The sequence below is a fragment of the Acidobacteriota bacterium genome (assembly GCA_022340665.1).
In the GTDB taxonomy this organism is placed as follows: Bacteria; Acidobacteriota; Thermoanaerobaculia; order Thermoanaerobaculales; family Sulfomarinibacteraceae; genus Sulfomarinibacter.
This window is the reverse complement of sequence record JAJDNM010000043.1, coordinates 1-99181: the sequence shown is the minus strand read 5'-3', so window position 1 is coordinate 99181 and position 99181 is coordinate 1. Positions and strand designations below refer to the sequence as shown.

The 99181-nt window shown below is 62.7% G+C and carries 83 protein-coding genes and 1 pseudogene; 34 read left to right on the top strand and 50 right to left on the bottom strand.

All coding sequences use genetic code 11. The annotated features are described in order from the left end of the window. Positions 1–41: 41 nt before the first annotated feature. The 4 genes from LJE93_06215 to LJE93_06200 all read right to left on the bottom strand — a co-directional run bounded on the left by LJE93_06215 (position 42) and on the right by LJE93_06200 (position 3466). A complete protein-coding gene (locus LJE93_06215; protein MCG6948494.1) occupies positions 42–254 on the bottom strand; it encodes a hypothetical protein in 213 nt (70 codons plus the stop codon). A gap of 9 nt (positions 255–263) precedes the next feature. Next, a complete protein-coding gene (locus LJE93_06210; protein ID MCG6948493.1) occupies positions 264–2171 on the bottom strand; it encodes a DUF3604 domain-containing protein in 1908 nt (635 codons plus the stop codon). Between the two features lie 66 nt (positions 2172–2237). Continuing rightward, a complete protein-coding gene (locus LJE93_06205; GenBank protein ID MCG6948492.1) occupies positions 2238–3182 on the bottom strand; it encodes a transporter in 945 nt (314 codons plus the stop codon). Further along, entirely contained in the window at positions 3179–3466 is a 288-nt protein-coding gene (locus LJE93_06200; GenBank protein ID MCG6948491.1) for a hypothetical protein, read from the bottom strand. Before LJE93_06200 ends, LJE93_06205 begins: the two co-directional genes overlap by 4 nt. Positions 3467–3676: 210 nt before the next feature. Here LJE93_06200 and LJE93_06195 point away from each other — a divergent pair, with 210 nt between their 5' ends. After that, on the top strand, positions 3677–5311 hold the full coding sequence (locus LJE93_06195; GenBank protein ID MCG6948490.1) for a hypothetical protein: 1635 nt from the start codon (positions 3677–3679) through the stop codon (positions 5309–5311). Between the two features lie 337 nt (positions 5312–5648). Here the strand turns inward: LJE93_06195 and LJE93_06190 are convergent, their stop codons facing one another. The 7 genes from LJE93_06190 to LJE93_06160 all read right to left on the bottom strand — a co-directional run bounded on the left by LJE93_06190 (position 5649) and on the right by LJE93_06160 (position 11002). Beyond that, the gene (locus LJE93_06190) at positions 5649–5858 is read right to left on the bottom strand and encodes a hypothetical protein (GenBank protein MCG6948489.1); all 210 of its coding nucleotides are present in this window, start codon (positions 5856–5858) and stop codon (positions 5649–5651) included. Further along, positions 5837–6025, bottom strand: coding sequence for a TIGR02450 family Trp-rich protein (locus LJE93_06185; GenBank protein MCG6948488.1), 189 nt, complete (start codon positions 6023–6025; stop codon positions 5837–5839). Before LJE93_06185 ends, LJE93_06190 begins: the two co-directional genes overlap by 22 nt. Positions 6026–6066: 41 nt before the next feature. Beyond that, complete coding sequence (locus LJE93_06180; protein ID MCG6948487.1) at positions 6067–6576, bottom strand: CIA30 family protein; 510 nt, start codon at positions 6574–6576, stop codon at positions 6067–6069. A gap of 77 nt (positions 6577–6653) precedes the next feature. Next, positions 6654–7700 carry a cyclopropane-fatty-acyl-phospholipid synthase family protein gene (locus tag LJE93_06175; protein ID MCG6948486.1) on the bottom strand — a complete coding sequence of 349 codons (1047 nt, stop codon included), beginning with the start codon at positions 7698–7700 and terminating at the stop codon, positions 6654–6656. After that, entirely contained in the window at positions 7697–9001 is a 1305-nt protein-coding gene (locus LJE93_06170; GenBank protein ID MCG6948485.1) for a cyclopropane-fatty-acyl-phospholipid synthase family protein, read from the bottom strand. The genes LJE93_06175 and LJE93_06170 overlap by 4 nt, the downstream gene beginning before the upstream one ends. Continuing rightward, on the bottom strand, positions 8994–9755 hold the full coding sequence (locus tag LJE93_06165) for a DUF1365 domain-containing protein (protein MCG6948484.1): 762 nt from the start codon (positions 9753–9755) through the stop codon (positions 8994–8996). Before LJE93_06165 ends, LJE93_06170 begins: the two co-directional genes overlap by 8 nt. After that, positions 9755–11002 (bottom strand): FAD-dependent oxidoreductase, encoded by a 1248-nt coding sequence (locus LJE93_06160; GenBank protein MCG6948483.1) that lies wholly within the window; start codon positions 11000–11002, stop codon positions 9755–9757. Before LJE93_06160 ends, LJE93_06165 begins: the two co-directional genes overlap by 1 nt. Before the next feature lie 249 nt (positions 11003–11251). Between LJE93_06160 and LJE93_06155 the strand changes: the two genes are divergently transcribed. From LJE93_06155 to LJE93_06140, 4 genes are all read left to right on the top strand, one after another. After that, positions 11252–12121, top strand: coding sequence for a DUF1295 domain-containing protein (locus LJE93_06155; GenBank protein MCG6948482.1), 870 nt, complete (start codon positions 11252–11254; stop codon positions 12119–12121). Between the two features lie 179 nt (positions 12122–12300). Beyond that, entirely contained in the window at positions 12301–12504 is a 204-nt protein-coding gene (locus LJE93_06150) for a tryptophan-rich sensory protein (GenBank protein MCG6948481.1), read from the top strand. Next, complete coding sequence (locus tag LJE93_06145; GenBank protein MCG6948480.1) at positions 12438–12788, top strand: DUF2177 family protein; 351 nt, start codon at positions 12438–12440, stop codon at positions 12786–12788. Before LJE93_06150 ends, LJE93_06145 begins: the two co-directional genes overlap by 67 nt. Before the next feature lie 256 nt (positions 12789–13044). Further along, positions 13045–14001 carry a polyprenyl synthetase family protein gene (locus LJE93_06140; protein ID MCG6948479.1) on the top strand — a complete coding sequence of 319 codons (957 nt, stop codon included), beginning with the start codon at positions 13045–13047 and terminating at the stop codon, positions 13999–14001. Here LJE93_06140 and LJE93_06135 read toward each other — a convergent pair. The 11 genes from LJE93_06135 to LJE93_06085 all read right to left on the bottom strand — a co-directional run bounded on the left by LJE93_06135 (position 13972) and on the right by LJE93_06085 (position 26563). After that, a complete protein-coding gene (locus tag LJE93_06135) occupies positions 13972–14946 on the bottom strand; it encodes a DUF5914 domain-containing protein (protein ID MCG6948478.1) in 975 nt (324 codons plus the stop codon). The two genes, LJE93_06140 and LJE93_06135, sit on opposite strands and share 30 nt — an antisense overlap. Next, on the bottom strand, positions 14943–16454 hold the full coding sequence (locus tag LJE93_06130; GenBank protein MCG6948477.1) for an FAD-dependent oxidoreductase: 1512 nt from the start codon (positions 16452–16454) through the stop codon (positions 14943–14945). The genes LJE93_06135 and LJE93_06130 overlap by 4 nt, the downstream gene beginning before the upstream one ends. An 8-nt stretch (positions 16455–16462) precedes the next feature. After that, positions 16463–16933: a DUF2141 domain-containing protein gene (locus tag LJE93_06125; GenBank protein MCG6948476.1), complete on the bottom strand. Its 471-nt coding sequence runs from the start codon at positions 16931–16933 to the stop codon at positions 16463–16465. Positions 16934–16992: 59 nt separating this feature from the next. Then, positions 16993–18198: an ABC transporter permease gene (locus tag LJE93_06120; GenBank protein ID MCG6948475.1), complete on the bottom strand. Its 1206-nt coding sequence runs from the start codon at positions 18196–18198 to the stop codon at positions 16993–16995. Further along, positions 18195–19142, bottom strand: a complete 948-nt coding sequence (locus LJE93_06115) for an ABC transporter ATP-binding protein (protein ID MCG6948474.1) — start codon at positions 19140–19142, stop codon at positions 18195–18197. The genes LJE93_06120 and LJE93_06115 overlap by 4 nt, the downstream gene beginning before the upstream one ends. Next, positions 19135–20079 (bottom strand): phytoene/squalene synthase family protein, encoded by a 945-nt coding sequence (locus tag LJE93_06110; protein ID MCG6948473.1) that lies wholly within the window; start codon positions 20077–20079, stop codon positions 19135–19137. The genes LJE93_06115 and LJE93_06110 overlap by 8 nt, the downstream gene beginning before the upstream one ends. Positions 20080–20089: 10 nt before the next feature. After that, a complete protein-coding gene (locus LJE93_06105) occupies positions 20090–21646 on the bottom strand; it encodes a phytoene desaturase (GenBank protein MCG6948472.1) in 1557 nt (518 codons plus the stop codon). Continuing rightward, positions 21583–22770 (bottom strand): lycopene beta-cyclase CrtY, encoded by a 1188-nt coding sequence (crtY, locus tag LJE93_06100; GenBank protein MCG6948471.1) that lies wholly within the window; start codon positions 22768–22770, stop codon positions 21583–21585. Before crtY ends, LJE93_06105 begins: the two co-directional genes overlap by 64 nt. A 443-nt stretch (positions 22771–23213) precedes the next feature. Further along, positions 23214–23984 carry a succinate dehydrogenase/fumarate reductase iron-sulfur subunit gene (locus LJE93_06095; protein MCG6948470.1) on the bottom strand — a complete coding sequence of 257 codons (771 nt, stop codon included), beginning with the start codon at positions 23982–23984 and terminating at the stop codon, positions 23214–23216. After that, complete coding sequence (locus tag LJE93_06090) at positions 23981–25894, bottom strand: fumarate reductase/succinate dehydrogenase flavoprotein subunit (GenBank protein ID MCG6948469.1); 1914 nt, start codon at positions 25892–25894, stop codon at positions 23981–23983. The genes LJE93_06095 and LJE93_06090 overlap by 4 nt, the downstream gene beginning before the upstream one ends. Positions 25895–25906: 12 nt before the next feature. After that, positions 25907–26563 carry a succinate dehydrogenase cytochrome b subunit gene (locus LJE93_06085; GenBank protein MCG6948468.1) on the bottom strand — a complete coding sequence of 219 codons (657 nt, stop codon included), beginning with the start codon at positions 26561–26563 and terminating at the stop codon, positions 25907–25909. A gap of 291 nt (positions 26564–26854) precedes the next feature. Here LJE93_06085 and hemA point away from each other — a divergent pair, with 291 nt between their 5' ends. From hemA to hemL, 5 genes are read left to right on the top strand one after another with little or no spacing between them, the layout of a single operon-like run. Continuing rightward, positions 26855–28165 carry a glutamyl-tRNA reductase gene (gene hemA, locus LJE93_06080; protein ID MCG6948467.1) on the top strand — a complete coding sequence of 437 codons (1311 nt, stop codon included), beginning with the start codon at positions 26855–26857 and terminating at the stop codon, positions 28163–28165. After that, complete coding sequence (gene hemC / locus LJE93_06075) at positions 28162–29103, top strand: hydroxymethylbilane synthase (protein MCG6948466.1); 942 nt, start codon at positions 28162–28164, stop codon at positions 29101–29103. Before hemA ends, hemC begins: the two co-directional genes overlap by 4 nt. Then, positions 29100–29825: a uroporphyrinogen-III synthase gene (locus tag LJE93_06070; protein MCG6948465.1), complete on the top strand. Its 726-nt coding sequence runs from the start codon at positions 29100–29102 to the stop codon at positions 29823–29825. Before hemC ends, LJE93_06070 begins: the two co-directional genes overlap by 4 nt. Then, on the top strand, positions 29813–30796 hold the full coding sequence (hemB, locus tag LJE93_06065; protein ID MCG6948464.1) for a porphobilinogen synthase: 984 nt from the start codon (positions 29813–29815) through the stop codon (positions 30794–30796). The genes LJE93_06070 and hemB overlap by 13 nt, the downstream gene beginning before the upstream one ends. Further along, positions 30793–32091 (top strand): glutamate-1-semialdehyde 2,1-aminomutase, encoded by a 1299-nt coding sequence (hemL, locus tag LJE93_06060; protein ID MCG6948463.1) that lies wholly within the window; start codon positions 30793–30795, stop codon positions 32089–32091. Before hemB ends, hemL begins: the two co-directional genes overlap by 4 nt. A 186-nt stretch (positions 32092–32277) precedes the next feature. On the opposite strand, the gene LJE93_06055 is transcribed toward hemL, so the two are convergent. The 5 genes from LJE93_06055 to LJE93_06035 form a co-directional block, all read right to left on the bottom strand. Then, a complete protein-coding gene (locus LJE93_06055) occupies positions 32278–34326 on the bottom strand; it encodes a hypothetical protein (GenBank protein MCG6948462.1) in 2049 nt (682 codons plus the stop codon). After that, a complete protein-coding gene (locus LJE93_06050; GenBank protein MCG6948461.1) occupies positions 34323–35075 on the bottom strand; it encodes a glycosyltransferase family 2 protein in 753 nt (250 codons plus the stop codon). Before LJE93_06050 ends, LJE93_06055 begins: the two co-directional genes overlap by 4 nt. A 40-nt stretch (positions 35076–35115) precedes the next feature. Next, positions 35116–36207, bottom strand: coding sequence for a DUF4388 domain-containing protein (locus LJE93_06045; protein MCG6948460.1), 1092 nt, complete (start codon positions 36205–36207; stop codon positions 35116–35118). Between the two features lie 225 nt (positions 36208–36432). Further along, a complete protein-coding gene (locus tag LJE93_06040; protein MCG6948459.1) occupies positions 36433–37764 on the bottom strand; it encodes a M56 family metallopeptidase in 1332 nt (443 codons plus the stop codon). Continuing rightward, positions 37761–38135: a BlaI/MecI/CopY family transcriptional regulator gene (locus tag LJE93_06035; protein ID MCG6948458.1), complete on the bottom strand. Its 375-nt coding sequence runs from the start codon at positions 38133–38135 to the stop codon at positions 37761–37763. Before LJE93_06035 ends, LJE93_06040 begins: the two co-directional genes overlap by 4 nt. A gap of 193 nt (positions 38136–38328) precedes the next feature. On the opposite strand from LJE93_06035, the gene LJE93_06030 reads away from it, so the two are divergent. The 7 genes from LJE93_06030 to LJE93_06000 all read left to right on the top strand — a co-directional run bounded on the left by LJE93_06030 (position 38329) and on the right by LJE93_06000 (position 49379). Then, on the top strand, positions 38329–39177 hold the full coding sequence (locus tag LJE93_06030) for a hypothetical protein (protein MCG6948457.1): 849 nt from the start codon (positions 38329–38331) through the stop codon (positions 39175–39177). Between the two features lie 536 nt (positions 39178–39713). After that, positions 39714–41348: a DNA polymerase Y family protein gene (locus LJE93_06025; GenBank protein ID MCG6948456.1), complete on the top strand. Its 1635-nt coding sequence runs from the start codon at positions 39714–39716 to the stop codon at positions 41346–41348. A gap of 298 nt (positions 41349–41646) precedes the next feature. Continuing rightward, on the top strand, positions 41647–44925 hold the full coding sequence (locus LJE93_06020) for an error-prone DNA polymerase (GenBank protein MCG6948455.1): 3279 nt from the start codon (positions 41647–41649) through the stop codon (positions 44923–44925). A gap of 185 nt (positions 44926–45110) precedes the next feature. After that, positions 45111–46337, top strand: coding sequence for an efflux RND transporter periplasmic adaptor subunit (locus LJE93_06015; protein ID MCG6948454.1), 1227 nt, complete (start codon positions 45111–45113; stop codon positions 46335–46337). A gap of 11 nt (positions 46338–46348) precedes the next feature. Next, positions 46349–47071, top strand: coding sequence for an ABC transporter ATP-binding protein (locus LJE93_06010; GenBank protein ID MCG6948453.1), 723 nt, complete (start codon positions 46349–46351; stop codon positions 47069–47071). Beyond that, positions 47068–48207: an FtsX-like permease family protein gene (locus tag LJE93_06005; GenBank protein ID MCG6948452.1), complete on the top strand. Its 1140-nt coding sequence runs from the start codon at positions 47068–47070 to the stop codon at positions 48205–48207. Before LJE93_06010 ends, LJE93_06005 begins: the two co-directional genes overlap by 4 nt. After that, complete coding sequence (locus LJE93_06000; GenBank protein ID MCG6948451.1) at positions 48207–49379, top strand: ABC transporter permease; 1173 nt, start codon at positions 48207–48209, stop codon at positions 49377–49379. Before LJE93_06005 ends, LJE93_06000 begins: the two co-directional genes overlap by 1 nt. A 206-nt stretch (positions 49380–49585) precedes the next feature. On the opposite strand, the gene LJE93_05995 is transcribed toward LJE93_06000, so the two are convergent. From LJE93_05995 to LJE93_05985, 3 genes are read right to left on the bottom strand one after another with little or no spacing between them, the layout of a single operon-like run. After that, positions 49586–50806, bottom strand: coding sequence for a M20/M25/M40 family metallo-hydrolase (locus LJE93_05995; GenBank protein MCG6948450.1), 1221 nt, complete (start codon positions 50804–50806; stop codon positions 49586–49588). Further along, entirely contained in the window at positions 50803–51675 is an 873-nt protein-coding gene (locus LJE93_05990) for a cyanophycinase (protein ID MCG6948449.1), read from the bottom strand. Before LJE93_05990 ends, LJE93_05995 begins: the two co-directional genes overlap by 4 nt. A gap of 55 nt (positions 51676–51730) precedes the next feature. After that, on the bottom strand, positions 51731–54481 hold the full coding sequence (locus LJE93_05985; protein ID MCG6948448.1) for a TonB-dependent receptor: 2751 nt from the start codon (positions 54479–54481) through the stop codon (positions 51731–51733). A 196-nt stretch (positions 54482–54677) separates the two neighbouring features. On the opposite strand from LJE93_05985, the gene LJE93_05980 reads away from it, so the two are divergent. The 7 genes from LJE93_05980 to xdh all read left to right on the top strand — a co-directional run bounded on the left by LJE93_05980 (position 54678) and on the right by xdh (position 66970). Then, positions 54678–55535: a MurR/RpiR family transcriptional regulator gene (locus LJE93_05980; protein MCG6948447.1), complete on the top strand. Its 858-nt coding sequence runs from the start codon at positions 54678–54680 to the stop codon at positions 55533–55535. 58 nt (positions 55536–55593) lie between these two features. After that, on the top strand, positions 55594–57024 hold the full coding sequence (locus LJE93_05975) for a TIGR00366 family protein (GenBank protein ID MCG6948446.1): 1431 nt from the start codon (positions 55594–55596) through the stop codon (positions 57022–57024). Positions 57025–57196: 172 nt separating this feature from the next. Continuing rightward, positions 57197–59332, top strand: coding sequence for an EAL domain-containing protein (locus LJE93_05970; GenBank protein ID MCG6948445.1), 2136 nt, complete (start codon positions 57197–57199; stop codon positions 59330–59332). 36 nt (positions 59333–59368) lie between these two features. After that, positions 59369–60784, top strand: coding sequence for an FAD binding domain-containing protein (locus LJE93_05965; GenBank protein MCG6948444.1), 1416 nt, complete (start codon positions 59369–59371; stop codon positions 60782–60784). Next, positions 60781–63066, top strand: coding sequence for a molybdopterin-dependent oxidoreductase (locus LJE93_05960; protein ID MCG6948443.1), 2286 nt, complete (start codon positions 60781–60783; stop codon positions 63064–63066). Before LJE93_05965 ends, LJE93_05960 begins: the two co-directional genes overlap by 4 nt. A gap of 302 nt (positions 63067–63368) precedes the next feature. After that, positions 63369–64316: an XdhC family protein gene (locus tag LJE93_05955; protein MCG6948442.1), complete on the top strand. Its 948-nt coding sequence runs from the start codon at positions 63369–63371 to the stop codon at positions 64314–64316. Further along, complete coding sequence (gene xdh / locus LJE93_05950; GenBank protein ID MCG6948441.1) at positions 64313–66970, top strand: selenium-dependent xanthine dehydrogenase; 2658 nt, start codon at positions 64313–64315, stop codon at positions 66968–66970. Before LJE93_05955 ends, xdh begins: the two co-directional genes overlap by 4 nt. A gap of 170 nt (positions 66971–67140) precedes the next feature. On the opposite strand, the gene LJE93_05945 is transcribed toward xdh, so the two are convergent. Beyond that, a complete protein-coding gene (locus LJE93_05945) occupies positions 67141–67890 on the bottom strand; it encodes a Sir2 family NAD-dependent protein deacetylase (GenBank protein ID MCG6948440.1) in 750 nt (249 codons plus the stop codon). Between the two features lie 177 nt (positions 67891–68067). On the opposite strand from LJE93_05945, the gene LJE93_05940 reads away from it, so the two are divergent. The 4 genes from LJE93_05940 (at position 68068) to LJE93_05925 (ending at position 75574) form a co-directional block, all read left to right on the top strand. Next, the gene (locus LJE93_05940) at positions 68068–69219 is read left to right on the top strand and encodes a GGDEF domain-containing protein (protein ID MCG6948439.1); all 1152 of its coding nucleotides are present in this window, start codon (positions 68068–68070) and stop codon (positions 69217–69219) included. A gap of 220 nt (positions 69220–69439) precedes the next feature. Then, complete coding sequence (ygfK, locus tag LJE93_05935) at positions 69440–72811, top strand: putative selenate reductase subunit YgfK (protein MCG6948438.1); 3372 nt, start codon at positions 69440–69442, stop codon at positions 72809–72811. A gap of 22 nt (positions 72812–72833) precedes the next feature. Further along, positions 72834–74228, top strand: a complete 1395-nt coding sequence (allB, locus tag LJE93_05930; protein ID MCG6948437.1) for an allantoinase AllB — start codon at positions 72834–72836, stop codon at positions 74226–74228. Next, a complete protein-coding gene (locus tag LJE93_05925) occupies positions 74225–75574 on the top strand; it encodes an amidohydrolase family protein (protein MCG6948436.1) in 1350 nt (449 codons plus the stop codon). Before allB ends, LJE93_05925 begins: the two co-directional genes overlap by 4 nt. Here the strand turns inward: LJE93_05925 and LJE93_05920 are convergent. The 5 genes and pseudogenes from LJE93_05920 to LJE93_05900 all read right to left on the bottom strand — a co-directional run bounded on the left by LJE93_05920 (position 75571) and on the right by LJE93_05900 (position 80420). Then, positions 75571–76689 (bottom strand): aminotransferase class I/II-fold pyridoxal phosphate-dependent enzyme, encoded by a 1119-nt coding sequence (locus LJE93_05920; protein ID MCG6948435.1) that lies wholly within the window; start codon positions 76687–76689, stop codon positions 75571–75573. The genes LJE93_05925 and LJE93_05920 overlap by 4 nt on opposite strands. After that, complete coding sequence (locus LJE93_05915; protein ID MCG6948434.1) at positions 76686–77666, bottom strand: threonine/serine dehydratase; 981 nt, start codon at positions 77664–77666, stop codon at positions 76686–76688. Before LJE93_05915 ends, LJE93_05920 begins: the two co-directional genes overlap by 4 nt. A 110-nt stretch (positions 77667–77776) precedes the next feature. Further along, positions 77777–78094 carry a hypothetical protein gene (locus tag LJE93_05910; protein ID MCG6948433.1) on the bottom strand — a complete coding sequence of 106 codons (318 nt, stop codon included), beginning with the start codon at positions 78092–78094 and terminating at the stop codon, positions 77777–77779. Positions 78095–78506: 412 nt separating this feature from the next. Further along, a pseudogene (locus tag LJE93_05905) lies at positions 78507–79118 on the bottom strand (superoxide dismutase). Positions 79119–79217: 99 nt separating this feature from the next. After that, positions 79218–80420, bottom strand: a complete 1203-nt coding sequence (locus tag LJE93_05900) for an aminotransferase class V-fold PLP-dependent enzyme (GenBank protein MCG6948432.1) — start codon at positions 80418–80420, stop codon at positions 79218–79220. A gap of 155 nt (positions 80421–80575) precedes the next feature. Between LJE93_05900 and LJE93_05895 the strand changes: the two genes are divergently transcribed. Continuing rightward, complete coding sequence (locus LJE93_05895) at positions 80576–80854, top strand: Lrp/AsnC ligand binding domain-containing protein (protein ID MCG6948431.1); 279 nt, start codon at positions 80576–80578, stop codon at positions 80852–80854. 14 nt (positions 80855–80868) lie between these two features. Here LJE93_05895 and LJE93_05890 read toward each other — a convergent pair whose 3' ends face one another. After that, on the bottom strand, positions 80869–81681 hold the full coding sequence (locus tag LJE93_05890) for an alpha/beta hydrolase (protein MCG6948430.1): 813 nt from the start codon (positions 81679–81681) through the stop codon (positions 80869–80871). A 76-nt stretch (positions 81682–81757) separates the two neighbouring features. Next, positions 81758–83011 (bottom strand): kynureninase, encoded by a 1254-nt coding sequence (kynU, locus tag LJE93_05885; protein ID MCG6948429.1) that lies wholly within the window; start codon positions 83009–83011, stop codon positions 81758–81760. A gap of 304 nt (positions 83012–83315) precedes the next feature. Here kynU and LJE93_05880 point away from each other — a divergent pair, with 304 nt between their 5' ends. Next, complete coding sequence (locus LJE93_05880) at positions 83316–85139, top strand: DNA mismatch repair protein (protein ID MCG6948428.1); 1824 nt, start codon at positions 83316–83318, stop codon at positions 85137–85139. On the opposite strand, the gene LJE93_05875 is transcribed toward LJE93_05880, so the two are convergent. Beyond that, a complete protein-coding gene (locus LJE93_05875) occupies positions 85095–86357 on the bottom strand; it encodes an Nramp family divalent metal transporter (protein MCG6948427.1) in 1263 nt (420 codons plus the stop codon). The genes LJE93_05880 and LJE93_05875 overlap by 45 nt on opposite strands. Before the next feature lie 137 nt (positions 86358–86494). On the opposite strand from LJE93_05875, the gene LJE93_05870 reads away from it, so the two are divergent. Continuing rightward, a complete protein-coding gene (locus LJE93_05870; protein MCG6948426.1) occupies positions 86495–86968 on the top strand; it encodes a thermonuclease family protein in 474 nt (157 codons plus the stop codon). On the opposite strand, the gene LJE93_05865 is transcribed toward LJE93_05870, so the two are convergent. The 3 genes from LJE93_05865 to LJE93_05855 all read right to left on the bottom strand — a co-directional run bounded on the left by LJE93_05865 (position 86965) and on the right by LJE93_05855 (position 88956). Further along, positions 86965–87399, bottom strand: a complete 435-nt coding sequence (locus LJE93_05865) for a hypothetical protein (GenBank protein ID MCG6948425.1) — start codon at positions 87397–87399, stop codon at positions 86965–86967. The two genes, LJE93_05870 and LJE93_05865, sit on opposite strands and share 4 nt — an antisense overlap. A 209-nt stretch (positions 87400–87608) precedes the next feature. After that, positions 87609–88022, bottom strand: coding sequence for a nitrous oxide-stimulated promoter family protein (locus LJE93_05860; GenBank protein ID MCG6948424.1), 414 nt, complete (start codon positions 88020–88022; stop codon positions 87609–87611). Beyond that, on the bottom strand, positions 88012–88956 hold the full coding sequence (locus tag LJE93_05855) for a mechanosensitive ion channel family protein (protein MCG6948423.1): 945 nt from the start codon (positions 88954–88956) through the stop codon (positions 88012–88014). The genes LJE93_05860 and LJE93_05855 overlap by 11 nt, the downstream gene beginning before the upstream one ends. Positions 88957–89045: 89 nt before the next feature. Here LJE93_05855 and speB point away from each other — a divergent pair, with 89 nt between their 5' ends. Together speB and LJE93_05845 are read left to right on the top strand one after the other, a co-directional pair. Next, positions 89046–89930 (top strand): agmatinase, encoded by an 885-nt coding sequence (gene speB, locus LJE93_05850; protein MCG6948422.1) that lies wholly within the window; start codon positions 89046–89048, stop codon positions 89928–89930. A 42-nt stretch (positions 89931–89972) separates the two neighbouring features. Beyond that, positions 89973–91799, top strand: a complete 1827-nt coding sequence (locus LJE93_05845) for a hypothetical protein (GenBank protein MCG6948421.1) — start codon at positions 89973–89975, stop codon at positions 91797–91799. Between the two features lie 92 nt (positions 91800–91891). On the opposite strand, the gene LJE93_05840 is transcribed toward LJE93_05845, so the two are convergent. Genes LJE93_05840 through LJE93_05805 form a run of 8 tightly spaced genes read right to left on the bottom strand, consistent with a single transcriptional unit; the run spans position 91892 to position 98012 of the window. After that, positions 91892–92377 carry a M23 family metallopeptidase gene (locus tag LJE93_05840; protein MCG6948420.1) on the bottom strand — a complete coding sequence of 162 codons (486 nt, stop codon included), beginning with the start codon at positions 92375–92377 and terminating at the stop codon, positions 91892–91894. 30 nt (positions 92378–92407) lie between these two features. Further along, complete coding sequence (locus LJE93_05835) at positions 92408–92956, bottom strand: ABC-type transport auxiliary lipoprotein family protein (GenBank protein MCG6948419.1); 549 nt, start codon at positions 92954–92956, stop codon at positions 92408–92410. Next, a complete protein-coding gene (locus tag LJE93_05830) occupies positions 92953–93975 on the bottom strand; it encodes an MlaD family protein (GenBank protein MCG6948418.1) in 1023 nt (340 codons plus the stop codon). The genes LJE93_05835 and LJE93_05830 overlap by 4 nt, the downstream gene beginning before the upstream one ends. Positions 93976–93986: 11 nt before the next feature. Continuing rightward, entirely contained in the window at positions 93987–94787 is an 801-nt protein-coding gene (locus LJE93_05825; GenBank protein MCG6948417.1) for an ABC transporter ATP-binding protein, read from the bottom strand. A gap of 2 nt (positions 94788–94789) precedes the next feature. Continuing rightward, entirely contained in the window at positions 94790–95581 is a 792-nt protein-coding gene (locus tag LJE93_05820) for an ABC transporter permease (GenBank protein ID MCG6948416.1), read from the bottom strand. Continuing rightward, on the bottom strand, positions 95578–95886 hold the full coding sequence (locus LJE93_05815; GenBank protein MCG6948415.1) for an STAS domain-containing protein: 309 nt from the start codon (positions 95884–95886) through the stop codon (positions 95578–95580). Before LJE93_05815 ends, LJE93_05820 begins: the two co-directional genes overlap by 4 nt. Further along, entirely contained in the window at positions 95870–96331 is a 462-nt protein-coding gene (locus LJE93_05810; GenBank protein ID MCG6948414.1) for an ATP-binding protein, read from the bottom strand. The genes LJE93_05815 and LJE93_05810 overlap by 17 nt, the downstream gene beginning before the upstream one ends. Continuing rightward, positions 96324–98012 (bottom strand): SpoIIE family protein phosphatase, encoded by a 1689-nt coding sequence (locus LJE93_05805; protein ID MCG6948413.1) that lies wholly within the window; start codon positions 98010–98012, stop codon positions 96324–96326. Before LJE93_05805 ends, LJE93_05810 begins: the two co-directional genes overlap by 8 nt. Positions 98013–98193: 181 nt before the next feature. On the opposite strand from LJE93_05805, the gene LJE93_05800 reads away from it, so the two are divergent. Continuing rightward, the coding region (locus LJE93_05800) for an ankyrin repeat domain-containing protein (protein ID MCG6948412.1) at positions 98194–99181 on the top strand (988 nt) is incomplete at its 3' end.

Here is a 99181-nt window from a genome sequence, read left to right as displayed (position 1 = left end):
GTCCGAATCGCGGATTCTCTTCGTTTCATGTTGTCTCCTCCTCAGTCGAACAGCGCCTGGCATCTCACCAGGGCCTGGTTGGAGTCACCTCCGAGCTCTGTTGATCGACACACAGTCATCATCCGGCCGGGGGGTGTGAGTCGCAGTTGCTCCACCGGCAAGCTCTCGAGGTGGACCCGATTCAGCGTCGCTTCGAACTCGAAGGGCGCCCTGTCGAAGTAGCTGTTGGCGACCGGCGAGTCGGGAAGATCCATGCTTCCGTCTCAGTCCTTGCCCGGCGTGTACCAGATCGGCGAGGTGTAGGCGCGGTCCTGCTGCACCATCACGGCGTCCGACGGAAGGTCCAGGGGGCCGTAGAACGCCTCGTCGTAGGCGAGCCAGGACGGGGTCGGGATCTCGAGCACGCGGACGTAGTAGTAGGCGCGCTGGCTCGCGTCGAACTCCGGGTCGACCCAGTGTGCGGCCAGCCCCGCGGCACCGATCGTGTTGGTGTAGTCCGCTCCGTCGACCGTGCTCCCGACCGGCGGCAGCATGCCGTCCGCGCGGAGCTCACGATCTCCCGCCCAAGCGGCGTCGAAGACCTTCGTCTGCGGCTCGCCGGCGTCGTCGAGCCAGCCCTTCACGATCTGGATGCGGTCCAGGTTGGCGCCATCAGGATCGCGCAGCGCCCGGACCATGAAGGTCGGCGCGGCACCCTCGGGACCGGCGAACAGGTCGCCGCCCATCGGCACCCCGCGGTCGTACCCCTCGGCGGCGAAGTCGGGACGGTGCACCTCGTCCGGCTCGAAATCCCAGCCGGCGAACACCCGGACGGTCATCCGCGAGCCGGTGGTGGCGTACACCTCCTTGCGCTTGAACGCGTCCCAGATCGCCTCGCGGGTGTTCTCCCGCGCCCACACCCCGGCGAGGCCGGAGGCGAGCGTCTCGTAGTGGCGGATGGCGATCTTCTCGCCCAGAATCACGGGCTGGACGATGAAGTCCTCGTAGCGGTTGTCGCCGGTGCCGGGCTCGACGATGCTCGCCTTGCCGAAGTAGTTGTCCTCGCGCGTGGTGGCGAGCGACGTGTGGCTGTCCGTGGCCCCGATCATGCCGAACTTGAACGGGTTGGCGCCGAGCTCCGCGTCGTACTTGAGCCCCCGCGCCAGCGCCTGCCGGGCGTACTCCCGCGGCAGCATGTCCGGCGTCTTGAACTCCGTTCCGAAGTTGCCGCGGTCCCAGCGGTAGTAGTCGGCGAACTCGTCATTCGGCGACAGCGTGGGATGCGTCTCCCCGTCGCCCTTGATCTGGGTGACCTCGTATACCGGTTCCCAGCGCGTGCGGCGCTCGGCATACTCGCGGTCCAGTGGGTCGCCGTTCATCCGCCGGTCGTCGAACATCAACCCGTTCGACAGGTTGCCGTTGTGGGCGAACGCCATGACCTTGCCGCCGGTCCGCTGCTCGTAGGCCTCCAGCCAGTCCCAGAGGTCCTCCGGGTCGCCGCTGTCGTACGCCGAGATCGGCACCAGATCTTCGACGTTCGGTGCATCGTCGCGGAACATCACGACCCGGTGCAGGTTGTTGGCGTCCGGTCCCGACGACCACTCGAATCCGTGCAACGCCGTGAAGACCCCCGGCTGGTTGTGACGTTCGGCGCTTTCGACGATCCGGTTCCAGATGGTACGTGTCAGGTCATCGTCGTCGATGGGATCGGTGAGCGCGTTGAGCGCGGCGCCCCACTCGACATACGCCGCCATGGGATCGCCATCCTTCACCATGTCGTGGAGCTTCCGCCCCCACTCGTTGGCGAGCAGGCCCGGGTTCGACTCCGCGATCATCGGCGCGAGCCCGAGGTTCTCGGAGTGGTCGGCGACGACCAGGAAGTCCAGCGGCCGCACGAGCTGGGCGAACTCGCCCCTCGACGCGCGCACCTTCTCGCCCCGCGCGAACCGGAACGCCTCGTCGGGACCCAGCACGTTGCCGATCATCCCGGCGTCCGTCGAGTACGAGGTGTGGAGGTGAGTGTCGCCCCAAAGCACCCGATTCGGGTACGACTGGTCGATGAACGGCGAATAGTGCCGACCACCCAGTGTGACCTCGCCCGCCTCGCCCGAGACGTCGAGGGTCTGTCCGGCGGCCACGCCCGCTGTGAGCACGAGCGCAACGACAGCAAGAATATTCCGGAAAATCTTCATCACTTCTGCTCCTTTGGTTCCAATCCATGAAACCTGTTCTTCGATTGATAGCGGCACTGCATTCCCTTACCTTAACAGCACCTGGTAGCTCATCAGGAGCTGGTCGAAGTCGCTGCCGGACTCGGTCCTGACACCGGCGAAGTAGCCGATTTTGACGGCGTGACGCCCGCGGAACGGTACGACGACCATCCCGCCGAGGCGGGCGTTGTGCAGGACATCGCCGAGCTCGTCGCCGCCGATGGTCTGACGGCCGCCGACGAAGTAGTTGGCGTCCAGGGACACCCAGAACCCCGGGCTGAAGCGGTGGATGAGGTGGACCTGGAAGTTGTAGATGGGCTCCTGTTCGCGCCTCCCGGTGAGGAAGTCGTCGTTGTCGCCGAACCACCACACGCCGGCATCGAGCTCGAGCAGCCACTTGCGGTGCAGTGGAACGATCGAGCCGAGGTCGAGCTTGGCCGCCCACCGGTTGCTGCCGACGTTGATGAGCCGGTTGTCGTCGTAGCGGCCCGTCGGGGCGATCACCTTGAGGCTGGCGCCGACGATGGGGTGCGGCTCGGCCCGCAGCGCCTGGAAGTCGGCAGGGGTCATGGCCGGCGCCCCGAGCAGGTTGACCGAAAGGCTGGCGCCGAGATCCCCGAGGCCGGAGAAGTCCCGCCGGGCCGGTTCATCCTCGATCAGCCCCTGTGTGGTCCCCCGGGAGTACGGCAGGTCGATCACGATGGTGGCCGTCCGGCCCCACAGGCTGAAGGTCTGAAGGTAGGCGGCAAGGCCGGTATGGATCTTCGAGTCGACACCGGACAGCGGAATCGAGGGGTCGAAGAACACGTCGCCGCGAACGTGGGAGTACCCGACGATCGCGACCTTCGTGCCGTCGGGCGCCGGCCAGTAGGCGCGGGGGGTGAGGTCCTGCGCGGCGACGTTCACTGAGAATCCCGACAGCACCAACGCAGCGACTGCGGGCAACGGGACGTGGTACCGCGGGCGCCGTGACAGGCCGGATTCTGCCATCATCTCGGTTCTCTCCCATCCGGGCGTGGAGAATCCTGCACCGCGTTGTCGAGCCAGCGTTCCAAATCCTCCGCCAGCTCCGCCAGCAGTTCGGCGTACTCCCGGCAGCGGAACGAGTGCGCATCGTCGTCCAGATGTCGCCAGTGCTCGTGCGCCCGCGAGCAGCGATCGTAATCCGCGCACAGCTCGCGAAAGGTCGGGTGGTCGCTGAAGCAACGCTCGATCTGCGCATCGCGACCCGGGAACGCGTTTCTGACGAGTGAACTGACGCCCTTTCTGGAACCCATTGTCTTCTCCGGCGCATGCCGCCTTGAACCGATGCGCGCCTTCAAATCGTTGATTGTTGAAAAGAGTGCACCCTAACCGGAATTCTGTGAAGGGAGTTACCAGATCGTAATGTAGCCTACATTCTGGTATGCTCCTGTCTCAGAGCTATTTGGACGTGAGAAGGGCGTCGATTCATGGACACAGAGGCCGGATCTGAAGGAGCGGCGAAGGTGGAACCTCGCAGCGGTCTCCACCACGGCGAGATCAGAAACCAGCTCGACCGCATCCTGGCAAGCCCCGAGTTTCATGCCACCGACAAGATGCGGGACTTCCTCCGTTTTGTCGTCGACGAGAAGCTTGCCGGCCGGTCCCACCGGCTCAAGGGATTCACCATCGCGGTCGAGGTGTTCGGTCGGGGTCAGGACTTCGACCCAAACCGAGATCCAATCGTCCGGATCCAGGCCGGCCGGCTGCGCCGAGCGATCGAGCGCTACTATCTCGTCGGAGGTGTCCACGACCCGATCCTCATCGACATACCGAAAGGCCGCTACGTCCCTCGGTTCGCGGCCCGGACCGTGATCTCCGACCACCGCGCTGACCCGTCCGCACGGTTCGCGAAACACGACACCCCCCGGGTTGATGGTCCGACCCTCGCCGTGCTGCCGTTCGAGAACCTGACAGGAGATCCCGAGCAACTCGTTTTGACCGAAGGGCTGACCGAAGAGTTGGCCACCGAGCTGACCCGATTTCAGGACATCGCCGTCATCTCGTGCCGTCTCGGCCGGCAACCGGCGGCTGTCGCGGTGGATCCCGCAGGGCTGGCGCGGGAGGTTGGCGCGCGGTTCGTGCTCAAGGGGGCGGTTCGCCGGGACAACGAAACGGTGAAGGTGTCAGCCCAGCTGATCGACACAATCGACGGCAGGCAGATCTGGGCGGACGCGTCGAGCCACCCACTCGAGGCTGGCCTGCTCATCGCGACGCAGGAGAAGATCGCCAACAACGTGGTCAGCAAGGTCGCGAGCGAGTTCGGAATCATCGCTCGACGACTGTCCACCGAGTCACGAAAGAAACCCCCGTCCGACCTGCGGACGTACGAGGCGATGCTGCGCTACTACAGCCATCAGATCGAGCCATCGCCCGAGTCGGCCGCAACCTGCTTTGCCGCCCTCCAAGCCGCCTCCGAAACGGAGCCGGATTACGGCCCCGTGTGGTCGGCGTTGGCGACACTGCACTGTCAGATGTACACCTTCGACGTTCCCGGGTCCGAGGACGCCCTCGAGATCGCCATCGAGTACGCGCGCAAGGGCGTCTTCCTCGAGCCGGGGTCGCAGCTCGGCCGGATGATTCTGGCCTACGTCAGCTACCTCGCGGAGGACACGGAGACCTTCCGGCAAGAGTCCGAGACCGCACTGAGCCTGAACCCCAACTCTCCGTACACGGTCGGAGCCATCGGTTACTTTCACATCATGCAGGGGCATCCGGATGTCGGCCTGCCCCTGCTCGACCGAGCCATCGCGGCCAACCCGTGCCACCCGACCTGGTTTCGCACCGGGCACGTCGTCACGTTCCTCGTCCGGCGCGAGTTCGATCGCGCGTTGGCCGAAACGCTGAAGCACCGTCCTTTCACGACCATCTGGAACGACGCGGTACTCGCCGCAATGCTCGGCAAGCTCGGACGGGTCGACGAGGCGCGGCCCCATGTCGACTCGATAATGGCCCAGAAACCGGATTTTCCGTACCGCGCTCGCGAGTTGATGCGGCGCACCGTGAAGTTCGAGCAGCCCATCGAGGATATCGTCGACGGGCTCCGGATGGCCGGTTTGGCGGTTCAGCCCGACCGGCGGCGCGCCGCGGTCGGCGACTGACCTTACCATCGGCGAAAGTTGCTGCAACATCGGAGCGCCCGAGCCAGATATTCAGGCCCTTCACGGCATCCGAGGCGATGGACATCAATTCTCAACCTTGCCGTGAAATATCACGAATCATGGGTGCCACATGCGATGCCGAAACGGTGAAGGTGGCACCCTGGAGGCGATACTGCACACGGGATGCTGGATCCCGGATGTTCGATGATGGTTGTTCGATGTTGCATCGTGACGGAGCTGACCTCATCGAATACCCAATATCCAACATCTGACAATTGGGCAAAATGAAAATGGACACGCCGAGGCGTGCCCCATTCGTCTTGAGATCGACGACCCGCTACCGCTTCTTGCCTCGCGGTGCGTCGGCACCGGCAAACGAGGCACGCCTGAAATCCTTGTTCATCATTGCGATGCCGGATATGGAGATGCCCTTCGGGGAAACCGCCTCGAAGGAACGGTAGTTGGTGCAGGCGCCGAATGCCTCCTTCTCCATTGCCTCGACCATCCTTCTTTCTACCAATCGGGTCACCGCCACCCGACCTGCCATGACCGGGAATCCTCGAGCTCCGACCAGTGAATCTCCAGCAACCTCTTTGTCAGGACTGCCTCGACGATGAGGCGGTCAGTCGGGTCCCCTTCTTCATTTCGAACCCAGTCGACGACGAGGAAGTGTTTTTCTCGATTGACCGGAGATACTGCGGTCCATTTGGACATCGGCAGTTTTTTCCGATTGACCGGGTTGCGCGCCCGCCGTGTCACCGCATGGTTTCCTGATCGTGGTCCGACGGATAGGCCCTAACGGACTCGATGTCGATGCGAAACGGGCCGTCCTGTCGGCTGATGATCAGACCGAAGGTCGTGATCCGGCTCGGATCGAGTGACGGATGATTCCGGACCAGCCGGCCGCGATACACAGGAATGAAGTCGATGAAGGGGGCGGAGATTTCGGTCCATTGCCCCGCTGGCGGTTGGATCTGGAACTGATAGCTGACACCGTCGAACGAAGCGTCGGTTTTGAGCCGAAATCCGTAACGCTTGCCGTCGCCTCGAACCCGGAGAACAAGACCCTCGAAAGCCGAGAGATCGTGCACCACGGCCTGCGAGCGAACGGAGGAGAACCCGCCGTTGTTCTCGAAGGACACCGTGCCTTGAAAAGTGGCGTAGCCTTCGGCTGCGGACATCCCGCCCGACGAGATACCGCCCATCACCCCGTCGTTGATGTGCGGCCAGGTCACGTCTCCTCGAGAAAAGTCAATGATCGTCATGAATTCGTTCTCCCGGGATTCGGCTCCGGGTGTCGCCGAAATCGCAAATAGCACCAGCACCAATAATCCGCGTCGCATCATTTTCCGGCCACACCATCCCGCGGCCGCATCAGAGTGTGGGCAACACACCACTCCCTGCCGTCACCGTACCTGAAGAGCTCGGAACATGCCATGAAGAACATCCGCCAACGAGCGAACCAACGCTCGGTGTCTTCGCCATAGGTTCGAGCGAAAATCGGTAGAAGACGTGCTCGATTGCGGTCCATCTCCTCCAGCCACGCCTCCAATGTCAGGCTGTAGTGGAGACCGCTGACGCGCCACTGATCGACCACCTCGAGGTGATCGGCGTATCGCAGGGGAAGGTCCTGCGATGGCATGATGCCGCCGGTGAAAAAGTGGCGCGCCATCCAGTCTCCCGATCCTTCATCACTGTAAAGGTAGGCGTAGCGCCGGTGGCAGAAGACGTGCTGGAAGAAGGCGCCCTCGGGCCGCAACCACCCGGCCACCCGCTCGAAGAGCTTCGCCCAGTTCCGCATGTGCTCGAACATCTCCACCGATACCACCCGGTCGAACTTCCGTTCAGTGCCGAAATCGTTCATGTCGGCGGTGACGACCTCGATCCGATCCAGGCCCTCGGACGCGCACCGAGCGCGGATGAACTCGGCCTGGGCGCGCGAGTTGGACACCGCGAGCACGCGGCAGCGGGGAAAGTGGCGTCCGACCCAAACCGAGAACGAACCCCAGCCGCAGCCCAGATCGAGAACATCCATTCCGTTCGCGACGCCAGCGCGCTCGCAGGTCAGCTCGAGCATACGCTTTTCGGCATCGGCGAGGCTCTGAACACCTTCGCTCCAGAAACAGCTCGAGTACTTGAGGTACGGCCCGAGCACGGCGGAGAAAAACTCGGGTGGCAACTCATAGTGCTGTTCGTTGGCGTCGGCGGTGGCCACGGCCACCGGCTCCGACCGCATCTCATCGGCGAATGCCTGAGCACTCGCACCGTGACTGCCGCCGCGCTTGCGCCGTTCCTGCTGCAGCCGCTGACGGAGCAAACGACGCATTCCCACCCGGACCACAGGATCCGGCAACATCCGCCGTTCGGCGAGTTCGATAGCCCACCTCATCGTCCGCGCTGACCGCTACGGGTCAGAGATAGCTGGAGCACACCGATCTGTCGGTCGCGGAAGGCCGCTTCGCAGGTTGCCAGGTAGAAATCCCACATCCGCATGAAACGGTCGTCGAACCCGAGCGCTCGCACCCGTTCCTCCTGTGACTGGAATCGCGCACGCCAGTGCTTCAGGGTGGTCGCGTAATGGTGAGCCATGTTGTCCAGCCGATCGATGACGAACCCGGTCTTCCTACCGAGCGAGTCCTGGATCGCTCCGAGCGACGGCAGGTGACCGCCTGGGAAAATGTAGGCACGGATCCAATCGGTGCCGCGTCGATACCGGTCGTAAACCTGGTCGGGGATGGTGATGGTCTGCAGCACCATTCGACCGCCCGGCCGCAGAACACGGTCACAGGCCCCGAAATAACCGTCAAGAAACTGGTGACCAACCGCTTCGAGCATTTCGATCGAGATCACCGCATCGTACTCGCCGCCGACATCTCGGTAGTCTTCGACTTCGATCTGAACGCGGTCACTGAGCCCCGCAGCGATCATCCGGCGGCGCGCGAAGGATGCCTGTTCTTCCGAGAGGGTGATGGCAGTGACACGACAACCGAGTTCACCGGCCGCGTACTCGGCGAAGCCGCCCCAGCCGCAGCCGATCTCGAGCACGTCGTGTCCGGGCTGAAGACCGGCCCAGGCGGCGAGCCGCCGGTACTTTCGGCGCTGTGCCGCCTCCAGGCCGAGGCCGGGGCGGTCGAAAAGGGCCGACGAATAGGTCATGGATGGGTCGAGGAAGAGCGTGTAGAAATGATTGGAAAGATCATAGTGTGCGTGGATGTTGCGGCGCGCCTGGGCTCGCGTGTTGCTTCTCAGGAGGTGGGCCAACCGATCACGGAAACGGCCGATCGCTCCGAGAACATTGGCCGGCGCGAGCTCGGTTTCATTCCGTAGGAAAAGACGGGTCAACTGCACCAGATTCGAGGTCGACCAATCTCCGTCGACAAAGGCCTCTCCGGCACCAACATCTGCACGACGTAGCAGCCTCGAGAAAAACCGCCAGCGGTGAATATCGAGCTCCACCACCTCTGCGGCCCCGCCGTCGCCACCGCCAAAGGTGTGGCGCGATCCATCCGGCAGCCGGACGATCAGGTGGCCCCGCCGGATTCGTGCAAGGCGGGCCAGCACGATCCGCGCGGCCAGCGGCAGTGAGCGTCGCTCCGTACGGCGGATTTCCACTGCAGCATCGGAAGCTCCGACGAATGCCCCGGCATCTGCGGTTTCTGCCAGCTCACGTTGGTGTGAAAAATCAGCCATGACGGGTCCTCCATGCGCCTGCTGGGGCCTCCGGCTTGGAAAAGAAGGGCGCTTTCTTGAGCCACAGCCGAACCGCCTGGTAGTGGATGAGGGCCAGGGTCCGCAGGCTCAAGTGGGGATGGCGCGCGACAGTCCTGATCAGCGAGCTCGAGTTCAGCTCGCGGCGCATCACGGAAAGAGTCGAGTCGAAGACCCGCTCGCCGTCTCTCAGGACGTCGATGTGTGCAGTCAATCGCTTCCCCGGCTCGTTGATTCGGAACCGATACCGGCCATCGACGGGCTGGAACGGCGACACGTGGAAGACCTTGTCAGCCTCGTGGCGGACGCGGGAGCCGTCGGCAGCGAGGAGATAGCAGTAGGTCTCGCCAAAGGTGTTGTTGACCTCGGCCACGGCGTGGAGCAGTCTCTGCTCGGTGTCGCGGATGAAATAGAACGACACCGGGTTGAAGACCTGACCCAGGATTCTCAAGTGGGTGAGAAGCTCGATGCGTCCGAGTTCGTGCTCAACGCCTCGGTGTCGAAGCCAGGATTGGAGCTTCTCGCGGACTGGCTTCAGCTCCGGACCCATGTGATCACGATCGTCAAAACCGGTCAGGTTGAACCGGTTGTGCGAAAAGAACCTCAGTTTCCGATCGAGCCTCTCGAGATCGTCCAAATCCACGAGCGCGTACCACACGGGATACGCGAACTCGTGTTCGGGATTGCCCGTCCGCCGATGTCGGACTCGCCCCAGGAAGAGTGCCGACTCCGGCATCAGAAAGCCACGCCGAGATCGTCGGCGACCGCGACGGCCGACGCCAATCCGTCCTCGTGAAAGCCGTTACCGAAGTACGCACCGCAGAAATGGGTCCGATTCCGACCGTTGATCCGCGGCAGTTCGCTCTGGGTCTCCACGCTTTGGCGGGTGAAGATCGGATGCCTGTAGGACATGCGGCGAATCACGGACTCGGAAACCGGTTCGGCTTCCGGGTTGAGTGAGACCAGGTACTCGCGGTCTTGGTCGAGCCTCTGCAGCCGGTTGAGGTGGTAGGTCAAGGACGCACTCTCCCGACTCGCATCGGACATGAGGTAGTTCCACGACGCCCAGGCTGCCCGCCGCCGTGGCATCAAGGCCGTGTCGGTGTGGAGCCAGGTGCTGTTGACCGAGTATCGCCACCGGCCGAGAAGTTCGACCTCCTCCGCCGACGGCTCGGCAAGCATCGCCAACGCCTGATCGGCGTGAGCGGCGATCACCACGTGATCGAAGCCATGTCTCGAGTCGTCGTCGAGGATGATCTCCACACCGTCGGCACTGCGGATGACCTTCTCCACCCCTTGGCCGAGGAGGATGCGATCGCGAAATTGTCTGGTCATTGGCCCGACGTAACTGCTGCTGCCGCCGACCACCGTGCGCCACTCGGGCTGCCCGGAGACCTGGAGCAGGCCATGGTTGTCGAGGAATCGCAGCAGGGGATCTCTCGGGTAGTCAGCCGCGGCCTCAGTCCCCGAGGACCAGATTGCCGAGACCATGGGCATCAGGTAATAGGTGGTGAAGGTCCGAGAGAATCGTCCTGCGGAAAGAAACTGGGCGATCGTGACCCCTGGATCTCCGGTCCCGGCGAGAATCTGCCGGCCCCGTCGGCCGAAGCGGACAATATCGAAGAGCATCCTCAGATGGGTGGGCGACAGGACCAGAGATCGATTGGCAAAGAGCCCCCCCAGGCTGTGTGATGCGTATTCGATGTCCGGGTCGGCGCAGCTCACCGAGAAGGACATGTCGCTCGACTGGGTCTCGACCGACAGCTCATTGAAGAGCCGGGTGAGGAGGGGGTAGGTCTTCTCGTTGTAGACGATGAATCCGGTGTCGAGGGGAAGGCCTCGGCCGTCGGCGTCGTGCACCACGGTGTGCGTGTGACCCCCCAGTCGCGACCGCTGTTCGAATAGTCGAATTTCGTACCGGCGGCTAAGCAGCCACGCTGCCCCCAATCCGGAAATTCCGCTGCCGACCACGGCGACCTTCATCGTTGACCCCATCACAGACCGCCCGACGCGCTGGTCACGCGGCCAGTTCTCTCACCTGCAGAATCATTTTCAGCTGACGCGAATTCCACACAAAAATAGAGAGAAGCTCAATGGCGAGTCAAGGAGAATATATTTGAGCCGACGTGTGCCCTCGAGCCGGTTGGTTTGGAAATAGCACGGTGCCATTTTTCGCTGTACCGAAAGCGGTTATCGATTCCGTCACCCTTGGAGACGATGAGGGAGCTGCCCATGAGCCCAAGCACGACCATCTTTTTCGTTCTCGCTACAGGCGTGGGCGCCGTCCTCCTGCTGGCGAGCGGCCTTCCCTTCATGAACTCTTTATTGCTCCTGTTGGTCGCCTTCACCGTGCTCTGGATGGTGAGCCTGGTCATCGGCAACGCCAGCATCGTCGACATTTTCTGGGGTCCGGGGTTTGTGCTGGTTGGAGTTACCTCCCTACTGAGTCTCCCGGGCGATCCCACCACCCGCGGCCTCCTCGTCGTCGGGCTGGCGACTCTCTGGGCCGCACGGCTTGCGCTGCACATCGGCATTCGCAACGCCGGAACGGGCGAGGATTACCGATATCGGAAATGGCGCGAAGAGGCCGGATCCTCCTTCTGGTGGATCTCATACTTCAAGGTTTTTCTGCTCCAGGCAGTGCTGCTCTGGATCGTTTCATCACCCCTCCTCCTGGCCCAGCAACCTGGTCCTGGGGCAGAGCTGACCGTCTTTGACGGCGTGGGAATCGCCCTCTTTGTCATCGGCTTCGCGGTCGAGACCATGGCCGACCGCCAGCTCGCTCGGTTCAAAAAAGACCCGAGCAACAGAGGGAAGGTGTTGCAGGCCGGTCTCTGGTCGCGAAGCCGCCACCCGAACTACTTCGGTGAGGCGGTTCTCTGGTGGGGAATCGGATTGCTCGCGTTGCCGACAGGAGGGTGGCTCGCTCTGGTCGGTCCCCTGCTTATCACCTTCCTGCTGATCAAGGTGTCGGGGGTGGCCATGCTCGATGCGGCGCTCATCGAACGACGACCGGGATATGCCGAGTACATTCGATCGACTCCAGCCTTTCTTCCGAGTCTGAGACCTGCGGCAGAGGGTCGGCAGACGACCGCGGATTGAGTGGCGAGGCTCTGGAAGGCCTTTTTTGGTCACGATGGCCGATAACAAGATTGGGCCGGCCTCGGCGGTTTTCGTGATGAGCGCTGCGAATGGAGACTCCTGCTGTGCGCCCTATTTGCGGTGGACCCTCGGCGCGAGTTGGCGCGTCCCAGGACTCGGGTATCATCGACCGGGAGTCCATGATGAACAATTTCGCGAAGCTGGTCATCGCGGTTGCGATGCCGATCGTGGTTGGCGGCCTCTCCGGTCTCGCCACCTCCCGGGCGGTGTCAACCTGGTACCCGACCCTGGTCAAACCGTCCTTCAAACCCCCGTCGTGGATCTTGTCTGGCTCGGAGTGGTCGCTCGAGGTTTCTGCCACACGCACATGGGCCACCTCATGAAGCCCAGTGTCAACTGGGCTGCCGCCTTCACCTTTTATCTGTTGTTTCTGGTTGGTCTCGTGGTACTCGTCATCCTGCCGGCCATGGAACGCGAGAGCTTCGCCCACGCTGTGCTTCTCGGAGCCCTGTTCGGCCTTGTCACCTGCGCCGCCTACGATCTCACCAACCTCGCCACTCTGGACGGCTTTCCCGTGAAGGTAGCTCTGGTCGACCTGGTTTGGGGCACGGTGCTGTGCGCGACCGTGAGCTCGGTGACATTTCTCGCATCAACACGCCTGGACTAAAAGCCTTGCGGGTTTGTGCCAATCAAAACGGAACGGCCGCGGGGAAATCGAGCACGGTGGGCAGGCGCCATCAAGGCCGCTGCCTTCCTGAGAACTGAATCCCCAACAGTTGATCATCTCGAGAAATCTCATCGCGATGTTGGCTGAATTTCGGAATAGCTCAGGGTTTCTACGAGGTTAGCCATCATCGAACGTCAAAAGATACCTCTGAGCGTCGAGGGTTAGTGAGCTTCCGGGAACGGGGAGTATTGAGGTCATGAGTATCAGCATCGAGGGTTTGGATTCCGATGGAAGGCTGTGTTTAGCCCCGCGGGAGGATGGTCAACGCGATGCCAGTATCCTCTGGCGGGGCCGGATCAACGAGCGCCTCGCGGAGCTCGTCCCGGATGAGTCCACCGATCCACGTCCGCTCCACGAGTCCATGCGCTACAGCCTGCTCGCGGGTGGCAAGCGGATCCGTCCGGTCCTCACGATTCAGGTGGCTACCGACCTCGGTGCCTCCGTGGAGGCAGCACTCGACGTCGCGTGCGCGGTCGAGATGGTTCATGCCGCCTCACTGATTCTCGATGATCTTCCGTGTATGGACGATGCCAGCCTGCGACGCGGCCAATCGGCGAACCACCTGGTCTACGGCGAAGACACCGCGATTCTCGCCGCCACCGCGCTGCTCAACCGCGCCTTCGGTGTGATCGCCGAGTGTGATCTGCTGTCGGCGCAGACGCGCCTCGACCTGACTCGTCTTCTGTCGGAGTCGGTCGGTAGTAACGGGATCATCGCCGGTCAGTTCTGTGATTTGCAGATCCGCCACGGCCACGGCGATGATCTGGCCGGTCTGACCGAGATGTATGGCCAGAAGACCGGTGCGCTCTTCGTGGCAGCTTTGGAAGCGGGCGCGCTCGTCGCCGGCGTTGATGATGCATGGGTCAAGGCGGTGCGGGAGTACGGTGTCAACCTGGGGCTCGCCTTTCAGTTGCTCGACGATCTTCTCGACACCTTCGGTTCTCGGGAAGACATCGGTAAGGACACCGGCCAGGACGACCAGAAGTCGACTCTCGCCTCGCGGCTGGGCGCTGACGGCACTCGACAGGAGGTCTTCCGCTATGTCGAGTCGGCCGCTTCGGCCCTCGAGCCTTTGGGCCGGTCGGGCAACCAGTTGGCAAACCTCGCCCGGTTCTACACGCGTTCAACCATGGATCGCGTCACCGCGTTCTGACTTTGACCCTGTCGAGCGGTTGCGGAGTTCATATAGTCGCTCCGCGTAGGCGGCGTCATCGACCCAGAGGCGGCGAGCGGATCGTTCGATGAATGGTCGTATAAAGCGTTGCAACTTCCGTGCGTGTCGAAAGCCCGCGCGATCCGAAGTCGCGAGCGTTGCTTCAACGACCAGAGTGCGCCCCGGTTCGATGGGGGTCGCGTGCGTTTCAACCACCGAGCCCTTGCCCTCGCCCTCGACAATGGTCATGACGATCGAGCGCGGTTCCGGACTGTGAAAGGTCGCATCAGTCTCTGCGACGATGCGCCCGAGAAGCCTCTTGGCCACCCGCACTTTGACGATGTCATCATCGAGATCGAGGACGGTCAGCGCGGCGAAGGAGTACGGGTGGAAGTGGACACCGTGCCAGGGGTCGAGCCGGTTGGCGATGATGTCCTCGGGGTCGCACCGCGCCTCGAGCCGGATCACCCCCTCGAGATGGATGTCGGGTCGAGGGGCGAGAATGGGAAGTGGGGTTCCGGGAACTTCGGGACCGATCCGAACCCAGCTGAGGACGCCGTCTTCGTGAACGGCAAACATCTTCCAGTCTCCGTGCCCCTCCTTGCCCAGAGCCAGCGCGTGCCAGGGGCAGACCAGCCTGCCCTCCCGAACTCGGCCGTCCGAAAGGGATGCTCCCATGTGGGGGCACGCGTCCGGGGCGATTAGCAGCTCACCGTCGACCCTCCAGCCGACCAGGTCCTCGCCCGCAATTCGGAGACGCTGTGCTTTCTCACCAAAACTGCGCGATTCGCCGACCACGTACCAATTGCCGTGCGGCCGGTCAAGCGCCCTCCGGAGGGAGCGACTGATGGCTCGGGGTCTGGCCTGTTGCCAATCGGGAGCGAGGGAGGACTTGGGGACCTCCACAGCTGGGAGCGGCGGACCGAACTTCAGGAGCTTGCTCATCGCATGCAACTCGCTTCCGTCTCTCTCCTACGGCGGCCGAAGAGGCCGCGCCGCGGGATCGAGCGTATGGGCTCGGGTTTGACGGCTTGGGGCGCCAGCAGGTGGTTTGCGGCGAGAAAGCCCGAAGCCACCGCGCGCTCCATCAATGCGCTGGGAATCGGCAGGCGAACAAAATCACCGGCCAGCACGACGCCCTCGTGCGGGGTTGGAACACCAGGTCGATCGGAATGGGATCCTGGAGCGAAGGCTGGACAGTCGTGCCGGATCAGGAAACGCTCCTCGACGACCCGAGCGCCGGCGTACTCGGGGTAGAAGGTGTCGAGGGCGCTCAGGAGGTCCTCGCGGATCTCGGGCTCGCCCATTTTGGGATCGACGGCGTAGGCGTGAAGCTCCACCACCGATCCGCCGGTCCGTTCGGACCAGCTTCTGCTCTCGTCTTCAAAGAGGTTGTACAACGAGATGTTGTCGAGCGATCCGACACCGGTGGTCCCGACAAACGGCTGCCGACCGACGTTGGCCGGCCGGTCGAACCATAGCCGCCAGACGGCGAAGGGGTGGGTGAGGGCCAGGCCGTGCACCGAGCGGCGGAAATCGGCGTCGTCGAGGTCGGGCGACTCGGCTACGACGGCCTGGAGGCCGGGCACGGTCAGGGCGAGGACCACGAAGTCGGCTTCCACGATCTCCCCGTCGAGGTCGACGCTCCACTTCCTTTCGGTGCCTTTCGCGATCCGCGATACGGTGCAGCCGGTCCGCACGTCGACTCCCAGCCCCGTTATGTAGTCGGACAGGGGGCCCCAGATGGACTTCGAGAAGGGTCTTTTCGAGACATCGAAGATAAGCCCCTCCGGGTTGCCCGAGAAGTAGAAGTGGAACATCATCAACAGCTCTCCCGCCGACATCGCCTCCTCCGGATTGAAAAAGGAGTGGGCGAAGACATCGAACAGCATGCGTCGGGCGTCGGGTGGGAACCTGAGCGAATCCAGATACTGGGCGGCGGTCTGTTCGTCGTAACGTGCGTAGGTCCACCCTCGTTCGTAGCGGAGCATTGAAAGCGCGGCGAGGCCGTTGACCTTGATGAGATCTCTCAGACCGAGAGTCGGTGTCCTTTTGGTGAGAGCGACGACATTCCACGGGGGTTTCTTGGGCAACCCCGAGAAGGACTCTACCTGGCCTCCGGGGCCGAGAATCGGATAATCCTCGAGGGGTTCGAGGAATGTCAGCCCGTCATCGATCCGTCGGAGGAGAGCCTGAAGATTGTAGTACTGGCGAAAAAAGGCGTGAAAGCCGCGTTCCATCTCGAACGATTCGCCAGAGGCGAGGCGGTCGGTCCACGCCCCGGCGCGGCCGCCGAGAAAGGACTCACGCTCGGCCAGAACGACCGTGACGCCACGCTCCGCGAGGGCCACCGCCGCGGCGATTCCTGCGAGACCGCCGCCAGCGATGACCGCCGTCTGCGGCGCTCGGATCTTATCGTGCGTACCCCGTCGCGGCAGGATCAGTTCTTCCATCCTGAAGCCTACTTGACCCGAATGGTGATCTGTTGCGTTTCTCCCGCGGCGAGCTCGATTCGCGCTTCCTCGAAGCTCGGCGGTCCAAAGAGATCGCGGGCGTCGCCCGAAAAACCGTAGGGCTCCGACGGAATGCCAAGCGCCGTCGAATCGAGCTCACCGTCGCCGTCTTCGTCGTGGAATACGGAAACCGCGAAGGGGCCGGCCGGCACTTCCTCGAAGACAGCAACAGCCTGGCCATCGCTGATGGGAGCCACCGCGGTGCCGAAGATGGAGCCGTCCCCGTCGGGCCATACTCTGGCATCAAGAAAGAGGGCGACGCGGGCCGCTCCCTCATCGTTTTTGAATCCTGTCACGGTGACCTCGACCCGGCCGTGTCCCTCGGGTCGGAGCTCCGGGGTTCCCGGTGGCGCCGAGGCGCAGGCCGAGAGAGCCATGACAGCGAGAACGAACGCGATTCGATTGCGGTGGTTGGTCATGGGGGCATTGTAGCCCGGCAATCGGCGCCACCCTTTGAAGGGAGAATCCCGGGAGCCGCTCACGAGCTCTCCCAACGCCGGGCCAGGAGTCGGGCAGCGCCGAAGAGGATGATGGCGGTCACGGTCAGCACGGCGAGCTCGGGCGCGAGGGCCGTGATTGGCAGATCGCGCCAAAAAACCTTGTTGTAGCCGTCGAGGGCCCACGCGTTGAAGGTGATTTTACCGATCTGCTGGATGGCCTCGCTCATCACATAACGGGGCACCATGCTGCCGCCCAGCGCGGACATGGAGAGGATCAGGATGACGGCGACAGCGTTGAGCTGTGCGCGGTTGGTGCAGAGGGCGGCCAGAGTAAGCGCGAAACTGCTCGCGGCGCCGGCGGTGACGACCGTCATCACCGTGAAGCCCGAGAGGTGGCCCAGGAAGTCCACACCGAAAGCGAGCTCAGCCCAAGCGAACATGATGGTGACCTGGATGATGCCGACGATGGTCATGAGCAACCATTTGCCCGCCAAGAGCTGGGTCATGCCGAGCTCCGAGCACATCAGCCGCTCGAGGGTCTGATTCTCCTCCTCCTCGAGCAGCGTTCCGGAGTTGCCCACAGCACCGAAGAGCAGGAACATCACCGCGATGCCGGCGGCGTACATGGACACCACGGGGTTGGCCTTGTCGGCGGCGAGGAGGTCGACCACGTCGATGGCGATGGGAGCCGCCAAGCTGGAGAGCGGGGACTCGGCGAACCGGTCGGGCGAGAGCGACAGGAAGGATCGAATCTGCTCACGAACACGTTCGCCTGTGAGTTGTCCCACGGTCTGTCGAAGAAGCGCGCTGACAACTTGGGTGGCGACGGGGTCCGAGGAATCCGCCAGCAGCTGGAGGCTCACAGACTCGTCGCCCGGATTCAAGCGGGAAACCGTCCAGCCCTCCGGGATGACCACAGCCAGCTGAATCGTACCGGCGAGAACAAGCTCCCTTACCGGCGCTCTCGAGGCGAAGACGAAGAGACCGTCGCCGTAGTCCGGCGGGGCATAGATGTGCAGAGTGTCCCACTCGGCGAGCGCGGAGAGAAGCTCGCGGCTGAGTCCGGTGTCATCCTCATCGACCAGCGCCAGGTTGACTCGTGGCGATTTCCCCAACCCTATCTGTTCGTCAAAGATAAAGGCGAAGATCGTGAAGAAGACGATGGGTACAACGAAAGTCAGGAGGATTTCCGTCCGACCGTGCCACATGCGCAGCAGCCCTACGCGAACCACCGTCCAGATCATTCGCGCAGCTCCCGGCCGGTGAGGTGGATGAAAACGGAGTGGAGCGAAGGGGGATGGACGTCGAGGTCGAGTACCTTGCCACCACTCTCACGGATTCGAATCAGCAGATCTGGGAGTTCGAGGGCGACATCCTCGACCTCGGCGACGAGCTCCCGGTGATCGCCGTCGATGGTCATGCCGTCGAGCTTCGGACACGCCTCGGCGAGCTTGAAGATCACCCTTCGATTGCTGCCCACCGTGTTCGCGATGAGCTCGGTCAGCGTGCCCTCGGCAATGGCGTGGCCGTGGTCAATGATGACGATCCGATCAGACTGCTGTTCCGCCTCCTCCAGCTGATGAGTGGTCAGCAGGATCGATGTTCCGTGGTGCCACAACTCGTCCAACATGGCGAAGATCCGCTCGCGGCTCTGCGGATCAACACCAACTGTCGGCTCGTCGAGAAGGAGGATGAGCGGCCGGTGGAGGACACCGCAGGCGATGTTGAGGCGTCGTTTCATGCCGCTCGAGTAGGTCCTCGTCAGATCACCGGCCCGGTCGGCGAGACCGGTCCAATCCAGCGCCCAGTCGACCGCCCGACGCAGCTCGCCGCCCCTGAGTCCGTGGAAGCGGCCGAAGGCGTCGAGGTTTTCGTTGGCCGTAAGATCGGGATAGAGAGCAATCTCCTGCGGGACAAAGCCCAGCTCGTGACGCCCGCCGCTCGGGGGCAGACGCCATCCCAGCATCTCGATCTCCCCGGAATCGGGTACCGCAAGGCCGCAGATGCATCGCACCAGGGTGGTCTTGCCGGCGCCGTTGGGCCCGAGTAGGGCCAGACGTTCGCCCCGTCGCAGCTCGAATCCGGCATGGTCGAGGGCCGTATTGGGTCCGAAACGCTTGACCACGTCGCGGACCAGCAGGGCGTGTGCAGCTTCGACGCTGCCGTGATTCGCGGCTCGATCACTCATGAGAGCGGGCCGGCCGCGTCCACAACCGGTCTCGCGGCTCGTCACCGGGCGCCTTGCCCCACAATCTCGCCGTCCAGGACCTTGGTCCGGCGCCGAGCACGAGCGCAATTTTTCGTGCCTTGCTGGTTGACGTCCGCGTGTCCCAGGCACGCGGACCGCGCTCGAGGATCAGCCGGCCGATGTCGCTGTAGACCGCGTTAGCGGCCGCCACCGCCCAGGCTGAACGAGGCGGCAGTTGAGAGATCCCCAGCCAGGCCGATTGGTAGTAGCGGTCGGCCTCGAAAAGAATCCGCCGGACCACCTCGAAGACGCGATCCCGGTGCTCGGGCGCCGCGACCCTGTTGGCCGGGATACCGGCGTCGGTCAGCCAGTCGAGGGGGAGGTATACGCGTCCGACCTCGGCGTCTTCCACCACATCGCGGCAGATGTTGGTCAGCTGGAAGGCGAGCCCGAGATCGGTCGCGCGGTCGAGGGTTGGCTCGTCCCGGACGCCCATGACGTAGGCCATCATCACCCCGACCACCCCGGCGACGTGGTAGCAGTACTCCACCGTATCATCGAGGTTCTGGTACGCGCGGCCCTCGACATCCATGACAAAACCGTCGAGGTGCTCCATGGGATAGCGATGGGGTATGTCGCAGTCGGCGACCACTCGCTGGAGACCCGCGTAGATCGGATCACTGGTGGGTTCCCCGGAAAGGGCTTCCAGCGTCTCGGCCCGCAGCCTATCAACCCGCGCTTGCCCTTCTTCAGGAGGCAGTTGCGAGCCGTCGAACCCGAGCTCCTGATCGTCGGTTTGATCATCGCAGTGGCGGCACCAGGCGTAGAGCATGGAGGCGCGGCCACGGGTCGCAGGGTCAAAGAGCTTCGCCGCGGCCGCGAAGCTGCTCGAGCCCTTTTCGATGACGGCCTGCCCGTGATTGACGACGTGGTCCATGGGGTTGTCCTCAACCTCCCTCGCCCAGGAGGTCGCCGATCATCAATCCGGCGGTTGCCTTGGCCGAGTTGACCACGCCTGGGACCCCGGCCCCCGGATGGGTTCCGGCGCCGACGAAGTACAGACCGCCGATTTTCCCGTCCCTATTGTGGACTCTGAACCAGGCGCTCTGGGTCAGGATCGGCTCGAGCGAAAAGGCCGAGCCGAGGTGCGAGTTGAGGGTATTCTTGAAGTGATCGGGGGTGATGATCCGCACGGTCTCGATATCGGCCTGGAGATTCGGCAGGTAGCGTTTTTCGAGATAGTCGAGGATTTTGTCTCTGTATCTTGGACCCTCCTCGCTCCAGTTGACCGGCGCGTTGCCGAGGTGGGGGACCGGCGACAGGACATAGAAGGCCTCGCAGCCCTCCGGCGCCACCGACGGATCGGTCAGGGTCGGGGCATGGAGATAGAGTGAGAAGTCGTCGGAGACTTCTGGTCCGTTGAAGATCTCGCGGAGGTGGGGTTTGTAGCGCGGACCGAAGAGGATGTCGTGGTGGGCGATCTGGGTGTGCCGACGCCGCACCCCGAAATAAACGACAAAGAGCGACATGCTGAAGCGCCTGCTCTTCAGCCGCGCCGCTTCACGCCGGGCGTAATCGTTGTCGCCGAGCAGGGTGCCGTAGGTGTGGACCACATCCGCGTTTGTTGCGACGGCGTCGAACTCACCGTGCCAGCCATCTGCGGTGGTCACCCCGGTGACCCCGCCGTTGGATGTGTGGATCCGCTCCACCGGAGAATCGAGGCGGATCTCGCCACCGAGCTCCTCGAAGAGGTCGACCAACGCGGTAACCAGCGCTCCGGTACCGCCCTTGACGAAGAAGACCCCCCAGTTACGCTCGAGGTAGTGAATCAAGGTATAGATCGAAGATGAGGTGTACGGGTTGCCGCCGACGAGCAAGGGGTGGAAGCTGAAGACCTGGCGCAAATGGTCGTCCTTGATGAACTTGGAGATGATCGAGTAGACGCTGCGGTAGCTCTGCAGCCGGATAAGCTGGGGCGAGACCTGGATCATGCTCCAAAAACTGAGGAACGGCGTCGCCGCGAGCTTGGTGTAACCCTCGTGGAAGACCTCCTCGGCGTAATCGAGAAATTTCATGTAGCCGTCAACGTCGCTTAAACTCTTGTCGGCGATCTGTTGGGTGGTCGCCTCCAGATCATTCGAGTAATCGAAGGTGTAACCGTCCTCCCAGTAGAGCCGATAGAAGGGCATCACCGGCAGCAGGGTGATGAAGTCCGACATGTCGCGACCTGCGGCCGCGAAGACCTCCTCGAGGCTGGGCGGGGCGGTGATGATGGTCGGTCCGCCATCGAAGGTGTATCCCTCGTCTTCGTAGACGTAGGCGCGGCCGCCGGGTTTGTCACGCTTCTCGATGACAGTTGTTTCAATTCCCGCCGCTTGCAGACGAACGGCCAATGTCAGACCGCCGAATCCGCTACCGATGACCGCTGCGCGCTTCTGCCTCACTGGGGTCCTCCTCGTGACGGTGAGAGTGTACTCTTCGCTTGGCGGCTCTCGCCAAGGCATCGGATTGCCCGACCAACCGGCACCGGCGGTTTCCCGATCAACAGACGGGCTTTGTCGCTCCATTTCAGGCGGCCGGCGTAGAACCGCCGGATCAGACCTTCTGACAGACCATAGAAACGTTCGAAGATCCGGTAGCGCAGCTCGGGCTCGGCAGCGCGGAAGAGCATCCGGTTGAGCAGGCGGTAATAGCCGGTGCGGCGCCACAGCTCTTCGGAACGACGGCGGGTCAGCTCGAAGAGCGAGGAGCTCTCGAAGTTGGTGATTGCAGCGATCTCGTCCGACAGCCGAACCCCTTCGGGGAGCGAGTAACCGGTGGTGGGGTGGAAGAACGCTCCCCGCATTCCGCTGCGGGCCACCCCTTCCGGCCCGGCGGCCCAGAAGGTTTCGATATCGCCGCCGAGGACAATCGGCAGAACCCCCGCCTCCTCGCCAGTGATCGCGGCGATGGTCCAACCCTGATCAGCCGCGTAGGCCTCGATTTCGGTCCGGAGCCGAGGCCGATCGAGGGTTGGCCCGTCGGCGTAGTAGGTGTCCTCAATGAGCAGGTCGAAATCGGTGAACGGGAGGGAATAGACGAATCTGTAACCGTCCGTCTGCTCGACAGTGGCATCCATCAGGATCGGCCCCTCGAGCCCGTGCGGCTCGGCAAGTCGAACAAAGAGACCGAGGAACTTCTGGAAGGCAATATCCAGGTGATCTCCGCCCGGGTCGCCACGACCGTCAATCACGGTTCGAGCGTTGATACGCTCACCGGTTGCCAGCACGATGCCGCCACGAGTAACCTCCGCTACCTCCGTCTCGAGTCGCAGCCGGTTTCCCAGGGCCGGCGCGACGACCTCGTGCAGATGCTCCGAGGTCACTGAGTTGTAGCCGCCGCTGATGGTGCGGCGCCGGCCGGGGAAGCGAAGCTTGTGGCTCGACCAGCGGTTGGCAATCAGCGGTTCAATCCACCGCCGTTGCTCGGCCGTCAGATCCGAGTCGTGAAAGGACCAGGTGTGGTTGGCGCCGAGGGAGGCACAACGGTCCACCACGACCAGCGGAAAGTCTGGACGCTTCATGAGGATCCGGTGGGCGATCAGGCTGTTGGCGAGCCCACCACCAACGAGAACCAGCTCGGTCTTCACGAGGCACCTACCCTTGCATCGAGGTCTGACCGGTTTCTAATCCGCAAGGACCGCAGGGAAGACTCGGATGCGGCCGGAGTGCGCGCGCAGGCCTGAAGATCGGCTATTCCGATCCTGATCACCGGCACGGGGAGAGCACCACGGTCTCTTCTCACGGGTTCCAGAACGAAGGTAAATGTACCAACCCGAGAGAGCGATCGCAAAGATCGAGCATCATGTCCCGCAGCCAGATACAGCAAACGGCCAAAGACCGACCGACGCCGAGCAGACTCGAAAAGGTATTGAGGAGCTTGAACTGCCTTTGCGTGGTGCCATGCGGCCGGATCGTCCAGTTATGGCGAATACGGCGTCTGGCGTCAAACAAGGGAAAAGGGGCGGCATGACTCCCGCCCCTCATTCTGCGACGTCTCCGCGCCTTTCGCGTCTTCGCAGCTGCCTCTCCCCTACCGCTTCTTGCCTCGCGGGGCGTCGGCGCCGGCGAAGGCTGCCTTACGGTAGTCCTTGTTCATCATGGCGATGCCGGAGATGGAGATTTCCTTCGGGCACACCGCCTCGCAGGAACGGTAGTTGGTGCAGGCGCCGAACGCTTCCTTCTCCATCGCCTCGACCATTCTCCGCGCACGTGACGCCCTTTCCGGTTGACCCTGCGGCAGCAGCCCGAGGTGCGAGATTTTGGCCCCGACAAACAACATCGCGGCGCCATTCGGGCACGAGGCGACGCACGCTCCGCAACCGATGCACTCCGCGAAGTCCATCGCATACTCGAGCGTGTCAGTCGGAATCGGTATCGCGTTGGCGTCCGGCGCCGAGCCCGTTCGGACCGTAATGAAGCCCCCCGCCTGCATAATCCGGTCGAAGGCCGAGCGATCGACCACCAGGTCTTTGAGGACCGGGAATGCCTTTGCGCGCCACGGCTCGATCGTGATCTCGTCACCGTCGTTGAAGTGCCGCATGTGCAGCTGACATACGGTACTCCCCTTTTGGTGGCCGTGTGCGACGCCGTTGACTACGAAACCGCACGCCCCGCAGATCCCCTCGCGGCAGTCATGCTCGAACGTGATCGGTTCTTCCCCTTTGGTGATCAGGTCCTGGTTCAGCACGTCGAGCATCTCGAGGAACGACATGTGAGTGCTGACATCCTCGAGCTCATAGGTCTCGAAGCCGCCCTTGCCCTGGGTGTCCTTCTGCCGCCAAACATGCAGCGTCAGCTTCATTTGTAACTCCTCTGCGTGGGCTGCACGGTCTCGAACTCGAGGTCCTCGGTATGGGCCACCGGCTCGGAATCCTCGCCGGTGTACTCCCACACGGTGACGTTGGTCCAGTTCTCGTCGTCGCGAAGGGCTTCTCCCTCCTCGGTTTGGAATTCCTCTCGGAAGTGACCGCCGCAGGATTCCTCGCGTCGCAGGGCGTCGCGACACATGAGCTCGGCGAGCTCGAAGAAATCGGCGACCCTGCCGGCTTTCTCGAGCTCCTGATTGAGCTCGGTGCCCGTGCCGGTCACCCTCACGTCCGACCAGAACTCGGCCCTGAGGGCAGCGATCTTGTCAATCGCCTCGGTCAGGCCCTTCTCGGTCCTGGCCATGCCGCATTCGTCGAGCATCAACAAGCCGAGCTCGCGATGGAGGGAGTCGACCGTGCGTGAACCGTTGATTTCGATGAGCTTCTTGGTTCGCCCTTCGACCTCCCCCATCACCTCCGCGCACTCCTCCTGATCCTCGGCGACGGCTTCGAGCTTGTTGGTCGCGAGGTACTCGCCCAGGGTGTAGGGAATGACAAAATATCCATCGGCGAGGCCCTGCATGAGGGCCGAGGCACCGAGGCGGTTGGCCCCGTGGTCCGAGAAGTTCGCCTCGCCGAGCACGAAAAGCCCCGCAACGTTGCTCTGAAGGAAGTAGTCCACCCACAGGCCGCCCATCGTGTAGTGCGGCGCCGGATAGATACGCATCGGAACCTTGTACGGGTCCTCCCCGGTGATCATCTCGTACATGTCGAACAAGTTGCCGTAGCGGGCGCGAATGACGTCCTCACCGAGGCGGTTGATGGCATCTTCGAAGTCGAGATAGACACCGCGTTTGCCAGGTCCGACTCCACGCCCCTCGTCACAAACATTCTTTGCATTCCGCGACGCCACGTCTCGCGGCACGAGGTTACCGAAGGCCGGATAGATCCGCTCGAGGTAGTAGTCCCGCTCATTCTCGGGGATGTCTCCCGGCTCGCGTACCTCGCCGACCATCTTGGGCACCCACACCCGCCCGTCGTTGCGCAGCGACTCCGACATCAGGGTCAGCTTCGACTGGTAGTCGCCCGCCTGGGGAATGCAGGTCGGGTGGATCTGGGTGAAGCACGGGTTGGCGAACCCGGCTCCCCGCTTGTGGGCGCGCCATGCTGCGGTGACGTTGCAGCCCTTTGCGTTGGTCGAAAGGAAATAGACGTTGGAGTACCCGCCGGTGCACAAGAGCACCGCATCGGCCACGTGGCACTCCACGGCGCCGGTCACCATATTTCGGGTAACGATGCCCCGCGCCCGCCCGTCGATCAGGACCAGATCGAGCATCTCGGTCCGCGGGAAAACCTCGACCGAGCCGGCGGCAACCTGCGCGTTGAGCGCTGAGTACGCACCCAAAAGCAGTTGCTGCCCGGTCTGACCGCGCGCGTAAAAGGTCCGGGAAACCTGTGCCCCTCCGAAGGAACGGTTGGCCAGGTAGCCGCCGTATTCACGTGCGAAGGGTATTCCTTGCGCCACGCACTGGTCGATGATGTTGTTCGAAACCTCGGCCAGTCGGTAAACATTGGCTTCTCGCGCGCGGTAGTCGCCGCCCTTGATCGTGTCGTAGAAAAGGCGGTAGACGGTATCGCCGTCGTTCTGGTAGTCCTTGGCGGCGTTGATGCCACCCTGTGCCGCGATCGAGTGCGCTCGACGCGCACTGTCCTGATAACAGAACGCCTTGACCTTGTACCCGAGCTCACCAAGGCTCGCCGCCGCCGCGCCACCGGCGAGGCCGGTACCGACAACGATGATCGAGTGCTTGCGTTTGTTCGCCGGGCTCACAAGCTTGAGTTCGTCCCTCAACCGCTGCCATTTTTCGGCCAGAGGGCCCGACGGAATGCGTGGGTCGAGTTTCATTCCGTCACCTCCCTACCTGATCACGCCCGTCAGCACGGCCAACGGGATGGAAACATTTGCGGCACCGATCAGCACCGAGAAGAAGACTGCCGGAACCCGCCGCAGCCAGCCGAATCGCGGGTGGTCCCAGCCGAAGGTCTGGAAGAGGCTCCAGAGCCCATGGTAGAGGTGGAACGCAAGCAAGACGTTCGCGGCGATGTAGAAAAAGGCGATCACCGGGTTGCTGAAGCTGGCGACAACGTTGTGATACACCTCTCCGCGCACGAAATCCGGATTCGCCGTGCCAACCGTGAAATCCAGCAGATGGTAGATGATGAAGAGGGCGAGGATCGGCCCGCTCCACATCATGGTGCGTGCCGCGTAGTCGACCGCCGGAGGGTTGAAGACCCGGTACTTGACGGGACGCGCAGCCCGGTTTCGCAGCCACACCTGAACCGCCGCAATGATGTGGACGGCAACGCAGAAGAGCAAGACCGAACGAACAGTCCACAGAAACGGTTTGTTGGTTTGCAGCAGATGTGCGTAGTGGTTGAGCCGTTCCGCTCCCAGGTAGATCTGGAGATTGCCAAGCATGTGGCCGACTACGAAACCGAACAGGATGATGCCCGTAGCGGCCATCAATACCTTCTTGCCCAGCGTCGAGCTGATGAACCCTATGGTTTGACTCATAGGCCCGGTCCTACCCCCTCTGATTGAATCTATCCGGACACGCGGCACGGGCCCGCGTTATGTTCTAGCCAGAGCCTACTGACGCTGAGGCAAGTTTTCAACGCTTTCGAGAATTTTTCCGATCGAACCTGAATCGTCACGCAAAGAGCCATTTCTCTGCCTCAGGAGATCCACCGGCTGGCCGCGGGGCCGCGAGTCTCGCGCGATATTTTGCCCGCGAGACCGATTTTCTCGCCGAATGACTGAATTACGCCGCGTCGTGTCGTAGAATCCTGCCGGGAGGCTCTGAGTTTGGATCGTATCGGCGTCGTTGGCGCCTCATTCCGCACGGCTCACATCGACAAGCTCTCCGCGGCCGCCTTGCCGCCAGATTTCCCGAGGGAAAACCTGGTCGAGCTGGCCCGTCTCGCGGGCTTTTCCGAACTGGTGTACCTCGGTACGTGCAACCGCGTCGAGTTCTACTTTCGAGGGGAAAGCCGGATTCATACCAATCCCCTGCTCTTCCATCTGCGGCGAAGCCTGGCCGACCTCACCGACGGCCAGTGCCAGCTGCCGGAGGAGGACTCCCTGTACGTCTATTTCGGACGAACCGCCGTGCGCCACCTGTTTCGCGTCACCTCGGCTCTCGACTCGATGATGGTCGGAGAAGCACAGATCATGGGACAGGCGAAGGAGGCGCACGAGATCGCCCACAACTCGGGTCTCCTCGGCGGCATTCTCGATCAGACCTTTCACGAGGCCTTTCACCTCGCCAAACGGATCCGCACCGAGACCGAGCTCGCCCGTCGTCCGGTATCGCTGGTGACCCTGGTGGAGCGCAAGCTCAACGAGCACCTCGACACCTCCTCGACCCCGGTCCTGATTCTCGGCGCCGGGGAGATGGCGCGGCAAACCCTGAAGCTGGTGCGCGGTAATGATTCGACCCGACCTGTGATCGTCGCCAACCGCACGCCCGAACGAGCACGCGAGATGGCCGGCGACGACCCCAATATTTCGACCATGCCTCTGGAGGAGGCAGCCGCGAAGCTCCCCCAGGTCGGGACCGTCCTCGCGGTCACCTCGTCGCACGAGGCGCTGCTCGACCGCAACGCGGTGGCGTCCGTCCGGGACAGACTTCCGGACGGTGAGGAGTTGCTGATCGTCGATCTGGCCATGCCCCAGAACGTCTCGCGCGAAGCCGGCAGCCTCGGACGCGTCGTGCTGCACGGAATCGAGGAGATGCGCGAGGAGGCCGAGACCAACCGCAAGCGCCGCCTCGAGGAGTTGGACCGATGCGAAAAACTCGTCGAGCATCAGCTCACCATCCTCCGCCGCCACCTTCTCGATCGCGCCCTTTCCCCAGCCGCACGCAGCATCCAGAAATCGTTCACTGAGATGGCGGACCGGGCGGTGCAGCACAGCTTCAGCAAGGAGCTCGCCCATCTCGGCGAAGAGGAGCGCCGTGCGGTCGAAAAAATGGCCAAGGGTTTGGCCAAGCGACTCGTGCAGGTCCCGTTGAAAGGCCTGAAGGTTGCCGCGGCTCACCATTCGAGCGCCGTGATCGACGGCTTCCTCATAGGCCTCCGAAGTAGTGACAGATCGCGAAAGGACGAAGATCGTTGAATTCGAAGGCGGTCCTACGCCTTGGCACACGGGGGTCGGAACTCGCCCTCTGGCAGGCCCGCCGCGTCTCGGATCGGATCGCGGAATCCCTCGACATCGATTGCACGATCGAGATCATCCAGACAAAGGGTGATCGCATCCAGGATGTGGCGTTTCGCAAGATGGAGGGCAAGGGTTTCTTCACCAAGGAACTGCAGGACGCCCTGATGGAGAACAGGATCGACCTCGTCGTACATTCACTCAAGGACCTCCCGGTGGAAGAACCCGACGGCCTCGATCTGATTGCAATTCCGGAGAGAAGCGAAACGTCAGATCTCCTGATAGCCAGGAAGGGCCTGATCCGGCCGGACCACGCGAGTCCTTTCGGGCTGCCCGAAAACACCGTCCTCGGCACCTCGTCCCTTCGTCGAGCGGCCCAGGCTCTGGCAGCCTACCCCGGGGTCGAAATTCGCGCCCTGCGCGGAAACGTGCCCACGCGCATCCGCAAGCTGCGCGACGGTGGATATGATGCGATCCTGCTCGCCACCGCCGGCGTCCGCCGGCTCGGGCTGAGCCTCGACGACCTGGATAACGTCGAGCTCGCGCCCGAGGTGATGCTTCCGGCTCCAGGTCAGGGTGCACTCGCCATCGAAACCCGCGTCGACGACCCGCTCACCCAACCGTTGAAGGACTTGAATGACCCTGCGGTGGCGCGCTGTGTCGCGGCAGAACGAAGCTTGCTGAAGGCCCTTGGCGGCGGTTGCCAGCTCCCCCTTGGTTGCCTCGGGACCGAGGACGAGTCGGGAATCAGATTGCAGGCCGTGCTCGGTGAGGTCGACGACAGCGTGACGAGAGCAACGGTATCGCGAGTCGGAGGACTTGCCCCGAATCCCGAGACCGCGGCCCGCGTCTGCTTCGAAGCTCTGCGCCTCGCGATGCCCGGGGCGGTGCCGAAATGAGGCGATTCGTTCTGATAACTCGCCACCCTGCGGACTGCACGGAGCTCCAGAAACTTCTTGACCCTTGCGGTCTGACGCTCCGACCCTACCCCGTGCTTCGGCTCGTCGAGGATTGGGACGAGGGTGGCTGGAAGGCGGTTACGGAGCGATTCCCGACCTCGTCAACCATCGGCAGGATCGTGGTCGCATCGCCGCGGGCCCCGAAGCCGTTCGTCGAAGCTTGCCGTCGAATCGGCGCGGAGCACCTTCTCGAACTTCCGGCCGCTGCTGTCGGTTCGAGCACCGAAATCGCGGCCCGTGAAGCCGGTCTCCACGTCGACACGGTGGGGCCCGGCACCGGTATTGGCCTCGCTCACCACCTCAACCAGATCATCGATGCTCCAGCGACGGTCATTCTCGCGTGTGGCCGCGAACGGCGTCTCGAACTTCAGAACACGCTTGCGGCGGCGGGGCACGAGGTCTTGCCGGTGGTCGTGTATCGCATGGACCCGACCCCGCCACGGGAGCTGCCGCCACTCGGACCGAGCCTCGAAGCGGTCGTGCTGACGTCGCCTCGGGCTGCAGAGCTCTACCTGGCCGGGGTCGGCGGATTGCCGCTCCCGTGTCCGCACTGGGCGCTCGGACCGACGACGCGCGACGCCGCTGCTGCACTCGGGATGCGCTGCTCGATTCCACAGAAACCCAGTATCGAATCCCTCGCGGAGGAACTATGCAAGATCTGATCATCCGACCCAGAAGACTGCGCGCATCGGCTGCGATGCGCGATCTGGTTGCCGAAGCCCGTCTCGACGCGCGAATGCTCGTCCAACCGCACTTCGTCGTGCCGGGCGCCGGCGTTTCCGAGCCGATCGGTGCGATGCCCGGCATCGACCACCAGTCGGTCGATCAACTGTTGGAGACCGTCGGACGCGACCTCGACCTCGGCATCCGCGCCTGTCTGCTCTTCGGCGTTCCCGACGAGGACGTCAAGGCGCCCGACGGATCGGGGGCGGCACGCAAGGACAATCTGGTTTCGCAGGCCGTGTCGGCCCTGAAGGACGCTTTTGGAGATCAGCTCCTGGTGATGACCGATGTCTGCCTCTGTGCATACACCGATCACGGCCACTGCGGGCTCGTGATCGACGGCAAGATCGACAACGACGCGACCCTCCCCCACCTGGCAGCGATGGCACTGGCCCACGCACGCGCCGGCGCCGATGTGGTCGCGCCCTCCGACATGATGGACGGACGGATCGCGGCGATCCGCGAGGCACTGGACGACGACGGCCTGGTTGACGTCGCGATCATGTCGTATTCGGTCAAATATGCCTCCGCATATTACGGACCATTCCGCGAGGCAGCCCATTCGGCACCGGCACAGGGTGATCGCAAGTCCCACCAGATGGACACCCGCAACCGACGCGAAGCGATGATCGAGGCGGAGCTCGATATCGAGGAGGGCGCCGACATCCTGATGGTAAAGCCGGCGCTGGCGTTCCTCGACATCGTCGCCGACCTTCGTGAAGCCTTCGCGAACCCACTCGCGGTCTACAACGTCTCCGGCGAGTATTCGATGGTCAAGGCGGCGGCGGCGAAAGGCTGGGTAGACGAGCGGTTGGTGGTGCTCGAGAACTGGCACGCGTTCCGGCGCGCCGGAGCCGACATCCTGATCACCTACCACGGTCGCCAGGCGCTCTCCGAGGGCTGGCTGTGAGCGACACCAGGCGCAGCCAGGAGCTGTTCGCCCGAGCGCTCGATCTAATGCCGGCCGGCGTCAACTCGCCGGTGCGGGCCTTCCGCTCGGTCGGCGGCGATCCGTTTTTCTACCAACGCGGTACCGGCTGCCACATCGTCGATGTCGACGGCAATCGGTACATCGACTACGTTTGTTCTTGGGGACCACTGATTCTCGGACACGCCTACCCGGACGTGGTCGAGGCCGTGGCATCGACCGCGGCTGCCGGTCTCAGCTTCGGCGCGCCCTGTCGGCAGGAGGTGGAACTCGCAGACCTGGTGGTGTCATCCGTCCCCCACCTGGAAATGATTCGCTTCGTTTCCTCCGGCACCGAAGCGGTGATGTCCGCGATTCGCCTCGCCAGAGGGGTGACCGGTCGCGACACGGTGGTGAAATTCTCCGGCTGTTATCACGGCCACGCCGATCATCTGCTGGTCTCTGCCGGATCCGGCCTCGCCACCTTCGGCACGCCTTCTTCGGCCGGAGTGCCCGAGGCGTTCGCCCGCCACACCGCGGTCCTGCCGCTCGGCGATGGCGAAGCGTTCACCAACCTGATGGAGAAACGGGGATCGGAAATTGCCGCGGTGATCATCGAGGGCGTGCCGGCGAACGCCGGCCTTCTCATCCAGCCACCCGAGTTCATGCAGCTCCTGAGAGACCAGTGCACGCGGCATGGCTCGTTTTTGATCATCGACGAGGTCATCACCGGCTTCCGCCTCGGAGTAGGCGGCGCCGCCAGGCTTTACGGCATCGAGCCCGATCTCGCGACTTACGGCAAGATCATCGGCGGTGGCATGCCGGTGGGCGCGTACGGCGGTCGGCGGACTCTGATGGAGCAGCTCGCCCCCCTCGGCCCGGTGTATCAGGCTGGCACCCTCTCGGGTAATCCGGTGGCGATGGCCGCCGGAGCAGCAACTCTCCGCGCGCTGTTGGCGGACAACTGTGCGGCCTACGGCCAACTCGACGGAATCGCGTCCCTGCTGGAAGAGGGCCTGCACGACGTGCTGGCGCGGCTTGGCGTCGAGTGGTCGGTGGTTCGGATCGGATCGATCCTCTGGCTCGCGCTCCAGCCCGGTGATGCTCCCACCCGTTACGAAGACATTCGACCAGAATCTGCCGAGACCTATGCCGCGCTCCACCGCGCCCTGCTTGAGCGGGGCGTCTCGCTCGCGCCGTCCGCCTACGAGGTGATCTTCGTCTCTCTCGCCCACGATCGAGGGGTCATCGATCAGACGATTCAGGCGTTCGAGGAAGCGGTGAAGACGATCACCTAGAAGTCATATTTTCGAATTTCGGAACTCACCGACAGCAGCGATTTGTGACCGTAGCCGTGGGGATCGCAGGCAGAGCGAAAGCTGGGCCGGAGAGGATTGGTGGGAGGCTTTTCGACCAATCGCTGCTGGCGGGGAGTCACGACGCCCGAAGGGCGTCAGCAATTGGGATTTCGGATTTAGCTGTCCTCACCAGGTGGCGAGGTCGGCCCCACCAGACGGCGGAACCGTACAGGCTGGGTTCAAGAGGTAGAGCTCGAGGCCACGGTCGCTCCAGATCGGTTCGAGGCACCGTGTGCAGAAATCGGTGAGGCGGGTCTGCACCTCCGGGTCGCGGACGACGAAGAACCGGTCATGGCCACGGAGTCGAGCGCTGCGCACGGCCTCCCAGCGGTTCGCCAGGACATGGGTCAACCCCATCGCCTCGAGGTGCGCGGCCAGATCTTTGGCGTTTGATGAGTTCCTGGCGAGATCGAGCAACAGCGGATCTCGGTAGGGATCATTGAACACCACCGGTCGCTCGAAACCGAGGGGGCGAGCCTCGGCGACCATCAGGATCCGGGCATCTTCGTCGAGCGATGCAACCGGATCGAAGGCCGGGGTCGAGCTCACCCACCGGGCAAGGAGTGGCTCCGCCGGCGTCACGCCCAGTGCAATCCCGAGGCGTTCGGCGCCTACCGACGTCACGGTTCCGGCAAGAGTCAGAGCCACGACGATCGCGACCAGAATCACGGCTGCGGCTCGAATTCTGCTTGGCAGGCCGCTCAGCAATCCAGCCACGGCACTACCGAGCACGGCCACCGCAGGCACCAGAACCGGCACCAGGTAACGACTGACGTGAAGAGTCACGAGCCAGAAAACAACTCCAGCGACCGCTCCGGCGGCAAGCGCACTCAACCGCGAGTCCCCGCGCAGGCGAGGCCACATGAACACCGCCAACGGAACCAAGGCGAGGTACGCGAATCCGACTGATGGGAAACCGTCGATCGAGGCCGAGAAGCTCCCGAGATCGAGGCCCTTGGCGATGTGGCCGAGTGAGGTGTCCAAACCCGAGAGGGTGGTCGAGAAACCAACAGCGGTTTCAAAGGACTGACGAAGTGTAGAAGCGAATACCCGGTTGGCGAACGGAAACAGAGGATTCCCGGTGACGATGAAGTTCCGAAGCGCCCACGGCGCGAACGCCAACCCGGCACCGACCACACCGATCGCCGCGCGTTGAACGAAGAGCACCCAGTTCCTCTCATCACGCCACGGCCTGTGCAGCACCAGCGAGCCGATTCCGACCGGTATCGCCACCGTTCCGAGCGCGATGTACTTGGTGCCGGCGGCGAGGCCGACGCAGACACCGGTGGCGGTCCACCATCGCACGGGATGTCCCGAATCCTCAGCGGTCCGAAGCAGAGAGATCCACGCACCGGCCGCAAACAGCCCCACCACGAGATCCGACCCCGCCGTCGTCGCGAGATGCAATACGACCGGCGTTGTCGCGAATATCCAGAGCGCCCAGATCCGAGCCGATGCGTTACCGGAACGAGCAGCCAGAGTGCCGATGGCGATCACCGTCACCACCCCGCTCCACCAGTGGATCATCTGCGCCGACCACGACCCTAGGGTCGCCAACCCATAGGCATAGAGCAGGCTCGAGTTGACCGGCATGAACGAGTACCAGTCGTTCGGCAGGGGGTGAATGCTGCCGCTTCCCAACCACACCCACGGGAATCCCAGGTGTTGGTGCCACTGGTCATAGAACGGGGAGACGACGGTTGCCATGAGGGCCGTCACGGCGGCCAAACCGATCAATGGCCCGATTCTCACGTCGATCTGCGGACCTCCGATCGGCCGCCGAAACACTTGGACGCAGCCGACGACCGCCCACAGCAGGAGAATTCCGAGGAGAGGCCAGGGTCGAAACAACTCGAGAACCGCCAATCCGGCCGCGCACACCACCAACACCCCGGTTCCGGCGATCGCAGCGACCACCTCGTCCTCCCAGCTGCCGTGATCGCCTCCCACCAGATACCTGACGATCGGACGCCCCGAGCCGAGCGTGGCGAGGGTCCACACGAGCAGCCAGACTGCGGCGGCAATCGCCGGCGCGAAGGCTCCGTAACCTCGCGTCGCATCCGCGCGCACGAGCACGTAGGCCGCGCCGATGACGAGTGCTGTCAACGCGAGTCCGGTTCGGAGGTCCAGCGGCGTCCGCCGATCGGTGTTCCCGGTGCCCTCCGCCGGGCTCAACGCGACTCTCCGTCCGATGGATCGTGTCGCGCGCTCTCAGTCTCGATCGACGGCTTGGACCGGCGCACGACATGACTGAGGACGCAGAAAACGAACTTCGGCCACTGGCGCCAGATTTTGATGTGGCTCTCACCGTACTGGCGGCGAGACTCGTGGGTCGGCACATTCATCACCCGATGGCCGGCGAGCAGCATTTTCATCACCATTTCCTGTTCGATGGTGTGGATATCCTCCCTCAAACCGACATCCATCACCGCCGATCTCAGCACCGCGCGAAATCCGTTGAGGGTGTCCGTGAGTTCGACGTCCCAGCGACGGTTGATGGCGATGTTCATCGAGATGTTGCCGATCGTGCGCACCAGCTGGCCGATAGTGATCGAAAGCTCCTCCGAACCACCGGTGAATCGAGAGCCGACACAGAGATCTGTCTCGCCTGTAACCACAGGACCCGCTAGCCGGGGGATGTCCGCAGGTTCGTGGGAGCCGTCCGCGTCCATGAACACAATGACCGGATCGTCGACCAGTGAAAAGCTGGCCCGGATCGCGGCGCCCTTTCCCCTGCCCGGATCGAGGTATACGTCGGCACCTGCTTCGCGCGCCCGCTCGAATGTGCGATCGGTCGAATGGCCGTCCATGACGACCACATGATCACAGAAACGCTTCGCCTCGCGAACTGCCCCGGCGATCGTGCGCTCTTCGTTCTTCGCCAAAATCACGGTCGCGACCGATCTCAGCGTTTCGGATTCCATCGGGATCCCAATCGGCCTTCCCTGCCAGCGATCTCCCTGTTCACGATTCTCGGTGTCGGACGACGCCGCGAGCCAAAAGATTGTTCACCAGCAACTTGTTTTCGACTTCCGAGCCCGGGATCATCTTTAGGATCTCGCCCAGCGCGTACATCCCGTTGATTCGCGACAACAGGAATCCCTCCTGCGGGCTGCAGCTGAGCGACGTGAGCTCCGAAGCGGGTATCGCCAATTCGAGAACCGTCGAGTTGTTCAGATCGAGTTCCTGAGCCGCACCCTCGATTTTCCCCTGCACCTTGCCCGTCAGTTCGGTCACTTCCGGATCCGTCGGGTACTTCCCCCGAATCTCGTCGAGTCGCTGATAGGCACCCAAGAGGTCACCCTCATGCATCAGTTCCTCGACCTGCCGGATGAGCGTCAACCACGAACCCTTCGAGAAGCCTGGAATCGCGGTGATCTCGTCGCCGGGAGCACGAACTTCGAACAGTCCGTGGGTCATTCCCTGGAAGATGAACATCAGCACGTGAAAGAACGCGAGGCGGGCCGAGAGGGCGATTTTCTCGATGCTGTTCTCGTCGTTTATCTCACGCAAAATATTGAGCTCGATCTCGCCGAGCTGCTCGACATCGACCGCACGAACCACCTTTGGAATCCAGGTCTCGTCCGGGATCGCATCCACGCAGCGCGCCCATTCATCCTTGCGACGAACACCCTCCAGCACGATCATCTCGACCGGAAGATTGAGCGGTTGAAACTTCTTCGCCGGAAGGATGTTTTCGAGGAAGCGAAAGTCTCCCTCCTGCCACAGGAAGAGCTCGTAAATCGTCTCCTCGGTTTTCACCTGTAGAATGTGCTGCAGCTCTTCCCTGGTCAACCGGCCAATGATCACCAGCAGCTCACCGAGGAGAGTCCCGTGATGCTCCTGCATGTCGAGGAGTTCCTGGAGCTCCTCCTCGCCCAGCAGACCCCAGCCTACGAGGTAGTAACCGAGGAACTCTTTCGGGTTTTCAGACGACGCCGCCGCTATCAGACCGTCACGGAAGTAGATCTTCTTGTTGTGCGGATCGCCTTCGACCGACAGGGTTCCGGTTTTGCGGCTTTGAGACACCCATTGCAGGAGATCTGCGAACGGCATCGTACGAAGATTGCCACTGATCGACAACTGAGGCACCCCGGAGTCAATAACTTAGACAAACGCCCTCCGCATGGTGCCGGAGGGTCCTGGAGAATTCTCCCAAAATGTTTCGGGTCTGTAACTTACGGCCCATTAGAAATTATATCACGCCGGTGAACGGACGATCTTCACGTACACGAGGCACAACCGTCTCCCGAACGAGATGTTTGGCAACGTCTGCAGTGACTATTCGAGGTGGAATTTGACGGTGAGATTGTAGTAGACACCGACCGGGGCGCCATCGCACAGAGCCGGCTCGAATCGCCACTGATCGATGGCTTCCACCGCCGCAGAGGACAGCCGTTCATCAGATGATTCGAGGACCCTGATGTCGTCGACGATTCCCTCTTCGGTGATGACCGTTTCGACCACCACGACGCCCATCACCTTTTCCTTGCGTGCCGACTCGGGATATTTCGGATTGATCTTCTCGGTGACCACCGGACGGGTGATCTCTCGACAAATGGAATCCGCCGATGTCGTCCGCAGCTTGTCCTCAGATTTCTCCGGTTTCTGGTTTTCGCGTTCCGCGTGTGAAGACGGACCGGACAACGCGGGGTCGGACCGCGTGTCTGTGTTGACGACGCTCGCGCCGAAGACCGCGACGGCGGGAACGACGAGGGCGAATGCAATGACTGTCAGGGCGATCCTGGTTTTCGACATGGATATCTCCTTTTGCAACCACACCACTCTGTCGACCAGGTCGCGCCTGCCGAGAAACGGCACCGCAACCGCAGTAATCGATTGGCGGCTCGTACAGATCACGCGCCAAAGAGCTTCCAGGTACTGACGGCGCTTTCCGGTCAATCGCACCGTGTCCGCGTCCACCACCTGTTCACGGCTCAGTGAGATTCGAGGGAGGATCAACCACACACCCGGGTGGAACCACAGAATGGCGCGCAACAGCTCTTCGAGCAACGTTTTCGGCCAATCTCTCCGCTGCACGTGCAAGAGCTCATGGCCGGCCACCCCCTCCTGCTGGTCGGCCGACAGGCTTCGAAATGACTCCGGCAGGATCACTGCTGGACGAAGCCAGCCATATGTCAGCGGTGCGGAGAGGCGTTCGCTCACCAGGAACGGCACCTCGAGCCCGAGGCGGTCCCGGAGTTTCGAAACCTGCACCGGTGTCGGAGACAGGGGCAGTGCGGCGTGCCGGCACCGGTTGAGATACCCGATACCGAGACCGAGACGTGCGAGCCCAAGCATCGCGATGCCTGCGATGATGAGGAAAATCACGTTCAAGTTGAGACCGGGCAGGGTCGCCGGGAGCGCGGTGTTGAGGGCTGCTTCGACTTCCAATCCTTTGATCGTCATGTACGGAAGAGAGGCTTCGCCGATGTGATCGAGTGGCGCCAGCGGCAAGAGCAGGACGACGACCAGCAACACCCGCCAGTAGACGAGCAGAGCCCTGGGGTGGCGGAGCCGGACCAATCGCGGCAGGATCAGGCCAGCGACGAGCAGGAGTCCACTTTGAAAGGCGTAGGAGAGAGCTGCGGGCACGGCATCGTGGAAGTTCATTCGGTCTCCCGGATCATCCGTGCGATGTCTTCGAGGTCCTTCTGTGAAATCTTCTTGTCCTTCACGAGGCTGAGAATGAGCGGCCTCGCGGATCCCTCGAAGACCCGGCCCACGAAATCATCGACCATCCCGGAGATCACCTGGCTCTTGGGTCGCACGGGCTGGTAACGGTAGGCCCTGCCCTCCTTGTGGCGTCTCAGGTGTCCCTTCTCCTCGAGGATATTCATCATGGTCATTACTGTGGTGTACGCGAGCTGACGCTGCTGGTTGAGGCGCTCGTGGACTTGGCGGACGGTGCCGCCGTCGAGCTCCCACACCACGTGCATGATTTCGAGTTCGGCGTCGGTGAGCTTTGGTTTGTCGCTTTTCATACTAAAAACATAGTACTAAGAATTTCGTCTGTCAAGGTCAACGCAGAATTTTGAATTCTCAATTTTGAATTCCCACCACCCCCCCCGGTTCTGCGGGAGGTGTGGGTGGAAAATCCGAAATCCGAAACGGATGGGCGGATGGACTTGATTTATGCTTTATTTATACCTATACTCAAAAGCCCAGGAGGGAAAGATGGCGGTGGCCCGGCAAAAACCTGAACTGGCACCACGCAAAGCCTTGCAGACCAAGAGCTTCGAGCTTCCAGACGAGCTCCGCCATACCCTCCATCGAGCCTCCGACCTCATCCGCGAGCGGCGCGCGACCCTTCGTGAAGAGCCCCTCCCCACCTCGCTGGCCGGTCTCGATCACCTGCTCGACGGCGGTCTGCCTCGGGGCGAGATGGTGGAACTCGTGGGCAGGGGCTCCTGCGGTCGCTTCGCCGCTCTCCTGGCGACCCTGCGGGCAGTGACCGGTGCCGGCGAAGTGGCCGCCCTCGTCGATCAGGGTGCACAGCTCGATCCGCAGGCAGCGGCAGAGATCGGAGTCGACCTCGAACACCTGCTGTGGTTGCGGCCGCGGAATCTCGGCGACTCCGTGGCCGCCGCCGAACTGCTGGTCCATACGGGCTTCCCGCTGGTGGCTCTCGATCTCGGTTTGCCTCCAGTTAGAGGCCGCGCGCCTTTGGCCGCCTGGCTGCGGCTCGCGCGCAACGCCGCCAACCACCAGGCGGTGGTGCTGGTGGGCTCGCCCTACCGGCTGAGCGGCTGCGCCGCCGGTGTGGTGGTGACGGCCTGCCGCGGACGTGGCGACTGGCGTCGTGGCGGCGCTTCCCGCCTCCTCTCCGGACTTCGCGCGCGACTGCACCTCAGCAAGCGGATCGGCCACACGGACCTCGGCGAGGCCGCCAACTTCCTCACGCTTCCCGAAGCAAGCTTCGGGCCAATAGTACTGAACAACTTGAGTGCTGAACAAAAATCCGAAATCCGAAATCCGAAATCCGAAATTCCGACCGAAGGGAGGAAAAATGTCGCAACCGTTTGAGATGAGCGTTCGCAGTGTTTTCGAACTCGCCGGTGAAGCATGCGGGTGGTTGCTCTTCGGGTTCTGCTTCCTGGTGCTTGCCTTCTGCGTGTGATTTCGATGTTCGTAGAACCACAGAGGCAGAACCGACGTGCCCTGGGCACGTCGGCCGGTGAGAAGACTGCGAGTAACGAATGCTCGCATTCGGAACGAGCAGGATTCTTGCCGGTGACAGGCGATCCGATCGCCTGTCGTTCTGCCTTGAATGAGCGGAACCGCCACTCAGGCTCAACGATTGCCCCTTTGCGTCTTTGCGCCTTTGCGGGGTGGGTGGCCGGATGGGCTTTGCGTTCTTCGCGGTTCAAAGACCGCCGTGCGGGCCCTAAAGGACCCGCCTCCAGGGGGCTCTTGGAGATCCGGACGGGCAGGGGGATCTGCGTTGATCTACGGTTTCGTTTTCGGCAGGCGAACTCTGTGTTCTCTGTGCATCTGTGGTTCTCGGACAGGTGGGGAAAAACTCAAAACTCAAAACTCAAAACTCAAAATTCGAATCTCTCATGACCCGAATCGCCTGCCTCTTCATCCCGCTCTTCCCGCTGGCAGCGAGACTCCGGGCCGAGCCGGAGCTGGCCGGGGAGGCGGTGGCGGTGTGCGAGGGCAACGGATCGGCGGCGCGCGTCATCGGCGCGTCGCGGCCCGCCCGCAAGTCCGGCGTGCGTTTCGGCATGAGCCTCGCCCAGGCACGTGGCATCCTGCCGTCGCTGATCGCCCGCGGACGCGACGTGTCGTGCGAGGCCTCGGCTCACGAGGCCATGGTCGAGACCGCGACCGGCCTCTCGCCCCGGGTCGAGGACGCCGCTCCGGACATCGTCTATGCCGATGTCAGTGGCATGGAACGTCTCTTCGAAGGGGAGTCCGGTGAACGCGACATGGGGCAGGCCACGATCGTCGCCGCCGAAGCCCTCGACCTGCCGGTACGGGTCGGTATTGCCGGCAACAAGCTCGCCGCCCGCATTGCCGCCCGCATGCCCGATTCGCCCAAGGTCGTTGCCACCGGTGAGGAAACACGCTTCCTCGCTCCCCTGCCACTGAACCATCTGAACCTCGACCGGCGCCTCATGGATACGCTGCGTCGCTGGGGCGTGCGCACCCTCGGCGACTTCGCCCGCCTGCCGGCGGACCGCACGGCGAGCCGGCTCGGCCCGGCTGGCGCCAACGCCCACCGGGCAGCGCGCGGTATCGATGCGAGCCCATTGGCACCCCACCACCCGCCGCCGACCTTCCGCGAGGGTATGGAGCTGGAGTGGCCGGTAGTCACCGTCGATCCCCTGCTCTACGCCCTCCGCCAGTCCCTCGAGCGAACCCGCAAGCGCCTCGAGCGCGAGGATCTAGCCTGTGCCCTGTTCGAGCTCGAGCTCGGCCTCGAGCCGGAGGGCGCCGAGCATCGCCGCATTCGCCTTCCCGCTCCGACCCGGGACGTCGATGCGCTGCTGGCCCTGACCCGCCTCGAGCTCGAGTCGAAACCACCACGGGCGCCGGTGATTTCCTTCACTTCGATCACCCACCCGGACCGCCCGCGACGCGGCCAGCTCACGCTCTTCGGCGGACCGGAGATCCACCCCGACAAGCTCGCCGGAACTCTCGCCCATCTCGCCGCCCGCATCGGCCCCGAGCACGTTGGCTCGCCGCGCTCCCTCGACGGCCACCTGCCCGAACGTTACCGGACCGCGCCCTTCGACCCGCCCCCGGCACCGAAGCTGCGGCAGCCACCACGGCGAGGAAGGGGGCTTTTGGTTGTCAGGGTCTTGCGGCCACCAGTGCCTCTTGAAGTGATAAGCGAGAACGCTTCAGATGCTGGATGCTCGATGCTGGATGCTCGATACCCCCCACCCCACCCCAGGAACTCTCACGTTGCAGAGGAGGGGGAGCGGGTGGGAATTCAAAATTCAAAATTCAAAATTCAAAATTCCGCTTTGCGGCTCGTTTCGCTCGCCTCGGAGCCGGGAGCGACGCCAAGGATTCAGGGCCTGGTGCGCGTGGCGGCGGGTCCGTGGACCCTCGAGGATGGGTGGTGGAGCGATCAGCCCGTCGAGCGTGACTACTGGGATGTAGAGCTCTCCGGCGGTGGGTTGTATCGCATCTATCTGGATCGCACGAGCGGCGAGTGGTTCGCCGACGGCATGTACGACTGATGAATTTCGGATTTCAGATTTCGGATTTCGGATTTGCTCCTCACCCACCCGGGGACAAACCACAGAGGCACCAAGACACCAAGAAATCAAAAAGCCCACCCACCCGCAACGAAAGAGAAGAGAGGCGGATCCACGCATCAAGCTCAGCATCGATCTCTTTGCGTTTTTTGCGGTTCTCGGGTGGGTCGGCGGCTCTGCACCTCTGCGCCTCCGCGCCTCTGCGTTTTCTTCTCTGTGTTCCCCTCTGTGTCTCTGTGTCTCTGTGGTCGCTCATTCGTCGAAATTCGGAGACCGTCGAATGAGCTATGTGGAGCTGCGCTGCGCTTCGGCGTTCTCGTTCCTGGAGGGAGCATCACAGCCCGAGGACCTCGTCGAACGTGCGGCCGAGCTCGGGCTGCCCGCAGTGGCGCTGGTCGACCGCAACACGGTCTCCGGCGCGCCGCGTTTCTGGAAGGCGGCAAAGGAAGCAGGCATCAAACCGCTGGTTGGCGCGGAGGTCGTCCTCGACGAGAATTCGGAATTTGGGGAATTAGGAATGAGGAATGAGGAATTAGGAATTCCCACCCATTCCCCCGGTGATAGAGGTGGTGGGGCGGAAATTCAAAATTCAAAATTCAAAATTCAAAACTCAAAATTGAGTGGTCCTTTGGGCCTCGTCCCCGACCCTCCCCCTCCAGGAACGCCGCTGCCCCGGCTGACCCTGCTCGCATGCGACCAGCGCGGCTATCGCAACCTCTGCCGGCTGCTGACCGAAGCGGCACGTGGTCGTCCCAAGGGCAAGGCGCGTGCCGGCTGGCGACAGATAGAGGCTCACGCCGACGGTCTTCTCTGCCTCACCGGCGGCGCCGAAGGAGTCATCGTGCAGCGCCTCGTCCACCGGGGTCTCGACGCCACCAAACGCGAGCTTCAGCACCTCCACCATATTTTCCCCAACCGACTGCATGTCGAACTGCAGCGACACCGGCTGCGCTCCGAGGAGCACCGCAACCAGGCCCTCGTCGGTCTCGCGCAGAGCCTGCGGCTGCCGCTGGTGGCGACCGGAGGGGTGCGCTACGCGCGGCCTGAAAACCGAGACCTCGCCGATGTGCTCGGCTGCATCCGCGAGGGCCTCACGCTCGACACCGCAGGCCGCCTGCTCGAGGGCGGTCGCGAACACCACCTTCGCTCGCCACGCGAAATGGAGATGCTCTTCGCCGATCAGCGGCGGGCGGTGGCCGCGACCACGGCGCTGGCCGACGAGCTCGAGTTCACCCTCGACCACCTCGGCTACCGCTTCCCCGACTACCCCCTGCCGGTCGGCGAAAGCCCCATCGCCCACCTTCGGCGGGTAACCTGGGACGGCGCCCGCACCCGGTTCCGCCCGCTGACCGCACGTGCTCAGGCGCAGCTCGAAAAGGAGCTCGACCTGATCGAAAAACTCGAACTGGCGGGCTACTTTCTCATCGTCTGGGACATCGTCCGCTTCTGTCAACGTGAAGGCATCATGGCTCAGGGGCGCGGCTCGGCCGCCAATTCGGCGGTCTGTTACGCGCTCTCGATCACCGCCGTCGATCCGGTCAAGATGGAGCTCCTCTTCGAGCGCTTCCTCTCCGAGGAGCGCGGCGAGTGGCCGGACATCGACCTCGATCTGCCCTCCGGCGACCAGCGTGAGAAGGTCATCCAGTACGTCTACCAGCGCTACGGCCCACACGGCGCCGCGATGACCGCCAACGTAATTACCTACCGGGCCCGCTCGGCGGCACGCGAGGTCGGCAAGGCTCTCGGTTTCTCGCTCGAGCAGGTGGATCGCATCTCCAAGCGCTTCGGCCGCCACATGTCGATGGAGGTCAAGGAGGGGGCGCGCGACCTTGACCGCGAGCTGGCCGCAGTCGGTCTCGACCCTTCCTCGCACCGGGTCGAACACTTCAAGCGCCTGTGGTGGGAGATCCACCACCTCCCCCGCCACCTCGGCCAGCACTCCGGCGGCATGGTCATCGCCCAGGGCCGGCTCGACGAGGTGGTTCCGATGGAACCGGCGGCGATGGAGAAGCGGACGGTGATCCAGTGGGACAAGGACGATTGCGCCGACCTCGGCCTGATCAAGGTCGACCTCCTCGGCCTCGGCATGATGGCCGCCCTCGAGGAGGCGATCCCCATGATCCGAACCCACGAGAGGGTCGAGATCGACCTCGCCCACCTCCCGCCGGGCGACCCGAAGACCTACGACCTCATCCGCCGCGCCGATACCGCCGGCGTCTTCCAGATCGAGAGCCGGGCGCAGATGGCGTCGCTGCCACGCAACAACCCCGAAAACTTCTACGACCTGGTGGTGCAGGTCGCGATCATCCGTCCCGGACCGATCACCGGCAACATGACCAATCCCTACCTCGAGCGCCGCCAGGGCCGCGAGGCGGTGACCTACGCCCACCCGTGCCTGGAGCCGATCCTCGAGCGCACCCTCGGCGTGCCGCTCTTCCAGGAGCAGCTCCTGCGCATGGCGATGGAGGCGGCCGGCTTCTCCGGCGGCGAGGCCGAGGAGCTGCGACGGGCGATGGGCTTCAAGCGCTCGCAGGAGCGGATGGCAATCATCGAGAAAAGGCTGCGCAGCGGCATGACCGAGCGCGGCATCACCGGCGATGTCCAGGAGCAGATCGTGCGCTCGATCACCTCCTTCGCGCTCTACGGCTTCCCCGAGTCCCACTCCGCCAGCTTCGCCCTCCTGGTCTACGCCTCCGCCTATCTCAAGACCCACCATCCGACCGCCTTCTACGCCTGCCTCCTCAACGCCTGGCCGATGGGCTTCTATCACCCCGCCACCCTGGTCAAGGACGGCCAGCGCCGCGGGGTACGCTTCCTCTCGGTCGACGTCAACCGTTCCGGCTGGCGCTGCCGTTGGGAGGACGAGGCGGTGCGCATCGGCCTGCGCTACGTGCACGGTCTGAAGCGGGCCGCCGCCGACACCATCGAGCAGGAGAGGGACCGGGCGCCGTTCGCCGACACGGCCGACCTCGCCCAGCGCTGCGACCTGTCGTCCGAGCAGCTCGAGCGTCTGGCCCACGTCGGCGCCCTCGCCTCGCTCGGGCTGAGCCGGAGGGTGGCCCTGTGGCAGGTCTCCGAGGTGGCAGGACGCCGCGGCCCGCTCTTTGCCGATCTACCGCCCGAGCCCACCTCACCCCTCGAAGAGATGATGCCGCTCGACGAGACCGTTGCCGACTACGCCGGGCTCCACCTCACCACCGGTCCGCATCTGATGGCCTACGTACGGCAAGAGCTCGACCGCCGCGGGGTGGTGCCGGTCGCGGAGCTCGAAAAACACGGGGACGGCGAATCGGTGCGGGTGGCAGGTGCGGTGATCGTGCGCCAGCGGCCGGGCACCGCCAAGGGCTTCGTCTTCCTGACCATGGAGGACGAGACCGGCATGATGCAGACCATCATCCGTCCGGATCTTTTTCGGGAACAGCGCGCCTTCATCGTCTCGACCCCGGTGTTACTGGTCGAGGGGACCCTGCAGAAGCAGGACGGAACGATTTCGGTGCGCGCACGGCGTTTTGAAGCAGTCCACGCGGATGTGGCGGTGACGAGTCATGACTTCCACTGATCCCTCCACCCACCCGATGCTGGATGCTCGACGCTCGATCCGTTCACCTACCCGTGGGATCAGAAGACGAGTATCGAGTATCCAGTATCGAGAATCTCGGATCGAGGGTGGTATCCTTCACCACCGACCAACACATCTCATGGAAGATCCGCTCGTTGCGCGGTGTTCCACACCTGGGAAACACGATGAACGACAACGCCAAACCCAATCTCTCGGACTTGAAGATCGATCACGAGGCTCGATCGACCGACAATGGTGGGCGTCGCCTGCTGTTGGTGGCCGCCGCCATCCTGGTGACCATCGCCGTCGTCGTCATCCTCATCTTCGGAGCCACGTCGAACACAACCGTTGAGGTCGCGACCGCCCGCCCCGCACCAACCGCTGGGGAATCCACCGTGCTCAACGCTTCCGGCTACGTCGAACCACGGCGGAAAGCAACGGTGTCGGCCAAGATCACCGGCAAGGTCGCCGAGGTGCTCGTCGACGAGGGCATGGCGGTTGAGGAGGGACAGGTCTTGGCACGGCTCGACGACTCCGACGCCCGTCGCCGCTACGATGCGATTCGCGCGGAGCGAGATGTTTCGCAGGCGGCCATCGAGGAGCTCGAGGTCAATCTTGCCGACGCCGAACGCACCCTGCGCCGGACGTCCGAGCTGCGGGACGACGGCATCGCCAGCATTCAGGACGTCGACTCCGCCACCGCTGCGGTCGATGCCCTGCGCGCCAAGCTCACGGTCGCCCGCACGTCTCTCGGGGCTGCCGAGGCACAGCTTGCGGTTTCCGCCCAGGACCTCGAGAACTACACGGTCCGTGCGCCGTTCGCCGGAATCGCGGTGTCGAAGGACGCACAGCCCGGCGAAATGGTGTCGCCGGTGTCAGCCGGCGGCGGATTCACCCGCACCGGCATTTCGACCATTGTCGACATGACGTCGCTCGAGATCGAGGTCGACGTCAACGAGAGCCACATCGCCAAGGTGCGGCCGGGCCAGCCCGCCGATGCCGTCCTCGACGCTTACCCGGACTGGCACATCCCGGCCACGGTACGCACCGTCATCCCGACCGCGGATCGCCAGAAGGCGACGGTCAAGGTGCGGCTCACTTTCGATGAGCTCGATCCGAGGATCCTGCCCGACATGGGCGTCAAGGTGGCGTTCCGAGAGGACGCAGATGCGATCGACAATGCTGGGCCGGCTGCCCAGTCCTTGATTCCGCGACCAGCGATTGTCGAAGACGGCGGTCAAAAGGTCGTTTTCGTCGTCGAAGACGAAAACCTCGATCGGCGAGCGGTCAGCGTTGGCCGCGATGTCGGCGGCGACGTCGAGATCACGGCAGGAGTCATGCCGGGTGACCGGGTTGTGGTCAGCGCGGCTGAAAGTCTCCGCGACGGACAGAAAGTCAAAGTCGAGAATTGAGGGTAGATTGAATGGTCAGCATTGACGGCCGAGAGCACAGCGACAGCCTGATTCGGGTGCGCAACCTCAACAAGATCTACGAACGGGGCGGAGAGACGATAGAGGTCCTGCAGGGCCTGAATCTCGATGTTGAAAAGGGCGAGTTCGTTGCCTTTATGGGGCCTTCGGGCTCCGGCAAGACCACACTCCTGAATCTGCTGGGCGGTCTTGACACTCCGACCTCGGGCACGGTGACCGTCGATGGTGACGAGATCACCAACATGTCCGGCCGTCACCTGGCGTCGTGGCGCGCGCGGCACGTTGGCTTCATCTTCCAGATGTACAACCTGATCCCTGTTCTCACAGCCTTTCAAAACGTCGAGCTGCCACTCTTGCTGACCAAGCTCTCCAAGGCAAAAAGGGGGCAGCACGTCGAGATCGCCCTCGGCCTGGTCGGTCTCTCGGATCGCATGAAACACTACCCCCGACAGCTCTCGGGCGGCCAGGAGCAACGGGTCGCGATCGCCCGCGCGATTGTCACCGACCCGAGCTTCCTCCTTTGCGACGAGCCGACCGGGGACCTCGACCGCAAATCCGCCGAAGAAATCCTCGATCTACTGACCGAGCTCCGATCGGAGCACGGGAAGACGATCCTCATGGTGACTCACGATCCGCTGGCGGCCGAGCGAGCCGACGTCACCCTTCACCTCGAGAAGGGGGCATTGGTCGAAGCCGTCGAACTGGCAGCGTCATGAAGTATCTCCCCTTCATCTTTCGAAACCTCTTCCGGAGAAAGACGAGGACCATCCTGACGATCGGATCGATTGCAGTCGCTCTCTTTCTCTTCGGGTTGCTGGTGACCATTGAAACCGCCCTGAATGCGGGCGTCGACGTTGCGGGGGTCGATCGGCTCATCGTCCGCAACAAGACCTCGCTCATCATGCCGCTTCCGCTTTCCTACCAGGAGCGCCTGCGGCAGATTGACAACGTAACCGAGGCGACGTTCGCCACCTGGTTCGGCGCCATCTACCAGGATCCAAAAAACTTCTTTCCACAGTTCGCGATCGACACCGGAACCTACCGTACGTTGTTCCCTGAATTCCAGATTTCGGATGATCAGTGGCAGGCATTCCTGGCCGACCGCGAGGGGGCGGTCGTCGGAAAGGTCACCGCCGAGCGTTTTGGTTGGAAGGTCGGAGATCGAATCCCGCTTCAGGGTACGATTTGGACCGGAAACTGGGAGTTCAACATCCGAGCGATCTATGAAGGTTCCCGCGCTGGCGACGACGAGTCGCAGTTCTGGTTTCACTGGAAATTCCTCGAGGAAAGCCGACCCTGGGGCAAAGGGACCGTCGGCTGGTACACCGTCAAGGTCAGCGACCCGGACAATTCGGTGGCTGTGAGCCAGGCGATCGATCGGGAATTTTCGAATTCCGCCTACGAGACCTCGACCGAGACGGAACAGGCATTTGCGGCCGGCTTCGCAAAACAGATCGGCAACATCAGAATGCTCATCATGTCGATCGGCGCAGTTGTATTGTTCACTTTGCTGCTCGTCACGGGCAACACCATGGCGATGGCTGTCCGAGAGCGGGTGCCGGAAATCGGGGTGCTCAAGACCCTCGGTTTCGGTGACAAGACCGTCCTGTTCCTGGTACTCGCCGAGTCGTTGCTGATCGCCGCAGTTGGTGGTCTCCTCGGCATCGGTATGGCAAAGCTCTTCACGATGGGCGGCGACCCGACCGGCGGCATGCTGCCGGTCTTCTACCTCTCCACAGGCGAGATGCTCTTCGGCATCGGCATCGCGCTCTTGGTCGGACTCGCAGCGGGCTCTATCCCCGCTCTGACGGCGATGAATCTCCGCATTGTCGATGCGTTGCGGAGGGTGTGATGGCGATTCCAATCTCCTACAACGTTCGTTCGGTGGCAGCCCGTTGGAAGACCGCGATCGTCTCGATTCTCGGCATCGCCGGAACCGTCGGTGTGTTTGTCGCCATGCTCGCCATGGCTCGCGGCTTCCAGGCCACCCTGATCGCGTCAGGATCAGCCTCCAACTCGATCGTTCGTCGGGCCGGAGCGACCTCAGAAATGGACAGCGGCATCGGTCTCGATCAGGCTCGCGTGATCGCCGACTCACCGCAGGTGGCTCGAACCGCAGACGGGATCCCTCTGTCGAGCCCGGAGGTGGTTGTGATTGGAGCATTTCAGTTGATCACGAGCGGAACCGACGCCAACACCCAGATCAGGGGTATGACTCCGCTCGTGCTCGACGTGCGGCCCACCGTAAAGATTGCCGAAGGGCGGTTCTTCACCCCCGGTCTCGCCGAGCTGGTCGTCGGTTCCAATGCCGTACAGACTTACCGCGGGTTGGAGCTCGGGTCGACAGTGAGCTTCGGCGGCCAGGACTGGAAGGTCGTCGGCATCTTCGACGCCGGCGGTTCCGCCTTCGATTCCGAAATCTGGTGCGACCACACGATTCTCGCACAGACGTTCGACCGCGCCACCAATGTTTTTAGCTCGATCACGGTACGGCTCAACTCGCCGACCGATTTTGATTCCTTCAAGGACGCGTTGACCAGTGATCCCCGACTGACCGTCCAGGTCGATCGGGAGGTCGAGTACTACGAGCGCCAGTCGCAAATGGTCAGCAACCTGATCCGGGTGCTCGGCTTCCTGGTTGCCTTCGTGATGGCCATCGGTGCCATTTTCGGCGCCCTCAACACCATGTACTCGGCGGTCGCCGCCCGGGCGCGAGAGATCGCAACCATGCGCGCCCTCGGCTTCGGGGGTGGTTCGGTGATCCTGTCATTCATGTTCGAATCACTCTTCATTTCGTTCGTCGGAGGAATACTCGGATGCATCGCGGTGCTGCCGCTCAACGGCTTCACCGCCGGCACCATGAACTGGCAGACATTTTCCCATCTCGCGTTTGCCTTTCGCGTGACACCCGATCTGCTGGTTGCCGGCATCATCTTCGCGTTGATAATGGGTTTTGTCGGCGGAGTTTTCCCTGCGATCAGGGCGGCTCGACTGCCGGTGGCCCAGGCCTTGCGAGAGCTTTAGCCCGCATTATTCATGACTCTCCTGCTGCAAGGCGTGACGCGCTTCGCGCCGAGGCGCTGTCTCGATTCGCTCGCCCGACGTACCGCAAGTGCGCCTTCGCTCGCTCATCTTTCGAGATCACCACCACACTGGCACCACACACCTTTCGCTACGCACCCTCATGAATAATGCGGGTTGGGAACAGGCCCCCCGTTCCGGTTCAGGGGTCAGCTTGTGCCATCGCGAGCGAAGAGCAGAGCCTCTGCAATCAGCGAAATGCGGCGTGCGAGTGACTCGAGATCCAGGTACTCCTCCCGAGTATGCATGCCGCCGCCGACCGGACCGAGGCCGTCGATGATCGTGGTGGCCGCCGGATCTGGAAGGAAATTGGGGAACGAAACCCCTCCCCTGTTGGATTCGAGATCGAGGCACCAGCCGTCTCGAGTCGCGATCGACACGAGATGGTCGGCGAGAAACCGTCCCGAGTCTGAGGCGCCCATCGGTGAGATGTGCTCCACCTCCTCGAAGCTCATCTCGACATCCCAGTCCCGGCCGACCCTCTCGGCCCGGTCACGCATGACAGCCAGCACTCGATCGCGATCACCGGGATCGAGGTAGCGAACCTCTCCCTCAACCAGGCACCGATCCGCGATGATGTTGAGGCGTTCGGTCGTGCCGATGAACCGGTGCTCCTCTCCCATATCGCTGACGAACTCGGAGTCACCGCCGACAATTCGCCCGGCATTGACCAGCGGGCCGTCTCCATTCTCCGACAGTCGCTGTACGTCACCAGCCCAGGTCGCCGCAGCCGCAAGGGCCGACCGCCCCTCCCAGTACGCCACACCCGAATGCGCCGCACGCCCCCGCGCGTCGAGCCGCCACACGGTGAGCCCTCGCCTTCCGATCACCAGCGTTTCGCCGTCTTCCCTCGACCCTCCGGGCTCCAACACCAGCACCGTGCGCGCACCGTCTCCCCAGCGCCGGACCGCGCGGATCGACACCGGTCCTCCGATTTCCTCATCCGGCACTGCAACAAGCAGGAGCCCGTCGGGAAGCATTTCGCCACGCCCCCGTAACAAACGGAGCGCTCCGATGAATGCCGCGAACCCTCCCTTCATGTCGAGGGCACCCGTGCCGATGAGCCTTTCGTCTTCGACCTTCGGCGGGACGGCCGGGAGTACGGTGTCCAGATGGCCGAGGAACAGGGTGCGTCCTCCTCCCTCTCCCGGCGTCTTCGCCGTCAAAACCGGCAGCTCGTTGCCCTTGTTCACACCCGGTTCGGTGTAAACCTCGGGCAAAACGCCGAGTGGATCCAACTCCCTGCCGAGAATCTCCGTCATCCGAAAGAGCCCGGCGACATCGCTGCTCGCCGAGGAGACGGCGCACAGCTCGAGCAGAAGATCGACACTCCGATCGATCAATGAGCCGGGAATCGTGGGTATGGTCATCGATTACCCTCGGCTGATGATCGAATCACCGCCCTTTTCCGAACATCGAAAACATCTCCAGGGAGGAGTACGTGGGTAATCAGTCCTTGCGCCCCCAACGGTCTCCCGAGCCGGTTCTGTGGCGCCCGGGTGATCTTCGCCCTGGTGGCGTCGTAGACGATGACCCACCCGTCACCGAGGACCTCGAAGGTGCAGTCGGGACGAACCCATACCGCGGTCGCCTCATCCACCCCGACGCCGAGCAGTTCCGGGTGCTCCAACACCACCGACATGAGGCGGTTATTACGCCGGCGGGCCACGTGGTGCTGGTCGACGATCACGCCCTCGAACAACCCCAGTCCGCGCCGGAGCTCGATGTTGTCGGCGTTGAGGACCGTGAAGTCGCCGTCGCCGGTGATCATCAGCGCGCTCTGGCAGGCGGTGCCGGCCGATGTTCCGCCGACCACCGCTCCACCCTCGAACGCAGCAACCACGGCCTCACCCACGGGCGAGTCGAGAAGGGCGTTGGTGATCCGGCGCTGATCTCCCCCCGAGAACCAGATTCCCCGAGCTTCGGCAACCCGTACCGCGAGATCGGTGTCGAGTGCATCCGCCTTGGTGTGGACCGCTGCAACCACGACGTTCGAGCAACCGTAATTGGCGAACAGATCCCGGTAGTACTCGCCGGTATCGGCCTCTTCCGAGGCGGTCGGGAAGATCACGATCCGCTCCTGCGGCCCGCCCGCGAGCTCGATGAACTTCTCCATCACCACATCGGGTTTGGAGCCTCCTCCGTTGAGCACCAGGTGTCCGCGCGCCACTTCCTCATCCGCAGCGGCGAGGCCGGCCAGGCAGAAAACTAGAGATACGAGGGTCAGCTGACGCATCATCGTGCCTCCGGGAAGAGTCAGCAGGGCGGCCCGGAGGCCGCCCCGCGGGTTTTCGCTACCAGGAGAATTTGGCGCCGATGCGGACGGTTCGCGGCGATTGTATGCCCTCCACCTCCTCGAAGCGTGAGGAGGGATCCCAGAAGCTGTTGCCCGGGTGGTCTTCCCAATCGTAGACGTACCAGCCCCAGCCCTCGTTGACGTTCGTCACCTCGTCCGCGTCGAGCAGGTTGAAGGCATCGACGAAGACGGCAAAGTCCATGTCACCGCCGAGCCCGAACTCCTTCTGCAGCCTGAGATCGAGGACCGAGCGGTCGGGGTACTGGCGCGAGCCGCGCGGCGTCATGTACACCGCCTCGCGATCGTTGTAGTACAGCCCCTCGACGATGACGTACGGGGTCCAGTAAAAGCCGCTGCGGTACTGGTAGAAGCCGGAGAGCATCATCCGCCACGGCAGGTCCACCGACGCCGACAGTTTGACCACGAGATCGGAGTTGTCGGGCAGGTTGCCGTCGGCATTGACGAAGCCGTTGAGATCGTCGAAGCCGGTGCCGTAGCCGTTCACGCCATAGTCCGCAGTGCCGGTGAGGTCGGACCACACCGCCGAGGCGTCCATCGACCAGCCGTTCGAGTACCGCTTGCGAAAGCGAAGCGTCACAGCGTCGTACTCGCGGGTCGCTTCCTCGGGATTCGTGATCAGGTTCTCCTGCGGGTAGACCAGCTCGAAGAACGGCAGGTCGCCTCCACCGAGCGGGTTGTCGGGCGCCACGTAGGCGTCGTAGTCGGCCACGTTCGAGACCACCATGGCGTTGATGTCGTGAGTCTCACGGTTGATGTAGTCGACCCCCACCAGCATGTCGCTGCCAAGCTGATACTCGAAGGTGGCGACGAACTGGTCGACGTAGGGATGCTCGACGTTCGGGTCCATCATCGCTCGAGCGAGAACCGAGCCCCCGGCGTAGTCGTCGAACTCGCCGGTGTCGATGTTGTAGTCGTAATACTCGGCGTCGGTACGCGCATCTCCCGACTCCTCCCGGTCGTAGAGAGTTACGGTCATACCCTCGTAGTAGCGGCCGTAGTGGGCCTTCAGAGCCGCCTTGCCACTGCCCGTGAGATCCCACACGAAGCCGAATCGCGGCGCCCACATGTCCTCGTCGTAGACGGTGCCGCTGACGTTCTTGAACTTGCCGTCGTACTGGCTGTACCGGACACCCAGATTGATCGCGAAATGGCCGATCTTCCAGGCGTCCTGGACGTAGGCGTGCAAGCCGCTCATCTCACCGTGCAGGTCCCACTCGCCGCCCCAATCCGACGAGTAGACGCCACAGAACGGGTCGGCGAAGTAGTGATCGAGAGAGTCGCAGTTCCAGGAGTCGTCGTAGTAGGAGAATCCGCCGTTGCGGACCGTCACATAGTCGGTTCCGAAGCTCTCGTAGTTGACGCCGATTTTGAAGTTGTGCGAGTCGCTCGAGCTCAGCAAGCCGTCCGCGAAGAGGCTCCACGATCCGTCGAAGGCGGTCCGATCGACGTCCTTGTGCTCGGTCGGGTGCGTGTTCTGCCAGCTGAAACGGGACTCGCGGTCATACCGGTGGGGCGTGTCGCCGTGGTACGGCAGGTAGTCGTCTTCACCCACGAAACCGGTGACCTTGGCTGAAATGAAGCTGTTGTCGGTGATCAGGGACTCCCACGACAGGTTGTAGACGTAGTTCGGCGACTCCTGCCGCACGGCCGCGCTGGCCAGGGTGCCGCCCCCGACGGACCGGTAATCATTGACCACACCATCGAAGTCGACCAGGAACATCAGACGATTCGCGTCATCGAGCTGCCAGGTGAGCTTGCCGAGACCGCGGGTCCAGGTCCGCTGGTTCTCCGCCCGGTCGTCGGTCGGCGCGCCGGCGTTGTAGAAGGGCTCCAGCGTCCGGTCGCGCCAGCTCCCGGAGAGGAAGTACCAGAGCGAGTCCGTGACGACGGGGCCGCCGAAGCTGGCACTGATCTCGAGGTCGGAAGCCAGCGTGTCCGTCCCCTCCACGTTCGGCGGCGCGTTGTCGGAGTTCAGGCTGCCGTCGGAGTAGTAGGCGCGCACGTCACCGTGGAAGGTGTTGCCCCCCGACTTGGTGACCACGTTGACCACCGCACCGGTGAAGCCACCGTACTCGGCGTCCGCACCCAGGCCCGCCACCTGCACCTCCTGCACCCAGTCGATGCTCGGCAGGAACCACTGGTATCCGAGCTCCGGGTCGGAGACGTCGACGCCGTCCACGTTGTAGGCATTCTGGGCCGACGACGGTGCACCGTAGGCACGCGAACTCTCGATTCCGGGTGCGTAGTTCATCAGGTCTACCGGATCACGTGAAACCGGCTGCCGCTCGATGAAGCTCTCGGCCACGTTGAAGTCGACCTTGTTGGAAACCGTGTTGACCTGAACGGTCTCGGCGACGACCACGATCTCCTCCTCTATGGACAGGTTGCCGAGCTGCAGGTTGACCTCGATATTCTGGCCCAAAGCCACCTGTACGTTCTGCTGCAGTACGGTCTGAAAACTCGCCAGGCTCGCTTGAAGCTCATACATCCCCGGCGGCAAGGACGGGAAACGGTACACCCCGTTGCTTCCCGTCACCGTTGCCTGCCTTCCGGTAACCAAAGCGCCGGAAATGGCGACCACCGTGACCCCGGGTGTCGCCAGACCGTCAGGGTCAGTGACGACTCCCCGGATGCTGCCCGAGGTCGCACCCTGGGCGGCCGATGGTTGCGCCCACAGGACGAGAGCCGTGCACGCAAGTGAAACGACGACCAGGTTTCTCCCCTTCATGACTAACTCCTTCCGCCTATGAATAAAATCTTTCACAATTGATATCAGATGAAATTTTTCCTATCATGTGGTCAGAATACGGTGCACCAACCCGGATGTCAACTCCCGAAACGGCGGAGGAGTTCAGGCGTCACCGACATTGGCCGCAACGGGTTTGACGGGCTAGAATCCGGGCATCGCGGAGGGAGGCATACCGGTGGAATCGCCCGAGAAAGAGTTCAGAGAACGGTTGATCGATCGCGCAGCGGATCTTCCTCCGCAGCAGAAGGTGATCGCCGAGTACGTGCTGGAACATCTCACGACGGTGCCATTCTTCTCCGTACCCGAGCTCGCACGGAGGACCGGCGCATCCGAGGCCACGGTGGTCCGATTCGCCCAGCGGCTCGGCTACCCCGGTTTCTCCGAGCTCAAGATGGAGCTCGTGGACCTGCTGCAGAATCGCCTCACCAACGGGACCGGTTCACCGACAGAAGCGGTTGCGGACGACCTTCTTGCCTCTGTTGCGTCACTTGAGATCGGCAATATTGGACGGACCGTCGAGTCACTCGACCGTGAGCACTTCGCCCAGGTGGCGGAAGCGCTCTTCACAAGTCACAGGGTCCACACCTTCGGTCTGGGCGTGTCGGCGCTTCTCGCCGAGCTTGCGGCCTATGCCCTCATGCAGGTCGGGGTCAGAGCGACCAATCTTTCAACGGCCTTTTCGTCTCCGCGGGAACAACTCGTGGGAATCGGTCCCGACGATGTCCTGATGGTGTTCTCGCTCCCACCCTACTCGAGACAGAGCTTGACTCTGCTGCGAGACGCCGTCGACCTGCAGATTCAAACCATCGCTGTCAGCGACCGTTTGACCTCACCCGCCTCCAACCTCGCGAGCTGGACGTTGGCGGTGAAAAGCGACAACATGATGTTCACCAACGCGGTCGCAGCGTTCACCGTGCTCATCAACGCCCTCGCCACAGAGGTCGCGACGAACCACCGCGAGGAAACTCTCAGCGCGCTTTCGAGGATCAACCGGGTACTTTCGGAGGACGAGGACCTCCTCCCTTCCAGGTGATCTGGGTGTTCACGGATGCCACCACCCGCGGATCCAACGCTCGGCAAATGGAGCACCGATGAAGGCCATCAAGGTTCCACACGTCTTCACCCTGCTGACCGGTGTCATCTTCGTCTGCAGCCTGTCGACATTCATCGTTCCCTCGGGCGAATACGAGCGAGAAACGCGGACCGTCAATCAACAGAATCGCACCGTCCTCGTGCCCGACACCTACCAGACGCTGCCGAAGAGCTACACCGCCAAGGGCCTCCTGGTCAGAAACGAAACCCCCGGCATGGCCAGCCCGACCAGCCTGGAGGAGTTCCTCAGCGCCATTCCGCGCGGCATGGTGCAGGCCGCTGACATCATTTTCTTCATCTTCATCATCGGTGGAGTCTTCGGAATTCTCCAGGAAACCGGAACCATCCCGGCAATCCTCGGCGCGATCCTCAACCGACTCCGGTCATCCTGGCAGCTCCTGACCATGGTTCTCATGGTTGCCATGGGCATCGGCGGCTCGACTCTGGGCATGGGCGAGGAGTTCATCCCCCTGGTGCCGATCTTCCTGATCGTGGCCAAGGAGATCGGCTGCGACCGGATCTTCGGCGTGGCTCTGGTCTATGTCGCCGGGGCGGTCGGATTCGCTGCGGCGACCACCAATCCCTTCACCGTCAATGTCGCACAGGATATCGCCGGGCTGCCGCTGAACAGCGCCATATCATTCCGCATCCTGTTCTTCGTCTGCTGCATGGCCGTCACCCTCGCCTACATGCTCCGCTACGGAAATCGGATCCGGCGCGATCCGTCAACGTCATTGATGGCCAATGACGATTTCGTCCTGCCGAGCGACAACGTGGAGCCGCCGGCCCTCAGAACCTCGCACCTGGTAGTCCTCGGATCGTGCATCGCCATTTTCGTATTCATCCTGTATGCGGTTCAGGAATTGGGCTGGTGGCTAACCCAGATGGCCGGCGGATTCTTCCTCATGGGCATCGTTGCGGTCGTTGTGACACGCCTGCCGGTTCGAGCGGCGACTCTCGCCGCCATCAGAGGCATGGAGGAGATGACGGTGGCGGCCCTGGTAGTTGGATTCGCTCGCGGCATTACCATCGTGCTCGAAGATGGCCAGATCCTCGACACCCTGATCTTTTCGGCCGCCGCCCTCCTGCAGCACGTTCCCAGGTACCTCGCCGCCGAGGGCATGCTACTTGTCCAGACCGTGCTCAACTTCTTCATACCCTCCGGATCCGGGCAGGCGGCAGTCACCATGCCGTTGATGGCGCCGCTTTCCGACGTGCTCGGGCTGACCCGCCAGACCGCGGTCTTTGCCTTCACCTGCGGGGACGGCTTCTCCAACATGGTGATTCCGACCAGCGGCATCCTGATGGCTTCGCTCGGTCTCGGCAAGGTGCCCTACGATCGCTGGCTCCGGTTCATGGTACCGCTCCTGCTCATGCTCCTCTGCCTCGCCGCGGTCTTCATGGCGGTGGCAGTCGCCATCAATCTCTAGTCCGCATTATTCATGAGCTCTCGTGGCGAGGACGGCGAACGACGTGAAATGGCCCTCAAATGTCTTCGTGATAAGCTATTTGTACGGGCTTACGAGCATGACTCAAAGAGTCCGAGACCTTTTTGTACGGATTTGAGCGAAACAGAATTATGTCGAGGAATGGAGTGCGCGGATGACGCCGAGCGGTGGTGAGCACGCCTCGAAAGGCCATGTCGCCGGCCTCGGCAGCTTCGAAAAGCTGAATCTCGGCATGATCGCCAAACGGCGCCTCCAGCTCTGGGGCATGGTGCTGGGGATTCTCGTTGTCACGGTCACGATCCTCAGCATGATCCTGCTTTGGGGCGATGATGGGGCTTCTCTCACTCCAGTGAAGACGATCGGGTCCCTCGGCGTGGTAGTCCTGGTCATTCTCTTCAGCGCTTACCTGATCCGCAAGGAGCTCGATCTTCGCGCGCGGACCGAGGAGCTGGTGAACGAGCAGGTCCTTACCGCGGCTCTCAGCAACAGCCTGAGAGAGGCCCATAGGCTGCCGGACACCGGCCCTGAAACCGGAGTGCGGTTCAATGTCGAGCAGGTGTTGAACACGATCCTCGCCTGCTCGATGGATCTGCTGGACGGAAACAGCGGTTCGATCATGCTCCTGCATACCGAAAACGAGCTGCGCACGGTGTGCGCCACCGACAACAGCCCCGCCCGAGGTGCCAGAGTCGCCCTCAACGAAGGAATTGCGGGGAAGGTCGCCGCCACTCGGGAGCCGGTGTTGGTGCGAGGTACGTTCGACTGGAAACATTACAAAAAGGAGAGACCCCGACCGGAGAGCGCGCTCTGCGTTCCTCTGACCTCCGGTGACGAGCTGCTCGGAGTCCTCAATATCAATGCTCGGAGTGATCGACATTTTTCCGACCGGGACCTGCGTGCCGTGAGTCTCTTCGGCGAACGGGCCGGCACCGCGATTCGCATCGTTCGCGACTACGAGGCCCAACGCAAGGCCATTGACCAAAGCAACTTACAAGCATTGAGAGACCCGTTGACGGGCCTTCCGAACAGGGCCCTTCTGCTCGATCGGGTCGGCAACAGCATTTCGCGACGACGCCCTCCGGGTCACGCAGTCGTGCTGATGTTCCTCGACCTCGACGATTTCAAACGAATCAATGACAGCCTCGGGCACTCGGCAGGTGACGAGATCCTGGTTGCGGTCGCGGACCGGATGGTCAACAGCGTGCGTTCGGGCGACTCGGTGGCCCACTTCGGCGGCGACGAGTTCGCGGTCCTTTTCGAAGCCCGCGACGACGGAGAGGCGATAGCAGCCGCGCATCGAATTCTCGGTGATCTGGCAAAGCCCTTCGCTCTCGAAGGACGAGAGGTGAAATTCACCGCCAGCGTCGGTATCGCTCTCTCGCGGACCAACGAAATGCGGCCCGAGGATCTGATGCGGAACGCCTTCACCGCCCTGCACCAGGCCAAGGAACGCGGACGGTCCGAGATCGTGGTCTTCGAGCAGTCGATGCACTCGAGCGCCCTCACCCGCCTCGATCTCGAACAGGACCTCCGGTATGCGATCGACAACAAGGGCCTTGACGTCTATTTTCAGCCGTTGATGAGGCTTTCGGATCTGTCCATTCACGGCTTCGAGGCGCTGGTCCGTTGGATTCATCCGGACCGTGGCGTGATCGCCGCCGTGCAATTCATACCCCTCGCGGAAGAGGCCGGCCTCACGCCGAAGATCGACCGGATGGTCCTCCGGCGCACCTGTGAGAAGGTCAAGGAGCTCAACGAGTCGGTGTTCGTCAAAAGGCCCGCTGCCGCGCACGTCAACCTTTCTCCGACCAGCATCCGCCAGGCCGACTTCGTCGAAACCCTGGCGTCCGACCTTTTCGAGTCCGGGTTCGAGCCGGCGAATCTCGTTCTCGAAATCACCGAGAGCGTGATGATGCACGACGTGGAACAGGCAGCCAGCAAGCTCCGCGCCATCAAGGCTCTCGGCGTCAAGCTCGCCCTGGACGACTTCGGAACCGGATACTCGTCCTTGAGCTACCTGCGGAGCTTCCCGGTCGACGTTGTCAAGATCGACAAGATCTTCGTCGAAGAGATCGAGTCGGACGAGGGAGCATCGGCGCTCGTGCAGGCAATCCTCCGACTCGGGCTGGGATTGACATTCGACGTGGTCGCCGAGGGCATCGAAACCCGGGGACAGATGGACAGCCTCCTCGATCTCGGATGCCACTACGGTCAGGGCTATTACCTGGCCCATCCCCTGTCCGCGCCGGATCTCGCCGATTTCCTCGATCGCACCTTTACGCCGTCGTGATATCCTGAGAATCGAGATCAACTCTCAGGGAAACCGATGCTAAAGTTCGCCCTCAACGACCGCTTGGTGGACGACGATGCCCCCCCGGGTCTGCCTGCGCTCGACTACCTTCGAGAGACGGCCCAGCTCAGAGGCGTCAAACACGCCTGTCGCGAGGGAGACTGCGGATCGTGCGTCGTCCTTCTCGGGCGACGGGTCGGTATATCCTTTGACTACCGCGTCGTCACTTCATGCCTTCTCCCGACCGCAGCGTTGCACGGCCACCACGTTGTCACTGTCGAAGGTCTCAACCGCAGAGCCCTCGGACCTATCCAGGCCGCCTTTGTCGAGGAGGGAGCCTCCCAGTGTGGGTTCTGTACGCCAGGCTTCATAGTTTCCTTAACTGGCCACCTCCTCGAGTCAAAACTGTGGGCAGAAGACGAGGCGATCGAGGCAATCGCGGGTAATATCTGCCGCTGCACCGGTTACGCCTCGATTCGACGAGCCCTCTCGAGCGTCATCGATCACCTCCAGCAAACCGTCGATCCCGCAGAAGAGCGGATCCCGGCTCTGGTGAGGGAAGGCTTCCTCCCAGACTATTTCCTTCGCGTCAATGATCTCTTCGAAGGACTCGAGATCCGTCCTCCAGACGGACCACCAGCGGCGTCGCAGGTGATCGTCGCCGGCGGCACGGACCTCTACGTGCAAAAGCCCTCAGAGCTGCCGACCGCAGACCTCTGGGCGCTGCCGGTGGAGACCGACACGCCCATCTGGCGCGACGGTGAGCATGTCTACCTCGCGGGCACCGCGACGGCCGAAGACATCAAGCGATCGAAGATCCTGAGCGAGAGCGTGCCGGGCATCGAGCGGTCGATGCGTTTGATGGGCTCCTTGCCGATCCGCCAGCGGGCGACGATCGCAGGGAATATCGTCAACGCTTCGCCGATCGGAGACATGACCATCGTGTTTCTCTCCCTCGACGCGGAGTTGGGCCTCGCCAAAGGCGATCAACGAAGATTACTCCCGCTCCACCGGTTCTTCCTTGGCTACAAGGAGCTCGACCTCGAAGCGCGGGAGATCGTCGAGTGGGTTCGGTTCAAAGCCCCGGCCGAAGATGACCTCTTCAACTTCGAAAAGGTGAGCAAGCGTACCTACCTCGACATTGCGAGCGTGAATACCGCTCTCCGTTTGAAGATGGTGGACGGACGCATCCATTCGGCCAGCCTGTCCGCCGGCGGTGTCGCGCCGATTCCGGCCCTGCTCCCGGCCACAAGTGAGTCTCTTTCCGGGCGAGAGCCGGACGCGGCAACCGCGCGCCACGCTGCTACGCAGGCGCGCAAAGAGATTACCCCGATCTCGGACGTCCGTGGCTCGGCAGAATACAAGAGGCTCCTCCTCGGACAGCTCGTGCTGGCTCATTTCTACGCCCTCTTCGGCGTCGAGGCGAGCCAGGTCGAAGAGGAGAGTGCATGAGCAATTTCGAGATCGGCCCGCACACCCGCGGCGAGTCGCTGTTCGTCGGCGATTTGCCAGACCCGCCGGGCGTGCAGCATGCAGCGGTCCTGGCCTCGCCGATCCCGCACGGTAGGATCGTTCGTCTGGATACCTCGCCGGCAGCAACGGTAGAAGGCGTTGCGTGCATTTTGACAGCCGCCGACATCCCCGGCGAAAACCAGATCGGGGGAATCGTCCAGGACGAGCCTCTTCTGGCTGAAGGTTTGGTCCACTTCAGGGGCCAACCGATCGTGGTCGTGGTCGCAGACGACCCCGCCACCGCGCGTCGAGCTGCAGCGGCGATCGAAATAGAGTTCGAGGAGCTTGCCGGCGTCTTCGATCCCAGGGAGGCCGCCGCGGCCGGATCCCTGATCGTGCCCTCACGCACCTTCTCGCTCGGCGCGGTCGAGGAAACCTGGGCGTCGTGCGATTTCGTCATCGAGGGTCGCGCCGACTCCGGCGGCCAGGAACACCTCTACCTTGAACCGCAAGGCGCTTTGGTCCTGCCTCAGGAGGGGAATCGCCTCAGGATCATCTCATCCACCCAGGCGCCGACCGCCGTGCAACGGATCACGGCACGGGTGCTCGGACTTTCGATGAATGATATCGAGGTCGACGTTGCACGCCTCGGTGGGGCGTTCGGCGGAAAGGAGGACCAGGCGACGCCGTGGGCGGCAATCGCAGCGTTGGCAGCCTTCTCTCTCAAAAGGCCGGTTCGTATCGCGCTCTCCCGTATCGAAGACATGCGGATGACCGGAAAGCGTCACCCGTACACGTCGGACTACAAGATCGGCCTCGCGGAAAACGGCAGGATTCTGGCCTACGAAGCGACCTTTTTCCAGAACGCCGGCGCGGCCGCCGATCTCTCCCCTGCCATCCTCGAGCGCAGCCTGTTCCATGCAACCGGCAGCTACTTCGTGCCCAACGTACGCGTCACCGCGATGAGCTGTCGGACGAACCTTCCACCGTTTACCGCCTTCAGAGGTTTCGGAGCGCCGCAGGCGATGTTCGTGATGGAATCGGCGATCGCTCGCGCCGCCGATGTGATGGGTATCGATCGCATGGAGATTCAGAAGATCAATCTGATCGCGAAGGGCGAGGTCTTTCCATACGGTATGAAAGCGCAACAGGACCATGCCCGCCGCGCTTTTGCCGAAACCGAGAGCCGGTTCGACATCGCTGCTCGACGGACCGAAATCGACACCTTCAACCGGAACAACCGAGTGGTCAAGAAAGGCCTCTCGATGATGCCGGTCTGTTTCGGCATCTCATTCACCTCCGCCTTTCTCAACCAAGCGGCAGCGCTGGTCCACGTCTACACCGACGGCAGCGTGAGCGTCAGCACTGGCGCGGTGGAGATGGGACAGGGCGTCAACGCCAAGATAACCAACGTCGCCGCTCACGCCCTCGGCATCGATCCCGCACTCATCGCCATAGAAACCACCAATACACTTCGAGTCGCCAACACCTCCCCTACCGCCGCCAGCTCCGGCGCGGACATGAACGGAAAGGCCACCGAGATCGCCTGTCGGACGATCGTCGCCCGTTTGTGCGCCGTAGCTGCGGAAAGCCTCGAGGTCGAACCTGAACGGGTCAAAATTGTCGACGGCGATGTCACCGTTGACGATTCCGCGACCGGGCTGGCGTGGGACGAGCTGGTCACGAAGGCGTATTTCAACCGGGTCAGCCTTTCCGCGCAGGCCCACTACGCAACGCCAAAGCTCCATTTCGACCGCACCACCGGGAAGGGCGAGCCGTTCGCGTACCACGTGTACGGCAGCGCGGCCATCGAGGTAACGGTCGACTGTCTCAGGGGTATCTACACCGTCGATCGAGTCTCGATCGTTCACGATGCCGGCCGAAGCCTCGACCCCACGGTCGACACGGGACAGCTCGAGGGCGGGCTGGTCCAGGGCATCGGCTGGATGACGATGGAGGAGCTGGTGCTCGCTGACGGCCGCAACCTCGCCGACACCCTCAGCACCTACAAGATACCTGACATCTATTCCGCTCCGGAAATCGAAGGCCACTTCCTCGAAGACGCGGACAACCCCAATGCGGTCATGCACTCCAAGGCGATCGGAGAACCGCCGCTCATGTACGGCATCGGCGCGTACTTCGCTCTTCTCGACGCCATGTCCGCCTTCCGCCCCGACCGCGAGCCCTTCTTCGATGCGCCAATGACGCCCGAAAAGGTCCTCATGTTCCTTCATGGTGACCACAACCATTCAGAGATCGGGCCACATCCATCGATCGAATAACCACAGAAACACAGAGAACACAGCGAGAGCCTTCGAAGTCCGTCGCAACCGCGAAGACACCGTCACGAAGGCCCTCAGCCCCCCAATTCGCCCACAGATCACACAGATGACACAGATCCATCCGCTCGCCCAGAAGCGCAAAGGAGCAATGGGTGGTAAATCCGAAATTCAAAATCCGAACTGGAGGGATGGGGGGGCTTTTTCCATTTACACCTTTGCGTCAAAAATCGACAGGCATTCCTGTGCTTCCTCTGTTTCTCTGTGCCTCTGTGGCGGGCCGCTCGCTGAGATAGAATCGCTCCATGCGATTGCCGAGACACACGCAGACGAACCCATGGCGCCACGCCCTGGCTGCCCTTCACGAGAACCGGAAGGCTGTTCTGGTGTTCGTCGTCGACCACTCCGGATCCGTTCCGGGAATCACCGGAACCCATGTCGTGGTCGCTGACGACGAGTTCTCGGGCACGATCGGCGGTGGTGAAGCTGAACGGCAGCTGCTGGAACGCGCCGCTGCCCATGCGGGCAAGGCTGAAATCTACCGTTTCGTCCACTCTCCGACCGCGGGAGGCACTCTGTGCTCCGGCACCCAGGATTTCGCTATCATCTCGCTTTCGCGGAATGATGAAAAGGCTGTCAGATCAATCGTCGACACGGTCGACAGTCATCGCACCGGAACCCTGCGACTGACGGCTGAGGGGCCGGCGTTCGAGCCGGGTGCAACGCATCCGCACGTATTCAAATCGAGCAGTGGGAGCTGGGAGTACGCCGGGCCGATCGGCCTCCAGGACACGCTCCATATCATTGGCGGAGGACACGTCGGCCTCGCGCTTTCGAGGGTGATGGCCACACTCCCCTTCCGGATCGTCGTCCTCGACAATCGAGAGGATCTGCCAACCATGTCCGCCAACCTCTGGGCCCATGAACGCCACGTGGTCGATTATGGTGAAATCGACGACCATGTGGCCGACGGCCCGAATTCGTGGGCTGTGATCATGACGTTCGGGCACGCTCACGATCGAGAGGTCCTGGAGGGCTTGCTGGATAAGGACCTCGCCTACCTTGGATTGATGGGCAGCAAGGCCAAGGTCCGTCAAATGTTTTCGTCGATGGTCGAACACGGCACCCCAGAGTTGCTGCTCGAACGCGTGACGGCTCCGATTGGAATCGCGATAGGCAGCCACACGCCGGAGGAGATCGCGATCAGCGTTGCAGCTGAGATCATCGGAGTCCGCAACCGGGGTCGATCGTGACCACCATCGCCTTTCGGCTCAACGGCCTGCCCACCGAGGTGGCGTGCGAAGAAGGCATGCATTTCCTCGAGGTGCTGCGAGAATGTTGTGACATCACATCGGTCAAGGACGGGTGTGCGCCGGAGGGTGTCTGCGGATGCTGCACCATTCTTTTCAACGGGAAACCGACTCTCGCCTGCAAGCTCGACCCTTCGAGGGTCGAAGGTGGAGAGGTCGTTACCCTCGAAGGTTTGCCGGACCGCCAACGCCAGCTCCTGGCGGAAGCCTTGGTTCGCGAAGGCGCCGTGCAATGCGGCTTTTGCACGCCCGGAATCACCATGCGCGCAGCCCACCTTGTCGAAAAAGGATTGACCGCGGACCGCGCTCGTGTGCAGCGCGGCCTGGCCGGCCACCTCTGCCGCTGCACCGGTTACAACCGGGTCGTCGACGCCATCCAGACCGCCGGCGAGGCCTGGAAAACGGGTGCGCTGCCGGTCGATCGACAACCACGCCGTCCGCACTTCTTCGGTGAAGACTATGGTCTCGGACGAAATTCGGAAGGCTCACAGGGCGAGGGAATCGGGGCCTCCGCCACGCGTTTTCGCGGCCTTGACCAGGCGCTCGGCGCCAAGGATTTCGTCGCCGACCTGACATTCGACGGAATGCTGCACGGAGCGCTCGTCCTTTCCGAGCATCCCCGGGCGACGGTGACCTCAATCGACACCTCCACCGCGCGCCGGATGCCGGGAGTCGAGCGAGTCATTCTCGCCGAGGACATTCCCGGCGTTCGCACGCACGGCCTGGTCGTTGCCGACTGGCCACTGTTGGTGGCGGAAGGCGACATCACGCGCTACATCGGCGACGTCATCGCGTTGGTGGTAGCAAATACCCAACACCGTGCGCGTGCAGCGGCGCAATTGGTCACCGTCGAGTACGAGATCCTCGAACCCATCGATTCTCCGCAAGCGGCCCTCGCCCCCGATGCCCCACACGTCCACCCCGACGGCAATTTGCTCGAAACCTGCGCCTTCTCGCGAGGAGACGTCGATGCCGCCCTCGCAGGAGCCGCATTCGTGGTCGAGGAAACGTTTTCGACCCAACGGATCGAGCATGCCTTCCTCGAGCCGGAGGCTGCAGTCGCCCTGCCGAGGGGCGACGGCGTCAAGGTCTACTCCCAGGGCCAGGGGGTTCACGACGACCAGCGGCAGATTGCGGCCATCCTCGGGATCGGGCGGGAAAAGATCGAGGTCGAGCTGATCTCCAACGGCGGCGCCTTCGGTGGCAAGGAGGACCTCTCCGTCCAGGGACACGCTGCGCTCGCGGCCTGGCTCCTCGGGCGGCCGGTACGGGTCGTGCTCACCCGCGAGCAGTCGCTGCGGATCCACCCGAAACGCCACCCCATCACCCTCCATTACACGGTCGGCGCAGACAGCGACGGGCGTTTGTTGGCGGTCCGAGCGCGTATCATCGGTGACACTGGGGCCTATGCGTCGGTCGGCACCAAGGTCCTCGAACGCGCTGCCGGTCACTCGTGCGGTCCCTACCGGGTGCCAAACGTCGACGTCGAAGCGAGGACGGTCTACACCAACAATCCACCATGTGGCGCGATGCGAGGATTCGGCGCCAATCAGGCGGCCTTCGCCATCGAAGGCGTGTTGGACATACTCGCCGAGAAGATAGAAATCGACGGTTACGATATCCGTGATCGCAACGTCCTCGAACCCGGCGACCGTTTTGCCACTGGCCAGCGAATGGATGAGAGCTGCGGAATCCGTCAGACCCTCGAGGCGGTGCGCGACATCTACAAATCGGACCCGCGCGCAGGTATCGCCTGCGGCATCAAGAACACCGGCATCGGCAACGGCATGGAGGACACCGGCAGAGTCACGATCGAGGTGCACGAGGGTGGCCAGCTCGAGATCCTCACCGGTTTCACCGAAATGGGCCAGGGGTTGCACACCATCCTGAGGCAGGTGGTGGCTCAGGAAACCGGTCTGCCGCTCGAAATCATGTCGGCGCGCACGATCAGCGAACCGGATGTCGAGTGCGGCATGACGACCGCTTCCCGCGCGACCGCCCTCTGCACGGCTGCCGGACAGATCGCCGCCAGACAGCTCGCCGGCGCGCTGACAGGGTCGTCCCTTGAAGAGCTTGTCGGACGGCGCTTCAACGGTGAATACATCTGCGATTTCACGACCGCGCCGGGAGCTGAGGTGGCAGAACCGAGGACTCACATGGCCTTCGGATTTGCCACCCAGGTGGTGATCCTCGCCGAGGACGGCACGGTCGAGAAAATCGTTGCGGCGCACGACGTCGGGCGCGCAATCAATCCTCAGCTTTGCGCGGGTCAGATCGAAGGCGGTGTCCACATGGGTCTCGGATACGCGCTGTCAGAGAATTTCCCGTGTACGGACGCTCGGCCCGACTCCTTCCTGATGCGCGACCTGGGCATCCTCCGCGCCGCACACACCCCACCAATCGAGGTCATTCTGGTCGAGGTCCCGGATTCCGTCGGCGGTTACGGTTCCAAGGGAGTTGGCGAAATCGGCCTGGTGCCAACTGCCGGTGCGGTCGCAGCCGCACTGCACGCTCACGACGGGATCCGTCGTACCTCACTGCCAATGATCGACGCACCCGCGGCCCGGCCCTCTGTCCCACCCTCGCGAAAGGGCTGACCGGACAGGTTTCCTTCGTTCGTGGATCCGTCTGAAACAACGCAGAGACTCAGAGAAGACGCGCAATCTGTCGCGCAGAAAAGGGTGGATCAATCGTCATTGAAATCGGCTTCAAAGAGGATTTTCTCCTGTATGCGCTCTCAGGACCCTCTGTGGCTTTGTGTTTTAGCTTATGCCCCGAGAATGCGAGAGACGTCGCTGAAGTACTCGTCGAGGCCGGCGTCGACGAAGAAACGCCCGGTTCCGGGTGGCAGACCGACCTCTCCACGGTTGACAACCACCACGTTACCGCCCGCGTGCTCCGGCAGAAAGGCCGCAGGGTAGACCACCAGCGATGAACCCAGGATTAGCAGGAGATCGCTGGAGGCGATCACCGAGGCGGCCTTCTCGAGATCCCGGACCGCTTCGCCGAAGAAGACGACGTCCGGCTTGATGACACCACCGCAGGTACAGCGGGGAACTTCGACCTGTCGCACCGCGTCCCTCATGAACGACAGGTCGAACTCCCGGGCGCAATCGAGACAGTGGCTGGTCCAATAGTCGCCGTGGACCGAAATCACCTTTTTCGAGCCTGCCATCTGGTGGAGCGAGTCGATGTTCTGGGTGACCACCGTGCCAAGTCTGCCTTGGGATTCGAGTTCCGCGACAAATCGATGGGTGAAGGTCGGCTCGGCTCCGTCGATGACGTCGAGAAAATCGCGTGTGAACTCGTAGAAGGGCGCAGGGTCGCGCCGGAACGCGGAGATCTCGAGGACCGTATCGGGGTCATACCGGCGGGTGATGTACAGACCCTGCGGCCCGCGGAAATCGGGAATGCCCGCGGCGGTAGAGATTCCGGCTCCGGTGAACGCGACGATCCTCTCCGATCTGCTGATGAGATCAGCGCAGGCGGCGGCGTCAAGAGTGGGCCTGTGGGACATGTGCTGCAACAGGTTAGCAGGACGGGACGCTGGATGCTGGATGTTGGATGCAACGAATTTGTAGTTACCACCAGCCGTTCAACAGGGGGATCCAGTATCTAGCATCCAGGATCGAGCATCCGGAGAGTTGGCAGCTCGAATTTCAAGAAACGAGGAAGGCTATAGTGGTGAAACCACATGCAAGAAATAGCACCCATACTCAACCGGCTTTCTATCGCCGTTCAATTCGCGATGGTGATGTGCCTCTTCGGCTACTTTGTGCTGCTGTGGCGAATCGTCACCCTCCGCGAGGTGAAATTGTGGACGTTGGCGTGGCTCGCAGACGCGACTGCGCTCGCAGCGGTTTTCATCCACTTCTACGCGTCGATGCCGCTGATCGGTCACCGATTGACGCTCGTCCTCTACCTCGCCGGCAAGGCCACGTTTGCGATCCTGATCGTCGCTGGAGCACGCCATCACCTGCGCCCCGGCGTCGAGCCTCGTGTTTCGCCTCGCGTCCTTACCCTCTTCATCACTGCCTGGAGCGTCGCCCTCGGGCTTCTGGTGCCCAATCTATGGCAGGGGCAGCTCGCCGAGAGCGCGCTTGTCGGCTTCGCCCTCACTGGCGGAGGGATCGTCGTTCTCAGGCATCCACGGTCGGTCGTCTCGCGATGGCTTGGATGGGCAATGTTGGTCGAGGGATGCCTGTTTTTGACCTCGGCTCTGCTGCTGCTACCCGGCCTCTGGGGAAACCGCGCGGGCTTCGTGTACTTCAACTACTCTTCGTTTCTAGATGCTCTGGCCGAGCTCGTTCTCGCCCTCGCCTGCATCGCCGTCATCGCCGACCGGAGAGAGGAACTCCTTCATTACGCCAACCGCGAGCTCATCGAGTCGCAACAGCGCTTGAGCCTCCTGGTCGACACCGATCCTCTCACCAATCTCTCCAACCGACGCACCCTCAGGAAGGTGATGCATTCGGTGATCGAAACCGGTGGAGCGCTCATATTCATCGATATCAACCATTTCAAGCGGGTGAACGATCTTTACGGACACCGTGTCGGTGACGCCACCCTGCAACGGCTCGCGAATCTCATCGTCGAGAATTTCCGTCCTGACGACAAGGTGATCCGCTGGGGGGGTGACGAGTTCCTGGTCGTTGCTCCAGGGATGGATCAAGCGAATGCACTGGTGCGGGTAGGCTCCATTCGCGAAGCCCTCATGCAACCGCCCGAAGAAGGACCTCTGTTCACGATCGCCGTGGGGATCGCCGACCTCGCGCCCGGAGGCGACCCGACCACTGCCCTCGAGAAGGCGGACCGTCGGATGTTCGCCGACAAGCGCGGCCGGTAGCTCCGCCCGCCCACCCCTAACGGCCCATCGGCTCGACGGCTCGACAGCATGACGGCTCGACGGCCGTACGGCCAGAATGTTTGGCAGCGTAGGCAGTAATTCCTGCGCGGCACATGAAAAGGCGAAAAGGGACAGAGGAGCGTCCCATGGTTCCCCTTTTCTCCTCTTCTCCTTCTCCCCTCTGCAACGCCTGTGTGGGCGGGAACGGTATCCTGTGTACATGTCCGACCGTTTTCATCCGATCTCGCTGGAGGTTCTTGCCAACTGGATTGCCGACGAGCTGGAGACGAAGGACTCGATCTTCGGTGTTCCTGCCTCGCTCTTTTTCAGACCTGATCCGCGGGACCCGTTTCAAACGACGGTGTATGGCCGGAGGCTCGAAACGCCACTCGGTGTTGCCGCAGGTCCCCACTCGCAACTCGCCCAGAATATCGTCGTTGCGTGGCTGTGCGGGGCGCGTTTCATCGAGCTCAAGACCGTCCAGACCCTCGACCGGATCGAGGTCTCGAAACCGTGTATCGACATGCAGGACGAGGGGTACAACATCGAGTGGTCCCAGGAGTTACGCGTCGAGGAGTCGTACGCCGAGTACCTCAAGGCATGGGTCCTGATCCACGCGCTTCACCGTCGGTTGGCGTTCCCCGGGGATCAACCGGGGCTGAACTTCAATCTTTCGGTCGGTTACGACCTCACCGGGATCGAGCAGGACAACATGCAGTGGTATCTCGACAAGGTCGAGGACGCGGGCGAAACCCTGCAAAAGGCCGTCGAACAGATCGTTGATCGCTTTCCTGAAGCGGCGAACATCGTGATCCCCTCTCGCCTGTCCGACAATGTCACCCTCTCCACGATGCACGGGTGCCCGCCCGACGAGATCGGCGCGATCTGCGACTATCTACTGCGACAACGCGGCCTCCACACCAGCGTCAAGCTCAATCCCACGCTTCTCGGGCCGGACCGCTTGCGTTCCATTCTGAACGACTGCCTTGGTTTCACTGACGTTTCGGTTCCGGCCAAAGTCTTCAAGCAAGACCTCGCGTATCCAGGCGCGATTTCGTTGCTCAAGAAGCTTTCAGATGCGGCAACCGCCCTCGATCTCGTGTTCGGGGTCAAGCTCACCAACACGCTTGCCGTCCACAACCACCGCTCCGTCTTCGATCCCGCGGAGGAAACGATGTACCTCTCGGGGCGCCCACTGCACGCCCTCACGGTCCAACTCGCCCGCAAGATTTCCGAGGATGTGACTCATCCGCTCATGATCTCGTTCTCCGGCGGCGCCGATTCCTCAAACATCCCTTCGCTGATCCGCTCCGGAATCAAGACGGTCACGGTATGCTCGGATCTGCTCCGTCCCGGCGGATATCTCCGTATCAACCACTACCTGCAACGCCTGCGCGAATCGATCACCGACTCTGGTGCTGAAGACATCGACGGGTTCGTGCTGGCCACCGCGGCTTCAACGGATCAGCCGGTCAGCGATGCTGCCGAGCGGAATCTCCGTCGCTATGCCGAATCAGTGCTGTCGGACCCGGCGTACCATCGCGACACCTTCGACAGGGCTCACACGAAGACGTCTCGGCCTCTCGGAAACTTCGATTGCATCGAGGCCCCGTGCACCGACGGCTGTGATATCGAACAAAGGGTTCCCGATTACATGCGATTGGTCGCCGCCGGAAGGATCGATGAGGCCGCCGAAATCACCCGCGCCGACAATCCCCTGGCCTCGATTCTCGGCCGCGCCTGCCACCATCCGTGCGAACGGGTGTGCCTGAGAACCCACATCGACCACCCGCTCGCAATACGCGAAATCAAGCGCTACATCACTGACCATGAAGGGGCTCCGGAATTGCCTCGAGCGCAACCTGAGGTGCCGTTTCGGGTTGCTATCATCGGCGCCGGTCCGTGTGGGATCGGTGCTGCAACCTTTCTCGCCCGAACCGGAATCGCAGTCACCATCTTCGAGGGACGGCCCGCGAGTGGCGGCATGGTGTCCGCGACCATCCCCGAATACCGCGCCGCACAGAGAGCGATCGAACGAGATCTGGAATTCCTGCGTGCACTCGGAGTCGAGGTCCATCATAACCTCGAGATCGGTCGGGACGTCTCGCTGGACTCCCTTCGCAGCAAGCCATACGACGCGATCGTGGTCGCGGTCGGCGCCCGCCACGGCCTCCGCCTCGGGATCGATGGCGACGACAGCGACGGAGTCCTAGACGGGCTCGACTTCCTGCGCGCGTCCCGAATCTGTGCACCGCCCGACCTTGGTCGGCGGGTCGGCGTCATCGGCGGCGGAGACGTTGCCATGGACTGCGCACGTACCGCCTGTCGCCTGATCGACGGCGAGGTCACCGTCTTCTATCGCCGAACGCGTGCCGAGATGCCCGCCCAGAAAGAAGAGCTGCTCGATCTGCTCGCCGAAGGCGGCACCCTCGAGGAGCTTGTCGCACCGAGCCGCGTTATCACGGCGGACGGGCGGCTGATCGCGGTCGAGATGATGACCATGCGCCTCGGGCCCCCGGATCAATCCGGCCGGCTCTCGCCCGAATCAGTTCCAGGGACCGAGCGTCAGATCGAGCTCGACAACCTGATTGTGGCGATTGGCCAGCGGCCGGATCTTTCCCTCTTCGGCGACGCCGAGGTCGAGCTGAACGTCAGCGGTTATCTCGCGGTTGATCCTGAAACGCTCGAGACCTCCATCCCCGGCGTCTACGCGGGTGGCGACATCATCGGTCCCGGTCCATCGAATATCGTCAAGGCCTGCAGCGACGGCCGAACGATCGCCGAGGCGATCATCGCGAGACGACGGGGATCCGGCGCGATTCACCCCGCGCCCTCACCCTGGCCGGAGTTCGACCGGCCCGGATTGCTGCGTCGGAGAGCCACGGTCGCGCCCCGCGTCGCGATCCCGCATCTGGCGCCCGATCACCGGACCGGGTTTGCCGAGGTCGTCCAGACCCTCTCTCCCCCGGACGCCGAAAGAGAAGCGTCGCGCTGTCTCGACTGCGACCTCATGTGCTCGACCTGCGACTCGGTCTGCCCGAATCGGGCAATCCTCACCTATCTCGTGAAACCGCAAGAAATTGGCATCCCGGTTTCAGACAACGAAGTCTTGAACACAGCTTTGTTTCGAGTTGAGCAGGGGCCTCAGGTCGCGGTCTTGGCCGATGCGTGCAACGAGTGCGGCAACTGCGTCACCTTCTGTCCCACCTCCGGCCGGCCCTGGAAGGACAAACCCCGTCTCTTCCTGAATCGCGAGGATTTCAACACCCAGGACAACAATGCTTTCATGTTTATTCGAGTTGGAGATGCCCGCGGCCTGCAGGCGAGATTCGCGGGCGCAACCCACCAGCTGCTGGAGGCCAACGGATCGCTTCGCTACACCTCGCCTGTGGCCGACGTCACCATGGAACCCGCCACTCTCGAGGTGTACGAATGTACGGTCCGCGATCGGACCACCGACGCTCCCGCGCTGGAACCGGATCAACTCGGCACTATGGTCGTCCTCCACCGCTCGTTCGCCGCATCGATGCCCGAATTTCCGCTTGTGGAAGCCGATCCGGCGTGGCTGGTGGCGACACCCGGTGAGGAATGATGCGGGTTAGACTGTTCCCGACATGCGAACGCGCTATATCAACCTGAGGATTCCGTCGGGCGGCAACAACACCGACCCGGTCGAGCTGGTGGTGGAAGATGGACGCTTCGAGGAGGTCCTTCCCGCCGGGTCCGAGACTGCGGCGACCGAAGAGCAGTGGGTCGACCTCGACGGCGCGCTCGTGCTTCCGGGAGCTATCGATGGGCACGTGCACTTCAACGATCCCGGGTTCACGGAGCGCGAGGACTTCGCCAGCGGCACGGCGGCGGCCGCGGCCGGTGGTGTCACCTGTGTTGTCGACATGCCGTGCACCTCCCTCCCCCCAGTCGTCACCCATGCCGCGCTCGAGAACAAGCTGCAAGTCATCGGACAGAAGGCCCATGTCGACTACATGCTGTGGGGCGGGGTTTCGGGCAACGCGATGACTGATCCGCAGTGGCGCACCCACCTTGTCGACATCGTTGATGCCGGGGTTGCCGCAATCAAGATCTACATGCTCTCTGGCATGGACACCTTTCGCCATCTGACGAGCTCCGAGATCCGAGAGGTGCTGAGCCGAACGCGCAAGCTCGGGATACCGGTCGGCGTGCACGCCGAAGACCCAACGATCGTCAACGAACTCACGGAACGGGCGAAGCAGCGTGGCGACGATTCACCGGCCGCCTACGCCGCCAGTCGTCCTGCAGCGGCAGAGGCGTCGGCGGTCCTGGCGGCGGTGGATGCTGTTCGAGACACCGGAGCCAGAGTCCACATCGTCCACCTCGCGTCGGGCGAGGCGCTCGACGCCGTCAGCGCCGCACGTCTCGAGGATCTGCCGATTTCCGCCGAAACCTGTCCCCATTTTCTCCAGTTCACGACCGAGGACCTCGTTCAAATGGGATCGGTGCTCAAAACGGCCCCTGTCGTCAAGGCCGAGTCGGACCGTCAGCGGCTGTGGCAGGGTCTCGCCTTCGGTGAGCTCGCGTTCGTCACGACCGATCATGCCGCCGGCCGCTGGCCGGCGGAGAAACAGACCGGTTCGATCTGGACCGACTACGGCGGCGTGCCCGGCGTCGAGCTCCTCCTCCCCTATCTCTACTCCCAAGGGGTTGCGGCCGGTCGGATCACCCTCCAACGCATGACCGAGCTCCTGTCCTCCGAGCCGGCGCGCTTCTTCGGCATCGACCATCGTAAGGGGTGGCTGCGACCCGGCTGCGACGCCGACTTCGTGGTCTTCGACGAAGCTGCCAGATGGACGGTTCGCGCGGATGATCTCCATAACCTCAACCGCTACACGCCCCTCGATGGATTCGAGTTGAACGGACGGGTACGAGCCACCTACGTGCGCGGTCAGAGTGTCTTCGAGCGTCGACCGGAAGGGACCGAGTTCTTCGGCCCCGCCGGCACCGGCGAGTGGGTACGGAGGGGAGTTGCGTGAACGAAACCGGAGAGCCCATCCAACTGCTGCACAACGGGACAGTCATGACCGGAGGAGAGTCTCCCCAGGTGTGGGCAGACGGCGCGGTGGCCTGGTCGAAAACACACGTCGTCGCGGTCGGACCGGAAGCCGAGATTCGCGAAAAGTACCCTGACGCGACCCTCATCGATGCCCACGGCGGGTTGGTGATGCCGGGCCTCATCAACCTCCATCATCATCTCTACTCGGCACTCGCCCGCGGCCTGGCCCCGAGTGGCGTCCCGCAAAATTTTGGTCAGATTCTCGAACAGCTCTGGTGGCGGGTGGACCGAGCTCTCACACCGAAGACGGTACGCCTCTCGGCACTGCTCGGGGCCGCCCAGTGCATTCGATGGGGCTGCACGACGTTGTTCGACCATCACGCCTCACCGTCATGCATTCGAGGAAGTCTCGACACCATCGCGGAGGCCATCGACGAAGCCGGCCTCTCGGCCGTCCTGTGCTATGAGGTCACGGACCGTAACGGCCACGAAGGTGCGATTGCGGGGCTGGTCGAAAATCTTCGTTTCATCGACAGCCACAGCAAACACCACCGAATTCGTGGCACCCTCGGGCTGCACGCAAGCTTCACCGTCACTGATGAGACCCTGGATGAGGCAGCGACCCGGCGCCCTTCCGACGCGGGCTGTCATATACACGTGGCCGAAGATCCGATCGACCTGCAGACATCAGAGAAGGCTTACGGAGCTCTCCCCCTCGCTCGCCTCGAAGAACGGGGCTTTCTGGACGAACGCGCGCTGCTCATCCACGGCGTTCATCTCGACGCGGAAGGGCGCGCGACGGTGGCCAACAACAACTCGGTCCTTGTCCACTGTCCGGAGTCCAATGCCAACAACGGAGTCGGGTGGCTGGATGTCGAGCGAGCGGCGTCCGACGGCTGCACCGTCGGCCTCGGTACCGACGGCATGTCCTCTTCGGTGCTGCGGGCGTTGCGGGCTGCGTTCCTGGTGCAGCGCGCCGGCCGCGGGGACCCTACAGTCGGATTCTCCGCCCACCCCGGACTGCTCAACACCAACGCATTGGTCGCGCGACGGTTCTTCGACGAACCATTGCTCGGCGAACTCCGGCCGGGAGCACCGGCCGACATCTGTGTTATCGGCGATCCGCCGCCGACACCGATCAGTCCGGACAACGTGTTTGCACAGATGGTCTACGGAGCGTCCGAAACGCCCGTGCGCCACACTATTGCAGGGGGACGCATGCTGCTCGAGGACTTCCAGCACACGACGCTCGACCCCATCGCCATCGCGGAGGCGGCACGTACCGAAGCGTTCGGTCTTTGGGAGAGGTTTTACGAGCTGAGCTAGACGCCGAATCTCTCAACCAGGGCTTCACGGATCAGCGACAGCCCGGCAATCAGCACACGCTTCTCGGCCCCGACGCCGACCCGGAAGTAGTGGTCCATGCCGTAGCAGTCGCCAGCCAAAATGAAGACGCTCTTTTCGGTTCGCAGCCAGTCCGCCAGCTCCGTCGAGTTGATGTCCAGATCGTAGTGCATGAACGCCATCCCGCCCGCCTTGGGGGGAATGAACCGAAAGAGATCATCGTAGTCAGCCAGCCAATCGCTCAGCACCTGAAGATTGCTTCGCAGCATCGAACGGTTGCGCTCGAGAATACTCCGTCTCACATTCGGACTCAGGGCAATCTCGCCGATTCGATGGCTGAGGATCCCGGCGGTGATCGAGGTGTAGTCGCGGTAGGCCCAGCAATCGGCGATCACCGCCGCCGACCCCACCAACCACCCCAACCGCAGCCCCGGGAGGGCGTAGGCCTTCGACAGGCCGCCGCACGCCATCGCGCGTTCGTACATTCCCGTGAAGCTCGGAATCTCGACGCCGTCCAGTTCCGCCCCTCGATACACCTCGTCGGAGTAAACCCAGGCGCCAACCGATTCGGCAATGTCGACGATCTCTGCCATTTCTGCTGTCGAAAGGGTGTAGCCGGTCGGATTGTTCGGGTTGCAGATCGCGATCATTTTGGTCTTGTCGTTGACCAGTGCGCGAAGCTCGCCGATATCCGGCGCCCACCGGTTCTCCTCGCGCAGGTGGAAGGCCCGGGGAATCGCACCTATCTCCTCGGCGATGCCCCAGATCTGCATGTAGTTCGGGATCATCATCACCACCTCGTCTCCGGCCTCGAGCAGGGTATGGCAGACAACGAAATTCGCCTCCGACGAGCCGGCGGTGACCAGTACATTGTCAATGTTCTGCCCGTCGTAGAGGGCTGCAATCCGCTCGCGGAGCGGTACGGAGCCATTGGTCTGGCCGTAGCCGAGGACGGTGCTCGTGAGTTCGCGGATCTGGTCAGGCGTCAACAGTTCCTCGAGCGTCAACGGGTGGAAGCCGCTCTCGGTGAGGTTGTACTCGACTGTGTTCTCATACAGCGATTGCACGCGCTCGAGCTCGAAGATGGGGATCTTCATGTTCTCTCCCCGTTGCCCGGTCGACCGTTCGAACCCAGCACGAAGGCCAGCGCTTTTTCGTCGACACGGCCACCGGACAGTATCAGGGCGATTCTTCGCCCGGCAAACCGGTGCACATTTTTGAGCACCGCCGCTAGGCCCAGCGCCGCCGCGCCCTCGACGGTCAGTCCTTCTTGCTGGTGGAGCCAGCGCATCGCATCGATGATCTCCCCCTCCTCGAGTAGGATGAAATCATCGACGTACCGTCGACAAAGCTCGAAGGTGATGGCTCCATCCTCGATACCGCCAGCCGTGCCGTCGGAGATCGTCGGCACGCTTTCGATGTCGAGAATCTCACCGGCTTCGATCGACTCGTACATGACGCACGAATTCACAGGTTGGCAGCCGATCACCTCGATCGACGAATCCGCCGCCTTCAGGTAGCCGGCGACTCCCGAGATCAGGCCACCACCCCCGACCGGCGCGAGCACCGCGTCGACCGTGCCCAGCTGCTGGAGAAGCTCGACGCCGATGGTGCCCTGCCCTTCCACCACCCGGGGATCGTTGTACGGCGAAATCCACACGTGACCATGATCCCTCGCGAAGGCGGCCGCGGACGCTTCGGCCTCGACGCAGTCCTTGCCCACCAGCTCGAACGGTATTCCGGTCGATCGGATGTTCTCGATCTTGGTTTCCGTCGCGATCCTCGGCATGAAGAGCTTGCCTTCGAGGCTGAAGAACTCCAGCGCGTGCGCGAACGCCGCGCCGTGATTTCCGGTGGATGCTGTGACCAGGAGCTTGTGTGACTCATCTTCGGAAAGCGAGAGGATCTTGTTGATCACGCCACGCAGCTTGAACGATCCGCTGTGTTGGAGATTTTCGAGCTTGAGATACACCTCTCCACCTAACGCTTCGCTAAGGGTGACAGCCAGGCGACACTCGGTGCGGCGAATGTAGGGAACGATTCTCCGGTGGGCCTTTTCAATCGAATCCATCATCGCGGGACCCGGTAGAGAGCTCAAACCGAATGATCTCCTTGACGCTCGTCCAGAAAAAATCCCGGGACGATCTGTCCCGGGATTCTTGAACGGAATTTCCTTGGTACGGCTCAGTCCTTTGCCACTTCAAACAGCGACTTGAGAGAGACCACCAGGACTGCAGCTGCAATGAAGACGACCAGGTTTGCAACCACCTTCGTCACCGCAACGCCAATCAGCGGGAGGGTGAGCACCGACGACGCAGAGAGCATCAATCCGATGGCAGCGAGGAGAAACGTCCTTGTTTCGACCGCCGTGATATTCATGAAGCCCACGACGATCCCGAGAACCGCCAGCACCCAGTACATCCAGGGCTCGGCAATCACCAAGCCAGCCACCACGCAGATCACGAAACCGATGATGAACGCCCACCTACCGATATTGACCATGACTCCTCCTCCAGAATAGATTTTCGATGGTAACCCGCATTATTCGTGAGGGCCCCACTGCGGCCGACGATGCGCGCCACTCGGCAGTGTTTGCTCGCCTCGGGGTACGCGACGTACCGTCAAGTACGCCTCCGCGCCCCTCCGATCGCAAACCCCATTGAGCATTTCACCTCGCCGCCCCCGTAACGAAACCCCATGAATAATGCGGGTTGAACCTCTGCGCCATGATAACCGGGAATCGGCAAGTATCAGCGCAATAAAAAAATTGCCGCCTCGCGGGATGGCCCGAGCGGCGGCAATCCAGCCATTAGCGTGCGTCTTGACCTTAATCGGTCAGTTTCTTCAGAATCCCCTCGAACTCGGCCCACTGGTCCTTCGCCCAGTCAGAAACAGAGCGTACCTGTTCGCCGGCTTTGGCCATCGCGTAGTAGCCCTCGACCCTGTTCCAGTCAACCACGTTCCACCACGCTTCGATGTAGTCGGGGCGACGATTCTGATAATTCAGGTAGTAGGCGTGCTCCCACACGTCGAGTCCCAGAATGGGAATCATCTCGCCGGTGGAGATCGGATTGTCCTGATTGGCCGATTTCGTCACCGCCAGGGTGCCGTCGGGCTTCACACCAAGCCATGCCCAACCGCTTCCGAAAACAGTCGCCGCGGCCTTAGTGAAATCAGCCTTAAATGCATCGAAGGAACCGAACGACCTGTTGACGCCTTCCGACAGGCCTCCTGAAGGCGCGCCTCCGCCGTTCGGGCTCATGACCGTCCAGAACAGCGTGTGGTTCACGTGCCCACCACCGTGGTTTCGCACCGCGGAGCGAATCCCCTCCGGAATCGATTCCAGATCCATCACCAGCTCGAGGGCAGTCCTGCCCGCGAGGTCCGATTGCCCTTCGAGCGCTTTGTTGAGGTTGGTCACGTAGGCCTGGTGGTGTTTTCCGTGGTGAATTTCCATCGTCCGTGCGTCGATATGCGGCTCGAGCGCACTCGGGTCGAATGGCAAATCGGGCAATGTGAAGGTCATAAGGGTCTCCTTGTCGCGATTTTCTTGAATCGAGTCGCAGTCGCAACTCTTGATGTATGCAACGCTGAAGCCGGCCTCGCGATTCCCGGCCCGCTGAATTCAGATCTCGAGCAGCACGCGGAGCGCCTCCCCTAGCATCTCGTACTGCTCTGGGCGGTTGTAGAGCTGTGCCGAAATTCGAATCACGCGGTTGGGTGGTGACGGCCACGAGATCACCGGCACCTCGATTCGAAAATCGGTGAACAGGCGTTCCTGCAACCGATCGAATGGGAATAGCTCGTTGACCGAGCCGTCGTCACCCGCCGGCAAGGGAAGGGATGCGAGGCTTCCGATCATCGATTCCTGACATGGTGGGTCGATACCGAGCGTCTCGCACAGCGATTCGCGACCCTTTAGAACGAGCTTTCGGTTACGACGCAGTACGGCCTCCCACCCCCCCTCGACCATCGACTCCATTTCGCGCAACGCCGACGGCACCGCAAGCCAGGCACTCGGGTCGCGCGTGCCGGTCCAGTCATGCTCCAGGTGGAAACGGGATCTGGTTTCGGCTCCAGCGTTGGCGCCGTGGCTGATGACCAGTGGTCTGAGACCTTCGACGAGATCGGCCCGCACATAGAGGAATGCCGCCCCCTTCGGTGCGCACAGCCATTTGTGACAGTTTCCGGTGTAGTAGGCCGCACCCAGGGCATCCAGGTCGAGGCTCACCATCCCCGGTGCGTGGGCGCCGTCGACCAACACATCGACACCTTTCCCCTGTACCTCACGGACCAGCCGACCGATCGGCAGCACGAGGCCGGTCTGGCTCGTCACGTGATCGACCAACAGCAGCCTCGTCCTTTCCGAGATCCCATCCAGAATCCTCTCCACCACCTCGTCTTCGCTCGCCAGCGGAAAGGGGATCCGCACGACGAGGACTCGCGCCCCGGCGCGCTCTGCGGCTGCGTTGATCGCGTTGCGGCAGGCGTTGTACTCGTGGTCCGTGACCAGCAGCTCTTCACCCTCCTGCAGCCGGATGTTGTTGAGGACGGTGTTGACACCGGTTGTGGCATTCGTCAGGAATGCGAGGCCGTCGGTCGTCGCTCCGAGGAACTCGCCAAGGACAGCTCGCGCGCGGTCGAGCTCGTCGAGGTAATGGTGATCGAAGAACTGGAGCGGCTCGGTCTCAATCCGGTGGCGAATCCGCGCCTGTTCCTCGAGCACCGCGATGGGCGTCGCCCCGAACGACCCGTGGTTGAGGAAAATCACGTCCGGATCGAGCATCCAGCGTTGCGCGAGCTCAGATTCCGTGAGAATTTCAGCCATATCAGTTCAGCTCCAACATCGGTCCCCACTCCGCGGTTTCCATCCTCGATGCCATCGGTGAGGGTGCCCGACAGCGATCCACATCATAGAGTATGGGAGGAACGGTATGATGGGCGACCAGAGCATCAAAGCGCCGGGCCCCGAGGGGAGGCACCATGGTCAACGCAATCGTTCTTCTCAAGCTGAAACGCGACAGAATCAACCAGGTGGCGGAGGAACTCGCTGACTTGGAAGGGATCTCGGAGGTCTACTCGGTTGCCGGCCAGTACGACCTTGTAGCGATCATTCGGGCTCGCGACGACGCCCACATCGCGAGGCTCGTCACCGAGGAGTTGCTGCAGGCCGAAGGAGTCGAATCCTCTGAAACTCTGATCGCATTTCGGACCTACTCTCGCCACGATCTCGATGGCATGTTTTCGGTCGGCCTCGACTGAGAGATCCGCCACGATCAGCGCGCGAGGATGCCGAAAATTGCTTCCCGAATCACGCGGAACCCCGGGTGGGAAGGATCCACCAGCTCGAAATGACCGGCACCGGCGATCTCGGTGACCACCACCGTCTCACCCATCCGCCGCGCCGCATCGGCAAACGATCGCGCCTGACTCGAGGGCACGATCGTGTCGCGATCACCAATGACCAACGTCGTGTCGACCCCTAGAGGCAACATCTCCACCGGCGAGGAGCGTCGCAGCAGTTGCAGCGGAAAAGGGGGATCTCCGCCAAGCAGACCCGGCACCGCCGATCCGCAGCCGTCCGGGGATGTGTATGACGCAAGATCCGGGATTCCGGCCTGTGTAACGACACCGCTCAGCCTGATTGGCAAACTCCCACGAAGCGGATCGTCCCTCTCCAACCCGGCGCGGCCTGCGAGCCACAGGGCCAGGTGTCCACCAGCCGAATGGCCGACCGCAGCGACTCGATCGAGATCGAGATCGTACTGTGGCGCAATTTCTCGCAGGTGGTCCGCGGCCCGCCCGACGTCGACGAATGTCCCTGGCCAGCCACCTCCCTGGTCCCCCACCCGCCGGTACTCGATGCTCCAGGTAGCGGCTCCGGCTGCGGCCAGGGCGTCGGAAAAGGCGGACATGTAATCGAGACCGTACTCGGCCAGCCAGCAGCCGCCGTGGATCACGATCACCACCGGGTGCGGTCCGAGTGTTGGCGGCAGCCGCAGCTCGCCAAACTGTGACGGTTCATTGCCGTAGCGGAGTCGATGATCCGCTGCGGGATGCGGCAGAGCACCCAACTCAGCTGCTGTCATCACGGGCTGATCGTCACCCATGGCGCCCACGCAGGCGGTCGCGATCGACAGGAGGACAATTGGGACGCCCCACACCTCATGTCACCTTGGATGGTTTCTGAAAAGCGGCATCCTTCCACCTCTCGGAGCCCATGATTTCACGCAGGGCCGACACCGAATCCCACACGTCGACGAAGCGTACGTAGGCTGGAGCGAAACCGAAGCGGAGGAGATCCGGCACCCTGAAATCGCCAATCACGCCCGCCGCTCGCAACGCCTGCATGATCGGATACCCGTCCGGGTGTCGAAGAGAGACCTGGCTCCCGCGAAGATGTGATTCGCGCGGCGTGACGATCTCGAGGTCATATTCCCTGCAGTCCCTCTCCACCAGGTTGATGAAACATTCTGTCAGTGCCACTGACTTCGCCCGCAACCTTTCGACGCCAATCTCGGACACTCCGGCCACCCCGCACTCGAGGGCAACCAGGCTGAGAATCGGAGGCGTGCCGACGCGCAGCCTGCCAACCCCGCCCGCCGGGCGGTAGGCCGAATCGAACTCGAAGGGCGCGTCGTGGCCCATCCAGCCCCACAACGGGGAATTCAGCCGTGGGTGATGGCGTCGCGCAACAAATGCGAATGCTGGCGCCCCAGGTCCGCCGTTGAGGTACTTGTAGCCGCAACCCACGGCGAGATCCGCCTCGTTGCCCGTGAGATCGACCGGCATCGCGCCAGCGGAGTGCGCCAGGTCCCAGAGAACCAGTGCACCGGCCCCGTGTACCGCCGCGGTCAACTCCTGCATGTCGTGCCTCTCACCGGTACGGAAATCGACGTGGGTGAGCATCAGAACCGCGACTGTGTCATCCAGGGCCGACGCGATCTCCGACCGCCCCACCATCCGCAGGGTCGTCCCGTTGCCGAGCAGATTTGCCAATCCCTGAGCGATGTAGAGGTCGGTTCCGAAATTCCCCTTTTCCGAAAGGATGGTCCGTCTTCCGGGCCGCAGGCGCAACGCCGCACCGAGCAGCTTGAAGATGTTCACCGACGTCGAGTCGGCGACTGCGATCTCGTCCGCCCCGGCGCCGATCAGACCCGCGATCGCGTCGGCAACGCGCTCCGGCAGATCGATCCAGTCGTGTCGGGTCCAACTCTCGACAAGGTGGGCACCCCACTCGCCCTCCAGCACCTCATTGACTCTCGCGATCGTGCCGTGCATCGGCGGGCCGAGAGAATTGCCATCCAGGTAGACGATGCCCTCCGGCAAAATGAAGCGGTCGCGAAACTCCAACAGCGGGTCATCCGCGTCGAGCTGAACGGCTTCGCTTCGAGAGGAGGGAGCGTACCCATCACTCATGCCACGAACCCGCCGCCGCTTTCGCTTCCAGCCATCACCACCTCACGGTAACACCGACGCGTTTTGTTTAGGAGCCTCCTACCGCGGAGGGCGATGCACCGCACCAGGAGTCTTCATCGCGTGAATCTCGTCTCCGTCCTCGGTCGGACAGCGTTGACCCGGCTGCCTGATGCACCTCGGAGAAGGCGGCCGTATCTGATGCCACGTATGTGGAAACTGAATTCCAGTCAATTCCAGCCATCAATCCTCCTCGTCCGACAGATCCTCCAGCCGATCACGCATCGACAGGAGTAGACTTCTCCGGATGGTCATTCGATCGTCCAACCTCCGCCGGGGTGTTCGCCATGGCCCGGAAGACAGGATTCAGGGGGATCCGCGAAAGTACCCGGATCGTTCAGTGATGGATCGAATCGGTTCGATGATTTTTACCGACGGTCGTTTCGGGAGATCCCGAGCTCCTCGCGAACTCGACGAATTTCCGCTGCCCGACCTCCTCTCGCCCCGGGCCGAGGTCAATCCTGACCCGGAACGCCTGAAACACCTGCTCGATCTCGCCTTCCTCGGGCGCGCAAGCGCAGGAGAGATCGATCGCGAGCTCGATTCGATGGCGGCCGCGGAAACCCCCTGGCAGCCAGAGCATTTTGCAGATGACCTCTTCCTGACCGAGCTCGTATCTGCAAATCTCAATGTCGAGGTCTGCGGGCACCGATTCAAGACCCATGGCCCGTTCATCGAGCGGGTGCTCTCGGCTCCCTCCGGAGACCTGCAGACGATTCGCTACCGGCAGGCGATTCTCCGCGAACTCGAAGAACGGCCCGGGCTTGCGGAGTGCGTCGAAGGCCTGCTCTTTCGCCTCTACCGGATGTTGACCCTACTGCGCGCGTCGCGAGACGATGCGCGCCTCGAACCGCTGAAATTCCGGATGGACGTGCTGGCCGCGTTTCGCTCTGTGGTACACCACATGACGGACACCTTCGAGGGCTCCTCTTCAGGGCTGCAGAGAGTGTTCGACGCCGGAACCAGCATCCGCCAATCCGATGCGTTCGGCCGACTCGAAGCCCTGCTCGATCACCATCAGAAAATGGCGATGCTTGATCTCGAGGTTTTCCTCGGTGCAGACGGACGGGTGCGCCACCTCGAGATTCGCGGCCTCAGCGAGGCCAAGGGGAACCCCTACTATCGTCGGCCCCTGAGGCGTTGGTGGGACCGCCTCCGGATCTTTTTTCGACGCTACAGCCTCGGGTCGGAGGAGATCGCCGAACGCCTCAGCATGGACGTGTGGCAGGACATCGCGCCGGCGGTCGTGCGCCTCATCCAGTTGATTTGCCACCTCGAGCTCTACATGGTGGCTCGCACGTTCGCTGCCAGCTCGAGATTTCGTGGGCTCGACGTCTGTCTCCCTTCAATCGGCTCACACACCGAGCTCGAGATCCGCGACCTGTTCAACCCGTTGCTCCTGATTCTGCCGGAATTGCCGGTGCCGACCGATCTGATAGTCAGAGGGGATCGCCCCATCAACCTCGTCACAGGACCGAACTCCGGCGGAAAGACCCGTCTCCTCCAGGCCGTTGGCATCGCCCAGGTCCTCGCCCACTGCGGGCTCTACGCTCCCTGTTCGGCGGCACGGATCCCGCTCGTCGCCGGCCTCTTCGCGTCGATCGTCGAGCTCGATCGCGCCGATCAGGCCGAGGGCCGCCTTGGCACCGAGCTCATGCGCTTGCGGAATCTCTTCGAGAACGTGCCCGCCGGCTCCCTGGTTCTCCTTGACGAGCTGTGTTCTGGCACCAATCCCTCCGAAGCGATCGAGATCGTTGACATGGTCCTACGACTCCTCAGGCAGATCCGTCCATTCGCGCTCGTGACCACCCATTTTCTCGACTTTGCCGACCAACTTCAGCACCGAAACGCTTCGGCCGGCATCGCGTTTCTCCAGGCAGAGGTCGATGAAGAGAGCGGACCCACCTTTCGATTCATCCCCGGCGTCGCCAGCACCTCGCTCGCTGTCGGAACCGCGCGCCGCCTGGGGGTGACTTTCGAGGAACTGGAACGCATACTCGAGAAGCGACTCGACCGCGTCCCGTCATCAGAGGAGATCGATGAGCTGCCGCGCTGCGATGGCAGCGAATAGGACCAGCGCCAGCATCAGCGTCGCGAGCGCAACCGGGCCGTTCCTCAGCTCTCCGACCAGTTTTTGTCTCGAATTCAAAAACAACAGGGTTCCCGCGAGCAGCGGCATGAAAAGACCACCAGTCAGGGTGTAAACCTTGATCACCCACATCGGACGATCGAGGAAGAGCAGCATCATCGGCGGCACCGCGATGTAGAGCAAAAAGCCGCGGTAGGCGGCACCGGACGTTTCCACCTCGGAGCCAAACCGCCCGCGAAGGGCATCCAGGTAGTCCGCGAAGAGATACGGTACGCCGTTCCAGACGCCGAGGGTAGAGGTGAAGACCGCGCCCCACACGCCGACCAGAAACACCGAAGACGCGACGCTTCCCGTGACACCACCGAAGCGCGACGAGGCCGCCTCCCGCACCGCGTTTCCGCAGGCCACAAGGCCCTCGCTCCCTGGCGGCAGACCCCCTGCACCACCGAGAACGGCGGCGGCGAGAAGCAACATCGCGATCCCGAAAAGCCCGGTCAACGCGTAGCCCAGGGTTAGATCGAGGCGCACGCCGGCGACCCGTGCCTGGCCCTCCCACCCTCTCTCCCTGATCCAGTAGCCATAGGCAAGCAAGGTCACGCTGCCGCCCACGCCACCCATCAAACTCAACGCGGCTCCGGCCGAACCGCTGGGAAGGGTTGGAACAAGGCCGTGGAGGACCGAGACGAGATCCGGTCCTACGATGAGCACACTCGCCAGCAACGTGATCGTCATCAGGCCGATCAGGATCTTCATGGTGTTTTCGAAGACGGCGTACCGCCCGAGGACGACCAGCAGCAGGGCCGCGATCGAATGGACTATTGCCCAGCTACGGATGCTGAACAGGGGCCACAGCGCGTGCGCAGCCACCCCGCAGGCGCTCATCAGGCCCCCGGCCACGATGAAGCTCCACAGCACGAGGTAGGCGAGAAAGTAAATCTTGAACGGCCAGCCGAGATACCGGCACCAGCCCTCGAGCAGCGTCGTGTTGGTGGCGAGCTGCCATCTCGCCACCCCCTCGTTGAGGCCGAGCTTGAGGGCCGCTCCGACGACCACCACCCACGTCAGTGCGGTGCCGAAGTCCGCACCGGCGAGCATCGCCGCCAGCAGGTCGCCGGCACCCACGCCCGTAGCGGCAATGGCGATGCCTGGCCCGACCGTACGCAGGATGCCTCGAAATGAGCTGTTCGCCGACGCCACCACGCCGTCAGGATAGCGCGAGCCTCCCCGATTTCCCGATGGAAGATTTTCGGGATGCCCAACAATCGCCACGGCCCGGAGGAACTTTCGCCACGATCCGGCATCACACTTGAAGAAGACGTTCGATACGGGAGGTCCGCATGCGTCGACGATTTCTGCGCCCGCTGTTCATTCTCGCAGCTAGCGTGGCCATTCCGGTGGCCGCCAACACTCTCGTGGTCGCCGAGGTCTCGTCCGGCAACCTCATAGAGTTCGAGGGCGGGTTTGCCGTCCACCTGGCCGGGGTGTGGGTCCCCGACCCGATCACCCCGATCGGTCGGCAGGCCCACGAGTTCGTCAAGCTACGGATCGAGGGCAAACGCGTCGCGGTGTTCACCTGGACCACCGACAACACCGCAGCCGGAATCGTTCATGGAGAGGACGGACTGGCCTTTGCCACGATCGTGTATGGTCGGGGTCTGTCGGAAAAGGGATCCGGCACCGATATCGCGGCCGAGCTCCTCGAGCTCGGTTACGCGAGAGTTGATCCGGAACATCTACCCGATGGATACGAGCATTACCGCGAGATCGAACGACGGGCGAAGCAGCAGAATCTCGGCCTTTGGGCGCCCTAGAGCTTGCTCTCGAGGGCTTTGACGAACTCGTCCGCGGCCGTCTTCAAGGCGTCCGGATTTTGCGATCCGGCGTTGCCCACGAATGAGGGCTTGACGTAGACATTGACCTGGTCGTCAGTCCGCATCACCTGGTCGATGGCGAGCGCTACCACGGTCCCGTCCTCTGCGGGGTCCGATTGCGCTCGAATCATCCCGTCGGGCCGGTTCTTTTCGACGACCTCGTAGTCGAGCTCGATCAACACCATTTCGATGGCGCTCCACACCCTGTCGGGGTCCTTGAAGAAAGTCACTGTCCAGGAATCGTCGGAGGAACTCAGGTAGGCCGAACAGGCGATCGACGACACCACGACGATCACCAGGGTAGTGCCAATCATGAATCTGCCAAAGGGCCGCAAGAAACCCTCGGGCGATACCTTGAATTCACGCTTCATTATCGACCTCCGGTCGGTGCGCGATAGTCGCATTGTAAGCGAACCTCTGGCTGTAGGGATATTGTCACCAGCCGGAGATTACTCGCCCTAGAACCGGGAGGCAAACACGTCGACTAGCCCGTTTCTTGGGCTTCTTGTCCGGCTCTGAATCTCGGCTTTTGCGGGCGACCACTCAATCCGGCGGCTTGTCGCAGCGAACCTCGTCCCCGCTACAGAAACCTCCGCCTTTTCGGCAAAGGAGGCGGTTCGCGCTTCTCGTCGAAGAGATGCATCACTGCCAGGACAGGATGCCTCTTCAGCATCCTCGGCCCGGCGTATCGCATGACCTCCCGCATCATTTCCCGCGGTTCCGCGCGGTAGCAATGAATCGGACAGTCGCTGCAGGTCGGCTTATCCGGACCGTATGGGCAGAGTTCGAGCTTGCGGTCGGCAAATGCCGCGAGTTTTGCGCACGCGGGGCAAAGGCCGCCGCCACCGTGGTGGCCGGCACAGTACATCCCGACCATCAGACGAACGGTCTTGCGCTCCCGTCGGAGCCTCTGTGAGTCGCTCACAGATAACCACAACGAAGTCTCGGCGCGAAAGAATCCCTCGGTGGAGATTCCTGATTCCTCAGGTGTCATTCCCGCTTTGGATTGGATTGGCGCCCGGTTTCCCTTCGGTCAGGTTGTCGTAGAAGCGTTGCGTCGGGTAGGCGAAGTCGATGTCGTCGGATGCTGCGAAGGCATCGAGGATGTCCTCCCAGATGGCCTGTTCGGTGCTTCTTCTCCGGCGGGGATCGCAAAGATAGCGAATCGTCAGCAGCACCCCGCAGTCGCGAACCGTGGTGTAGACGGTCGGCGTCAGCTTCGAGTAGAAGATCATGAATTTTCGTGCCGCCTGCCGCACCTTCGCTTCTGCCGTCTCGCTCAACTCCGCGCCGTGCCTCGCGGCAATTTCGGCCAGGATTTCCCTGGCCCTCTTCCAGTCGCTTTCGAAGGTCACCAGCACTGCGATCTCGTTCCATATCAAATCGAAACCCATGGTGAAGTTAGCCAGCGATTCGGTGAAGACTCGGCCGTTGTTGACGTGGATCACGCGTCCCGTGCTCTGGTCGGCATCGACCCAGTTGCCGATTTCGAGCAAGGTGAACTGAAAGATTCGGAGGTCGATGACGTCCCCCGCGGTACCGCCGATCTCGATCCGGTCACCGACCTCGAACGGCCTCCGCCAGAGGATGAAGGCCCAGCCGACGAAGTTCGCCACCAGATCTTTGAGAGCGATGGCGAGGCCTGCCGACAGGAGACCGAGGAAGGTCGCGAATGACGAGAACCCCTGGATCCAGATCACCCCGAGAGCAAAGACTGCGACGGTGACCGCCAGATACTGCGTGCTTTTCTTCCACCTGTAACGGACCCGAACATCATCGCTGCGGCGGTTCACGACGACCAGCACTAGAAACCTGATCAACCACAGACCCAGGATGATCGCGATTGACGCCAGCAACCGCTGCCGGGTTGCCGGATCCAACTGAACGGCCTGTTCAACCGCTCCGAAAAGCTCTTCTAGGAAACTCATCCTGCACAGCATGGCACAGACCTGTCTCACCGCAACCCCTCACCGCCCGGTCGCTGGTAGGATCCACGTGCGCCCACAGGGAGGTGCCAGTGACCGAACACGATCCCCTCAGACACTATTTCGGGCTGGCCGACGATCTGGCAGACATCAAGAGCGCCAGGGCGGCAATCCTGCCGGTGCCGTACGACCAAACGGCGACCTGGCGCAAGGGCGCCGCCCGCGCTCCAGAGGCGATTCTCGAGGCGTCGCACCACCTCGAAAACTTTGACGTCGCGCTCGGCATCGAACCATGCCGGTGGGGCATTGCCACTCTCGACCCGGTAGAGTTCCAGGGCCCTCCAGAAGAACTGGCGGATCGTGTCGATGCGCGGGTCGGGGAGCTGATCGAGAGAGGGACCCTACCGGTGACTCTGGGCGGCGATCATTCGATCTCCATCGGCGCCATCAGGGCGGCCGCGCGCCTCGTACCGGACCTCACCATCCTGCAGCTCGACGCCCACTCCGACACCCGCGAGTCGTACCACGGCTCGCGTTTCAATCACGCCTGCACGATGAACTGGGCTCGGAGGTGGTGCCCGATCGTGCAAATTGGTATCCGCGCGGTCGACGGACCCGAGATGCCGCACCTCGATCAAGAACGTGTCTTCTTCGCCCACGAGATCTGCCGTCCCGCTGAGGATTCGAATTGGATCGAACGGGCCGTGGACCTGCTCACCGGCAAGGTCTACCTGACGATCGACGTCGACTGCTTTGATTCTTCCGTGATGCCGGCCACCGGCACCCCCGAGCCTGGAGGCCTCGACTGGTACCAGGTCGACGCCCTCCTCGAACAGGTGGCAGAGCACCGCACGGTCATCGGCTTCGACGTGGTCGAGCTCCTGCCGACCCCGGGCCTCTGGGCGAGCGACTTCCTGGTCGCCAAGCTGATCTACCGGTTCCTCGGAAGGATTTTCGCGAACTCCAGCGACGACTGACAATCGCCGCCCTTTTCCTCGTTCTTGGTTATGATCTCCGGCATGAATTCACCTTGCCAAATCGTCCAGTCCACCCGGGTCGCTGCGGCCCTGCTTTTTGTCATCCTGTCCGCCGTACTCGGAGCCGCTTCCCCCGGAAATGCTCTTCCGGACGGCGTAGTCGTTTCGGTTGATGATGCGACGGGCCGAAACGGTACGTCCGTAACCATCGGCGCCGACATCCTCGCAATCGACCTCGACGGACGGATGCCGGCGAACCTGCACCCCAGATATCGAATCTCGACCGGTGCTTCAGATCAGAAAACGGCCGCGCCGGGCATCGAACTGCGGCCGGAGACCAGGCAACGGGCGGAGAGCGGTCAATCGCATGCAGCAGTGGTTTTCAGCTCCGGATTTACTCTCGCGGCAGCCGAGCGGGAGGTTGTGTTGCTCGATCTCGGTCGTTGTGCGACTGGCGGTGACGCGGCGGTATGGCTGCCGAAAGAACGCGTGTTGATCACCGGCCAGATAACAAGCGAAGGCCGGGTGGAGGCGACTATCGATACCGACCTTACCGCGTGGTTCGGTGCCCTCGAGCGGCTCCAGAGCCTTGGGCCGAATATCGTCATTCCCGGACATGGCAGCCCGGGCGGAGCCGAGGTGCTCCGCGACCAGGTCGCCCGCCTAACAGATCTTCGGGCGACCGTCGAGGCCGCACTCCTCACAGGGCGATCAGCCGAGGAGATCGTCGAGAACACGTCAACGGACTGGTTCGTCGAGTGGCGCGAGCAGGACCCTGCCGCGACCTCGGTCGCGGTCGAGGCGATGGTCGCAGAGATCGGCGGGCTTCGAATGCCTTGGGAGCTCGCAGAACGCCGTCTTCTCCGCGAGGGGGAATCACCAACACGAGATGATGCGGATTGGACCCCGCCGCGCAAGGTACTGTGGCGCGACGATTGGCCCGAGCGGCTGCCCCTCCTTGCCCTGGTGGCTCCCGGCGTAGAGATCGTGCCCTTCGATTCAACCGAACAGGCCTTGAAACAGGTCGAAGGTGCCGACGCCATCATCGGAACCGCAACCACGGATTTGCTGGCGGCCGGCTCCCACCTTCGCTGGGTCCAGGTCGGCTCGGCCGGTGTCGAACGCTACCTGGAAATTCCCCAGCTCGCCAGCGGCGACGTCCTCTTGACCAACGGCCAGAAGCTCGCGTCACCGGAGATCGCCGAGCATGTCATGGCCCTGACGCGCGCTCTCGCGAGGGGCCTCGGTCATGCCGTCACGGCACAGAATCGCGGAACCTGGATCCGGTCCGAGATTGGTGACCTCGCCCGGCTGCAGCGGCTGCGCGGCAAGACGATGCTGGTGGTTGGGCTCGGCGGCATCGGCACCGAGGTCGCGCGCCTCGCCTCCGCGGCAGAGATGCGGGTGACGGGAATCCGATCCAGCCGGCGGAGCGGGCCCCCGTTCGTCGACCGGGTCGGGCTCACCGAGGACCTCCCGGTCTTTGTTTCCGAAGCCGACGTGGTCGTCAACTGTCTGCCGTTGACCCCGGACACCGCCGACATATTCAACACAGAGCTCTTCGACGCCATGAAGCCGACCGCCTTCCTCGTCAACGTAGGCCGTGGCGGCACGGTCGATACAGATGCGCTGATTGCCGCCCTTTCCAAGGGCCAGATCGCGGGCGCCGGCCTCGACGTCACCGATCCCGAACCGTTGCCGCAAGGCCATCCATTGTGGAAGGCTCCGAACCTGATTATCACCTCGCACTACGCTGCCTGGTCCGACATCGGGCGTGAACGACGCTGGTTGCTCTACCGAGAAAACCTCAGGCGCTTCGTCGCAGGCGAACCCCTGCTCTCGGTCGTCGATCCGAAGCGGGGTTACTAGATGCTGGATGCATCCGGAATAGTGCCGATAGCCGGGCGGGTGGGCGGATCGAGCCATCCAGCATCCAGCCTGGAGTACCGAGGAGACGGGTTTCAGAGGTACGACCTCGGGTTGACCGCCGTGCCCTGGAGGCGGATCTCGTAGTGGAGGTGGAAACCGGTCGCGTTGCCGCTCTTGCCGACCGTGCCGATCACGTCTCCCCGTCTGACTTTTTCGCCCCTTTTGACGTTGATCGTCAGCAGGTGGGCGTATAGCGTCTCGTAGTCCCGGTCGTGCTCGACCACGACGGTGCGGCCATACCTGCCCGATCGGCCGACAAAGCTGACGATTCCATCAGCGGTCACGCGGACGGGGGTTCCCTTCGGCACTGACAGGTCGAGGCCCTCGTGTCGCGAGGATCCTCGAGGGGCTCCGAAGTTCGAAGTCACAATCGCAATATCGTAGGGAACAGGCCAGCCACGAGGTAGCACCGACGACTGCACCTGACGGGTGCTGGCGCACCCCTGAATCAAAATCGCAGCGATGCTCAGGGCGACGATGAAACCGAAACGGCGAATCCGGGCGTCTCGTCCCGCCATGAGTCAATTGTATGGCGGACCTCGACCGGTTCAGAGCGATGAAGCATCCACAGCAATTTCGGCCGCGATGTCCTCGACGCACCGGGAAAGCTCTGCGACCACTGCTCCGCCTCCCGAACCGTTGACCCGGCGGCTCGACTCGTAGGACTTTTCCAAGAGCGGTGGCTGGTATCTGGCTACTTTGGCGTCACGGATCACTACATCCAGCCTGACCCGCGCCTCGACATCACCGTCGCCGTCCACCTGCTCACACGCCACGACCTTGCCCGAGACCACCAGGTCCCTTCTGGCCTCGCGCGGCGCACCGAACTCGGCCGCCAGCTTTTGCTGGACCAGTTCCCCCAACGATCCCGCCCAGTAATCGGTCGCGTAGTATTCGATTCGAGTCGGCGATGCGAGGATCATGATCTGGCTGCGGCCAAGCGCTTCGGTGGTTTTGAACCGCTCGACCGTGATTTTGGCATTCGCATCAGCCCGGCCCGACGATGCCGTGCCGAGGGTGTAGTAGTCGATCTTCGGCGCCGAGGCACACGCGCACAAAGTGCAGAGGACCACTGCAGCGATTGGAGTCGCTCTCATTTCGTCTCCCCGTTTCTTCTACCCTGCGCTTCCCTGCCGCGAATCAGCGCATCCGGCTGGTCGGCCAAGATGCGGGAGAACTCCCTCAGGTTCCGCGTCGTCTCCTGGAGGTTGAGCAGCGTCTCTTCCAGCGTCGGGCGCTGCTCGTCGATCAGGTCGGAGCTGTTGCCGCTCAGATCCTCCAAGTAGCCGAAGGTCGACTGGAGGGTCGTCAGGAGTTCGTCGAGCCGAGTGTTCAGCTGACCGGTCAGCTGCTCGATGTTTTCGAGACTCCCGTGCAGCGAGCCCTTGTTGTCGGAAAGGACCTGTTTGAGTTCCGCCATCAGCTCGGTGGCCGTGGCCTCGAGTGTGCCCAACCCGCCGAGAAGCTCGTCGATATCGGCCCGGTTGTCCTCGATCACGCTCCCTGCGCTGCGGGCCACCTGCGCACCTTCATCGAGCGTCGTTTTGAGTGACGACATCAATTCGGCCAGATCGACGGCTTCGGTGTCCCCGCCGGTGCCGGCTCCATCATCCACGCCGAGGAGGGCGTTGATGCTGTCCAGCGTGGTCTCCAGCTTGGCGACGACGCCATCCAAGGCCGGCACATCGAACAATCCCCCGCCCGAGGCCGACGTGAGTGTGTCTCCGCTCTCGTGCAGTGGCTCGTTGGCATCTCCGGTCGAGATCTCGAGGTGTTTCTCGGTCGTCAGCGTGATCTGTTCAATAGTCGCGATGCTCCCGTGATTGACTGGAATCTGGGCCCCGACCTCGGCCGTTACGCGAATCCGCGCACGGTCTTCCGGATCCGGTTCAATTGTCGAAACCCGCCCCACACGGACCCCACCAAAGCGTACGTCAGCACCGGTGTTGAGACCACCGATGTCGGTGAAAACGGCGAAATAGACCTTTGTGTCCTCGTCCCCCGCGCGACATCCCCTGATTGCGACCAGGAACCCGATCAAGATAATGAGGCTGGCCAGCACGAACAGGCCGGCCTTGATCTCGGTTGCGGTGAAATCGTGCTGCTTCGCTGGCATCTTCCCTCACTTCATCCTTGGCCGGTCAGGGCTCTCGTGTAGGCCGCGTCCGTCGACTGGTCGTCGTCCGGGCGACGGGCAAAGAACTGTTGGACGTACGGATGGTCGGATTCCTCCAACTCCTCGTAGGTGCCGATATCGACCACCTGCCCGTCCTTCAGCATGCACACCCTGTCGGCGATCAACTCGACGCTCTCCATTTCGTGAGTCACGACGACGCTGGTGATCTTGAATGTCTCCTGCAGCTTGCGGATGAGCTGGTCGATCCCAGCGGCCACGATCGGATCGAGTCCGGCCGACGGCTCGTCGTAGAAAATGAACTCGGGATCCATCGCCATGGCGCGGGCGATTCCTGCCCGTTTCTTCATGCCGCCGCTGAGCTCCGAAGGCAGGTAATTTTCGAAGCCCCCAAGTCCGACCAGCTCGAGCTTGATTCTGGTCATGATGTCGATCGTCGACTCCTCGAGCTCGGTATGCTCGCGCAGGGGCAGGGCGACGTTATCGGCCACTGAGATCGACTGCAGGAGGGCCGACCCCTGAAAGGACATGCCCATCTTCTTGCGCAGCTCGATCCGTTCATCCTCGGTCATTGCGGTGAAGTCCTCACCCTTGATCAGGATCCGGCCCGCTGCCGGACGCATCAATCCAACCAGGTTTCGCAGCAAGGTGGTCTTGCCGGAGCCGCTCCCACCGAGAATCACGAAGACCTCGCCCTCGCGAATATCGAAGTTCACGCCGTCGAGCACGGTCCGGTCGCCATATCGGACCACCAGGTCTTCGACGGCGATGATTGGCTCTTGATTCTCTGCCATGATCACAGGAAGTAGAACAGAACCGTAAAAACCAGGTCAACGATGATGATCAGGAAAATCGCGGTCACCACCGACGCCGTTGTCTGTCGCCCGACGCCCTCGGCTCCGCCTTCCACCTGGAGCCCTCGATAAACACCAACCCAACAGATCGCAATCCCGAAGAACACGCTTTTGACGAGACCGGCGACGAGGTCCTTCTCAACCAGCGATCGTGTCGTCTGGTCTATATATATGCCCGAATCGACTCCGACCACGACAACCGAAGCCAGATATCCCCCGAAAATCATGATGAACATCGCAATCACCGTCACACAGGGCACGGCGAGCAGCATCGCCAGGAATTTGGGAACGACGAGATACTTGATCGGGTTCAGGCCCATGACCTCGAGCGCGTCGATCTCCTCCCCCACCTTCATCGTGCCGATCTCGGCCGTGATCGCCGACCCGCTACGGCCGGTGATCAAGATGGCGCTCATCAAGGGAGCCATTTCGCGCAGCGCCGAGACCGCGACCAGCGTCGCGATGAACCGGTTGGCACCCCATTTATCCAGCGTGTAGGAGGACTGAAGCGCGATGATGACTCCGACCAGAAAACAGATCATGCCGACGATCGGCAGGGAGCGGACTCCGAATTCGACAAAGCTCTCGACCGCGCTCCGAATTCGCAGCCCCTTGCCTCGTAGCGGCGCGACGATCATCCAGGCGAAGGTCTCGACCATCAGCACCGACACGCGGGCCGCTGCGGCCAGCTGATTCAAGGTCCAGCGTCCGACGAGGCCCGGTGCCTCGATCATACGATTTTGAAGACGCCGTCGAGGCGGGCCAGCTCGAGCACCTGGATCACCGCCGAGGAGGGGGCCACCAAAGTGAACTTCGCGCCGTTCTCATTGGCAGCCCGAAGCCCCTCGACAAGCGTGGCGACGCCGGAGGAATCTATATAGCTGACCCCGCTGAGGTCGATCGACAGACGACCATCACCTGAGGGCATGGCCTGCAGGATCGCCTTGCGCAACTCCGGGGAGCTGTAGAGGTCGACCTCGCCGGCCACACGGATCAACCGCTCGTCCGGTAATTGCTCGCTCTCAATCGTCAGACCCATGATTCTCCCTCACCCTGGATCGATTCAACCTCATCGTGACACAGTTGCCACCGCTCACACCCGGGCAGAAATCTACTTCATCGAACACCCGATGGATGAGCTGGATACCGAGACCGCCGGGCTGCAGATCATCCATTTCGGGTGCTTCGAGCTTCCGTCGCGTCGTGCACTCCGGAGGGCACGGCTCACCCTGATCCGAAACCTGGAAGGCCAGCCAATCCGGTTCGGCGTGCAGCGTCAGCTCCACAGATCCGTCGGATCGGCCTCGGTAGGCGTGGCGGATCGCGTTGGTACACGCCTCGTCTATCGCCAGGACGACATCGTTCGCGGTTTTCGCGTCGATTTCGCAGGACTCGACCCATCCGCGCACCAGGCTCCGGATCGCTGCAAGGAGCTTCGGATCCGAACGCACCGTCAGGCGGAGGTCCTTCTGCAAATCAGTCATCGCCGGTGTACCTCAGAGCGATCATGGTGCAGTCGTCGTGCGGTGTCATCGGGGAACAAAAGTCGTAAACGTCACCCATCACTCCATCTATCAAACGGTGCGGAGTCGCCGGAATATTTTCTTGCAGGGCCCGCTCGAGACGTTGCAGCCCGTACTCCGTGTCGGCCTCGTTGCCGGGCGCCCGAGTGGCCCCTGACCTGGCTTCGACGATGCCGTCTGTATAAAACATGACGGTCTCTCCCGGTTTTACGACGTCGGTCACGTCCTCCCACGAAACGCCCGCCAGGACGCCTATCGGCGGGCCCGAGGCACCGAGCGATGTTTCGATCCTCTCCTCGGATACGACCAACATCGGGTGGTGACCCGCGTTGGCTCCGACCAGTCTCCCATCTCGCAGGTCGATCACCACCACGGCAACAGTGCAGAACATCCCTCTCCGACTTCGCCCGACGAGCCCCTCGTTGAGCGTGGCGAGGAGCTCGGAGGGAGATCCCATACCGGATGCGCTGAGGCGGAACTCCGCGAGCAGCTGAGCCATCGTCAACGCAGCAGGGACGCCCTTCCCGCTGACATCACCGATCAACAAACCGACCCGATTCTCATCGAGACGCACGAAGTCGTAGAAGTCACCGCCGACAACCTTCGCCGGCACCGTCGCGCCGAAGACCTCATATCTCGAGTCTTCGGTCGGCCAATCGCTGACCAGAAAACCTGCCTGGATGTTCCCGGCAGCCTCGATATCCTGCTCCATCTTCTGTTTTTCGAGCAACATCCGGTGGTTTTGCGCGTTGTCCAGGGCCAAGCCGGCACTGTTTCCGGCGGCGGCGGCGAGCAGGAGATCATCGTGGGTGTAGGCATGGTCCGCCACGTCGGTATCCATATAGAGGATACCGAGGATCCTGTACTGGGTACGGATCGGAACACAGAGGATCGATGTCAGCCTCAGTGCAGCGATACTCGCAGAAGGATCCAGCTCCGGATCCGTCCAGCCGCTCTGATAGAGCACATTCTCGCCGTCCCGCAGGACTCGGCGGGCAACACTCTCGGAAATGTGGATTTCATCCACTCGAGCCGGTTCCGGGATCCCATGGTGGATAGTGTGGACATGCCCACATATGCCGCACGGATGGAGCTCCCCGTCCGGTCCGGAAAACAGCACGGCTCCCCGGTGGGCGCGGATCGCGCTGGTCGTCGTCTCCAGCACTCGGTCCACCAGATCACACGGATTGAAGTTCGATGCCAGGGCGTTCATCAGCGTGTAGGCCGCTTCGAGAAGATCCTTGGAGGTCGAGGTCGGAGGCAACTCTCTTTCACGTCCATCGGGATCGAGGACCGTTTGCAGAAAAACGGTCTTGCCCGAAACCCTTTGCGGCTGGCTGTCCGGCTCGAGCTCGAAACGCAGCGTCGTCTCTCCGATGATCATGCGGTCGCCGTCCTCCAGCGAGCATACGCTGGTCGGTGACCCGTTGACGATGGTCCCGTTTCGGCTCCCGAGATCGCGGCACATGTAACCGTCACTGGTCGCGCGAATCTCGACATGGCGTCGCGACGCCGAGGAATCCTGGAGCACAAGCCCGCTGTCCGCCGCCCTCCCGACGACCAGGGAGGCCCCGACTGGAACCCGCCGGCTCTGTTCCCCTTCGCCGGTCACGATGAAGCCCTGCCGTTGATTGCGTGCCATGACCTTCCCAGACGCTATATCGGCTCGGATGTGCATGCAAGTCCCACTGCCCCCGATCGTTTGTCGAATCCGGATTTAGCAACCCGACCGCGCCTCTTCCGTATCTCCGGCTATGGTCCTGCCCCGCGGAGCCGATCGCGAGTCCTGGAAATTAATTGAGATCTCTTCCGGAGGGATACGGATGAAGAACTGTTGCCGAACGGTCCTGTTAGCTATCACGTCTCTGACCTGCATTTATTCACTCGCAGAAGCGCAGTATTCGGTGACCGATCTGGTCGACGCCGCAAAACGTGGTGACTACCACGCGGTTCACAAGCTCATCGAGAACGGCTCCAACCTCGACGCCCGTGGGCCGATGGATTTCACCGCCCTCCACTGGGCGGGAATTCGCGGGCACTGGCGCATCGTCGAGGAGCTCGTCGCGGCAGGAGCTCCGGTCAACGCGGTCGGCGGCGACGGAGGCACCCCCCTCCACTGGGTGTGCCACCATGATCAACCCGATGCTGTGCGTCTCCTACTCGACGCCGGCGCCGACGTCTCGGTTCAGAACCATTGGGGACGCACTCCTCTCCACGTCGCCGCTCGTCGCGGCTGCGTCGAGGTGGCCGAAATGCTGATCGACGCCGGAGCAGACCCAAATGCGACGACCAGCGAGGGCTGGACGCCGATGCACGTCGCAGCCAAGAGTGGGCACGTCGCCATATTGGATCTGCTGGAGTCGAGGGGAGCGGATCCGACCCGCAGGGACAGTGATGGTCTCACGCCGTGCCGGGGTTGGCGCAGGCGACCTTCAGCCATCGAAGCCACCGTGAACGCTCCAGATGATTACGTTGGCATCTACGATCTCGGACGGGGATTCACGATCAAGGTGTGGAACGATCAGGGGCACCTCCATCTTCGCGAATTTGCACCGGACGGCCTGGTCCCGGTTCGAGAGGACGAGTTCGTCTGCCTGCAGGAACCGTGGCGGGTAAGGTTTTTGCGCGATGAAAGAGGTTCGGTGCACGAGATTGAGGTCCAGTTCCTTAGGCGAACGGTGCGTGGCACCAAGCGCGACGATCCCCGCTACATCGGATCTCAAGCGTGCGTCTCCTGCCACACCGGATCTGATAGCGGACGGCAGGGCATCGTGTGGATGCAAAGCCGCCACTCTCACGCCTACTGGAGAC

Bases quoted from the DNA above. Each gene is read 5' to 3' on its own strand.
- LJE93_06215 (MCG6948494.1), bottom strand. From the start codon at position 254: ATGGATCTTCCCGACTCGCCGGTCGCCAACAGCTACTTCGACAGGGCG.
- LJE93_06210 (MCG6948493.1), bottom strand. From the start codon at position 2,171: ATGAAGATTTTCCGGAATATTCTTGCTGTCGTTGCGCTCGTGCTCACA.
- LJE93_06205 (MCG6948492.1), bottom strand. From the start codon at position 3,182: ATGATGGCAGAATCCGGCCTGTCACGGCGCCCGCGGTACCACGTCCCG.
- LJE93_06200 (MCG6948491.1), bottom strand. From the start codon at position 3,466: ATGGGTTCCAGAAAGGGCGTCAGTTCACTCGTCAGAAACGCGTTCCCG.
- LJE93_06190 (MCG6948489.1), bottom strand. From the start codon at position 5,858: ATGGCAGGTCGGGTGGCGGTGACCCGATTGGTAGAAAGAAGGATGGTC.
- LJE93_06185 (MCG6948488.1), bottom strand. From the start codon at position 6,025: ATGTCCAAATGGACCGCAGTATCTCCGGTCAATCGAGAAAAACACTTC.
- LJE93_06180 (MCG6948487.1), bottom strand. From the start codon at position 6,576: ATGACGATCATTGACTTTTCTCGAGGAGACGTGACCTGGCCGCACATC.
- LJE93_06175 (MCG6948486.1), bottom strand. From the start codon at position 7,700: ATGAGGTGGGCTATCGAACTCGCCGAACGGCGGATGTTGCCGGATCCT.
- LJE93_06170 (MCG6948485.1), bottom strand. From the start codon at position 9,001: ATGGCTGATTTTTCACACCAACGTGAGCTGGCAGAAACCGCAGATGCC.
- LJE93_06165 (MCG6948484.1), bottom strand. From the start codon at position 9,755: ATGCCGGAGTCGGCACTCTTCCTGGGGCGAGTCCGACATCGGCGGACG.
- LJE93_06160 (MCG6948483.1), bottom strand. From the start codon at position 11,002: ATGAAGGTCGCCGTGGTCGGCAGCGGAATTTCCGGATTGGGGGCAGCG.
- LJE93_06155 (MCG6948482.1), top strand. From the start codon at position 11,252: ATGAGCCCAAGCACGACCATCTTTTTCGTTCTCGCTACAGGCGTGGGC.
- LJE93_06150 (MCG6948481.1), top strand. From the start codon at position 12,301: ATGATGAACAATTTCGCGAAGCTGGTCATCGCGGTTGCGATGCCGATC.
- LJE93_06140 (MCG6948479.1), top strand. From the start codon at position 13,045: ATGAGTATCAGCATCGAGGGTTTGGATTCCGATGGAAGGCTGTGTTTA.
- LJE93_06135 (MCG6948478.1), bottom strand. From the start codon at position 14,946: ATGAGCAAGCTCCTGAAGTTCGGTCCGCCGCTCCCAGCTGTGGAGGTC.
- LJE93_06130 (MCG6948477.1), bottom strand. From the start codon at position 16,454: ATGGAAGAACTGATCCTGCCGCGACGGGGTACGCACGATAAGATCCGA.
- LJE93_06125 (MCG6948476.1), bottom strand. From the start codon at position 16,933: ATGACCAACCACCGCAATCGAATCGCGTTCGTTCTCGCTGTCATGGCT.
- LJE93_06120 (MCG6948475.1), bottom strand. From the start codon at position 18,198: ATGATCTGGACGGTGGTTCGCGTAGGGCTGCTGCGCATGTGGCACGGT.
- LJE93_06115 (MCG6948474.1), bottom strand. From the start codon at position 19,142: ATGAGTGATCGAGCCGCGAATCACGGCAGCGTCGAAGCTGCACACGCC.
- LJE93_06110 (MCG6948473.1), bottom strand. From the start codon at position 20,079: ATGGACCACGTCGTCAATCACGGGCAGGCCGTCATCGAAAAGGGCTCG.
- LJE93_06105 (MCG6948472.1), bottom strand. From the start codon at position 21,646: ATGCCTTGGCGAGAGCCGCCAAGCGAAGAGTACACTCTCACCGTCACG.
- LJE93_06095 (MCG6948470.1), bottom strand. From the start codon at position 23,984: ATGAAGCTGACGCTGCATGTTTGGCGGCAGAAGGACACCCAGGGCAAG.
- LJE93_06090 (MCG6948469.1), bottom strand. From the start codon at position 25,894: ATGAAACTCGACCCACGCATTCCGTCGGGCCCTCTGGCCGAAAAATGG.
- LJE93_06085 (MCG6948468.1), bottom strand. From the start codon at position 26,563: ATGAGTCAAACCATAGGGTTCATCAGCTCGACGCTGGGCAAGAAGGTA.
- LJE93_06070 (MCG6948465.1), top strand. From the start codon at position 29,100: ATGAGGCGATTCGTTCTGATAACTCGCCACCCTGCGGACTGCACGGAG.
- hemB (MCG6948464.1), top strand. From the start codon at position 29,813: ATGCAAGATCTGATCATCCGACCCAGAAGACTGCGCGCATCGGCTGCG.
- LJE93_06050 (MCG6948461.1), bottom strand. From the start codon at position 35,075: ATGGAATCCGAAACGCTGAGATCGGTCGCGACCGTGATTTTGGCGAAG.
- LJE93_06045 (MCG6948460.1), bottom strand. From the start codon at position 36,207: ATGCCGTTCGCAGATCTCCTGCAATGGGTGTCTCAAAGCCGCAAAACC.
- LJE93_06040 (MCG6948459.1), bottom strand. From the start codon at position 37,764: ATGAACTTCCACGATGCCGTGCCCGCAGCTCTCTCCTACGCCTTTCAA.
- LJE93_06035 (MCG6948458.1), bottom strand. From the start codon at position 38,135: ATGAAAAGCGACAAACCAAAGCTCACCGACGCCGAACTCGAAATCATG.
- LJE93_06030 (MCG6948457.1), top strand. From the start codon at position 38,329: ATGGCGGTGGCCCGGCAAAAACCTGAACTGGCACCACGCAAAGCCTTG.
- LJE93_06025 (MCG6948456.1), top strand. From the start codon at position 39,714: ATGACCCGAATCGCCTGCCTCTTCATCCCGCTCTTCCCGCTGGCAGCG.
- LJE93_06020 (MCG6948455.1), top strand. From the start codon at position 41,647: ATGAGCTATGTGGAGCTGCGCTGCGCTTCGGCGTTCTCGTTCCTGGAG.
- LJE93_06015 (MCG6948454.1), top strand. From the start codon at position 45,111: ATGAACGACAACGCCAAACCCAATCTCTCGGACTTGAAGATCGATCAC.
- LJE93_06010 (MCG6948453.1), top strand. From the start codon at position 46,349: ATGGTCAGCATTGACGGCCGAGAGCACAGCGACAGCCTGATTCGGGTG.
- LJE93_06005 (MCG6948452.1), top strand. From the start codon at position 47,068: ATGAAGTATCTCCCCTTCATCTTTCGAAACCTCTTCCGGAGAAAGACG.
- LJE93_06000 (MCG6948451.1), top strand. From the start codon at position 48,207: ATGGCGATTCCAATCTCCTACAACGTTCGTTCGGTGGCAGCCCGTTGG.
- LJE93_05995 (MCG6948450.1), bottom strand. From the start codon at position 50,806: ATGACCATACCCACGATTCCCGGCTCATTGATCGATCGGAGTGTCGAT.
- LJE93_05990 (MCG6948449.1), bottom strand. From the start codon at position 51,675: ATGATGCGTCAGCTGACCCTCGTATCTCTAGTTTTCTGCCTGGCCGGC.
- LJE93_05985 (MCG6948448.1), bottom strand. From the start codon at position 54,481: ATGAAGGGGAGAAACCTGGTCGTCGTTTCACTTGCGTGCACGGCTCTC.
- LJE93_05975 (MCG6948446.1), top strand. From the start codon at position 55,594: ATGAAGGCCATCAAGGTTCCACACGTCTTCACCCTGCTGACCGGTGTC.
- LJE93_05970 (MCG6948445.1), top strand. From the start codon at position 57,197: ATGACGCCGAGCGGTGGTGAGCACGCCTCGAAAGGCCATGTCGCCGGC.
- LJE93_05965 (MCG6948444.1), top strand. From the start codon at position 59,369: ATGCTAAAGTTCGCCCTCAACGACCGCTTGGTGGACGACGATGCCCCC.
- LJE93_05960 (MCG6948443.1), top strand. From the start codon at position 60,781: ATGAGCAATTTCGAGATCGGCCCGCACACCCGCGGCGAGTCGCTGTTC.
- LJE93_05955 (MCG6948442.1), top strand. From the start codon at position 63,369: ATGCGATTGCCGAGACACACGCAGACGAACCCATGGCGCCACGCCCTG.
- LJE93_05945 (MCG6948440.1), bottom strand. From the start codon at position 67,890: ATGTCCCACAGGCCCACTCTTGACGCCGCCGCCTGCGCTGATCTCATC.
- LJE93_05940 (MCG6948439.1), top strand. From the start codon at position 68,068: ATGCAAGAAATAGCACCCATACTCAACCGGCTTTCTATCGCCGTTCAA.
- ygfK (MCG6948438.1), top strand. From the start codon at position 69,440: ATGTCCGACCGTTTTCATCCGATCTCGCTGGAGGTTCTTGCCAACTGG.
- allB (MCG6948437.1), top strand. From the start codon at position 72,834: ATGCGAACGCGCTATATCAACCTGAGGATTCCGTCGGGCGGCAACAAC.
- LJE93_05920 (MCG6948435.1), bottom strand. From the start codon at position 76,689: ATGAAGATCCCCATCTTCGAGCTCGAGCGCGTGCAATCGCTGTATGAG.
- LJE93_05915 (MCG6948434.1), bottom strand. From the start codon at position 77,666: ATGATGGATTCGATTGAAAAGGCCCACCGGAGAATCGTTCCCTACATT.
- LJE93_05910 (MCG6948433.1), bottom strand. From the start codon at position 78,094: ATGGTCAATATCGGTAGGTGGGCGTTCATCATCGGTTTCGTGATCTGC.
- LJE93_05900 (MCG6948432.1), bottom strand. From the start codon at position 80,420: ATGGCTGAAATTCTCACGGAATCTGAGCTCGCGCAACGCTGGATGCTC.
- LJE93_05895 (MCG6948431.1), top strand. From the start codon at position 80,576: ATGGTCAACGCAATCGTTCTTCTCAAGCTGAAACGCGACAGAATCAAC.
- LJE93_05890 (MCG6948430.1), bottom strand. From the start codon at position 81,681: ATGACAGCAGCTGAGTTGGGTGCTCTGCCGCATCCCGCAGCGGATCAT.
- kynU (MCG6948429.1), bottom strand. From the start codon at position 83,011: ATGAGTGATGGGTACGCTCCCTCCTCTCGAAGCGAAGCCGTTCAGCTC.
- LJE93_05880 (MCG6948428.1), top strand. From the start codon at position 83,316: ATGGTCATTCGATCGTCCAACCTCCGCCGGGGTGTTCGCCATGGCCCG.
- LJE93_05870 (MCG6948426.1), top strand. From the start codon at position 86,495: ATGCGTCGACGATTTCTGCGCCCGCTGTTCATTCTCGCAGCTAGCGTG.
- LJE93_05865 (MCG6948425.1), bottom strand. From the start codon at position 87,399: ATGAAGCGTGAATTCAAGGTATCGCCCGAGGGTTTCTTGCGGCCCTTT.
- LJE93_05860 (MCG6948424.1), bottom strand. From the start codon at position 88,022: ATGACACCTGAGGAATCAGGAATCTCCACCGAGGGATTCTTTCGCGCC.
- LJE93_05855 (MCG6948423.1), bottom strand. From the start codon at position 88,956: ATGAGTTTCCTAGAAGAGCTTTTCGGAGCGGTTGAACAGGCCGTTCAG.
- LJE93_05845 (MCG6948421.1), top strand. From the start codon at position 89,973: ATGAATTCACCTTGCCAAATCGTCCAGTCCACCCGGGTCGCTGCGGCC.
- LJE93_05840 (MCG6948420.1), bottom strand. From the start codon at position 92,377: ATGGCGGGACGAGACGCCCGGATTCGCCGTTTCGGTTTCATCGTCGCC.
- LJE93_05835 (MCG6948419.1), bottom strand. From the start codon at position 92,956: ATGAGAGCGACTCCAATCGCTGCAGTGGTCCTCTGCACTTTGTGCGCG.
- LJE93_05830 (MCG6948418.1), bottom strand. From the start codon at position 93,975: ATGCCAGCGAAGCAGCACGATTTCACCGCAACCGAGATCAAGGCCGGC.
- LJE93_05825 (MCG6948417.1), bottom strand. From the start codon at position 94,787: ATGGCAGAGAATCAAGAGCCAATCATCGCCGTCGAAGACCTGGTGGTC.
- LJE93_05820 (MCG6948416.1), bottom strand. From the start codon at position 95,581: ATGATCGAGGCACCGGGCCTCGTCGGACGCTGGACCTTGAATCAGCTG.
- LJE93_05815 (MCG6948415.1), bottom strand. From the start codon at position 95,886: ATGGGTCTGACGATTGAGAGCGAGCAATTACCGGACGAGCGGTTGATC.
- LJE93_05810 (MCG6948414.1), bottom strand. From the start codon at position 96,331: ATGACTGATTTGCAGAAGGACCTCCGCCTGACGGTGCGTTCGGATCCG.
- LJE93_05805 (MCG6948413.1), bottom strand. From the start codon at position 98,012: ATGGCACGCAATCAACGGCAGGGCTTCATCGTGACCGGCGAAGGGGAA.